Below are 115,343 nucleotides of genomic sequence, written 5' to 3' on the forward strand. Positions count from 1 at the left end.
ATCGTGTTGTCCTGGCAGGGGCAATTACAAGGTGAACATAATCCCGTCAGTCCTTGGTTGGCGCAACTCGACCTAGCACTGGAGCGAACTGGACAGGCAAGGCTTGGTGTACATCATCCGGTTTTGCCGTTGCAGACGCTGAATGCGCTGAAGGTATTGCAGCCAGCACCTGCTGCTGCAGTGCTGGCGCCGGCGACCTTATCATCAAGCGCATATAGCAGTCTGATTGCCTGTCCATATCAATTTTTTGCGCGCCGTATGTTGAAATTGGATGCGATTGATGAATTATCCGATATGCCGGAAAAACGAGATTATGGCGATTGGCTGCATGCGATTTTAAAAACCTACCATGATCGCCTCGCTGCAGAGAATGTGACTGACCGGGTGCAGTTACTTAGTGATATTTCAACTGAGCGGTTTGCTCAGATTTTGCTGCATAGCCCCGCTGCGCTGGGTTATAGCGTGCGATGGAGCAAAGTCATTCCCTCATATGTCGCATGGGAAGACCAGCGCGAAGCCGATGGATGGCGCTTTGAACTTGGTGAAGAGTGGCGAGAGCATAGCTTGAGCTGGGACGTAAATGGCCAGGAAGAAAGCGTACTGTTACGTGGACGCATCGACCGGATTGATATCAATACCGAAGGCGAACGTGCGGTACTCGATTACAAAACAAAAGCCTTATCTTCTTTAAACATACGCTTGAAAGAGGGTGAGGATCAGCAATTGCCATTTTATGGACTGTTAGCCAATCAGGATGTGGCGGCGGCCAGTTATGTCGGGCTTGAATTAGAACGAGGCAAAATTGGTGATGCTGCCAGCCAGGATTTTCGCCACTGGACGAAGTTGCTGGAGAACGCAATTAAGGACAATATGCAGGCGATCAGAAACGGAGCTGCACTCACCGCACAAGGAACAGAGTCGGTGTGCCAGTATTGTGAAATGCGCGGACTCTGTCGCAAAGGGGTATGGTGATGACCACGCATAGCGCGCAAGCGTATGAAATTAATGGTCAGGCAACTGATGCACTGAGCTTTACTTCTGCCGCCTGTCAGCCACAATCGTCTGTCGTTGTCGAAGCCTGTGCCGGTAGCGGTAAGACCTGGCTACTGGTCGCACGTATGTTGCGTTTATTACTGGCGGGTGCAGAACCCGGCGAGCTGCTGGCAATTACGTTTACCCGTAAAGCAGCTCAGGAGATGCGTGAGCGCCTGGTAGATTTGTTACGCCAACTCGCGCTGGCAGAAGAACCTGAGGCGACGGCTTTATTGCTGGAGCGCGGTGTAGCACAAGCAGATGTGATGAAAAATTTGTCCGTCGCTCGCCGCTTGTATGAAAAGGTCTTGTCTAGTCCACAGTCCTTGGCGATGGATACATTTCACAGCTGGTTCGGACGGCTGATACAGCTCGCACCGCTGGCATCGGGTGTGCCGCATGGCTTTAGTTTGCTAGAGGCGACCGCGGATGTGCAACGCAAAGCTTATGCGCAATTAATGCAATCCTTAAAAGATGCCGAGCATCAGCAGACACGTGTTGCGCTGCTTTTGCTGTATGAAGAGTTAGGTGATTTTAATACCAGGAAGATGCTCGATGCTTTCCTCGATAAGCGGGCAGAATGGTGGGCCTCGAATCAGGGTGATCTCGATGGCAGCCCGCTCGATTGGTTGCGTGATATGTGTGGTAACGACGCAGAGTACGACCCACGGCTAGCCTTATGGAATGATCTGGAATTATGTCAGCGCATCAGCGCCATTGCTGTTTGCCTGGGGCAAGGCACCGCAACTAATCAGAAACGTGCAACTGCTATGGAGACGGCGCTCTCCGGTGCTGCCAGTATCGACAACTTTGATGCCTTATATAATGAATTTTTTGGCGCAGATGGTAAAAACAGATCAAATCTGAAAACCAAAAATTTGTTGCTGGCGATTGAAAAATGGTTAGGGCCAGACAGTGTGGCGAGTTTTGATGATGAATGTATCGTCATCGCAGATACGCTGAAATTATTGAAACGACGCAGTGCTGAAAAAATGGTACTGACAATCAATGAAGCACTTTTTCAAGTCGGCGCTGCTTATCTGGAACAGTATCAAACGCTGAAAGCGGATCAGAGGATATTCGATTTTGCCGACCTTGAATGGCAAGCCTACCGCCTGATTAGTAATGAAGAATATGCGGCTTATCTGCACAGCAGACTGGATGCGCGCTACAAGCATATTTTGCTCGATGAATTTCAGGATACCAATCCTTTGCAATGGAATATCGTACAGGCATGGCTGGATGCGTACGGCAATGATGCCGAACGGCCGACGGTATTTATTGTGGGCGATCCCAAGCAATCTATTTATCGCTTCCGCCGTGCGGAGCCACGTGTATTTTCTGCTGCACGTCAATTGCTGGCGCAACAAGGAGCCTTACTTTTACGGACAAATCAAACCCGCAGGAATGCACCGGAAATCGTCGCTATATTGAACGATAGCATGCGTGAAAATCCGATTTATGTTCCGCAGACCAGTGCCTCGACGTCACATGGCGAGGTGTGGCGCTTGCCTTTGATTGAGATTGATTCTGAAGTGGCCGGCAATGATGTGAATTCTGAAGAGAATTCACATGAAACCTCAGGTGTGTCACCTATGTCACCTATGTCACATACGTTACACACATTACGCAATCCTTTTACCACGGCATTGGTCGAAGATGAAGATCGCCGTCGTCTGGAAGAAGGGCATCAGATCGCACAAGCTTTGCTAATGGCGCGCCGTCAGATAAGCGATCTAGCCTGGTCGCAAGTGATGTTGCTGGTGCGGCGTCGTACGCATTTATCATCGTATGAAAATGCCTTGCGTGCAGCGGGGATTCCCTTTGTATCCAGCCGTCGTGGAGGCTTGCTGGATGCCTTGGAGGTCGCTGATTTACTGGCATTACTGGGATTCTTGATGACGCCTGGCGATAACCGTGCTTTAGCGCATATCCTTAAATCGCCGATTTTTTCTGCAGGCGACGATGATTTGATTATGCTTGCACAGCGTCCGGAGACGTCCTGGTGGAAGCGCTTGCAAGCCTTGCATAGCGAAGGCGGTGCGACGATCTTTGTCCGTGCCTATGTTATGTTGAGCGACTGGATGCGGGCCGCACACGATCTTCCCGTGCATGATCTGCTGGATAAAATTTTACACGAAGGTGCATTACTGGCGCGCTACGCCCAGTATGCCAATCCGGCTGAGCGAAGCCAGATTATTGGCAATATCGAGGCGTTCATCGAGCTTGCGCTGAATATGGATGCAGGACGTTATCCTAGCTTGCCAAAGTTTATTGCAGCACTGGCTGTATTTCAGAAGGGTGGTGAAGACGACGCACCTGATGAATCGTCGATTGATGGCGCCGCCGACGCGGTCCGCATCCTGACTATCCACAGCGCCAAGGGACTGGAGGCCTCGGTTGTAGTGATGGTCGACGCGAATCATAGTGAATCTGCGAAGGATCAGACTGGCATATTGTGTCAATGGCCTTTACAGCAAGGAGAGGCGCGGCATTTTTCTGTTTTCGGCCGCAAAGATCAGCGCGGTGCTGCAAGGGACGCTTTGTTCGCACAGGAGGAAGCGCAGGCAGAGCAAGAGAACTGGAATTTGCTCTATGTGGCAGCAACCCGGGCTAAGAATCTGCTGATACTCAGCGGTATCGCCAGTGAGAAGGGCAAAAAAAATAAGACTGCTAAAAAAAATCTTGGGCCAGATGCCAGTTCCGACGAGTCCAATACAGGTATTCCTGGCCTGATTCAAGGTAGTTGGTATGAGAAGCTGAGTCAGGTCGCGCCAACCGAGTTGCAGCAATCGGAGAGCTTACTGTCGCAAGTGCATGATGAATTCGATGTAGCCTTGTTTAATCCGCCGGATCTAGCTTTGGCTGATGTTGAGATCACTCCGGTGCCGACAGAGGCGCAGATTGAAGGAATTGCCTTGCACGCTTTGATGGAGCGGCTGACAAACCGGGTGCAGGCATGGCCACTTACGATCCCTGACACTGATGCAATTGCCTCGTGGCTGCCTTGTCCTGGCAGCGTTGCCTCAACGATACGGCAGCAGGCTCAGGCAATTTTGTCTCAACCCGGGCTGGAGAAATATTTCAGACCAGAGTGCTATTTGTATGCTCGCAACGAGATGGATGTTCTGTTTCAACAACAGACTTTGCGTCTGGACAGAGTCGTATTTTTTGAGCATGAAATCTGGATACTTGACTATAAACGTGCTTTGCTCAGTAGTGAGCGCGAAGGCTACCGGGCGCAGTTACAGGGTTATGCTGATGCCTTACAGGGGTTGGTAGGTACTAAAAGAATCAAGGCCGCCCTGATTTTAAGCGATGGTGACTTGATAGAAATGCTTTAGGGTCTGATTTCCATTTATAATTTAAAACCTAAAGTCTGGTCTAACCAAAGTGATGAGATGAATTCTGAATTTGAATTACTTGCTGAAAAAGTCGCACGGCTGGCAGAGCTGACGGATTTTTTACGTCGCGAAAATGCGGAGCTGCGACGTGATATCGTCGCGCTGACTGAAGAGAACGGTGAAATGCATCAGCGCATGGATGAAGCGCATGTTCGCGTGACTGCCTTGCTCGCACATTTGCCCGCAGAGGACGATTCAGACAAGGAAGCAGCATGAAGGAAACTACGGTGATACAACTTGACGTCAATATCATGGGGCAGGCGTATAAACTGAGTTGTAAGGAAGGCGAAGATAAAGCCTTGCTGATTGCCGTGGCTTATCTCAACGATAAAATGTCTGCGATTCGCGACGCAGGCAAGATCAAGGGAAATGACAGGATCGCTGTAATGGCTGCCCTGGGTGTAACGGCTGAGCTGTTGTCGACCAAGTCACCGGAAGGTCCTTTATCCGGACTCTCCATTGCAGAAGTGAAGCAAAAAATTCACAATATGCATGAGGTTTTGGACAAAGCGCTGACACCCCAAGAAAATCTATTTTGAACCGTGCTTGTATTGGTTTAATCAATCAAAAAAACTTAAAAAAAGCTGTACGAAATCCCGGATAGGAGTAAACTTCAATTCCCTACCGTGTTCGCCAATGTCATATATTCCTTGAACCATTTATGTGCATAGGCTGTAGAAATTGTTCGATGGGTGTGAGCGTCGCTAGTCCGATGAACCCGAAATTGAACTGACTGTAGCCAACTTGAACCGCCAGGTTCAGGATGCCGGCATAGCGGCATTGGTGGGGACTTATTCTGAGGCACTGATAACGAAAGTTGTCAGTGCTTTTTTCATTCAGAACGTTGATTTTGCACCTGCTGAAACGTATGCTGATACGCTTTTACCACGTTCACTAAATTGAGAGTTACTTATGGCTTATTGGCTGATGAAGTCGGAACCTGATGAGATCAATATTGATGACGCGTTAAGCGCGTCGACGATCCCCTGGTTCGGCGTAAGGAATTATCAGGCACGTAATTTCATGCGAGACGTGATGAAGGTTGGTGATGGCGTTTTGTTCTATCATTCAAGTTGCGCTAAGCTCGGTATTGCCGGTATCGCCGAAGTTGCCAGTACGCCTTATCCTGACCATACGCAATTTGATCCTGACAGTAAATACTACGATCCCAAAGCAACACCCGAGGCGCCGCGCTGGATGATGGTCGACATCTGCGCAAAGCGAAAAACGCGCTTACTCAGTCTTGCCGAATTGCGAAAAAACGAGGCGTTGTCGAATATGGTGGTGTTACAGAAAGGTAGCCGATTATCGATTACCCCTGTGACCAGCTCAGAGTGGATCCTTATTCAGGAACTGCTTGCCTGACAGTCCTTTCGCTACTTCACACTCTGATCAATGGCGGGATCGATTATCTGGGTGTTGCGGACGGTTTTTTATAGGCGATCCACAATAGGATGACACCGCCGGCAATCATTGGTGCCGATAACATCTGGCCCGCTGAAATCGTCACGCCGAATGCGCTGACCAGGTAGTCGGGTGTTCTGAAATACTCGGTGAAGAAGCGGGTACACCCATATAACAGCACAAACATGGAGCCGACGGCCAGACGGGGCCGCGGTTTGCTGGCAAACCACCATAACACGATAAACAGCAAGACGCCATCAACCAGCGCCTGATAAATCGGCGAGGGATGGACGGGTTGTTCCAGCCCCGGCCACATCATGGCCCAAGGCAAGTCGGCAGAGGCGATTCGTCCGGGCAGCTCATGGTTGATGAAGTTACCTATACGGCCTGCTGCATAACCCAGTGGAACCAAGGGGGCAATAAAGTCATACACATCTGCTAAATGGCGACCGCTGCGGCGCGACCATAAGTACATCGCGATCAAGACGCCAATAAAGCCGCCATGAAAAGACATCCCACCGTGCCACACCATGAAGAGTTCTAATGGATTGCTGAATAATTCAGCGGGGCGATAAAAAATAAATTCACCTATTCTGCCGCCAAGAATGACACCTAAGACACCGTAAAACAACATGTCGTCAATATCTTCTTTTTTCCATCCTAGTACCGCGACATGGGGCAAGCGTATGCGCAAGCGTCCCAGTATCACAAACTGGACAAAGGCGACCAGATACATCAGCCCGTACCAATGCACGGATAAAGGGCCTAATGTAAATGCTACCGGGTCAGGATTCGGGTGTATCAGCATGTCGTATCTTTCATTCGTAATAGGTCCAGAAACGCGCGTAATACCGGCGACGCATTATCCTTGCGCCACGCTACACCGATTTCTACTGCGACGCTTAATTCGGGGAGATTCAGGTAAGTGACACCCGCTCGTTTTAAATTCGAGACAGATTGTGGCACAAGCGCGATTCCCATGCCAGCCGAGACCAGGCCGATAATCGTTTGCATTTGTATGGCTTCCTGGCCAATTTCCGGTGTAAGGCTTGCTTCGCGAAAGCACCCAAGGATCAGGTCATGCAAAGCCGGTGCAATTTTTCTGGGAAAAATGATGAGCGGGTGTTGCTTATAGTCTTGTAGCGAGGCAGATTTTTTATGTCGGCTTAAAGAGTCTGGTATTGCCAGGATCAGGGGCTCTGATAGTACTTTTTGATAGTCCAATGTACTTGTCAGATAATCTGGTACCGGAGGAATCATCAAGCCAGCATCAATCTCTCCTCGCTCCAAAGCCGAGAACTGCACATCACTGGTAGCTTCGCGCAACTCAATCGCGACAGCAGGGTGAGCGTGGCGGAACTCCCTCAGATAAGGTGGCAGCACGCTGTAGTCGGCTATCGAGACGAAAGCCAATGACAAATGACCACTGGCACCATTCGCTGCACGCTGCACCAACTGGGCTAAGTTTTGGGACTGTAAGACGATACGCCTTGCTTCCGGCAGCAGAGCATGTCCTGCCGCTGTCAGTACGATGCTCCTGGTGCTGCGGGTAAACAATGCAGCACCCAGACTTGCTTCAAGTGCCTGTATCGCCTGTGAGAGCGGGGGTTGCGTCATATGTAGCCTGGCTGCTGCACGGCCAAAATGCATTTCATCCGCCACGGCCAGGAAATAACGCAATTGTCGTAATTCGAGATTCATATTCACCGCGTCTCAATGATGGGTGATTCATATATTTTGCTCAGGGTAGAGAGCAAGACAAATTATCGATGATGAAAAGCCAGGCTGGGATAACTGTGTTGAAAACGGAACTTAGTTTCAGCAACGTCATTAGCTATTGTAATGAGCGTTTATCGCTTACCATTTTTTTTATTGTCGAATGCGCGTTTGACGCGTTCGTTTTTGATTTTCTCAAAATGTGCATGATCATTTCGTTTGTCGAGACCCAGCATGCGTTCAAAAAATTCAAACCATAAAAACGCAGCGAAGGCGAGTCCAACAATCCACCACCAGGATAAATTATCCAGGAAGCTGACCTCCAAATATTTAAGCAGTGACAGCAGGGCAATGACGATAATGATGGGCATAATAATTCCTTTGGATAAATAGTAGAAGTAATTTGCGCCATGGTCAACCGCATGTTGCTTGAGATCGTTTGCTATTGAAGAAACAAAACGCAGTAAAATGCGATATGTAGTTTTAACCTGGAGAGAAAGCAATGAAATATTCTTTGTTGATAAGCGCCGTGCTGGCATTCGCTGCATCTGGTTCTGCAATGGCAAACGCAGATTTGGCGAAGGCAAAAAACTGTATGGCATGCCACGCAGTTGCTAATAAAGTAGTTGGCCCTGCGTATAAAGATGTAGCAAAAAAATATGCGGGCGATAAAACAGCAGAAGATAAGCTAGTTAAAAAGGTAATGGCTGGCGGTACGGGCGTTTGGGGTGCTATCCCGATGCCAGCAAATCCTCAGGTGACAGAAGCTGAAGCACGTACTCTGGTGAAATGGGTGTTGGCTTCTAAGTAATGCGTGTTAGCCGAACTAGCGAAAGAAATGACGCAGATCCATATCAAGCTCAAGCATTTGACTATGATTTGACACGATCACCTCAGTGATAGCATAAAAGCCCGGCGAGCCGGGCTTTTATTGTTTGTGACCAAATATAAAAACATAAGGGAATATTGCTGAAGATATTGGTGATGTCGGGTAAATAATAAAAAAACGCGACGAGTCAAAGACAGTCGCGTTTTTTAAAGAAGGCTGGATAAGCAGCCTATCTGGAATTACTTCACAACTTGAACGATCTCACGTTTGCCGCCTTTGTATGTGTACAAAGTCAGAGTACCGTCTTTGATGTCGCCTTTAGCATCGAATTCGATGTCGCCAGTGATACCTTTATGTTTGATCTTCGCCAGGAATGGCAGGTACTTAGCTGGTTCTGCAGATTTTGCCTGAACCATTGCGTCGGCCATCGTCATCACAGCATCGTAAACATACGGTGCGTAGATTTGTACTTCGATACCAAATTTTTTCTTGTAAGCAGCTTTCCAGTCATCGCTAACTTTTTTCTGCGCTTCCAACACACCACCAGCTTCAGCACAAACTACTTGGCCTTCACCAATGCCATCACCAGCCAGCTTGACCAGATCAGTGGAGCAGATGCCATCACCGCCCATAAATTTAGCAGTAATGCCCAGAGCTTTCATCTGACGCAGCATAGGACCAGCAACCGCATCCATACCGCCGAAGAAAATCACGTCTGGATTTTTTGCTTTGATTGTGGTCAGGATCGCGCTGAAATCAGTAGATTTGTCTGTTGTGTGCTCAGTTACGACAACTTCAGCACCTTTGGATTTTGCACCTTTGATAAATTCAGCAGCAACACCTTCGCCGTACGCTGTTTTGTCATCAATCACAGCGACTTTTTTCGCTTTGTTGATTTGCACAGCATAGCGACCCAAAGTGCCACCCAATTGGCCGTCATTCGCTACTACGCGGAACGCGCCTTTGTAGCCTTGTTGTGTGTATTTTGGATTTGTTGCAGATGGGGAAATTTGAGGGATGCCAGCGTCGTTGTAGATTTTTGAAGCTGGAATTGTTGTACCAGAATTCAAGTGACCGATTACGCCGTTTACTTTCGCATCAACCAGTTTCTGTGCTACGGTTGTACCTTGTTTTGGATCTGCGCCGTCATCTTCGGTCAACAGTTCGAATTTTACTTTTTTACCGCCGATCATCACGCCTTTAGCGTTCAGTTCTTCGATCGCCATTTTGGCACCGTTTTCGTTGTCTTTACCCAGATGGGCAATCGCGCCGGAAATTGGACCTACGTGACCGATTTTAACAACTTGTTCTTGAGCAGCCGCAGCACCAGCGAAAGCGAAAGCAATTGCGCCAGCCAGTGGAATCATTTTAGTTTTGAACGACATGAACATACTCCTAAGGTTTAAAAAAAGTAGGACAACATTACTGCATCTCTGACTTATTCAGATAACTGAATAGCCAGAAGGTACAACAGAAAAATTAATTCGCAAAGCTATTTTGTTTGTTTTTTTGGTAAATACGACGATTTTTATATGCCCCAATATCGAGCACTTGACAAGGTAGATCGCAAGCTTTTGAACTTGCTGCAAAAGGATAATCAGACCCCCACCAGAGTGCTTGCCGACAAGCTGCACATTTCACAGCCTACTTGTTTGCGACGCATCAAAGATTTGCGCGAAGCGGGCATCATTAGTGCAGAGGTCGCTATGGTCGATCCGTTTGCACTGGGATATGGCATGCTGGCTTTTCTCGAGGTGTCGCTGACGAATCAGTCTGATGAGCATATGCACGCATTTGAAGCAGGCATGAACAAAGAAGCCGAGGTGATGCAGTGCTATTTTGTGTCTGGCGAATACGATTATTTTTTGGTGGTACATGTGATTGATATGGATGCCTATTATCAATTTGTGCGACGCGTCATTTCCGGTTCTGGCAATGTCCGTCATTTCCATTCTCGCTTCCCGATGAAGCGCGCTAAATTTGCGACACGCATTGTGTTTGATGAAAAAGCGGCCGAGCTGCCGGTTCGGATTGCTAAATAAGCGGTTTCGGAACTGCGTCAGTGATTGCTACTGCCGGGGCTCTTAGCCCCAGTCCCTTTGTGTGTAGATAACGCAAGTGCTATACAGCCGGATGACAGGGATCAAAGAAATCACTTCATTGAGTTGGGCGTGAGGCCGCCGTGAGGATGTGTTGGTGTTTCGGCGCAGCAAGAGGAAAGATAGTTTTTGTGAAACCTGTCGATGAGATCCAGTGCAAGACAGGATCGTGCGATTCCTGACGTAGCAACATATTGCTACTCGCTATAGTGAGACTTCAAAATGAGTAATGAAACGACGTGATGCGATTAAGTGTCGTTCTTTAGATGTTGACCAAACAGAACCCGCTGTTTTGATGCGGGCTTGCAGAAGAAAACCTGCTGCAAGCCGCATTCAGACTAGGAGTTCATATCTGGTATCTGAAAAATTGAATTGAGATGAGTTTTTCAACGAAGTTATTTTAAAATTTTTCCCTTATTCAGGCAGGTACCAACACGCCACCGGGATGACGTCTGTCCATGCCAGTGAATGCGAATTCAACGTCAGGAACCTTGCCCGAGACGATATCGGCAATCGCGCGTCCCGAACCTGCTCCCATAGTCCAGCCAAGAGTGCCGTGACCGGTATTCAGAAATAAATTATTGAATTTGGTTTTGCCAATATAAGGTACGTTGGATGGTGTCAACGGACGCAAGCCTGTCCAATAGGTCGGGTTGTCGTAGTCGCAGGCGTTTGGAAATAGTTCGCGGGTGCGACGGGTGATTGCTTCACAACGCGCCGTATTTAAATCACGTCCATAGCCGTTGACCTCACAGGTCCCTGCTACGCGCAGGCGGTCACCCAGGCGAGAAACCACCAGCTTGTAGCCATCGTCAGTGAGGGAGATCGTGGGAGCCTCGTCGGGATTAGTAATCGCATAGGTCGCTGAGTAGCCTTTGCCCGGATAAATCATCAGATTGATACCTAGTGGTTTGAGTAAGGGCTGGGAAAAACTGCCCATCGCCATGACGAAGGCATCTGCCCGCAATACCTTGTGGCGACCGGCGGCATCAATGACCTCGACTCCGATGACCTTGGCACCGGCGCCGCTACCTTCAGTCAGCAATCGTGTGACGCTGGTATTGTATTGAAAGTCGACCCCGGACTCCGCTGCCTTGGTGGCTAAGCCGCTGGTAAATTTATATACGTCGCCGGATTCATCTGTTTCGGTATAGTCGCCGCCGACGATTTTGTCGCGGATGCGTACTAATGCCGGTTCGATACGGACAACTTCGTCAGCACTGATGGAGTCGCGCGGGCAGCCAAGGTCGCGCATGAGCTTGGCGGCGGGAAGAGAGTCGTCGAACTCTTTTTGCTCAGTATAAAAATGCAGAATACCTTTGGTCAGGCAATCGTAATCGATGCCTGTTTCTTTACGCACGGCCTGCAAGGTCTGGCGACTGTATTCTGAAATGGCAACGATCTGACGGATATTGTCTGCCGTGCGTGCTGGTGTGCATTCACGCAAAAAACTCAGTCCCCAAATCCATTGCAGCCATTCAGCACGCGGACGAAATAATAAGGGCGCGTCTTCTTTGCCTAGCCATTTTAGTACCTTCAGCGGAGCCGATGGGTTCGCCCAGGGTTCGGCATGTGATACGGATATCTGACACCCGTTGGCGAAGCTCGTTTCTTGCGCAGCGCCAGGCTGACGTTCGATCACGGTGACCTCATGACCTTCTTTTTTTAAAAACCAGGCGGATGCGGTGCCGATGATACCTGCGCCTAAAACGATAACCTTCATGGGGCGAATCTCCTATTGTGTGATAGCGAGATTGTAGAAAGTTATTGAATGTTAATGTATTCAATAACTAGTGGAATATTTTTATTTTTAGAAGAAAATATTTAAGACGTGTTGTTAAAACAAAAAATTATAAGAATTGATGACTTATTTCGAAATTTTTGCTTTGGTGATTTCTTGCGTGACTGCACGGGTAATGACTTCCTCTATGGTTTTATGCAAGCCACCGCGGATGTCCAGTGCAAGACCTTCAACAGCGGTTTGCAAAACATCGGCCAGGCTATCTCTGACGCGGTGTTCCAGGACGAAGTCCACGCGCGCTAACACCTGACGCAGTACGTTTTCCCGTAAGGTTTGTTCCAGTTTTTGCCATTCGTCTTCACTGACACTTTGCTGCGACATCTGACCAGATGCTGGCGTCGCGATCACTGCAGCGCTGTTGTGTGTCAGATCAAACTCATTGCCCGGTTGAATAATTTCAGTAAGGACGGGGATGCTTGCATCGATTTGATTGCTCATGATGAGGATGATTTACGTAGTTTTGGCGGTAGTGTGAGACAAGGTATGTCCCTGCTGCTGATAAAAGCGATAGCGTTCCCGGCCTGCCAGTTTCGCGTTTTCGTCGATGGCGATGATTTCTATCATGCGCTCAAATTGATCAAAATGTGCAGGTGACACATCTGTCAGATTAATTAAAATATCGTGATGCGGTAGCGGTACGGTATCGTCGTATGTGAGGATAACCGGGGTCTGCTCAGCCAGGCGGTCACCAGCCATGACATGAGGCAAAAAATCGGCTTCTGAAAACGTCCAGAGTGCATTATTTAATGCCTCAAGCTGTGCCTTGTTGTTGTCAAACACCACAATCTTACATTGTGCCGCTCTGGCCTTGCGGATCAGGCGGCAGGTGTAATTGAGCTTGTCCGGCACATTGCTATGAAAGTCGATGCGTGTCATTGGGTCTCATGGGTTTTCATTGAACATGATTGAGCGGATCGAACATCAGTTCCAGACTAAAGCGATAGTGCTCGTTATATTGTTTTCCGTATGACTGAAAAACATCATTCAGTATGAAGCGAACTGATCAGAACCGGAAACCAGATTCAGCACTGGCAGGCGGTGGTGGCGGTGCTTTACGTTTTTTTCTGTTGGGCGTTGCATTGTCATCGGTGGTGTCGTTCTTTGCCGCAGTTGCCGGTGCGGGCGCCGCAGATTCTGCAGCAGCATAGCGATAATCTTTAGGCAACTGATCAGTCTCAGGATAGCCTGCCTTGCTTAATGCGGCGCGCCATTCGCTGGTATCCAGGCCGCGGAATTTGACATTACTGATCACGAGTAAGGGCAGTTGCGTGTCACCGCTGACTTGTTGCAATTTATCAGCATCTTCTGGCGTCTTGACAGTTTTCTCTGAAAAGGGAATGCCGTTACCTTTCAGGAATACCCGTCCCTCATTACAGGGCGTGCAATTGGCGGCGGTGTATAAAATGACCGGATTTTTTGCGACGGCTGCCGCCAGCTCTGGCGGTAAATTGTTCGCAGGACTGCCGCCATCATAGGACTTGGATTGAACTTGTTTTACGGAGGCGGGCGGTGGAACGTCGCTGTAGGTGATTTTGCCGTCAGGACCTACCCATTTATATAATTGCGCCTGTGCGCTCGCTGTCATCAGCAGACTGATGAAAACAAAACTGACTCTCAGTGAAATATTTGTTGATTGACGATTCATCTGTTTCTCCAAAAAATCAGACTGCCATGCCGTGATGGCGTAATAAAGCATCTACCGTAGGTTCGCGGCCACGGAAGGCCTTGAAGGATTCCAGTGCCGGGCGTGAGCCACCGACTGCCAATACCTCTGCCTGGAATTTTTGTCCTATGCTACGCGACAGTGTACTGCCTTCTGCCTTGCTTGCCTCTTCAAACGCAGCATAAGCATCGGCCGACAACACCTCAGCCCATTTATAGCTGAAATAACCCGCCGCATAACCACCGGCAAAGATATGGCCGAAAGAATGCTGAACACGGCTGAAATCCGGTGGTGTAAATACGGATACCTGTTCCCGTACTGTATTCAGAATCGCCTGTACGTCATGTTTACTGTCTGTGCCGACCTCATCATGCAGGCGCATGTCAAACAGAGAAAACTCAACCTGACGCAGGGTTTGCATACCTGACTGGAAATTCTTGGCGGAGATCATTTTATCGTACAGATCGCGTGGCAGCGGCGCGCCAGTCTCGGCATGCGCAGTCATGCCTTGCAACACATCCCATTCCCAGCAAAAATTCTCCATAAATTGCGATGGCAATTCGACCGCATCCCATTCGACGCCAGAGATACCGGAGACCGATAATTCATCTACCTGCGTCAATAAATGATGTAAGCCATGACCAAATTCATGGAACAAGGTAATCACATCATCATGCGTGAACAAGGCGGGTTTGGTGATACCGTCTACAGTCACTGGCTCATTGAAATTACAGGTCAGATAGGCAACGGGAGTCTGGATGCCATATGCCGTGCGGCGGCGACCACGTACATCATCCATCCATGCTCCACCGCGTTTGCCATTGCGGGCATACAGATCGAGATAGAATTGACCTACCAGCTTGCCATCTTTTTCTATGCGATAAAACTTGGCATCCGGATGCCAGACCGGTGCGCTGTCTGCCTTGATGCTGACGGCGAACAAAGTCTGGATCACATTGAATAAGCCTGCGATGACCTGCGGCTCGGCAAAATACTGCTTTAACTCTTGTTCAGAAAATGCATAACGCTGTTCACGCAGTTTTTCTGAAGCATAAGTGGTATCCCAGGCTTGCAGATCGGTGATGCCCAACTGTTCACTGGCAAACAGGCGCAGTTCTGCCAGATCTTTTTCGGCAAACGGACGGGCGCGGTTCGCCAGATCAAGCAGGAAGGCGCTGACTTGTGCCGGTGTGTCCGCCATCTTGGCCACCAGCGATACTTCAGCAAAATTCTGGTAACCGAGCAGGCTGGCTTCTTCCTGACGCAGTGCTAATAATTCGGCGATGATGGCGGTGTTATCCCATTCAGGATTGCCGCCTAATTCCGACGCTTTTGTCGCATTTGCATGATAGATTTTTTCACGCAATTCACGGTTATCCGCATATTGCAGTACCGGGAAATACGAGGGGAAGTGCAGCGTAAATTTATATCCTGTCTTGCCGTCTTTTTCTGCCGCTGATCTGGCCGCTTGCAAGACGTCTTCTGGCAAGCCTTTTAATTCGTCGATGTCATCAATGAACAATCCGTAATCATTGGTCGCATCGAGTACGTTTTCAGAAAATCTGGTGGATAAGGCCGCTTGTTTTTCCTGTATCTCGGCGTAGCGGATTTTCTTGTCTTCAGGTAGCTCTGCACCACCCAGGCGAAAATCGCGGATGGCATTATTGATGATGGTTTTTCTGGCTTGTGAAAACTGGTTGAACGCAGGACTGGCTTGCAACGCTTTGTACTTATCGAACAGCGCAAGATTCTGGCCGAGAGATGTCCAGAATTCGGTCAGCAAGGGTTGATTTTCATTGTAGACCGCGCGTAATTCCGGCGTGTCGACGACAGCATTCAAATGACCGACAATACCCCATGCGCGTCCGAGTTTTTCGGTCGCGTTTTCGAGTGGTTCAACAAAATTTTCCCAGGTGACCTGCGCGACAGGAGCTTCCAGAGTAGCGATGACCGCACGGTTCTCTTCTAGCAAACTGGCAATTGCGGGGCTGACATGCTCTGGTCTGATCGCTGCAAATTGCGGTAAATCGCTAAAGTCGAGCAGGGGATTTTGTTGAGTCATCTGTTTACCTTCATAAAATCAAACGGGTCTGGAGATTGCCGTCGGTTGAGTGCGATTAAATACGAGTCAGTACAATCAAATACGTTCGGCTGCTTCGATCGTATTAACCAGTAACATCGTGATCGTCATCGGACCGACGCCGCCCGGCACCGGTGTGATGTAGCCTGCCACTTCTTTGACGTTGGCATAATCGACGTCACCGCATAATTTGCCTTCATCATCGCGGTTCATACCGACGTCGAGTACGACAGCACCTGGCTTGACCATGTCGGCTGTCACAATATTACGTTTGCCGGTTGCCACCACGAGGATATCCGCATTACGTGTATGTGCGCCCAGATCACGGGTCTTGGAGTTGCAGATGGTGACGGTAGCGCCTGCTTGCAAGAGCAGCATCGCTTGTGGCTTGCCAACAATATTCGATGCGCCGACCACGACGGCATTCGCGCCGCGTACAGGATAATCGATGGACTCCAGCATTTTCATGACGCCATACGGTGTGCAAGGGCGGAACAATGGCTGTCCGGTCATCAGCAAACCGGCATTGCTGATATGAAAGCCGTCGACGTCTTTGTCAGCGGCGATGGCTTCGATGACTTTATTCGCATCAATATGCGCCGGCAGGGGGAGCTGTACCAAAATCCCGTTGATCTTGCTATCTTTATTCAGACGGTCGATGTGCGCGAGTAAAGCCAGTTCACTCAAATCGGCATCGTATTTTTCCAGCACGGAATAGAATCCGCAATCCTCACACGCCTTCACTTTATTGCGCACATACACCTGGGACGCCGGATTTTCTCCGACCAGAATCACTGCCAGACCGGGTTGTTTACCTTGTGCGGTCAATGCGGCTGCGCGTTGTGTGACTTCGGTACGAATTTGTTGGGAGAGCTGGGTTCCGCTGATGATGTGGGCTGTCATGATGGGCTTTGCAAAAGAAGATCAAGGCGAGATTATAAATTATGCGATGTGTCGCGGCGGAACATTACTTGATTAAGTGGGGACGGAGATAGATTGACTTGACGCTATGATCGCGCGGGAACTGTATTGTCAGCGATGTAATGTTTGATTGTTAGTAGCCTCACAGCTTATTTGTACCTCATTGGTGGTTGAATAGATGCAGACAGTAGATGTAAATAATTAAATACTGGGGATGAGTATATTTTTATCGCCCATATAAAACATGCGGGATAGGCCATGTTTTATATGGCTATCAGGGGAGTATAGCTATCTAAGGCATTATTGCCGTTGTCTCCGCCAGATAAAGTGCCCGGCGGCCACATCCATTCTGCTCCCGATTCAGTGCTTGTATTGCTTAAACGCAAACCAGGCAAGAGCCAGTAATCCGCAGGCGGATACGAATAGCAGAACTTTCAATGATGTTGACGGCGGTTTGCTCTCGTCAGATGAGGCGGACGAGCGCCGAGATGTTGTGCTACGAGGGTTTGATGTGCTGATGGCGTTTTGGGCGAGATCTGCCGTCAGCAAGGCAAGCACTGGCGTCGGGTCGAGTTTGAGCAATTTAGCGTAAGCGCGGACAAAGCCTTTGATGATGGCCGGCTCGGGCAAACTGGCATAGTCGTCAGTCTCAAGTGCGCGTATCTGACGAGGCGCCAGTCTTAGCTGTGATGCGACCTGTTCTACAGTCAAGCCTAGTACGTTTCTGCCAGCGATCAGCCTGGCACCCGGTGACTTAGCTAATCTTTCTGCATCAGCAGCGGACAATTCGGCTGCGATCGGTTGCCCCAGGCGGGATTCGATCAGCTCCTGATATTGAAAACTACCGGTCGGTTCAAATGATACCGGCTCGCCTGATATTGGATCACTCATCCAATCCTCACAATAAAGATGACATTTTAATAAAACACGGTCCCACTATATCATCATAGCGCAGGTTCTTTAAGTCGTAGTTTGTTACAGGGTTTGTTAATTATTTAAATTAGGAGCGCGATTGAGTCTGACTTAGTAGCTAGTCTGCCGTAGTGCTGTCCTGTCAGCGACTTGCAACGACGTCATATGCTTCTAAATCAAGACTTACGCAAAACAACAGCGTGCTCACTTCTTCCTTTCTCTTTATCTCTATTTTGAGAGAGTTTAATTTTTGCGTATCTTGTTATGGTGTTTCTTCTGACGCATCAGAACTGTCGTAAAACCAACGCCTGATGCCCAATCGTTGCTTTAAGCCTGTCGCTGATTTGCTAAGAATCAGGTAAGCTGCGGTACTCTCAGGCAATATTGTAGTGGAGGGGGGCACGGATGATTGATGCCATAAGGAAACACATCTCTGTTTGCTGCAAGCCGGGTAATCGCTAATGATGTGTATATCTGTTTTGACTGAGGAAATAGAGAGATAATTTAGCCGCACCGGTAAAGAGATGATGTGCCGCCAGTTTTGATGATGGCCGTGATTTGATTTGCTGTTGCCCCTGCGTCGTTTTTGGATAAAACAATGATTAAAATTGCCGTCGTTTCTTACAATGATGAAATTTCCGACCAGCCACTGTCTGCTACATTTGGTGCGGATCCGGCTACTATAGGACGTAGCGACGATAATTTTTTTGTATTACCCGATCCCCGGCATTTCGTCTCCCGTAACCAGGCGAAAGTCTGGAGTGATGGTTCGCGACATCAACTGATGAACCTCAGTCTCGCCAATCCTATCCAGATTAACGGCAAAGAAATTGATGCTGAGTGTGCCTATGATATCCACGCAGGCGATCAGATTCATATTGGCTTGTACTTGCTAAGCGTTTGTGCGGAGGATGCCGCCGATCACGTGAGCTATGCACCGTTGCCGGTAAAGGAGCAGACTGTCAGTGCCGGTAAAATGATTCCTGGATCGGATCAAAAAATACCGTCGCGTCCTGCAACCAATCTCTCGATGCCGAAATCTATCGCCGCTGGCATTAAACCAACGGCTCAGCCGCCACAATTTTTATTGCGTCCGGAAATCAGTAGTCAGCAAAATACGGCGACTTCAGGCATTCCCGCGCCCTCCTACCAGGCGGTAGCTTCTACCATGATTGTAAAACCGTCGATGCCTGCAGTGACGGCAGTAGCTGAATTACAGGCAGCGGGGAAAATTGCCGATGCATCCAGAGCGTCTGTTGACACCAGTGGCTTGCTTCAGGCATTTTTAAAAGGTGCTGGCCTTCCTGATCTGAACCTGTCGTCTGGACTGACGCCCGAATTGATGGAAACCATGGGAAAGTTGATGGCAACCTCGGTAAAGGGCACGATGGGTTTGATTTCCCAGCGAGCCCTTGTCAAACGTGAAGTCAAGGCTGAACTCACGATGGTGGTATTGCGAAAAAATAATCCGCTCAAATTTTTCCCCGACAGCGACACCGTATTGACCCAGATGTTACGTAAAAAGATGCCAGGTTTTATGGCGCCGGACGAGGCGATGGAAGATGCCTATCTAGATTTACATGCGCATCAGCTCGGCGTTGTGGCGGGTATGAAGGCAGTGATGGATGCCTTGATACATAAACTCGAACCCGGTGGTTTTGAGCAGCGTGCCGGTGTGCCTGGATTTTTTGACGCAATCAACCCGGCTCGTCGCAAAGCTCTTATGTGGGATCATTTTTCTGACGTGTTCGACACGATTTCGCTAGAATCAAAGGACGAATTTCAGTCTCTGTTTGGTAAGGACTTTCTGCTCGCTTATGAAAATGAAGTCGAGCGTGCCAGGCAGGATTTAAAAGCAATCTGATCTAATTCAACGACCTCTGATGCGCCTCGACATTGCTCAAATTACCGGTATCGGTGACAGGCAGACTAATCAGGATGCACTTGCGAGTGCCATCGAGGACGACCTCGCTTGCTTCGTGCTGGCTGATGGCACTGGCGGTCACGAGGGAGGTGAACTGGCTGCGCATCTGGTCACTGACAGTATCATTGGAAAATTTTTGCAAGAGGCCTCGTTTAGCACAAGAGCGTTACGCTCTTACGTAGACTGGGCAATACACCAGGTAGCACAGCGCAAATTAGGCAACATTCAGCAACAGCAAATGAGTGCTACTGTTGCCACATTGCTCATTGATCAAAGCAATCGTTGTGCTTTATGGGGGCATCTTGGCGATTCACGTATCTACTTGTTCAGAAACAGTAAAATCATTGGGGTATCCAAGGATCATAGTCAGGCACAGCGGATGGTTGATGCCGGATATGCTGAATATGATCTCTTGCGCCAGCATCCTCAGCGTAGCGTATTATTTGCAGCGATTGGTGCCGAGGGCGATAGCAGTCCTGAGGTCACTCTGGAGGCGACTGCGTTGCAGGATGGTGACGCTTTTTTGCTGTGTAGTGACGGCCTTTGGGAATGGGTGTTCGAAAATGAGATGGAGCAAGTGCTGGGGTGGGCATGTAACGCAGATGCATGGCTGAATGAGATGATACTGATTGCCGAGCGACACAACAAGGCGGGTAATGTTGGCAGAGATAACTTTTCTGCGTTTGCCATCCTTGTTCAGGATGGGAGCGCGGCGAGTGCAGTGGATGTGGCTGAGCACTCTGTACACCATGAGTCAGCACAGTAAAACACAAAGTAAAACCTAGAATTCTTTCGGATACGTCTTGAATACAGAAAAAATACTCCCGGACGGAACATCTACTTCAGCATCGGTACACGCTCCTGGGGAGAGTTGCCTTGCCATTGGCACGCGGCTGAATGATTTTGAGATCACCGGTGTTTTGGGGGAGGGAGGTTTTGGTATCGTTTATCTGGCATTCGACCATTCCCTGCAGCGCACTGTCGCAATCAAAGAGTACATGCCGGGTGCACTGGCCGGACGCGGCACAGATGCCAGCGTCGCGGTGCGCGCCGAGCGACATAAAAAGACTTTCGACGCCGGTTTGAAAAGTTTTATCAACGAGGCCCGTTTGCTGGCGCAGTTCGATCATCCTTCCTTGGTACATGTGTATCGATTTTGGGAGGAAAATAAAACAGCTTACATGGTCATGCGGTATTACGATGGACAGACGCTCAAAGATATCGTCAATACCAGACCGGAAATTGTTACCGAAGACTGGCTTAAAACGATTATTAAGCAGATTCTGGAAGCGCTCGATACCTTATATCATGCCAAAATTCTGCATAGAGATATCTCGCCAGACAACATCATTGTGCAAAAAAATGGTGATGCTGTGTTGCTCGATTTTGGCTCTGCTCGCCAGATTATCGGCGATATGACACAGGGAATTACAGTGATTTTAAAACCCGGTTATGCGCCGGTAGAACAATATTCTGATGATTCCGAAATGACGCAGGGTCCCTGGACCGACATCTATGCTCTAGCCGCAGTCATTTATTTTACGATTGTCAAAAGCGCGCCGCCGATCTCGGTTGCACGTGTCGTCAAGGATACTCTGACGCCACTACACGGACGAATTTCATCAGGATTTACGGAGCAATTTCTGATATCGGTTGATCGTAGTCTGGCGATACAGCCTCAAGACCGCCCTCAGAGTGTAGAGGTATTTCGTCACTCGCTTGGTATTGGTGAACTTGATATCACCCGCAATGCGTACGCAGGGCGCTCCGGTGTTGACGTGAAGGATGAGGTAGCGAGAATAGCCCGTATTAAAAATGCGCCATATACTTCTGTAGCTCCTCCTGCAGCTACAGTGATGGCGCCAGCAGTGCAAGTGACTCCGCATGAAATGGACATCGCAACGAACATCAAAAATCGTTTTGTGCTGACATCACAAGGCTTGGCTATTGCATTTGGAGTGCTCATTCTCGCTGGTTTGGGCGGTTATTTTTCTATGCGCTCTGATTCCGCTAAATCGATACCGCCTTTGCCGGTAAAGCAGCTACAAACTTCTCCAGCAAGCATTGGTTCCGTCAATACAGCATCTCTGCCGGCGCTGGCAGTCAGTGTGCCGGAGTTGAGTCGGGAGCAAATCGCATGGTCAAAATTAGAGAGCGATACCGAACTTGCGCCAAAAACGATCGCCGCATTTTTACAGCAATATCCAGATGGACAATTTGCTGACGCCGCCAGAATCAAGCTGGCTGAATTAAACAAGGCCGCTGCGCAGTCGAAGCCGCTTGCCATCCCATCCGAAGAAAAAACGATCCGTAAAGCTAATATCAAACTTGCGATCAAGCCTTGGGGTACGGTTTTTGTCGACGGTGTACAAGCGGGAGCCAGTCCGCCTTTAAAACATTTAAATCTCTCCTTGGGAAAGCATAAAATACGCGTAACGAATCCGGGTTTCCCTGATTTTGTTACCGATGTTGATGTCAAGAAGGATGTCGCCGGTAATATCGACCATGAGTTCGTCAACAAATAAGCTTTATCTACATGAACAGTATTTTTAAATTCAGTCGGCTTTGTCTATTTTTGGTTATCGTCATGATTTCCGGGTGTGAGAATCTGCAAAAAATATCAGATCCATCACTCAAACCAGCCATTAAGCAAAAAGAAGTCAAAGCTACACCGCAACCAGTGGCGGCGGCGGAGGCTCCTGTCGTGACTCCGCCCGTCAGCAATTACGACGTCATTGCTTTAAAAGAGGGCTTAAGTTTGTATAACGACGGCGATTACAACGGCGCGATTAAGAAGTTGAGCGGCACGGAGATATGGAGCGGGCATAATAAAGCCATCCAGTTAAGCGCCTTAAAAACGATGGCTTTCTCATATTGTGTCACGTCGCGGGCTCAACTATGCCGTCAGCAATTTGAGCGTGCATTGAAACTAGATCCCAATTTTGATTTATTGCCTAGCGAAATCGGACATCCCATCTGGGGGCCAGTGTTTTTAAAGGCGAAGAAGGCAAAGTGAGATGAGTCCTTTAGTTTTGTAGAATCATATTTAAAAAACTCCTTAAAAACTCCAGTGAAGCTAATTGTGAATTAGCTTCACTGGAGTTTTTTTTGTATGCAGTGCGCTGGCTTTATTTTTTCTTGGCTCCGTGCTGATCCAATATGCTCTTAATTCCATGAGCGCATGATGCTCGATGAGTCTAATGAACTTTTCAGTATCTCTGCGTTACTTCAGTATCTCTGCGTTACTTTTCCAGAGTAATCCCGCTGATAGACTTTCGCTCACTCCCCCTGACGTATTGTGCCGTGCGCTTCTATGAGTGAAGGCGATCTTCATGTTGAGTCTGTTTGATATTGAAATGTTGCGCTGCACACAAAATATCATATTATGAAATCATGTATCGCTATTTGAAAAATAAAAAAGTCCTGTTAGAATGCTTTCGCACACAATTAATATGATGTAGATACAAGCACTAATTTGTCGATTCGCCACCGCGCTTCGCTTCGAAAGCGCATTAACAGGAGACCGTGTTATGTCACCCCAGATAGACCAAGTTCTGGCGCAAGCCGTCAATGATCCCGATGTGATGGAAACTAACGAGTGGCTGGATGCCCTCGAATCGGTGATCGAAAACGAAGGGCCGGAACGTGCCCATTATCTGATGGAGCGCATGGTAGATCTGGCGCGTCGTCGCGGTGCCCATATTCCGTTTTCCAGCAATACCGCTTATGTGAATACGATCCCTGCGGATATGGGGGAACATTGCCCGGGTAATCTCGAAATTGAAGAAAAACTGCGTTCCATGATGCGCTGGAACGCCATGGCCATGGTGGTCAAGGCTAACCGCGTTGATGGCGACCTTGGTGGTCACCTGTCCAGTTTTGCCTCGCTGGCAAACATGCTGGGCATAGGCTTCAATCATTTCTGGCATGCGCCGACTGAAGATCACGGTGGTGATCTGCTCTATATTCAGGGCCATTCTTCTCCTGGTATCTATGCACGCGCCTTCCTTGAAGGCCGCCTGACTGAAGAGCAATTGCTGCATTTCCGTCGCGAAGTTGATGGCAAGGGCCTGTCTTCTTACCCGCATCCAAAACTGATGCCAGACTTCTGGCAATTCCCTACCGTGTCCATGGGGCTGGGCCCATTGATGGCGATTTACCAGGCACGCTTCCTGAAGTATTTGCATGCTCGTGGTATTGCAGATACTGAAAAACGTAAAGTCTGGGCATTCTGTGGCGATGGTGAGATGGACGAACCAGAATCTATGGGCGCAATCGGCATGGCCGGGCGCGAACAACTGGACAATCTGGTGATTGTCGTCAACTGTAACCTGCAACGCCTGGACGGCCCGGTACGTGGCAATGGCAAGATCATTCAGGAACTGGAATCTGATTTCCGTGGCGCCGGCTGGAATGTCGTCAAAGTTATCTGGGGCAGTGGCTGGGATGAATTGCTGGCGAAAGACAAAGACGGCATTCTGCAAAAAGTGATGATGGAAACCGTTGATGGCGAATACCAGAACTATAAAGCCAAGGATGGTGCCTATGTACGCGCCAACTTCTTTGGCAAGCATCCAAAATTGCTGGAAATGGTCAGCAAAATGTCGGATGACGACATCTGGCGTCTGACCCGTGGTGGCCACGACCCACACAAGATTTATGCAGCATTCAAAGTCGCCCAGGAAAACAAGGGCCAGCCTACTGTTATTTTGGCGAAGAGTATCAAGGGCTTTGGCTTTGGCAAATCCGGTGAAGCGCGCAACACCGCGCACAATACCAAGAAGCTTGACGATGAAGCCATCAAGGCCATGCGTGACCGCTTCCAGTTGCCGATTGCTGACTCTGAATTGCCAGCAATTCCATTCTTTAAACCGGCTGACGACACGCCAGAAATGCAATACCTGCATGCGCGCCGTAAAGAACTGGGTGGCTACCTGCCACAACGCCGTCAAAAAGCCGACGAGGCTTTGGTGGTGCCAGAACTGACAGCCTTCCAGGCGATGCTGGAACCAACGGCAGAAGGCCGTGAAATTTCCACGACAGCCGCATATGTGCGTATCCTGACAGCCTTGCTGCGCGATGCCAGCCTGGGCCAGCGCGTGGTGCCTATCATGGTCGATGAATCGCGTACCTTTGGTATGGAAGGACTGTTCCGCCAGATCGGTATTTTCAGCCAGGTCGGTCAGTTGTATGAGCCTGTCGATAAAGACCAGGTCATGTACTACCGCGAAGACAAGGCCGGTCAGATTTTGCAAGAGGGTATCAATGAAGCCGGTGGTATGAGTTCATGGATCGCTGCGGCGACTTCCTACTCGACCAATAACCGCGTCATGATCCCGTTCTATACCTATTACTCGATGTTCGGTCTGCAGCGTATTGGTGACCTGGCATGGGCTGCTGGCGACATGCGCGCACGTGGTTTCCTGCTCGGCGGTACTGCCGGTCGCACGACGCTGAATGGTGAAGGCTTGCAGCATGAAGATGGTCACAGCCATGTATTGGCATCCACCATTCCTAACTGTATTCCTTACGACCCGACCTTTGCCCATGAAGTGGCAGTCATCATGCATGATGGTCTGCGTCGCATGGTGACTGATCAGGAAGATGTGTTTTACTACATCACCCTGATGAATGAAAACTATAGCCATCCAGGTTTGAAAGCCGGTCAGGAAGAGGGTATCATCAAGGGTCTGTACCAGTTGCAAAAATCAGAGCAAACCACCAAGCACCGCGTACAACTGATGGGATCAGGCACTATTCTGCGTGAAGTGATTGCAGGTGCTGAGTTGCTGCAAAACGACTGGGGTATTGCTGCCGATGTCTGGTCTGCACCATCCTTCACTCTGCTGGCCCGTGATGGCCAGGATGCTGAACGCTGGAACATGCTGCACCCGACTGCAGAACCACGCGTGCCTTACATTGCGCAATGCCTGAAAGACACGGCTGGCCCTATCGTCGTCGCAACCGACTATATGCGCACCTTTGCTGAGCAGGTACGTGCCTTCATACCGAAGAACCGTAGCTACAAGGTCTTGGGTACAGATGGTTTTGGCCGTTCTGATTCCCGCGCCAAACTGCGTGAGTTCTTTGAAGTCAACCGTTACTTCGTCGTCATCGCTGCGTTGAAAACACTGGCTGATGAAGGTGCCTTGTCTGCATCCGTGGTGGCGCAGGCAATTGCCAAATACGGTATCAATGCAGATAAACCTAATCCGGTTACTGTGTAATTTTACGTCTGACACCCACTAACATTTCCTGTCTCTTTCATTTTTAGGGAGAGACAGGATGAGCGTGAAGACAGGTGATGAAACCTGGCTTCACCCCAACCGCCCTGCGATAGCGCAGGGCGACAATGGAGAAAACTATGAGTAGCGTAGAAGTCAAAGTACCGGATATTGGTGATTTCAAGGAAGTTGAAGTCATTGAGCTGATGGTCAAAGTCGGCGACACCATCAAGGTGGATCAGTCACTGATCACCGTAGAATCAGATAAAGCCAGCATGGAGATTCCATCCAGCCATGCCGGTGTGGTCACAGAAATTAAAGTCAAGGTTGGCGACAAGGTTGCTGAAGGTTCTTTGCTGGTCGTGGTTGATGCTGCGGCAAGTGCAGCAGCGCCAGCGGCTGCTCCTGCAGCGCCAGTAGCTGCTACGCCTGCACCAGCGGCAATAGCGCCAGTCGCAGCTCCTGCCCCAGTTGCAGTGGCAGCAGCACCGGCTGCACCTGCACCTGTAGCAACAGCCAGCGCAGGCAAAGCGCACGCTTCACCATCCATACGCAAGTTTGCGCGTGAACTGGGTGTGGACCTGAGTCGCGTTGCTGGTTCCGGCCAAAAAGGCCGTATCACGCAAGAAGACGTACAAAACTTCGTCAAGGGCATCATGGCGGGCAGCACTGCCGTTGCTGCGGTTTCTGCTCCGGCAAAAAATGGCAGTGGCGTTGGCCTCGATGTATTGCCATGGCCGTCGCTGGATTTCAGCAAGTTTGGCGCGACCACGACTTCGCCTTTGTCACGCATCAAAAAACTCAGCGGCCCTAACCTGCACCGCAACTGGGTGATGATCCCGCATGTTACGCAATTTGATGAAGCGGATATCAGCGATCTTGAAGAATTCCGTAAGTCATCGAACGAAGCCCTGGTTAAATCCGGTGTCAAACTGACGATGCTGGCTTTTGTCATCAAGGCCAGCGTTGCAGCATTGAAGAAATTCCCGGCATTTAATTCTTCTCTCGATGCGACCGGTGAAAACCTGATCCTGAAGCAGTATTACAACGTCGGCTTTGCAGCAGATACGCCTAATGGCCTGGTCGTGCCTGTCGTTAAAAACGCAGACCAGAAGACCCTGTCGCAAATCGCCGTTGAAATGGGTGAGTTGTCTGCCCAGGCACGCGATGGCAAGTTGAAACCTGCTGACATGCAGGGCGCAACTTTCACGATCTCTTCACTCGGCGGCATCGGTGGCACGGCGTTCACGCCTATCATCAATGCGCCTGAAGTGGCGATCCTGGGCTTGTCCAAATCCAGTATCAAACCAGTCTGGGATGGCAAGCAATTCCAGCCACGCCTGATGCTGCCGCTGTCGCTGTCATATGACCATCGCGTCATTGATGGTGCCATGGCTGCCAAGTTCACCGCTTATCTGGCTGATGTACTGGCTGATTTGCGTAAAACCTTGCTGTGAACGGAGACCAGACTATGAGCACTATCGAAGTCAAAGTACCCGATATCGGTGATTTCAAGGAAGTTGAAGTCATCGAATTGCTGGTCAAGGTGGGTGACACCATCAAGGTTGATCAATCGCTGGTAACGGTGGAGTCCGACAAGGCCAGCATGGAAATCCCGTCCAGCCACGCCGGTGTCATCAAGGAATTGAAAGTCAAGCTCGGTGACAAGATTGCTGAAGGCAGTTTGTTGTTGGTCATAGAAGCTGAGGGGGCTGCGGCAAGTGCAGCGCCTGCGGCTCAGGCCGCCCCCGCCGTTGCGTCTGCCCCAGCACCAGTTGCTGCTCCTGTGGCACCCGTTGTAGCCGCACCTGCCGGGCCAGTCGGCATCGTCGAAGTCAAAGTCCCTGATATTGGTGATTTCAAGGAAGTTGAAGTCATCGAAGTCATAGTCAAGGTTGGCGACAGCATCAAGGTTGATCAATCGCTGATCACAGTCGAATCTGACAAAGCCAGTATGGAAATTCCATCCAGCCATGCTGGTACTGTAAAAGAAATCAAAGTCAAGGTTGGTGACAAGGTTGCCGAAGGCAGCTTGTTGTTACTGGTTGAAGCCGCAGGCCAGGCAGCATCTGCTCCTGCTGCCGCAACTGCTTCTGCTCCAGCTGCTCAGGCCGCCCCTGCCGCACCCGCACCAGTCGCTTCCGGTTACACCGGCAAGGTCGATGTTGAATGCGACATGATGGTCTTGGGTGCTGGCCCTGGCGGTTATTCTGCTGCCTTCCGTTCTGCCGATCTGGGCATGAATACGGTGCTGGTCGAACGTTATTCCACGCTTGGTGGCGTTTGCCTCAATGTTGGCTGTATCCCATCCAAAGCGCTGCTGCATGTGGCAGCAGTGATTGATGAAACTGCATCCATGGCAGCACATGGCGTGACCTTTGCCAAGCCAGAAATTGATATCGATAAACTGCGCGGCTACAAGGAAGGCGTCATCAAGAAAATGACGACTGGCCTGAATGGCATGGCAAAAGCCCGCAAGGTCAATGTGGTGCAGGGTGTGGGCCAATTCCTCAGCCCTAACCATATCGAAGTCACAGCGGCGGATGGCAGCAAGAAAACCGTACAGTTCAAACAGGCGATTATTGCCGCTGGCTCTTCTGTCGTGAACCTGCCTTTCGTACCGACTGACCTGCGCATTGTTGACAGCACCGGTGCGCTGGAACTGCGTCAGATACCAAAACGCATGCTGGTCATCGGTGGCGGCATCATCGGCCTGGAAATGGCGACCGTGTATTCCACCCTGGGTTCACGCATTGATGTCGTTGAAATGCTGGATGGCCTGATGCAGGGCGCAGACCGTGACATGGTCAAGGTCTGGCAAAAATTCAATGAAAAACGTTTTGATAACATCATGTTGAAAACCAAAACGGTTGCTGTTGAAGCCCTGCCTGAAGGTATCAAGGTCACATTCGAAGCCGCCGAAGCTGGCGCAACAGCACCAGCACCCCAAGTCTATGACCTGGTACTGGTGGCAGTAGGCCGCAGCCCCAATGGCAAGAAAATTGCTGCCGACAAGGCAGGCGTGGCAGTGACTGACCGTGGCTTCATCAATGTCGACAAGCAAATGCGCACTAACGTGCCGCATATCTTTGCGATTGGCGACTTGGTTGGCCAACCCATGCTGGCACACAAGGCTGTGCATGAAGCCCATGTGGCAGCCGAAGCAGCTTCCGGTGAAAAAGCCTACTTCGATGCCAGCGTGATTCCATCCGTTGCCTACACCGACCCTGAAGTTGCATGGGTAGGTATGACAGAAGATGAAGCTAAGGCCAAAGGCGTCAAGCTTGAAAAAGGTCATTTCCCATGGGCAGCGTCTGGCCGTGCAGTGGCAAATGGCCGTGACGAAGGCTTCACCAAGTTGCTGTTCGATGCAGAAACCAAGCGCATCGTCGGCGGCGGCATCGTCGGTACGCATGCGGGTGACATGATAGGTGAGATCGCCCTGGCGATTGAGATGGGTGCTGATGCAGTCGATATCGGCAAGACCATCCATCCACATCCTACCCTGGGTGAATCGATCGGTATGGCGGCTGAGGTGTATAAAGGTGTTTGTACCGATTTACCGCCGATGCGAAAAAAATAATCTGTCTGAGGTAATTGAGATAGATAAAAAACCTGATGCAGATATCTGCCTCAGGTTTTTTTATTGCGCTTATTCTCAATTTTAATCTCAATTTAATTCTCAGTTGAGCCCGGATTTTCATATGAACAGCGGCAAGTTCACACTAGCAATGGCAATGCTCATGCTTAAATCGCGATGGTACGATCCTATTAAACGCCTTATGCCACTTGCGCTTCCAAGAAGTGATAGTGGCCAAATCGTAAATTCCGGTTAAACCAGCATGCTATAACGTTCGGTTCGTGAGTTGCTTAGAATAGTGGAATCGTCGTAAGTCCTTATGGACTCTGGCGTGTCGGTCTAAATAGTGCTGGAAGCTCGCCCGATTTGCGTCCTCTAATAATGGCGCTATTAATCTTCTCAATCACATCCAGATTACTTTGCAGGCTAGATACGAAATGAATATCGTCAGCTAAAAAAGGCTTACTCAATACTTTGACTGTGTAATTGATTTGGCCTGGACTACGGATTTTTTTGTCTTTGATATATTGGTTTAACTCAGCTTCTAATTCTTTCGCATTGGCGGTACGCGAATTAAACAGCAGAACGTCCATGCGACCTGAAAGTAATTTACGTAGTCGTGAACTGGTTTGCGGCTGATCTTCTTCTACTTTAAAAAAATTGCCTCGTTTGCTGTCAATTTCGTCTCCGTAACGGATTCCCCTGACGATGCCGACAGATTTACCTTGTAAATCTTGTAGAGAGTTAAATTGAATATTGGAGTCGCTACGTGCTACTACCCACACAAAGTCTGTAAAGACAGCATCAGAAAAACGCATTGAGCTAAGGCGGTCTTTATTTTTGGATAGACCAAAGGCAATACCTTCTCCCGTTTTTACGCTTTCCACCAGACGTGGAAGCGGATAGCGCCGTATCTCAAACTGAAGTTCAAGTGCTTTCTCAAAGTAGTCGATAAGCTTTTGATTTTCTGGTCGGATCGGTGCCATTTCACCGTATTCATCTCTGGTCTCTGCTACTAGCAGCGGAAGCGTGGCGGCACTAGATGGACTCGCAAGCAATGTGAGCGATAGGAGCAGACAGAAGCGATAGATCCTTTTAACTACAAACATAAAGACGTGCTTCCTCAGGTTGTACCTGTGTGCCTGAATGGTAGTGAGTCAGTGTGGCAAGATAGTTCGCCATATATCAATCGATGACGGTTTGTTTCTCAATTTTGACAATAAGTTATCTTAACTTTGTGAAGTTTCAGGTAGAAAAAAATCAGTACAAATGACCGTGATTTATACTAATTTGTACCATTATACGGTTTATTCACTGTTGGTATTGACATGCGGCAATGTAAGTTATTGTTACTGCGTTGTGAAATTATCGAGTTGTTGTCTCAATGAGCGTATTGCATTGATGCATTGGCTGGTAATTTCATCCATAATCAAACTAACAGAACTCCTCCCGACCTCAGAGATGTGAATCTGGTCGGCAAATCTGCGGAGTTGCCTGACTGACCTTTTAATAGGCTGGAACGATGCAAAGAACTCGCGCGAGTGACGCTCATCATTTTGATCTGTCTGTTACGAAACGGAATCGGTCAAAAGAAGAAATTATCCTCTTGATGCTTTGTGCTCTGAGTATCCCCAGCATCTTGCCGTTTGGGATTATTCGCCTGTTTCAGGCTAACTGGATGCTGGCGACGGTTGATCTTGCGATTGTTGCCGGTATGATTGCGATCTTTGTTTTTGTCTGGAGAACCGGGCGGGTTCAGAATGCCAGCCTGATAGTCACGGTGTTCTATTCTGCCGGTATGCTGGCAGCGATTTACCTCAAAGGTGCGGCGATTGTGTATTGGGTATACCCAACGATGATCGCCGCTTTTTTTATGTTGAAAGCAAACCATGCTTTGCTGATCAACACTTTTTCTCTGTCTATCTTGTTGTTGATTTTGAGCAGGCAAATGACGCTTTTCGATTTGTCGTCAATTGCGGTGACCCTGGTATTGATTAATCTTTTTTCTTATATTTTTTCATACCGTACCAGCATTCAGCATAACGAATTAAATCAGCAAGCCGAGCGGGATTTTCTGACTGGTGTTGGTAATCGCCGTGCCTTAGATCGCGCCTTGGAGGCATTTTCGGATGCGGAGTCCTGCAATCTCGAGTCTTGCCTTCTATTACTGGATCTGGATCATTTTAAGAAAATTAATGATCAGTTCGGGCATGCAGCGGGTGATCAGGTACTGACAAAATTATGTGATGTGATACGCACCAGATTACGTGTTACTGATGGGATTTTTCGCTATGGGGGTGAGGAGTTTGTTGTCATTGCAGTCGGGACGGATCTGTCGACCGCCAGTGCTCTCGCGGAAGAACTGAGAATAAAAATAGCATCAGCCTCACTGCATGCAGATTTGCCTGTAACAGTATCAATCGGGGTCGCAAAAATTACACCCTCAGAGACGGCGTCATCCTGGTTTCAGCGTGCTGATGCGATGCTATACGAAGCAAAGCAGTCAGGACGAAATACGGTCAGAGTGGCAAGCGACTCGTAGCCTGTCCAAGGTACATTTATGTTCTGAAGCGAAGAGAATTCCTCACAAATTGACTACAATTCGTTACGTTTCCTCATAGTTATGAAACATCCTTTTGTTATTGTCTAAGCTGATGTGACCTAACGTCGTTTAGTAGAGGTGTCCTCTTTTAATTCGGCGGATTAAGTACACACGGAGCTTGCCGTATCACTTGAAGGTTAAGGTGAAAAGGCACTATTACTTGCCCTGTATCAGCGGAGGAGACGGTAATGACACGTATCAAAAAAGGACTGTTATTCCTTATCGGTTTCGCGACCTTCACTACGGCTTTAGGTGATGGTCTGATAGGTCGATTGCACTTAAGTGACAGTAATCGAATCTCGGTGTCATCTGATCTGGGGGCGCTGACAAAGTTAGCTAATCAAGGCGATGTTCTGGCGCAAACCAGATTGGGTGTCATGTACTTTCACGGTGAAAATGTAGAGCAAGATTACCAGCAAGCCTTGCAATGGTTTCAAAAGGCTGCTGACAAAGGCCATGCAGGGGCTCAGACTAACCTGGGTTTGATGTATAGCAATGCTCTAGGCTTGCCTCAGGACTCCCAAAAAGCTGCGTACTGGTATCAAAAAGCGGCGGCACAGGGATATTCCGTCGCATATCTAAATTTGGGTGTTTTATATTCTATGGGCGAGGGTGTCCGGCAGGATTTGAAACAGGCACTGATCTCCTACAAAAAAGCGGCATATCAGGGCAATCCGCATGCCCAATACCGTTTGGGCACGATGTATGCAAACGGCAATGGCGTGCCTCATGACGATAAGAAGGCGGTATTTTGGTATATAAAAGCTGCCGGACAAGGCTTGTCCAGCGCGCAGTTTAATCTGGGACTCAAGTATCTCAATGGCGAGGGGGTATCTCAGGATGTGATGGAGGGATACAAGCTGATGATGATGGCGAGTTTTGATGCCGGTAAAAAATCTATGGATAGTCGTGATCTGGTGAGTGATGGGGCTACTCAGGATTTGATTGACGACACCCAGCGTATTTCAGAAACTTGGACATTAAACTCTGAAATACAAACTGATGATCAATCAAATATCAGTTTGATTGCAGAAGAAATGCCCGATATCTGAGTGCCAGGATATGGGATCCGATGACGGTTCTGCGTACACCTGATTTATTCTGGCGTTTTATTTTTAATGCAAAAAATCCTGCACTACTTTAATCGTTGCTGCAGGATCTTCTTCTTGTGGAACATGTCCCAGCTGGTCAAAAATTTGTAACTGACTACCTGATATGTCCTGATGAAATTCGCGTGCATATTTAACCGGTATTAGTTTGTCTTTTGCACCCCAGATGATCAATGTGGGCAAGTGCAAGGATTTAATTTTATCAGACCCGGCCCCGGCATCTAACTGTGAAAAACGCCTGACCAGTGCATGCCGGTTGCCTGCACGTAGCGTGGTTGCTATATATCGATCAACCAGTTCTGCTGTCACTTTATCTGGATTGCCGTAGACATTCCGCACGCTCTTTTCCATCATATCTCGCGGCAAGGTTAATTCCACCAACTTATTCAACACCGGAGTGCGGGCAATCCTGAATCCTAGTGGGATGGATTCTGGAATAAATGCATAACCGGCAGCATCAACCAGGACTAATTTTTCCACCCGGTCTGGCCTGCTGGCAGCAACTTGCCACGCGATTTCGCCACCGAGCGAATTTCCACCGAGGATACAGCGTTGTACTCCCAATTGATCCATCAGCTCGATGATGAAGCGTACATACACCTGATTACTGTAATCGTCCTGCACATTGGGACCGGTTAAACCAAAGCCAGGCAAATCCATACTGATAACCCGATGCTGCGTCTTCAGTACATCTGCCCAGCCTTCCCAGGTATGAAGACTGGATGAGGTTCCATGAATTAAAATAATTGGCAGTGGATCGGAGGCGAGGCCCTGATCCCGTATGTGTACATTCAATCCATGGAGATTGATAAAAGTCGATGGTGCCGGAGCCCATTTTTGCGTTAAATTTGCAAGAGGCTGATCAGGTGCCCATGTTGTGGCAACAAGCACGATCATAAAGAAAATAAGCGCAAGAAACAGAATGCCAATGAATTGTACGCTTCGTTTTAACATTGCTGCCTCCTGAGTTTATATACGTGTACCAAGAATCGGTTATTTCAGGCTTGGTATTGCTTGTGGTTTCAAGGCCTTAACCGGTTGCTCTTTCAATTGACTATTCAGCATTTTCAACGCGACTTCCAATTGCTGGTCTTGCCCTGCAAAAGTCGCATGTGGAAGATTATCTACCTCAACATCGGGAATCACACCTACCCCCTCGATCAGCCAGTGACCATCCATCGCAAATTGAGCGTTTTCGGCAACTCTGACCATGCCATTATCAGCGAGACGATTATTGTCTGATAGCCAGACACCCGCGCCGGCTGTGCGTTTTCCGACTAATGGGGCAAGTTTTAATGCTTTAATCCCTGCAGCAAAAGTTTCACCATCAGAATAGGTCAGTTCATCAATCAAGACAACCAGGTGGCCACGGAATGTTTGTTGCATGTTGGTGGCGGGTTGATTATTCGGAGATGACCAGAAGGCCCAGGCTTTGCGCAATAATTTCTCAATAATCCAGCTGTCGATATTGCCGCCATTATTGCGACGGACATCAATGATCAGGCCATCTCGATCAATATTGCTATAAAAATCGCGGGCAAAGCTGGCGATATCACGTGATCCCATTGCACGTAGATGTAAATAACCTATTTTGCCTTGAGATACCGTATTCACCCGGTCACTGCGCGCTTGTTCCCAATCGCTATAACGGAGATTGTTTTGCTTGTCGATGCTGATGGGCGTGACGATGACTGCTTTAGCCGCGGCTTGTCCTCGCTGTATATGCAGTAAAACCTGTTTCTCCGCCTGATTTAAAAGCAGATCAGAGATATCCCTTGCGTCGGTCGTCTTCTTGCCATTGATCCCGGTAATCACATCGCCTTCTTGGATGTCCAGATCCGGTTGAGATAAAGGAGAGCGTCCGGCAGGTAATTCAGGTTCGCTATGATAGATATGCTCGATGCGATAGCCGTCTCCCGTTCGGATCAGCACTGCTCCCAAACTTGCTGCCTGACCGTCTGGAGCCGCTTTACGAATATCGCCGGGCGCGACTTGTGAATGCAGGGCACTGACTTCGCTAACCATCATACCAAGTATGTCGTTGAGCTCTGTTCTGTCGGTGACACGATCAACCAGAGGTGCGTACTTATTGCGGGTTTTGAGCCAGTCGACCCCCCGCATTTTGTCGTCATATAAAAAATCCCGGTGCATACGCCAGGCATCCACAAACATTTGCTGCCACTCTTCACGCGGGTTGCTGTTAAACGACCAGTCATCGATTTTGACTTTCGCTTTACTGACGTCCGGGGGCTGTTTGGCACCCGCTTCGACAATCAGAAAGTCACCGGGAGCATTCATCGCAAAGCTGCGATAGTACACATGCTTTTTATCCGCTGACAGATCAAACTGACGCACGCCATTTGCAAAGACTTCCGGCTCAGGTGAGTTCTTGGTAATCGCCAGAGTTTTTAAAGTGGCTTTGCCTTCATTACCGTCCTGCTCCGTGAAATACAAACGCTTATCATCTACCGCCAGTCCGCGATAATTGCCAGATGCCAATGGTACTTGATACAGACGGCCGGCTAGTCCCGTATAGTGAATAGCAGGCAGAACTTTTGCAGCAGCATCGGTTTTCTTATCATCTTTAGGTTCACCGGTGGTTTTGCCCGATGTTTTATCAGCGCTTTTGTCCTCAGTTTTTTCCTTCGATTTATCCGTGTCTTTTTCGTTCGCCTTACTTTCCACCTTACTTTCTACCTTACTTTCTACCTTACTTAGCTCGTCATCCGCCTTGAATGGAAAACGATTCGTTGACTGCAGAGCCAATGCGTAGATGCCGCTGCGCTTGTCAAAAAACGGACCCATATTACGATCCCCCCAAGGCGACGGCTCTGTTGCCTGAAATGTTCTGGCAGATAAAAAATACAGCCATTTTCCGTCCGGGGAGAACGCAGGGGAGCGAGATTCGTAGCGATCACTTGTTACGAATTGCCATTGCCTGGTAGCGACATCGTATAGACCAAGCTGTTCACGCTGCAATCTGGAATTTGGTCGGGTGACTGCGATAGTTTTACTGTCGGGCGACCAGACGATTTCTTCATGCCGGTCTACACCTATTTTCCCCGCATCATCAATGACGACATTCGATTTATTCGCCAGATCGAGGAGCCAGAGTCTGCCGCGTTTATCAGTATGCGCCAGCCATTTGCCGTCAGGGGAGGGGGCTATTTGCCAGCGATGCACATCGCCGTTATGAGTGAGCGCCTCAGCTTTGCCACTGCCGTTCGCTGGGAAGCGCCAAATCTCGTTTTCACCTGTGGCATCTACGATCGCATAAACCCATTTATCATCATGCGAAAATACCGCGGATTGTCCCCGTGCACCTGTTGGAAGCGCAATATCAATGCGCCTTTGAACGCCGGTGCCTGCAATCGTTAAATGTCCACGAGCGGTGAATAGAAGGCGTTCTTCTTTGCCCGCCAATTCAACTTCGGTCAGTTGTTCAAGCGGATTTTTTATTTGTCGATTGCGTTGCTGATCAAAATCAGAGAGCAGATCAATATTGATACCTTGGTCTTTATTGCTGTCGATCTCGAGTACATGTAAATCGGCGCCAAGCTGATAGACAATTTTACCGTCACCTAAGGCTGCATTCCTGACATCCCAGTCCACATGTTTACTCAGCGCCTGGGCATTTTTACCATCGGCGGTGGCAGTCCATATGTTATATGCACCCTGACGATCGCTCACGAAATATAGCTGGCCTTTCCACCACATAGGACGTTTATTATTGCTTTTCTCATCTGGAAAAAGATTGATCGCCTCTGATTTCCTCTGCAGATCATATTTCCATAACTGTGCGTAGGCGCCGCCACGATATTGTTTGGCGTTGTCGCCGGTCATATGCAAACCATAACGTGTGAAATACAGGGTTTGACCACTGTCATCGAGCACTGCTTCGTTAGCGTCGGCAACAGGAAATACTTGTCGTTGCAGAGTGAGCGGGTTGATCGCGGCAACTACCCGGTGTGCCGACGGACCAATTGAATTTTGCATCGTTGTCAGGACCTCACCTTGTTTCGTCCAGCCTAATACGGTGACCACGCCATTTTCAAAACTGATGCGCTTAGGCACACCACCTGACAGTGGCATGACATATGCCTCCATTGCACCCTCATATGACGCAGAAAAGGCTAGCCATTTGCCGTCATGCGAGATTGCCGAGTTCAGTTCTGTCGCCGGGTGTGTGGTAAGTCTTTGCGCTTGACCTCCGGTTGCTGCGACTTTCCACAAATCACCTTCCGCGGTGAACACGAGAGAGTCCCCTCTGATCGCAGGAAAACGTGGATAAGCAGGCACTGCATTGGCGAACAAGGATGTGGCGGCCAGTGCGCAAAGAAGAGGGGCTTTTAAACGCTGTGGTGAAATTTTCATGGGCGATAGTCGACAGTCTAGGCAAGGGTAACGGTCTGGTGGATGATTTTGTGTTCGCGGTCTTGTCTGCTGCTCTTGTTGTATGACCTTGTGTATTGAGATACTTATTTTCCTTGGTAAATCAGAAAATTATTTTGTCATATTTTCTTTTTATTTCCACCATTTTGATATTTTTCACTGCAAATTGAAGCTGAAAGGTAAAAAATAGTTGATATGCGGCAACTTTACATAAGAATTCCGGCGCATAATCATATTAATAAATTTCCATGTGGAAATAAATTTAGTCGATATGAGCGTGTTTACACGGCTAAATCATACGGATAAGACTGATTGATGCGAGGATGCCATGAGACCCAACGATATGATGAAAGTTCTGATGCCTTTGGGCTTATTGTTGGGTGGAATGAGTGTCTATGCGCAAAGTACCAGTTTTACGATTAACACGAACCTTGAGCGTAAAGCGATCAGCCCCCTGATTTATGGTTACAACGCCTACGCGGACGGTACCAACCGTACGGGCTGGGAGAATCAGGGCGGGCAAGCCTCCCTACAAAGTTTGAATCTCGCATCCAGGCGGCTAGGTGGTAATTCCATGACCAGCTATAACTGGGAAAATGGTGTGAGTAATTCCGGTGAGGATTGGTGTAATTCATCCAATGCGGCGGTCAGTGCAGTCGCTGGCGCAGGTAATCCATCAACGACGGCAGGGCTGGCCTATTACGCTCCCGGAGCTGCTCTGGTCAGCTTTCATGATCAATCGCTGGCGTTAAATGCCTATTCTCTATTGCAGCTTCCCGCAGCTGGCAAGCTCCCAAAAGACATTGTCAATCTGTATCCGCCTGGTTCATGCCAGGGATATGATTTGTGGCAGAGCACAGCGGGACCATCGAATATCGACACTGCCCGCTGGCTGACTATTGTCAATGACAAGCCAGCGTCTTTGGGAAGCTTATCTACTACTCCGGCCTTATCAGATGATTTTGTTTATCTGGATGAAGAATTGAATTTCCTGATTCAGAAATACGGTAACTCACAAACAGCAAGCGGTATAAAAGGCTATGAACTGGATAACGAGCCGGATCTCTGGCATCACTGGGCAGATGCCAACAATGGCAGCGGCACCCACCCGAATTTATATCCTGCCTTCACTACGGTTGCGGATGTCGTACAAAAAAATATCGTACTGGCCTCGACCATCAAGAGAATGGATAGTTCTGCGCAGACCTATGGGCCTGCGATCAGCGGCTATCTTGGTCTCTTTAGTCTGTGGGCTGTCTGGGACGGCACGCAATCACATCAACCTGCAGACTGGTCTATCTATAACGTCGAGCCATTTGTCAGCAACTTGACCGGTGACCGTTATCGTTACAACGGGATGACGATGGCCAATGCTTACCTGTCAGCGATGAAAAACGCGTCGCTGCAAGCGAATCAACGCTTGCTGGATGTATTTTCATTTCATTATTATCCGCAAGCTTCATACACCTTAACCGATCGGGTGCAGGCTGCGCGTAGCCTTTGGGATGCCAGCTACGTCGAGCCAAGCTGGATTACGCAAACCGGTAATGGATTTACAGATGGACGCGGCTTACAAATTGTGACCAAGCTCAAACAGGCCATCAATGATTTTTATCCCGATACCAAGTTGGCGATTACGGAATACAACTTCGGTGGCAAAGATGACGTCACCGGTGCAATTGCACAAGCCGATGCTTTGGGCATATTTGGCAAACAAGGCGTCTACCTGGCGACGTATTTTGGGGATGCTGAGGGATTCATTGCGTCCGGATTCAAGATCTTCCGTAACTACGATGGCAGAATGTCCAGCTTTCCAGAGATATCGGTACAGGCTCTTGCCAGCAATAATGCAAACGGCGCAGTCTATGCCGCAGTCAGCGCGGCCGACCCCTCTACTTTGCATATCATTGCAATTAACCGGCTCGCTACCGCTATGACAGGCAACTTTCAGATTACCAATCCGGTGAATTTTAAAACGGCGCAAGTTTGGGGCGTGAGTGGAACTACTACAGCAGTTACCGCACAAACAGGCTTGAGCAATATCAAATCCAATAAATTCAGCTACCGGATGCCTGCCAGCTCAGTTTTACACTTTGTTTTGAAACCGTAAAATTCATGTAATCTCAAAAAAAACAGGGTGCGTGATGGCGCGGTGGTGTCATGAATAAGATTACTCCCAGTAACCCAAGCGTCGCATCCACGCCGCGATATCGCGCTGATTCTCATCACCAACCGTATATAGGGTCTGCTTAGCATCCGGAATGTCGTCTGTTAAGCGATGTTGACCAAGCTTAAATTTCCCTTCCAGCTGATCAATTTTGATGCGAAAGGCGACTATGCCTTTTAACAAACCATCTCTTGCCGCATCTGGCATTTGATCAAAGTTTAACTGGAAGTCAGGTTCGTGATGAGTGATGAGCTTTGTCAGTATCACTAGTTTTTCGCTCGCTTCATGCATCACGGTCGCTTTGCCGCTTGCATGAACGCTGATGTAATCCCAGGTTGGCACCCGGTTACCTGGCTGGTATAAACCAGGTGAAACATAGGTATGCGGTCCGTGGAATATCGTCAGGGTGGTGTTACCTTTTTCCATGGCTTGCCACTGTGGGTTGCTGCGTGCCATATGACCATCGATGATGATGTGTCCTTCATGTACCTCTGCAAGTACCGGAACGTGGCTGGCAAATGGAGTGCCGTCGATGTCACAGATCAGGCTGACAAAGTTGTAGCGACGCATGACCTCCAATAGCAGTGCGGGATCATCTTGTTTAAAGTGAGAAGGAAGGTACATGTCACGTCTTTCTTATCGCAAAAGAGAGGAGGTACTGCGTCATGTCTTTACATCACGCAGTACGGGAGATGAGTTTATTTTTTTAGTTGTGTCAGCACCTGGCCGAGCATCACGATCATCTGGTCGATTTCTTCGGTGCTGACATTCAATGCAGGCATGAAGCGCAACAGATCCGGGCGAGGTGAGTTCAGTAACAAACCAACAGGCTCCATATCGCGGGCGATTTCGACGATTTTTGCACCGATGTCGCTACCGAGTTTAAGCGCGCGTAACAAACCTTCGCCGCGCTCACCTTGCAGGCCGAACTGCTCAGATAGTTTCAGCAGTTGCTGGCTCAGATAGTCGCCTTTTTGATTTACAGATGTCAAGAATCCCGGTGCCAGTAATTCTTTGATTACTGCTATACCAACTGCAGTAATCAGGGGATTGCCGTTGTAGGTGCCGCCTTGATCTCCGGGCACGAAGCATGCGATTTCTTCACGGCAGAGCAATGCTGCGAGAGGTACGCCGCCGCCGATGCCTTTGCCTAGCGTCATGATGTCAGGTTCAATGCCGGATAACTGATAGCCAAACAATTCTCCGGTACGTCCCATGCCGGATTGCACTTCATCGACGATCAGCAGCACATTGTGTTGTTTGGTCAATGCGCGCAGTGCCTGCATGAATTCACGACTTGCAGGGAGTACGCCGCCTTCACCTTGAACCGGTTCCAGCATGACTGCGACCGTTTTATCGGAGATTAATTTTTCGACCGAGGCGATGTCGTTCAGATCGGCTTTTGGAAAGCCAGTAACTTGCGGTGCAAAAATTGTGTCCCAGCCGGGTTTGCCAGAAGCGGACATCGTCGCCAGAGTACGGCCGTGAAAACCGTGATCAAAAGTGATAATCTCGAACGCACCATTTTTGTTTTTTTGCCCCCACTTACGTGCCAGTTTGATGGCACCCTCGTTTGCTTCTGCGCCGCTATTGGCAAAAAATACGCGGTCAAAACAGGAGTTGTCGGTCAGCAGTGTCGCCAGCTCAATCGCAGGTGCATTGTAAAAGGCAGGAGAAGGGTTAATCAGTTTTGTTGACTGAGCAAGCAAGGCATCTGTTATGCATTGCGGTGAGTGACCGAGACAATTCACTGCCCAGCCTTGTAAATAATCGAGATAGCGCTTGCCCTTGTGGTCAGTCAGCCACATGCCTTTGCCTTCGGTAAAAACCAGCTCTGGCCTTGGTGTGATGTACATGAGGGCATTAACATTGTACTGACTGAATTCCATTTCAAAACTCCTGATTAGGGTGAAGGACGATGACTAGAGCGAATCGATAAAGTGAGCAGATATAAAAAAAGCCACAGGTGAGGCCTGTGGCTTAGATATGCTGTGCGGTTATTTGACGCGCACGTTCACTAACACATCTGCCCAGGCTCGCAGAGCGAGATACGACGTCGCGCGATATTTGGTGAAGACATGTCAGTAAAATTTTTCATAAAACGGATAGTAGGACGTTTTTTGCAATGCGTCAAAATGTTTTTTTAGTTTTTGTAGCGACAAGATTTACGCTGCCAGATCTGCTTCTGAGGTGAATGAGTCCGCATAAAACTCGTCTTCCGGTAACTGACACTGTTTGACAAAGTCCCGTTTAGCAGAATCCACGACAACCGGAGCGCCGCATGCGTACACCTGATAGCCAGACAAGTCTGCATGATCGGCAATCACGGCTTGATGCACAAAGCCGATCCTGCCAGTCCATTGATCTTCCACTAAGGCATCGGATACCACAGGTATATAAGTAAAATTAGGCAGAGTTGTTACCCATTCCTCGCACAAGGCATGCATATACAAGTCTTGCGGACGGCGTCCGCCCCAGTACAAAGCGACCTGACGTGTCGATTTGGTATAGATCAGATGCTCAACCAGCGCTTTAATCGGGGCAAAGCCAGTGCCAGATGCCAATAAGATCATTGGTTTTTCAGAGTCTTCACGCAGGAAAAACGTTCCCTGAGGCCCTTCAAAGCGTAGGATGTCGCGCTCTTTCAGAGTACCGAATACCTGATCTGTGAATAGGCCGCCTGGCATGTGACGCACATGCAGGGTAATTTGTTCGTCCAGGTGCGGCGCGTTCGCCATGCTATAGCTACGACGCTTGCCGTCACGGAGCATGAATTCGATATATTGTCCTGCGCGGTATTGCAGTCTCTCGTTGGCGGGTAATTGCAAGGCAATCAGCATCACATCGTCAGAAAGCTTTTCTAATTTTGCGACGCGACTAGGCATTTTTTTCAGAGGGTAATCGCCGCTTGCTGCGATCTCACGAGCTTCAATCGTAATATCCGCATCAGGTCTGGCACAACAAAACAAGGCGCCCCCTTGTGCTTGTTCTTCGTCCGATAAGGCTCTTTGCTGGTGATTACCATGGGTTACACTTCCGGCAATCACTTTGCCTTTGCAGGAGCCGCAGGCGCCGTTTTTGCAGCCGTACGGCAAACCTATGCCTGAACGCAAGGCGGCTGCTAAGACGGTTTCGCCTTCATCGCAGCTAAACTGGTGGCCACTTGGAGTAACAGTTACTTGAAAAGTCATACAATCCCGAATAAATAATGTCGATGAAAAATACTGTGGAAAAAAATACCAGAATCCGCTTCGCCAAACCCCGCCTGCTCATTCTCGGCTGCGGAGATGTCGGTATGCGCTTGCTGCCTTTGCTTAAAGATCAGTTTCGCGTATTCGCTGTCACGAGTCAGCGTAGCAGACATGGCGAATTGCGTGCCGCCGGCGCCATACCGCTTACTGCTGATCTGGATCAGGCGCACACGCTAAGACGTCTGGCAGGGCTGGCATCCCACATTATTCATCTGGCACCACCGCGCAGTGAAGGGGCATATGATCAGCGAACCCGAAATTTGACCGCCATTTTACCTGACAAGAGCACGCTTGTTTATGTCAGCACGACGGGCGTCTATGGCGATTGTGCCGGCACGGTCTTTGATGAGACACGGCCATTACATCCACAAAATGCCAGGGCCTTACGTCGGGTCGACGCGGAAAATCAATTACGGCAGTGGGCCAGGCGCAGTCAGTCTCGCCTCAGTATTTTGCGTGTCCCCGGTATTTATGCTGCAGACCGCCTGCCTCTGGAGCGTTTGAGTAAAGGAATCCCGGCACTGATTGACCGTGATGATGTCTACACCAACCATATTCATGCCGCGGATTTAGCTTATTTGATCCGTCTTGCTTTGTTCCGCGGCAGTGTCAACCGCGTTTATCACACGGTCGATGACAGTGACATGAAAATGGCCGCTTACTTTGATCTGGTTGCCGATGTGTTTGAGCTGGCCCGTCCACCGCGCTTAGCCCGCAGCGAGCTTGCGCAGCAAGTATCACCGATGTTGTTATCATTCATGTCGGAGTCACGTCGTTTGCTGAACCACCGTATGAAATCCGAATTAGGCGCGCGCCTGACTTATCCTAATGTGCAGTGCGGTGTGGCTGCAGCAAAATTTCAGCTATTGGCGGAGGCAGCTATCGGCAAATCCAGATAAAAGCGAGAGCCATGGCCCTCGATACTGGTAAAACCGATTTTGCCACCCATTTTTTCTATCATGGATTTCGACAAGCTGAGTCCCAGTCCTGTTCCTGCATATTTACGTGCTGCCTTAGCATCTTCCTGACTGAATTTCTGAAAAATATTTTTTTGAAATTCAGCCGAAATGCCAATGCCATGGTCAATCACCTCCACTCTGACCCAGTCATCCAGCCGATTAATCTCTACGGCGACCTGGCCGTTCTTCGGTGAAAATTTAATCGCATTGGAGAGCAGGTTGGACAATACTTGCGTGAAACGCTGAGTGTCGACTGTCACCAGCATATCGGCAGCCTGTTCTGCGTCGAATAGTAGCTTGATAGAAAAGTTCTGCGCATAGCCGAGATTCGCATCGACAGTCGATTTAACCAGCTCACGTAACTGTATGCTCTCCATCTGAAATTGCATGCCGCCGTATTCCAGCTTCTCAAAATCCAATAAATCATTGATCAATAAGGTCAGGCGTGATGCATTATCGTTCGCCATCTGTATCAATTTTTTGACTGGCTCAGGTAAGGTGCCGCTGACACCTCCGGTCAATAAACCGAGGGCGCCACGAATCGATGTCAGCGGTGTGCGCAACTCGTGTGATACGGCAGACACAAATTCACTCTTCAACTTTTCGATACGTTTTCGTTCAGACAGATCGTGCAATATCAATACCAATAAATTTTGTGTTCCCAGTTCAACTTTTGCCAGCGCCAGTTCAAGAGGAAAATCAATATTGCCCCGCTTTTTACCAATCACTTCCATGCGCGTGGGAATGCCATGATTCACATATTCTTCTGATAAGTAACTTTGCAGGTAGGTATTCGCGGTGTGATCAGGAAATAATTCTTTGATATTGCGACCAAACAGCGTACCCAGCGGATAAGCGAATAGCGCTTCTGCCGACTGATTTGCCGATGCGATAAAACCACGCATATCCGTTGTCACAATACCTTCCGCAGCATTGGAGAGAATCGCACTCAGGCGTTCTTCGCTATCATGGAGCTGGCTGGTACGTTGTGCCACCAGCGTCTCTACATTAAAGGTATGTGCTGTTGCGACCAGCAAATAAATACCCAGCAGACTGGAGAACATCAAGCCGCCTATCATGGTTGACCAGGTAATCCAGGAGACATGGCTATCCCAGTAACTGCGTGAGGGCTGCGCCAGAAACGCATATTGGCGCCCGCCGAAATCAATCGTCGATTGGAATAAAAAAGTCAGATTTATTTCTGAGATCGTGTCATAAAAAATACCATTCGCTCCGGGATAGGACAGATCGTAAAATTTCAGTAAGAAGAGTTTTTTCTCTTCTGGTATGAGCAAATCAGCAATCAGGTTTTTGATGCTGACGATACTGACTGCGGCACCTTTGAATGCATGCTCGCGATCTTCTCTGGTAGTCAGTGCCTTACCTTGCTCATAGACAGGCGCAAATAGCATGACGGAGGAGTGAGCATTTTTTTCAGATATAAAGGCAATCGGATCGGTTGCTACCATATTGCCAGTGTCGCGCGCCTCCTCAATCGCATTGCGTCTGGCGGTACTGGTACCGACGTCATAACCAAAAAAAGTTAAGGCATTGGCAAATGGTTCAATAAATGTGACCGGAAAATACTCCTTATCATCCTTTGCTCTGACGAATTCATCTGAAGCGTTTTTTTCAGTAATCTGAAAATTAATAAAACCTTCTTGCAGCACTGCATTCTCAAATTTTTGCCTGTCTTCGCGTCTCACTCTTGGAATCCACAATAAGGCGGAGATTGCTTTATGCGTTTGCAACGTATATTCGTTAAATACGCTGAAATCGGTACGTGTGACCCCTTTTGATGCAGCAAATAAGCGTTCAATATTTTTCACTGCATCTGCATGCACATCCAATTGATTTTGCAGGCTCTGGCTCAGGCGTGCTGCCTCCAGACGGAATTCAAGGTGCTGCTTCTGCTCTTCGCGGTGACGGATAAAAACAAAAGCAGTAAAGACCGCCAGCAAACAAATGACTAGCGGCAGCATGACGCTATAGCGGCGTGAAAGCCAGATCTCACGGGGCTTCGCAAGGGGAATCAGTACGATCGGCGTGATCGTCAACACACCCAGAGTATCGCCTATCCACCACGTCAGCCAATTACTGATGACTTGTTCCGACGAAATTACATCAAGATGGTACAGCGATGCGATGCCAACGCTGGCACTGGTCAGACATCCGATTAATCCTCCCCAAATAAAGAAACGGAAAATTTCACGATCAATATTCAGTGCCAGATTGTTCTTGAGTCTGGTGCGCACCAGGTATGTGCTGATATAGGCCTGTAAGCATGCGCCGGTGGCGAGTAATGCGGGCAATAGCAAACTTGTGAGCTGAAATGATTTTGCATTGCCAGATCCGATGACGACATTAACCAGAAGTGCACCGAGGAACACACCGGGCAGAAGCCGGTAACCTTGCGTCAAAATGATACCTAAGGCCAGGCCGGCGGGAGGATATACGGCAATCGCATAACCGGGTGGAATAGCCAGCAGTAACGACAATCTACCCAGTACAGCATAAGTAATAGCTAAAGTCAGTATTTGAACGATCAAATTTGACCTCAGGCTATGACGTATTCGCTGAGCTAAAGCGGGCATTAAGATTCCTTAAGCATCACTGTTGACTTGCTGTTTTGGCTTGGCCGGACCAAAAACATACTAAGCAAAACCATACGACAAACACAAATACCTGATTACACCAGCGATGATGTCACTTTGAGTACTTCATCCGCCGTGGTCAATCCCTCGATGATTTTATATGCGCCAGCGATACGCAAAGGCTTCATCTGATCGGAAACACTTTGCGCTCTGAGTGCATGAATATCAGACTCAGGACGGATCAATTTACTGAACGCCTGAGTAACGGTCAATAGTTCATACAGGCCTGTACGGCCTTTATAACCGGTTAAACGACACTCGGGACAGCCGACCGGACGGTAAATCATTGCCGGTTTTGGAATCCCCCATTCTTCGGTCAGGCTTTTCCATACGGCATCCGGCATTTCACCGTCACCCGATTTGCAATGGGGGCACAGGGTTCTGACCAGACGCTGTGCCAGAATACCTATCATGGTTGCCTCTAGCAGATAGTAGGGTACACCTAGTTCGAGCAGACGCATAATTGCTGATGGGGCATCATTGGTATGCAGGGTAGACAGCACCAGATGGCCGGTCAACGCGGCCTGAATCGCCATCTCTGCAGTCTCCAGATCGCGAATTTCACCGACCATGATGATGTCAGGATCTTGCCGCATCAGCGCACGCACGCCATCAGCGAAATTCAAATCAATCGACGACTGCACCTGCATCTGATTGAAAGCTGGTTCTACCATTTCAATCGGATCCTCGACGGTACAGACGTTAACATCAGAGGTAGCCAGGGCTTTCAGTGTCGTATACAGCGTCGTCGTTTTACCTGATCCGGTTGGTCCTGTGACCAGAATGATCCCATGCGGCTTGCTGGTTAGCTGATCCCAGCGCATCGCGTCTAACGGCGGAAAACCAAGTTCCGGCAATGTCTTCACGACGACTTCCGGATCGAAAATACGCATGACCACTTTTTCACCAAATGCCGTTGGCAAAGTTGATAAACGTAATTCGACTTCCTGACCATCGGCTGTGCGTGTTTTGATACGACCATCTTGAGGACGACGCTTCTCAATTACGTCCATACGACCCAGTAACTTGATCCGAGCGGTCATCGCGATCATGACAGTTGCCGGTACCTGATAAACCTGATGCAGTACGCCGTCAATCCGGAAGCGAATCACCGCCAGTTCGCGTTTTGGCTCCAGGTGAATATCTGATGCCCGCTGATCAAACGCAAATTGCCACAGCCAGTCAACGATGTTGATAATGTGTTGATCGTTCGCATCGACCTGTTTGTTCGCCTTACCTAATTCAACTAATTGCTCGAAGTTATTGCGTAAGGCAGCATCGTTGTTACTCGATTTTTTCGCGTCTTTAATCGATTTCGCCAGAGAAAAAAACTGAGCGATATACTGAGAAATATCCAGTGGATTTGCCAGTACCAGGCGGATTTCCTTGCGAGTGATCTTGGCAATTTCCGCTTGCCATTCGGTATTGAACGGATCTGTTGTGGCAATCGTCACGCTATCCTGTGTCGATTCGACAGGCAGGATATTAAAACGTGTCGCGTAAGTCGATGACATCACATCCGAGACGCGGGTGAAATCAATTTTTAATGGGTCAATCCGGTAAAACGGGATCTTGACCTTGTGCGAAGTCCACTCGGTGAGCCAGTCCAGAGTCAATTGCTGATGCGGTTTTTTGGCGGAATGCAATTTCGCCTGAGCCAGGGCCGTCAGCGTATGCATGGCCGCCGGGCCGTTGCGTAAGATGGCCTGCGCATTGTTGAACTCCGCTTTCGCATTTTCCTTGAGGATGACGCCATCTGCCATCAGCCAGGTAAAAATTTGCTGCATGTTCAACGTGTGATGTGCTGATTTAGTCATGGTGCTCAATTCGAAAAATAGTTCATGCGGGATCAGTCGCTGCCAGGAGCGCTTTGACCCAGGACTTGGCTGGTAACTTGGTCAATGCCTTAATGTGATCGGCGCGTTGCGTTAGCAAAGAAAAATCAGGTTTGATCGCCTTTTTGAATGCGATCGCGACGACATTTCCGTCATGCACTTGCGGCAGGCACAGCACCTGATCGAATGCGTAGCGCAATGCCTTCAGGTTCTTCGCGTAGCTCGGATGATCGCCAAATAAATTAACGGTCAATATGCCGTCTGGCACCAGACATGCCGCACAGGCTTCATAGAATTCTGCACTGTCCAGCACGGGGCCGCGCGCCGTTGCATCATACAAATCGACTTGTAAAACATTGAATTGCTCCAGATTTTCGGGATCATTGACGAATTCCAGCGCATCTATTTCGATTACCCGAAGGCGATCATCATTGGCGGGAAGCTTAAACATGCTCTCGCAGATCGCGATCACTGCAGGATTCAGATCCACGGCAGTGACTTTTGCCTGTTCAAACTGGCGATAACAAAACTTGGTCAGTGCACCGGTTCCCAGCCCAAGTTGGACGATATGGCGCGGCTCGCTGATAAACAGCATCCACGTCATCATTTGTTGCGCGTATTCGAGTTCTATCCAATCGGGTTTGCGCATGCGCATTGCGCCTTGTACCCATTCGGTACCAAAGTGCAGATAACGAACGCCATCGAGTTCGGACAGGGTGATAGGAGCAAATTTAGGTTTGCGGGCAGCCTTAGGGGACGCGGTCGCTGCGGCTCTGGGGCCTGAGCGATGGTTAGCTTCGGCTTCTATGGATTTTCTTTTGATCAGCATTCGCCCATTTTACCCAGTACAGACAGAGAAATAGTGAATTCTTCGCAGGTCTTTACAAAAATTCGTACCTTAAACAAGTCATCATCCGCCGATTTTGTAAAAAAGCCGCGAATGTCGCCATAGCGTCTCTCTGAAAACCGTGACAATTCAGCGCGAAATGCTGCAAAGCCACATCGGAATAAACCGGTAAATTGGAACCTTTTGTTACCAATATAATCGTATGCTTGCTGTTTTCTGGCTACCCGCCAATTTTTTGACTCTTCCCCAAAAAGGACAACGCTGTGAAAAGACATCTCCTAAGTGCACTGACCTTAAGTTTGCTCGCCGGTTTCGCCTATGCTGCGGACACACCTAAAACAACAGCAACCGGCGCATTCTCCGGTATTGATGTGGCGTATATCGAGCCTTCAGTACGTGCCCAGGATGATTTTTTCACGCATCTGAATGGTAAGTGGCTCAAAACTACCGAGATCCCTGCAGATAAATCGAGCTGGGGTGCGTTTGCAAAATTACGCGACGACACCTTGCCGCAACTGAAAAGCCTGATCGAAACAGCGCAGCGAGAAAAGAAAAAAGCGGGTTCCGATGAGCAAAAGATCGGTGATTTTTACAGCAGCTACATGGATGAAAAAAAGCTTGAAACCTTGGGTTATAAACCGCTGACCGGCGAATTGCAGGCGATACGCGCGATCAAGGATAAAAAAGCGATTCCAGCCCTGATCGCTCACATGAACCAGATCGGTGTTGGTGCGCCTTATGCGATCTATGTCGGACAAGACGCCAGAGAGTCAAGCAAGTATGCCGCCTATCTGGCTCAGGGCGGTCTGGGTTTGCCGGACCGTGATTACTATCTGAAAAAAGATGACGCCAAACTCGCCGACGTCCGCGCGAAGTATGAGAAACACATAGAAAAAATTCTCAGCCTGGTCGGTGAAAAAGATGCTGCCGCGCGTGCCAAAGCGATCCTGGCTTTAGAGACCGCCATTGCAGAAGTTCAGTGGACCAAGGTAGAGAACCGCGATCCGGTCAAGCGTTATAACAAACTGGCAATTGCGCAGCTCGACGGTATCGCACCAGGCTACGATTGGAAAACTGCCTTGTCCTCCGCTGGCATCGCGAATAAAGTTGATTACATCATCGTCAGTCAGCCAAGCTATGTGACAGGCTTTAATCAGGTACTCAATAACACCGATCTGGCGACCTGGAAATCGTATTTTGAGTGGCATCTCCTGCGCAGCTATTCCGAGTATTTGTCTAAAGATTTTGTCGATGCGGATTTCGCATTTTATGGCACTACGATTACGGGTGTGACGGAAATGCGTCCTCGCTGGAAGCGTGGCGTTGCCTCAGTCGAAGGCGCTTTAGGCGAAGCCGTGGGGAGAAAATATGTAGAACAATATTTCCCCGCAGAGCGCAAAGCGCGCATGGAACAATTGGTCAAAAATTTGCTCGTCGCCTATAAGCAAAGTATCGACACACTGGACTGGATGAGCCCGGAAACCAAAAAAGAAGCGCAAGCCAAACTCGCTAAATTCACACCAAAAATAGGTTACCCCAACAAGTGGCGTGATTATTCCGCGCTGACTGTCGTCGCCGGTGATCTGGTTGGCAACGCTGTGCGATCCAGCACTTTTAGCTATAACCGTCGCATCAATAAACTGGGTAAGCCGATTGATAGAGAAGAGTGGGGCATGACACCGCAAACAGTGAATGCGTATTACAGCTCCACCATGAATGAAATCGTCTTCCCCGCCTCGATTTTGCAGCCGCCATTTTTTGATATGCGTGCCGACGATGCCGTGAACTACGGTGCGATCGGCGCGGTCATCGGTCACGAGATCAGTCACGGCTTTGATGACAAAGGTAGTCAGTCCGATGGCGACGGCAATCTGCGCGACTGGTGGACCAAAGACGATCGTAAAAACTTCTCCGCAAAGACCGACATGCTGGTCGCCCAATACAATAGTTATAGTCCATTACCCGGTTATAACGTGAATGGCGAACTGACGCTGGGTGAGAATATCGCCGACAATTCTGGGGTTGCCATTGCCTTTAAAGCGTATAAATTGTCATTGAATGGCAAGGAAGCACCGGTGATCGACGGGTTGACTGGTGATCAGCGTTTTTACATGGGATTTGCACAGGTATGGCGCAGCAAAATGCGTGACGCACAGCAGATCGTCCAGGTGAAAACCGATCCGCATTCACCGGGCCAGTTTCGCGCGAATGGCACGATGGTCAATCAACCCGGATTCTACGAGGCCTTCGGTGTGAAAGAAGGCGACAAAATGTATCTGGCACCAGAGAAACGCGTGATCATTTGGTAAAGCGTGGATAACTGGTTCGCAATTCGCCGTCAGTAATATTGCAACGACCATTCGCATCCGAATACCGGGCCGGGAGCCCGGTATTTTTTTGTTCCTTTGATTCGATGGAGAAAATTAATTCAATTTAAATTAATTTAACGCAAACTGAATCAACTCAAATGAATGTAACTCATTGATCAATTCGATTGAAGCTGCTTCCACTCCATTAATTTTTCCTCAAAACTCCGCATTGCATTGGCCGGTGATGATGATGGCAAAATCACTGTAGTAAAACCCAGTGCCGCAAACTGTGGAGCGAACTTACCCGATGTCTTGCCATTAAATGCCATACGGTTTAGTGCCGGATAGTGTTCGCGCAGCCATGCAAATTCGTTGATCTGGGCATTGCGGATATTGGTATCCAGACTGCCTTTGCGGTCGCAGGTATCGATCACATCCCAAAGACCAAAACCATGTGCCAGCAAGCGTGGGAGCCGGTCTTCATATGCCAGCGATGCCATATCCTCACCTGTCACTGCCGATATCAGTCGCCAGAACTGATTGTGCCGGTAGGCATAATATTGCCGCGCCTCCAGCGATGCGACACCGGGAAAACTACCGAGTATCAGCGTATGTGTCTGCGCATTGACGACCGGCGGGAAGCCGGACAAATTGCTTGAATCGTTTGAAAGATCCGTGTTCATAAAAATCCGGTCATGCGCGGCATCTTGATTAAGGAGGATGTGAGGAGTCGTTTTGATCGATTTGCAGAAAGCTCTGTCAGTGGTTCAGAGCAAATTAAAGTTGACGTACTAAAAATTTTTAACATTTTTTAACAAAATTTCTTCAATACTAATTATGATCCAGTCTCGCTAAAAATAAATTCCTCACGATCTCGTTTGAATCAGCATAAAAGCCGATGGCGACTGACAGTGATGAGGTGCAAGACACGATAATTCGACGATCAAATGGACCAAATGGATCATACGACAAGCCAAACGCCCGCTAGCGCAAGCACACCGGTAGACAACATTAATTCCGCTGACTTTTTGCCAGCGATTGCAGTAGCAGAGTCTGCGGATTCGCTACAAGATCAAGCCGTCAAGACATCACCGGTCACGAATCAGGATATCTATTTTACTGGTGGCGGCAAAGAATATTTCCGCATCTGGATAGTGAATTTGTGCCTGACGATTGCAACGTTCGGCATCTATTCTGCCTGGGCTAAGGTCCGGCGTTTACAGTATTTTGACCGTAATACGCAGTTGTCTGGCGCTGTGTTCAACTTTCACGGTGATCCGGTGGCGATTCTGCGTGGTCGCCTGATCGCCGTCGTACTGCTATTTGCTTATCACTATGTATTCCGGTTATCCAAGACGATCGGGATTCTCGTGGTTGTCTGCATCTTGCTGGGAATGCCGATGATGCTACGCAGTGCGCAGCGTTTTCGTTTGCGTAATACCAGTTATCGTGGCTTGCGGTTTAATTTTCACGGATCGATGACGGGTGCGTATTTGACTTATCTACCGGTCGTTGCCGTGTTTTTATTACCGGGACTAATTGGTGCCTTGTATCCACACAGGCCGCTATGGGTTTCCGCTTCCTTGCTGGGTTATCTCACCTGGCCGTGGCTGCATGCCAACATGAAGCGATATCAACATGGGAATTTTTCTTATGGAACTCTGCCATCTGATTGCACATTAAAAAGATCGGCGCTTATCTCCACCTATGTCGTCGCCGGGCTCTTTATGCTTGGTGTTGCCGTTGTCGTTGGTATCGCCTCTGGTGTTGGCGTTGCCATTTATCAGCAAATTATTGCGTCCAATGCGGATCCTTTATTACGCAGCCAATTTTTTGTGACGGCGCTGGTTGTGATGGCGACCTTACTTTTTGCTTACTTCGCTTACCTTGTTTGCGGCCCGTTTGTGCAGGCAACAATCTGGAACAAGATCTGGTCATCTACCTCGCTTACAGGATTTACGATTCACTCTGCAGTACCACGCTGGCAATATCTCAAGTTGCAATCCGTGAATGTCATTCTGACCTTATTGACACTCGGTTTATACAGGCCGTTTGCCGTAGTCCGTGCGTATCAATTCAGGTTGACTCATGTGCAGATTACCGGTCCGGGTTTTAATGCGATTCAATCAGAGACCGGTATCGCGAGCAATAGTGCTGCTGGCGACAGTTCAGCAGATTTTCTTGGTTTTGATCTTTCCTGGTAGGCCAGACAATGATGAACGTAAATTATTTTGATGGCATACACGCGAAACTTCAGCAAGCCACGCTGGCGATCAGGGCGACTGACGTGGTGTTGACGGGCGAGGGCGTCAATAAGACTTTTTTGTCAAAAAACATCTCTATTGAGGAGCCGTTTTTTAATGCTGCTTGTGTCATCGCATTTCCTGATGGTTCGCATTGTGAAGTAAACGATCCGGAATCCCGCCGCAATTTACTAACGCAATTAGGGTATAAAAAATCTCTGGTAGAACGCTGGCAAGATCAATGGCTGGCATCATTGATTGCTATTCTCGCTATGGCAGGAATACTGTTTGCTGCGCATCATTGGGCGATGCCATGGATCTCTGACAAAGTCGCCGTAGTTGTGCCTGACGAACTGGAAAAGAAATTAGGGGCGCAAATTATGGTTGCTTTGGACGACAGCATTTTGCAGCCGAGCAAGCTCAGTGATAAAACGATTAGCCAGGCAGATCAGTTGTTTCGTCGTCTGGTGCCAAAGGACAGTCGCCTACCTGTTCATCTGGAGGTGCGTTTCTCGAGGCAGATCGGTGCTAATGCATTTGCGCTGCCTGGCGGAACCGTGGTCGTGACTGATCAGATGATGGATCTGATAGTCGGCGTCAGTGGCAACGATATTTCCGGCGCTCTTGCGGGTGAGCTGAGCGGTGTATTTGCACATGAGATCGGACATATAGAAAAACGTCACGCCATGAGAGGACTGATTAATGACTCTTTCATCACCGTAGTGATGGGAACTTTGTTTGGTGACTTTAGCGGTGTGGCGGCTTTCGCACCGACGATCTTGATGAAAACAGAGTATTCCCGTGCGATGGAGTCGGAGGCGGATGAATATGCAATTCAATTGCTGAAGGCCAACGCCATTTCGCCAAATCATGTCGCCAATCTTTTTGAGTTCCTGAGCGAACAAAATGAACGTAAGCGCACAGTTAATTTGCCTACATGGCTAGAGAAGGTCTCAAGCTATACCTCAACGCACCCGCCAACCAGGGAGCGGATGGCGCGTTTTCGTCAAGCTGCGGAGTAGCCCCGGTGAAGGAGTGACTTGTCTGGTTGCAACGCAAGAGGGCTGAAGCGTATGAGGCCTTCACCGCGTCTATCTCTGCCTATTGGTGATAAATCCTAGTTTTCTTGGTTTGTGGATTAGAATAATCAGATAACAGTAGTTCACTATGATAGAGGAGACAAACCATGAGCAAACCTATAAGTCATACCAGCGCAGAACAGCAAGCGTCCGGTCGTGCCGTCGAGCAGTTATTGGAAAAATACGCCGAGAGTCATCGTAATCCGACCAATGAAGTTATCCACTTCGTCTGTGTACCGGCGATTATGTGGACGGTGCTGGGGCTGATCTGGGCGATTCACCCGGTAGTCGCCGTCGGTGCTGCGCTACTGGCGCTGATCTATTACGTGTCCTTGTCCATACCGTTTGCGGTCGGGATGAGCCTGATGGCGGTGGTGATGCTGGGGATTCTTTATGCCTTACCTGCTAGCTGGGTTCTGCCGTTATCCGTCGGCGTCTTTGTTGTTGCGTGGATATTTCAGTTTATCGGTCATAAGATCGAGGGTAAGAAGCCGTCATTCTTTGATGACCTGCGGTTTCTGTTAATCGGTCCTTTGTTTGTTCTTGGTTTTTTATATCGCCGGCTCAAAATCTCGTATTAATTTGTTACAGTTCCAGGTGATGATCTGCGCGACAATTTGCCTGTAACCGGAACGTTTCCGTGGTCAACGTGTCCAATCATCAGTTCAAACACCGTAAGGAGAGTATCGTGAAAAAAAATATTGTTCTCACCGTCATCACTGTTGCCACTACAGCAGCCATGCTCAGCGCCTGCGCCGTTGCTCCGACCTCCAGCAATGTCTATCGCACCAGCCAGACCCAGAATGAACAATCCGTTCGTATGGGCGTGGTCGAATCTGTACGTGAAGTGCTGATTGATAAAGGCCAGAGTGGCGTAGGTACTGCGGCCGGTGCAGCTCTGGGCGGCATCGCCGCAGGTTCCAGCATCGGTAAGGGTAACGGCTCTCTCGCCGCCGGTATCATCGGTGCAGTCGCCGGTGGCATGATCGGTCAAAGTGTTGAGTCCAATATGAATAACCGCAAGGGCTTCGAAATTACGGTGCGTCTCGACAATGGCGAGATGAAGGCTATCACCCAGGATGCCGACGAATTATTCCGTGCCGGAGATCGCGTACGCTTATTGTCCAATGGCCGGACGACTCGTGTGACGCACTAATTATTTCTCGCTGCTACAGCGAAAAAACAGTATCAGACCTCGTGATGTACGAGGTCTTTTTCTATCTGAATGACATAAAAAAGTTTCATCACATAGTCAGCTCAAAAGTAACCCATAACACGCCACGCTCATAAGGGATGCACGACATGGATATTGATCCGTTAGAAACCGTTGAAAACCTCGAAGAATCCAAACCCGCAGATCGCGCAGCGATGCGTCTCAATATGCTGGTTGCGATCACGGTAGCGATACTCGCCACCTTCATGGGAATCTGCAAAGTCAAGGACGACAATATCGTCCAATCGATGCAGCAGGCACAAGCGAATAAGCTCGACCACTGGGCGTTTTATCAGGCCCGTAATATCCGTGAAGAAGTCGCCAAATCAACGATCGTACAATTACGTTTAGCAGCCTTATCCAAGTCTGCCGAAGACAAAGCGGCTTATCAGACCGCCATCGCCGATTATGAAAAAGTCGCCGCCGAACAATCGCGTAAAAAAGAAGAATTAAAAACTCAGGCAGAGCAGGATCAGAAGGACTATGACGCCGCCAACTTTAAAGATGACCAGTTTGATTTGTCCGATGCCCTGATCGCAATTGCGATTTCATTACTTGCCGTGACAGCGCTGACCCATCAAAAATGGCTGTACTGGCTCGCTCTCGTACCGACTGTATGTGGCTTCTACATGGGGCTGGCGGGATTGCTGGGCTGGGCAACACATCCCGATAGTCTGATTCGCTTATTGTCGTAACGGATGAGTTTTTAGATGGTTTCAACATCGACCACGCAGGTTTTATGCGGCTCCTGGCCTGATATAGGGCTGGACGCCGCATCAACAGTGCGGATTCATTTTTAGAATTTCTCTTTTTAATTTAATCAGAAAGCAGCCATGTCCTCATCTCACATCCTCAAATGGCTTAGCGCCAGCGCACTCGCCAGCCTATGTCTGATTGCTGTGGCCGACGATGATGCAGGCGTCACGCCATATCGCCCCTCCGTATCCAGTCCTGCACAGTTACCGCTACCAGGACAACTGGAGCTAGAAATGGGGTTGCTAAATAGCAAGCAAGGTGATGCACGACGTGACAGCATGCCGTATCAACTCAAACTCGCGTTCAATCCGCAATGGGGCATTCTGATCGGCGGCGAAGCGCTGGTCTCCGCCAGAGACGACAGCGGCAATCGTGCGCGCGGCCTCGGCGATACCACGCTGGTGCTGAAGCGCGCGTTCCTGATTGACGACAGCAGCGCACTCGGCCTGGAATTTGGCATCAAAACGCCGACCGCCAAAGACAGCATCGGCAGCGGCAAAACCGACTACAGCATCAACGGCATCTATAGCCAGGACATTGGCAAAGTCCACATGGACGCCAACCTGAATCTCGTCCACCTCGGCATCGCAGACCCCGGCACCTCCAGCACGCAGACAGGATTATCCGCCTCATTCTCCACCCCCATCGCCGACAAATGGGGCGCAACAGCAGAACTCAGCGGCACCCGCCGCAGCGGTAGCGACAACACCTCACAAATATTAGCCGCGCTGGCCTACAGCCCCAGCAACCGAATGACGATTGATGTTGGCGTCGCCAAAGGACTCAACAAGGCCTCACCGGATTTGTCTTTGTTTACGGGGATTGTGTTGCCGTTGGGGCGGTTGTGGTGAGATTTTATGGCGAGAGAGCCTGGTAATAATTTTGGCAAAGCGTAGAGATCTTTGTGGTGACGTTGCTATTTACTATCTTTAGAAATTGTCATTTCAATGTCGTCTTTGCCTAACCTGACATCATTGGTAACTTTTATTGGTAACTTTATCAATGAGATTTACTAGACAAACTTTGTTCAATGCGCATCTTGCAGATTTCAGTGACACAAGATATCCCCTCAGCGATCGCTGCGTCAGCGTTCAGGATCGTGGCTCGCATGGCGCTACTTATGCCATGTATTGTTGGTCAAGCTTGTCCATGACTGATCTTCCGCCTTTGTTGTGTTGGCGGCGTTATCGTGTGTTATTGGTTTTGAAGTTTTCGATGCCACGAGAGTCGTCTTTCCCGCCTTGTGCTTCTTAACGGTTGAATTCACCTTACTGCGTGCTTTTTCGCACAAGTCCGGTGGAGTGATGGGTTGGGTGTCACGGTGTTATGTGCAATTGATGCATACGGCATCCATTTTTCTGCAGAAGTGTTCCCACAACTGATTGTCTGTTTGAATCTCCTGTGCATACGTATTAACTTCCTTTCGGAGTGCACGAAGAATTGCTGAGGCATTTATGGCTTTTTTTTCGGTATCAAGTAGTGGCCCAGATCTAAGAATGCGCCAACCACCTCTTGACTCGCTTTGATGCAAGAGGCCACAGCGAATATCTTTGTAGAACCAGTCGTCCCCACCGCCTAGAACTTTTAGGGAGGTATCACGTGCTAGAAAATCACGAAACATCTTCTGGCTTTTACGGTTAGTGTCAGTCAAACCCTGATAGAAGGATTCCAATGTTTCAATAACAAGGCAAGCAACTGCAAGCATGGCAAAGCCGTGCTTATACGATGAATCAATAGGTTGAAAGTAACGCTCTTCATATCTTTCAACAAAAAAGTGAGTAAGCCTCTCACGGTCGTTCGCTGCCTTCCATTTTTTGTAGTCAGCAACGGAAGTCGATGAAGATAGTTTTGTGGAATCGGCCATTGCATTTTCTCCCTTATGATGGCGATAACAGCCAGCGCTTAGGCTAGCTAGTGGTGCCTAGGAACTAGATTTCACTGTCCCTAAACTTGACTTATTTCAACTTCATGCAGACTTCTTTTTTTTAAAACTGCCATTGTCCAATTGTTGCAGATATCGATCCGAGAATTAGCATAGGCTTGCTCTCAACGGCAAGATAAAAGCAAGTGCTATGTCGGTAAAATTGAATGCCAAGCAATGGGTGCCTAATCACCAACCAAAAGACGGCATCTAATTCAATCAATCGATGCCGTCCCATTAACACTAATGCTGATGCCCATGATCACCATGCACGTGACCATGTGAAATCTCTTCCATCGTCGCTGCCCGTACACCCAAGACCTGTAAGCCGACGCGTAGGGATTTGCCTGCTAGTGGGTGATTGCCGTCTAGCATGACTTGATCGCCTTTGATTTTCAGTACGGTGTAAATCTGTTCTTGTCCTGCATCGTTCACGCCTTGCAACGAGGCACCGACTTTGACGCCGGGAGGGAAGTCTGCCTTTGAAATTGTACGCAGCAGGCTTTCGTCACGCAGGCCAAATGCATCTTCCGGTGGCAAGTCGAGTGTGGCTTTAAAACCTACTTCTTGGCCCTGCAGGGTTTCTTCTATTTTGGGGAGCAGGTTGTCATAGCCGCCGTGTAAATAGGCGATGGGGGTTTTGCCGTTTTCAATGACTTTGCCAGTGCTTTCGGCAACGGTAAAACGCAGGGTGACGGCGGTGTCTTTATCAATTTTCATTTGCATTTCTCAGATTTGGAATAAAAGTGCAAGCATCTTAACCGAAGTGCTGCTAGTGATGTTTGAGAGCGGTAGTGGAATTAGTCATTCTACGCACCGGTAAGAGGGGGTACTTACCGGTGCTTGCTGCATTGGCAGCATCTGCTGCGTCGATGAACACCACGGCACGCCCATCGTAGATCAGTCAGAGTAGGGGGCATGCACCAGGCGTTGAGATATCCACCAGATATTGCCATGTGTATCTCTGACGCCGCCTTGCCGGTCGCCATAGGGCATATCCTGGACGTCCATCTCTGTCGTCGCGCCATGGGTGAGTGCTTTTTGCATGCTTTGATCTGCGTCGGCGACGTAGAGATAAAACGAGCCGGGCATCGGCGGGTACTTGGCTGAGGATTCGCTGACCATAACGGTGGAGGTACCGAGGCGTATTTGGGCATTCGCGATCTTGCCATCCGGACGCAGGGAGCGCAGGGTTTCAGTGCCGCCCAGCCCCTGGATTAAAAAATGGACGAATGCATCTGCATCGGCGACAAAAAAATACGGTGTGACGGTACCGAAATCAGGCGGGATGTACATGGCGTTCTCCTTTTTGGGATTGGGCTTTTGTTGACGGTTAATGGCATTTTACTGATGTTGTTGAGGTCATAAAGATTACTGTTGCACGATTACCGTTGCGCGGATCATCGCCTGGCTGTTTGGGCTGATGTACAGAACATTTATTTGATTGCGTCAGCGGTGAATTGCCGTTCAAAAAAAGCCCAGATCATTGCCGGTCCATCCGGCGCCATGGGGGATGGTCCCAGCAATCGCGGGCGACGGAAGTAGGGCTGTGGAAGCCCATGTCCACCGCCTTGAATGGCAACAAGTTCGACTTCCACTTTGGTGTTGTTGCGCCAGAAGAATTGCTCGACGCTCACACCGTCGGCGACTGTGCTGAGCTTTGTTGCAGGCTTGCCAGTGAGATGGTTGAGGTCGGCAAAATATTGGCCTGAGTCTTGCGATGAGCGGACATTGCCGCCTTTATAAAACAAGCCAAAGAGACTCGATTCTCCGCCATTAAACGGGACCAGCGGGTCTTTGGTGCCGTTCATGATCATGACCGATGTGCATGAGGTGTCGGTAGTGCCAATAGTCAAATGCTCAGCGGGCTTGCATTTAAAGTTCTCCGGTGATGGCACGTTGGCCGATACCGCAGCAATCGCACGAAACCGCGAAGACGCCTCTATTGCAAGCCGAATCGACATAAAACCACCAGACGATACGCCAGTCGCAAACACGCGGTTCCAGTCGCTTCCGATGTCGGTGACGAGCTTGTCGGCAAGCGTGCTGAGAAAACCTGTATCGTCTACCTCGCGCCCGTTTACGCTGAAGTCGCCGACTTTGCTGCAATCGTTCCAGTCGAAGCTATAAGAATTCGGGTAGACGACTGCAAAGCCATGCTGGTCGGCGAGGCGTTCATATCCATATCCGGTGTCGATCCGGATCTGCGCGCCGCTTTCACCTGATCCGTGCATGACCATCACCAATGGCGCTCCTTTTGCCAGCCCTTGCGGTAGGTAGGTCAGATAAGTGCGTTTTAGTCCATTGACTTCAATGGAGGCCTTCGTCAGCGTGCCAGATAGCTTCGGTAGCTCTGGCTCCGGTGAGTAGATGAAGTAGCCAAACAGTAGGCCAGCTACTGCAATGAAGGCGATCAAACCCAAAAGACAGAAGCGAAGAAAACGTAAAACACTTTTCATTAAAAGACCTCGTTTGTAGAGCGATTATTAGATGCACCGGCGCAGATGTGAGCACAAACACTACCACGACCAACCGGACTTGGATGTTGTCGAATAAGCCAATTACATGCTTTGATTGCCTTATATTGTTATTAATTCCCCTGTTCAGGTATTTAGTCAGAGATACGAGCATTTCATCCATTGCAGTAGGAAATTGGCGGCAAAAAAGCGATTGACACTTTATCTAATAAATTGGAAAATAAATCTATTATGAAAGAAATTGACAGAGCTACTCTATTTAAACAATCAATCCAAGCAATCCATGCACACCATGCAAGTCCCAAAAAACACCCAACAGTCTGATAGTCAGCCTGATAGCCAGCCAGACAAATCGCCTGATATTAACCAGCGCATAGCAAACCGTCTGAGTAGCCTGCGGGCCGAGCGCGGGATGTCCCTGGACGCTCTGGCGACCAAGTCGGGTGTCAGTCGCTCGATGATCTCTTTGATTGAGCGCGGGGAGAGTAGCCCGACCGCGGTGGTGCTGGATAAATTGTCGTTTGGTCTGGGTGTGACGCTGGCGTCATTTTTTGAGGAACCGCAACCGGATGCGAATCCTCTGGTGCGGCGCGAGGCGCAATTGCAATGGACCGATCCACAGTCCGGTTATCGCCGCCGGAATATTTCGCCGCCGCATTTTCGTTCATCTATCCAGCTGGTCGAGGTAGAGTTCCCTGCCGGTGCGAGAGTGTCCTATGCCGCGGGTTTGCGTGAGGTCGGAATACATCAGCAGATTTGGGTGCTGGACGGTTCTCTGGAAATTATATTGGGTGAGGTGCATCATCATCTGGAGAGCGGCGATTGTCTGGCGATGGATGAGAATAATTCGATTGTGTATCAAAATACGAGCAAGCATCCGGTCCGTTATGTCGTTGCGATTAATACGGCATCGCTTTAAAAAATACTGATGGTGGATAGAAATTACCTGATAACGAGTTGTAGTTGATCGGAATTGATCAACTACTTTTAACGATCTTTTCAGCAACCTCCTTAGCCAATTTTTCACTGGCTTTTTCACTGACATAAATATTTCAGGAGTCTCCGATGCCCTCAGATTTTTCATCGTTAAATCCTTCCGGTCTCAATTATTTGTCCTCTCATCATGTGCCCTCAAATCATGCGCCCTCAGATCATGTGATCCAGTTATTACAGGCGCTCAACAATGATGCTGACATCGCCGCGCTGAGTGATGTCCTGATTGATTGCGTTGATGGTGGAGCATCAGTTAGTTTTATGCAGCCACTGTCGCGCGCGAAGGCGGAGGCGTTCTGGCATGGCGTTGCTGCCAGTGTTGCGCGTCAGGAGCGACTCTTGCTCGTCGCTAGAGATACCTCGGGCATGATTGTCGGTACGGTGCAGGCAGTATTGAGCCAGCCAGAGAATCAGCCGCATCGCGGCGATATTTCTAAGCTGCTGGTGCATCGCCGTGCGCGTGCGCATGGACTCGGTGCGGCGCTGATGCAGGCCGCAGAACAAGCAGCACGTGCAGCGGGAAAGACCTTGCTGGTGCTCGATACCGCGACCGGCGGTGGTGCGGAAGCTTTATATGAGCGGCTTGGCTGGCAACTGTGTGGACGTATTCCAGACTACGCGCTATGGCCGCAAGGCGGTTTGTGCTCGACCACGATTTATTCCAAATCGATTTAATACGTAAGCAAATACTAGGTAAGTAAATACTAGGTAAGTAAATACTAGGTAAGCAAATACTAGGTAAGTAAAATTCTTATGGTTACCATCAATGTGGAATCGCCAGATCAGGCAGATGTACGGGCCTTGATTGCCGAGCTGGACGCGTATCAATATAGTTTGTACCCGGCAGAAAGCGTGTATGCGCTTGACCTGACCGCAGTCTCTGCACAGGATCTCGTATGTGTCGTCGCCCGTGATGCGGAGCAACGTGCGGTCGCCTGTGGTGCCGTCGTTCTGGCGTCAGAGTATGGTGAGATCAAGCGCATGTATGTGCGTCCCGATCAGCGCGGGAATGGCTTGGCGAAAAGGATTCTGAATTTGCTGGAAGTCTCCGCACGTCAAGCCGGCCGCCGGGAAATAAAGCTGGAAACCGGGCCAAGGCAGACTGGGGCATTACGCCTTTATGCACAGGCTGGCTATAAGGTCTGCGGTCGCTTTGGTGATTATCCCGACGATCCTTTGAGCGTATTTATGTGCAAGGATCTTGTTATATCGAATGATAGCCAGAGTGGTGACAAATCACTGCAATGCCAGCCCTGAAATGATGGGTAAGATCGGTGCAAGGTCATCGTATGAATTGTTGAGGTCTCCGGTAACCCATCTTTCTTTTTTAAATCGACCCGTTCGCAAATAAATTGATAGAGTCGCGTCAATGATGTGAATCACAAAAATAATACGAATTCCATGAACACACTATGGTAATCGCATGGACTTTAAGCAAATGCTTTTTGAATTAATCACCGTTCTTGGTGAGTAATGATAAAACCAGCGATTCTTTGATTTCTGATGGTTGACCACGCCAGAGTATTTTCCCATTCTGATTGACAAAGATGGCATAGGGAAGCGCTTTAATTCCCAAGGTTTCGTGAAGACTCCTGGCACCTTCAATGGCATGTGGGTACAAAATAGGCGTTTTCTCCAAAAAAGGCCTTACGACTTCCTCTGACTCTTTAGTCACGCCGATGACTTCGACTCCCTCAGACGCAAACTTCGTATATAAGGCGTTAAGTTTCGGAATAGACTCGCGACAAGGGACGCACCACGTAGCCCAAAAATCGATGAGGATGAGGCGAGCGTTTTTGTTGGGCGCCTTCGTTAAATACTTGAGGTCGTTCTCGGGAAGTTGACTTCCAACTTTTACACCATTAAACATATCGACGAATCCAGCTTCGGCGAGGTTACATGTACCGAAAAATAAGGCGATGATCACAAGTAAAGTTTTCATGGTTTTTAACTTTCAAAATGCAAAATGATAAATTAACAGCCGGTTGGAGCACCACGCAGATCGCTACGCAGACCGCTTCATCCGATACTCTCTTTAGACATTCTAGATATTCGCGTTTCAACCACCGGTACGCATGGCGCACCTACTGACTACTAACCAAGACCTGGTATTTAATCCGATATTTTTTGTAATTCTTACTCTACTTCATAAGTGCTAGTTCTCGCTATTCCTGTACCAGCTCATGTATCACCAGGCCCGCATGCGCAGGCAAGGGTTGCAACCATGCCTTGTGTTTCAGCGCGCGTTTCGCATCATGCAGACCTGCTTGCCAGCGCTTGCTCACGGTCTCGCTACTGAAGTCGATGTCCTTAAAATACTGATCATCGGGCAAGGCTTTCATGATCAGATGGACGACATTGATGGTGTGTTCGCATCCCATTTTGATCAGATTTTGTACTTCGGGTTTTTTACGTTCGGCAACGGAGAGATGTTCGCTCAGATTGCGTATAGCCTTTTGCAGATTCTGGATGCGTTGACGGGTTTCTAGCTGCTCTTTTGACCTGCTGGCGTATTGAATGCTTTTATAGCGGGCGAGTGCTTCTGCCATGGTTTCCGGTGCTGCTTCGGTCGGGTCCCACAGGTCAACCATAAAGCACAAGGCATCACGTTCTACGGTATCTTCCAAAAAAACTTCCAGCGGTGTGTTTGAGTAGATGCCGCCATCCCAATACATCCTGCCTTCAATCGCTACTGGCGGAAAACCTGGTGGCAAAGCACCGCTGGCCATGATGTGTTCCGGCCCTATGTGTTGTTTGCTACTGTCAAAGGTTTTGATCTGACCGCTGTTGATATCGACGGCGCAGACGCTGAGCCGCATCCGTCCTTCATTCAGATAGTCAAAGTTGATATATTTTTTCAGCGTATCTTTGAGCGGACCGGTATCGTAAAAACTATTCTGGCTTAACGGTACTTTAGCGTTCATATCCCAACCGGCACCGACGCGGGGTTTGAAAAATCCTGGTACGCCGTTAGTCAGAGTGCCGATGGTTTCGGAAGAATTTTTCCAGCTATTCCAGGCATCAGCGGCGTTACCCCATTGCTGCAACCAAGGCGAGAAAATTGACCACGGTTGATCTGGTCGTGTCGGCGGTGCCAGACTTTGCCAGAACGCCTGTAATTGCTGCACTCGCGTCTCGGGAGGATTGCCTGCAATCAGTGCGCAATTGATGGCGCCAATCGACGTGCCGATCAGCCAGTCAAGATGAAAATCTTGCGCATGTAATTGCTCAAAGACACCTGCTTGATACGCACCCAAGGCACCACCGCCTTGGAGGATGAGAACGGTTTCTTGTTTTGACATGGTATGGGGTGAGTATTCAATGTTTGTGAGTGGTCAGGTTGTGAGCCGGCAATAGTGCGAATTTGTTGCGATGCAATGATATTAACCTTGTTGGCAATTTTGTGTTGCGCAGATCGCGCCAAGCAGTATCACCAGCGACATACCATAAAGCGCCAGTTAGTTGCAGTGCCGCCGGAACCTCGAGCTATCGGGCAGAGCAACCGACAAAGTCTGTGGTTTCATCAAGCTAGTGTGCTGTGTGTATAACGGGCGCAGTATCGGGACAAACAATGTGACACCCGAAATGATGCGATGAGAGCACCAACAAAACGAATATCAAACCAACTTAAGCAATTGCATCTTATGAATCAGTTGCACGACATTGTTCACTTCGAGCTTGCGCATTAAATTTTCGCGATGCTTGTCCACTGTCTTGGCAGACAGGTTGAGTTGTGCTGCCATTTCTGATGTGGAGAGCCCCTGATAAATCAATTGCGCCGTTTGCAGTTCGCGTGCTGTCAGCTCGCTTGAACAACTATCGATTTGTTGTTGTACCTCTGCGCTCACCACCACGCGTCCTGCCATCACTTGCGCAATCGAATTAAGCAGCTCGGGACCGGAACAATCTTTGAGTAATACCGCATCGGCCTTGGCGTCTTGTAATTGTTTAAGGTTGATACCGGATGCAGAACCGGTCAGTGCGATTACTTTGAGTGCTGAGTAGCGCTGTTTGCACCAGGCCAGCACCGCCGATGATTCTCCGCCGGGCATGTGGTAATCGAGGATCAGCAAATCGATCTGATGTTGTTGCAGTAAAGCTTGCACCTGATCAAGGCTGCCAGCCTCTGCTACTACCTGATAATTGCCTCGTTGCTGTAGCAAGAGTTTCAGTCCCTGCCGGAAGATGGCGTGATCGTCAGCGAGCAGGATGTTCATAGGCCTCATGCACTGGGTAGATGTTAAAATTGAAATCAATTCTACAGGAAAACTATTACCTATTAAACATTACATCTATTATCGACGGTACCTGCATCGCAGCGGTCTGAGCATCTGGCTGGCTTTCTTGCTATGTTGCTGCATGGCACAGGCGCAGGCGCAGGCGGAACCATGTCAGGTACGCGGACAGGAAATCGTGATCTTGCACGACTGTGTCAGTGCGCTTGAACGCTCTGCAGTCAACCACGAATTCACCGTACCGGACTCGATGCTGGCGAATGTGGGGCGCTGGTACCGGATTGATTTGATTGCTGACGCTGACGTTAGCGATCGTCTGCTGGATCTGGGTATTCCTGATGCGTTTCAGGCACAAGTGTATCTCCAGCAAGCAGGGCTCACGCAAACCGTGCTTAATCTTAACGAGAGCAGTCGCTATGCTGATCGGCCAGTGCAGCATCGCAATCTGATGGCACTATTGAGACTAAAGCCTGGTCCGGCGCGGGTCCATATCTACTACCACTCACATGGCAAGACGCCGATGCTGGCGCGTCTGCTGACTGCAGCGCAGTTGAGCACCAGCGATACACTGATCAATTTACTTAATGGTCTTGTCTTCGGGATCATGCTGGTGATGGTACCGGTTCTTGCGCTGGGTTTTAATGTTCAGCGTAAGTTCGGCTACCGTATGTATGGTGCTGTAGTGTTCTCGACGATGGTATTTATTGCCCAGCTTGAGGGTTATACGTTTGCCTTCCTGTGGCCCGAGGCACCTGCTTGGAATATGCTCGCACCAGGTGCGCTGGGCATGCTGATGGTGATGACCAACATCGCATTTGCCATCAATTTTTTACAGATGAAAAGTCGCATGCCACGCCTGTACCGGCTGTATTTGTGCATGTTTGGTCTGGCCTTGCTGGTTTTGATATTACATCTGATGTATGCACTCGATAATTTATTGATTATCCAGTCATTCACCTATTCAATGATTGCGTGTGTCGTCGCTGCACAAGGCGTCCGGCAGCGGATAGAAGCTGCGCGATTTTATTTTTTAGGTACCTTATCGGTCGCAGTATTCCCGTTGTTGTTGATTGGTTTTGTGTTGTTCTTAGTCAGACCATCTCTCCCGTTTTCGTTGCTTGCCTATCCTAAGTTCGGTTACCTTGCCGAGTCACTGCTGTTTGGCGCTGCCGTCATTAGCCAGATCGGAAAATTCAATACTCGTCAGGCTGAGCAACGGATACTTCGTTTAGCGGAGACTGAGCAATTGCTCGAAGCAGAGCAGGGCAAGCTTGCGGCCTTGAATAAAGCTAGTCAACAGCAATTACAGCTGGCATCTGCTAGCCATGATATCGCGCAGCCGCTTGCTTCGTTACGCTTCGCTGTCAGCGCGCTGGAGCAACATCAAGGTAACGAGCCGATTGCCCAGCACATCGACCATACGCTGGAATACGCACAATCTTTACTCAAGGATTTGATTGCTCAGGTGCGCGACGATCGGCATGAACCCGAACAAATCGTTCTCAATAAATTATTTGCCCAACTAGGTCTTGCGTTTCAGGGAGTTGCCGCAAAAAACGGTTTGCGCCTGTCGATACACACAAGCAGATTGCGCTTTGAAGGATCTTCCTTATTGCTCACTCGCATACTCAGCAACCTGCTGGCGAATGCAATACGCTACACGCCTAAAGGACGCGTCGTACTCGGTGCCCGGCGCAGGCCAGATGGTATTGAGATTTTGCTGTTTGATACGGGATCTGGTATTCCCAAACATATCGAGCAAAATTTACTACGCGCTTTTCAACAAGGTAGCAATGCCAGCAGCGACGGCTTCGGCCTGGGCTTGTATATCGTCAAAAACCTGTGCCACCAGTGCGGCTATCAATTGCGTATCAATTCCCGTCCCGGGCATGGCAGTTGTGTCGCAGTATTTATCCCTGTCCTTACATCCAACTAGCAACTACGGTGTTTACCGTATTACTTGTCTGTTGATCAAGTCCTAAACTGAATCTGCTGCTTATGGTAAGCACGCCAGGCTCTGACTCATTAGTGATGTCGAGCTTGTTTGGACTGTTCATCATTTTTAGGGATTAATCATGGCTGATAACTTTTACGGAACGCTCAAAGGTATTCCTATCGACTACCTCGTTTCGGCACCGCTGATGGCGGCAGGTCGCGCAAATATTGCGCTGGCACAGAGCATGGAAGAATTTGTCATGCAGATAGGATTTGTTGGTGGAGATCCAAAAAATGGCACGAATAATATCGTGTTTAATTTGGAGCGACCTTACACCGATCCTGACACCAATCAGGTAACGACCCAAACAATTACTGTGACTTGTCCTCTATTGGGCTTGGTGCCGATTCCGGCGCTCTTGGTTGATAACGTGACAGTCGATTTTACAACAACAGTCGACACCTCATCGTCGAGCACCACGGCCACCAGTGCAACAGTCACTGGCAGCTACAAGGGCGGCTGTTTCGCTATGTCGGGGTCGGTCACTGCAAGTAAAAATCAAATGCGCTCCTCCAACCAATCTGCAACCTATTCATTTCACGTCCAGGCCGACCAGCAGCCTGCAACCGAGGGAATGGGTAAGTTGATGGATGTGATGGCGTCTTGCATTACGCCGGTTCCCACGACCGCATCCAAATAAAAATTAGGTAGATTTGGAAAAGGCCTCAAGCAGCATCTATATCGGGGCGTTTCCATATCACTGTCTATTGAGATTTTCCATCAAAGTAAATCGAGATTTTTATGAATAAGAGTAAATTAAAAAACGGTAACGCCGACGAAAAATCAAGCGGAGTGCGTCTGCCAGATGGCCGCATGCCATGCCCTGTCTGCGGCGTGGCCGTGACAGTGCCTATGGCATCACTATTGGGCGGATTGGCAATTTTTTGCGGGGGCTGCGGCGTCAAACTATCGATCGACATGAATGCCAGCCGGAGCGCTTTATCCGCAATCAGAAAGACTCAAAATACACTTGGTGATATTGATAAAACCCATCAACCAGCAGCTGGTTATGATGCAACAATCAACAAGAGGCTCTCGTGAACATCTGCACTCTCGATGAATTGCTGCAAGCGATCAGCAATGCGGTTTCCAATGCGAATAGCTTTGTTCAAAAGGCCGCCAAGGACTCTCACAAGGAATTTTTTAATTCAAGTGCAGACGGCATCCTCTCACCTAAAACGATACCTATGTTGCTGCCTAACCGGCATGTGATCAATGAAGACGGCAAACAGGGTGAGACGGAAAGTGTTCAGAATATTTCCGAGAGCACACTGACGCATCACAACCAGATAGTGCTGGATACCATGACCATGGATATTGATTGTTTGGTGGAAGAACTCCAGGAGAATAAAGACGGTCCTGCTCTGCTGGTATTGAAGTTAGGCGGCGACCTGCGTGGCAGATCCAGTGTCGGCCGACTAAACCTGAGCTTTAAAACTTCTAGCCCACCAGAAGGCGTCGCTCGCCTGAATGATGAACTGTTGAAAAGCACTTGATCATGTTGAAAAAAATACCGCGTCTGAGTGATTTGATTGAAGCTGCTGCCAGCGTCGTGGTGACCGCGAATCAACGGCTGTGTAAAGGCACAATCGATTACATCAAATCGTTTTTTGTTAGCGAGTCCGATGGCAACTATCGGCCGAGAACCGTCAGTCTGCCAACCAATGTTGATCAACCTGTGTTGATCGAGGCATTACATTTGCCAGTAGCAAGTCTGATCCCACAGGCTAATTTGGCGCTGTCCGTGGCAAAGATTGATTTCTCGCAAAATATCACACACCTGTCTCGCCTCAATGGGCAACTGATCCTTCATGGTCACTTGAGTTCACCGAAGGGAAAAAGAGCCAGCCGCATGCCGATCATGAGCATAGTCGTGTCGGTCAAGAGTCAGCCAGCCTCAGAGGGCATGCTGCGCTTAAACGATTCACTCAACAGTGCTGGAATTTCTCAAGCTGTTGACGTGCAAGGAGTGACATCATGAATCAAGCTCTTCGTGTTGTTCTGCCGGCTGAAGAATCAGAACGCGTGCGAATTATGTTGAAAAATAGAAAACTCAAGCTCAGGGACCGGCTCTGGGATCATGCACCACTGATACTTTTGATGGTCATGATCACCCAGCTCATGCTGTTGGTAATGGGCGGCGCATATGTTTGGCAGAACTGGGCGGGAAAAACACACACTACACAAGCTAGCCACACTATTGCACTAAATCAGAGTGCCACAACTGTTTCATCAATATCGGTGGCAACCCCAGTGTCAGCGGCATTCACAGAGAAGTTCATCTCACCGGAATTGACTTCACCGGTCGAATTTTCAGCACTGAAGAGCGCCAGGCCCAGCGTGCCTTTTGGGATACGGGTATCGGCGCGTCAAGGCCAAATCGATTGGTCACGACTCAAGGCCGCAGGTGTCGCATTTGTCTCGATCAAAGCGACCGAGGGCAGCGACATAGTTGACCCTCAATTCAAACGCAACTGGCAGTCTGCCGCAGACGCTGGCATAGCGCGTAGTGCTTACCACGTCTACACCAGCGAGGCTAGCGCACAAGACCAGGCACGGCATTTTACAACGACCTTGTCAGCTGCATCTACATCCAGTGATGCTGAACTGCCGGCAGTGCTGGAGCTAGAGTCAGCCATGTCAAAAGGCGAAGACATTTATCACGCCAAGGATGAACTATTTAAATGGTTGCGACTGGTCCGGCAAGACACCGGAATGAAGCCACTCATCTACGGAAGTCTGAGTCTGTTCGACGGTTATCTGAAAGGCAGTGCCCTGAAGACCTATCCAATCTGGTTGAGTGAATACAGCAAGGGACCGACGCAGTATCCCCAAGGCTGGCCGAGGTGGGCGTTTTGGCAGTTGACGGAAAAAAGTAGGATTGATGGTATGGCTGGCGAATTTGAAGTCAGTCAGTTTGGCGGGAGCGAGACAAGCTTTGAGCGAGGAATAAAAAGACGAAAATAAATCTGACTTAGTACCTGACTCAGATAAAGCCTAAAAGAGCAAAAAACCGATGTCATCTTTGCGAATAAGGTAATGACAGACTACAGCCATTTTTAAGACGACATATCTAATGATTTTTTATTTTTTTTAATACACAAAGGGGAATGCAATATGGACAATTACGAAAAAAAAAGAAAGTCCGATGAAGACGCAAGAAATGCCGACGAGGCTAAAAAAGAGCGTATACAAGTTGAGACTGAAAATCGAGATCAAATTATAACTATGGGCAATACATGTGCTGAATCCATTAAAAAATATAGAGGTCAAACTTGGACAGAATATGCACGTAATGCGGGAACTTACGAGAAGCACAATTTTGGACTCGGCCTTGAACCAGCTGTTATCTGTTTTGGATGTCGTCGGAAATTGCCTCCGAACCTCATCACAGGAGATCATATAGCACCACAATCTAATAAAACCAGACTGAGAGAAGTGATTGCTTTTGCCAAAGGTCCTGCTGATCATTTTAATTCCCAAATTTATCTAGAGGCTATTGAAATGAAAAAAGCTCTAGTGCGTGACGATGGAGATTTATTAAATGCTATTAATGCAATCAGATTTTATGATGAGACTCTTAATAAGGATCTAAGAAACATTCAACCACTATGCTGGTCCTGTAATGCTAGAAAGGGTGATCGAGATAATGTTAAATTGTTCCCTGATAACTTAGAACCTAAGCGGCCTCATGAGGCTCCGTTCTGACCTTTAGAGGATAAGCATCTAGAGGCGAGACTGAAAATGTCGAGACACCAGCGAGTCATTCAATTTAAAAAATGCCATTTAAGTGAAATATATTCAATACCAATTGAACAAAGCTAAATTGCTAAACGCCAGCTTAGCGTTTAGCAGACTTCCCAAGTAAGCAATCTGGAGTGACTTCAATGAATGCAATCGAATCCGCTCCAGCTGGCAACATAGCTAACCCAAGCATGGAGTATGGAGATGGATAAAACTTACGATAACGCCACGCTGATAGCCTCCCTCCAAGAAGCAAAAATCCTGTTGGCATATGCAGCTCAGCATGGCGATTTAGTTGGAGAAAATGTCATCAAGACTATCGTCACTAGCGTGACTCTGCATGCGAATGCGGCGTTGAGCGATGCAGATGAAACGGCGTTTTGGATCGCCTTTAATGCCCTGACCAAGGCAAGCAGCCCAGTTACGGCAGATAGTCTGGAGTCGATTGATGACTCAAACGTGGCGGGTATCTCAAAAAAATCACTCGCCAGAAAGACAGTGATTCTGTATCAGGCGTTCGCTATTCTCACGCTATGCCTGCTGCTCATCGCGCAAATTTACTGGCTCTTTGGCACGAAGTTAATCGAGGATGTGTACAGCGTCCGGACCGAACAAACAAAACCGCAAATGACAGATCAAGCCAAACAACAAAGCGCGCAAGCAGATGTCGTCGTGAGTCAGGGTGCGGATACTGAGAGCTACAAGCAATCACTACAAAAACAAAACCAGCTGACTCTGGAATTGAGAAGTGCCTCCTTAAAATCCTGGTGCAATTGGTGGCTACCGTATTGTGACAACAAGAAGGCGCTGAGCAAGCAGGCAGAAGATAGCGAGCATGAAAATTTAGCGAATTTTCTCACCTCAAAATTGATGATCGAGGTGTTGCAAATCTATTTATTGCCGCTCTTATATGGCGCTCTGGGAAGCGGCGTTTATATACTGCGGACATTGGCATCGGAGATTGCTGCCTGCACTTATTCCAGGACCTTGAATATAGGATTTACGATACGTTTTTTTCTTGGCACATTAGCTGGCATGGTCATCGCATGGTTCGTGACACCTGACACTTCGGGCGGATTGTTTAAGTCTTTGTCACCATTTGCGCTGGCATTTTTGGCGGGGTATAACGTCGAAATTTTATTCTCCCTGATGGACCGATTTCTCATCGCATTTACGAATAAAAAATCCTAAGAATAAAACCTCATTCGATCTGACGGTGAGAGTTAAGAATATTCACTATGAGCCATCGACAAGGACTGACATGACATCAAAAAGCCCATTGAAAGGAATTGATGTTTCACATTATCAGGGAGCGGTAGATTGGTCCGCCGTTAAGAATGCAGGGGTCTCGTTCGCCTTTGCTAAAGCGAGCGACGGCAATACCTATGTTGATCCGCAATTTCGGACTAACTGGCAAGCGATGAAGGCGGCCGGAGTCGTGCGTGGCGCCTATCATTTCTATGAAACTAAAGACGATCCGCTGACTCAGGCGAACAATTTTATTGCGGCGCTTGGCTCGCTGGATTCTGACGATCTGCCACCCGTGGTCGACATCGAGTGCTACAGCGGCGCGTTTGGAACGAGCTCTCTTGCCAGCAATTTACAAAGTTGGTTAGATACGGTTAGTAAGGCGTTCGGTCGTACCCCTATTATTTATACCGGCAGTTCATTTTGGAATACGTATTTGGGTAGTGCCGATTTTTCTGCCTATCCGCTGTGGATCGCTGAATATGGTGTTAGTCAGCCCAAAATGCCGAATGGATGGAGTAACTGGACTTTCTGGCAGTCATCACAAAGTGGCAGCGTAGCAGGTGTCAGCGGTGCATGTGATCTGGACCAATTTGCAGGATCCAGTATGGCTGAACTCTCTATGTTGTCCGGCGCATAAACGGGCAGTGAGAACGAGGATTGCTTACTAAGTTGAGCAATCGAGCAATCGATTAATCTATCGATCCATCCATGCATTGATCTAGCGATCAACGTGATTGGACGATTCATCTACTTGTTATTGGGATGAGCGAACGGATTTAAATAAAAAAGCGCCGAAGTTTCCTTGGGCGCTTTTTTTTGAACAGATCGTGATTACTACAACGCAGGCTTGGGCTACGCCACGTTCAACAGCATGTCGTTGAGACGCTTAACGAAGCTGCTTGGATCGGCTAATGCACCGCCTTCTGCCAGCATTGCCTGATCGAACAGGATGTTAGCCCAGTCGTCAAACTTCTTCTCTTCATACTTCAGACGCTGTACTAAAGGATGGTCTGGGTTGACTTCAAGAATCGGTTTTGATTCTGGTGCTGCCTGACCTGCTGCTTTCAGCATGCGCATCAGGTTACCGGACAATTCGTTGTCATCGGCAACCAGGCAGGCAGGTGAGTCGGTCAGACGGAAGGTCACGCGCACATCTTTGGCTTTGTCGGTCAGAGCGACTTTCATCTTCTCAACCAGATCCTTGAATTGCGTTTCGGTTTCTTCGTGTTGCTTTTTCTCGGCTTCATCTTCGAGCGTACCGAGGTTCAGGTCACCTTTTGCAACCGATACCAACTCTTTGCCGTCGAAGTCGTTCAGGAAAGACAGCATCCATTCGTCAACGCGATCTGTCAGCAATAATACTTCGACGCCTTTTTTGCGGAAGATTTCGAGGTGCGGACTGTTTTTTGCTGCGGCATAGCTTTCGGCCGTGACGTAGTAAATTTTTTCCTGACCTTCTTTAGCGCGGCTCAGATAGTCGGCGAAGGAGACGGTCTGCGCATCGCTATCGTTATACGTGGAGGCAAAGCGCAGCAGTTTTGCGATGCGTTCTTTGTTCGCGGCGTCTTCGCCTATGCCTTCTTTTAATACCTGACCAAACTCGGTCCAGAAGATGGCGTATTTATCTTTCTTGGCTTGAGAATCGTCATCGCCTTCGGCATTTGCCAATTCTTCGAGCATACCGAGAACCCGTTTTGTCGAACCTTCGCGGATGGCCTTAATGTCGCGGCTTTCCTGCAAAATTTCACGTGAGACATTCAGTGGCAGATCATTGGAATCGATGACACCTTTAACAAAGCGCAGATACACCGGCATCAATTGCTCGGCATCGTCCATGATAAAGACACGTTTGACATACAGCTTGATACCGCCGCGTTTGTTGCGGTCCCACATGTCGAACGGTGCGCGGGCAGGGATGTACAGCAATTGCGTATATTCGCTGCGACCTTCAACACGGTTATGCGTATGCGTCAGCGGGGCGCTGTAATCGTGCGAAATGTGTTTGTAGAATTCTTCGTATTGCTCAGGCGTGATGTCGCTCTTGCTGCGTGCCCACAAGGCGCTGGCTTGATTGACGGTTTCCAGTTCGTCTTTCAGTACCTGTTCTTTTTTCTCTTCATCCCACTCTTCTTTTTGCATCAGAATCGGCAAAGAGATGTGATCGGAGTAGGTACGGATTACGGATTTCAGTTTCCATGACGACAGGAAGTCATCTTCACCATCGCGCAGGTGCAGCGTGATGGATGTGCCGCGATCGGCTTTAGTAATATCTTCGACACTGAAGTCGCCGGCACCTTCGGATTCCCAGCGTACGCCTGCATCGGCGGCAGTACCGGCACGACGTGACTCAACCGTGATTTTGTCCGCCACGATAAAGCCGGAATAGAAGCCTACGCCGAACTGGCCGATCATGGCAGCGTCTTTTTGCTGGTCGCCAGACAGTTTGCCGAAAAATTCTTTCGTGCCTGATTTGGCAATCGTACCCAGATGCGCAATCGCGTCGTCGCGTGTCATCCCGATGCCGTTGTCAGCAATGGTGATGGTGCGTGCTGTTTTGTCGAAACTGACTTTGATCTTGAGCTCGGGATCGTTTTCAAACAAAGCGGCGTTATTGATGGCCTCAAAGCGCAGCTTGTCGGCAGCGTCAGAGGCGTTTGAAATCAATTCGCGCAAGAAAATTTCCTTGTTGGAATACAGCGAATGAATCATCAACTGCAACAGTTGTTTGACTTCGGCTTGAAAGCCCATGGTTTGTTTTTGGTCGGACATGTTTCCCTCAAACTATTTTTATGGATGGTGAAAAGCAGAAAGATTTTGCTTGCCTGTTATGCGGCTGAGTTGAGTTTTTTCAAGATCTGATTAGTGGTAAATAGTTATACTGGGGGTAAGTATAAATAAAAATAGCCTTAATCCGCATTATTTACGTAGGAATTTAAAAATACTCCCCATAAATTGATTATCGACAAAGATGAGATGCTGGCAATAAAGTCCATCGGACGCGACGTATATCTCAGTCTGTGTTTGTGGGCTACTCGTCAATTTCGCCCCAGAAATAGTCAAGCTCTATTGTTAATTTGTTATATATTAAAATTGCAACTACAATTCTAATTCATGGTCAAAACGGATTAACGTGTAATTCCTGATAGACAGGCGCTGTCAGTGCAGATCAGCGCAGGTCATTGCAAGTGACAACACTGTTCTCAGCAACATCCAACAAGGGCTGAACATGATGCGTCGAATGATCGCTGCCTTGTACTTATTGAGGTTCCTACGGTTTTCGCTGTTCGCCGTCTGCATGACGGCGGGGACTTGTTCGGCAGTTGATCTGTATGTCAGTAACTTGTTTGCTCAGGATCCGGCACAGGCTGCCGTCGCGACTAGTGTGCCGGTAGAGCAGGCGACCTTTGAAAGCATCAATGAGCGCATTGCAAAAGAACTCAAGCGGCGTTGTCCCATCGCCATCGAGCTGAAGATCGTTCCCGCGGCGCGCCATATCGAATTATTTCCCCGGTCAAAAGAGGCTTTCAGCATTTCTCGTCGTGATAATTTTAGCGACGAAGACGGGGTTATTCTGGCTGAAGTGATTCAGATTCCCGTCGTGGTGGTCGCAGCACGCGGTGCCAGGCTCAAAACCTATGATGACATCATTACGCTCGGTGCCATCAACGGCGTCGGTGCCATGCGCCGTATTAACTATCCTCCGCTATCCCAGGACAGTCGCATCCGGAAGGTCGAAATTAACTCTGTAGAAAACGGATTACGCATGCTCGAAGCCGGACGTATATCAGCGCTGGCAGGTACCCAGCCAGCGATCCTCGCTGCGGCAAAGCGCAGGGGAAGTTTGGACAACCTGGGGCCGATGGTCGTGATTGCTTATGGTACCTATGTGCTGCGGGTCCGTCCCGATTTTGAAAAAAGTGTTGCTGCAATTCAGTTACGCGACACGATGCTGGAGATGAAAAAAAATGGCACGATTGATCGTATCTATGCCGAATTTCAGGAAGAATTGCGCCGCCCTCTTTGAGCTGGTTTAACTGCTGATGGTTGTTGATTGTGGCGGCGAACAGGATTGGTATAGCAGTACTTTCTGCGTTTCTTTAAATACTTCAATATGCATATACTCTTTCGTTTAGTGTCGATACTATCCCTCGTACTGATCTGGATGCCAGCATCTGAGGCAGTGAACATCTATCTGACCGAAGTCACACCGTATGCATTTGCGATAGAGCACAAGGATAAATTTGATGGCGTTAACGTGCGTATCGTCAAGGAGCTAAGTAAGCGATCTGGCATCCCCCTCGACATTATCGTTGTCCCGAGCTCGCGACATGTCACCCAATTCCCGCTGGAAAAAGAGGCTTACAGTATTTCTCAGGTCAATAATTTTACTGAGGAAGAAGGTGTACAGCTTGCTGACATCACTACTTATCCCATTGTGGTCGTCATCACTCAGGGGGCTGTCGCAAAATCCTACGAAGATCTGATCCGGATCTCTGCCGAAAAAGGGATAGGCACCATGCGACGCCTGAGTTATGGTCCTTTTGGGCAAGACGGCCGTATCAAAAAAGTCGAGGTCAATACGCTGGAAAACGGTTTTCGCATGCTGGAATCAGGACGACTCGCCGGCCTGATCGGTAGCCAGCCCGCCATCCTTGCCGCAGCAGAAAAAACAGGTTCTGAAGCAATGCTGACCAACGTATTGCAGATCGGCTACGGTGCCCACGTATTGCGCAGCCGTCCGGAATTCGCCAAAAGCCCTAGTTCGAAAGCGCTTGTGCAGGCGATACAGGAGATGAAAAAAGACGGGACGATTATGCGGATTTTGGGCGAGTTTCAAAAGCGATAGGTCACTAAAATAGCATCGCTAGACATTGAAAACCAATTTCCCTCTCTTTTACAAGAGGGGAATTGGATCACGACAATGGTCTAGAGTTACAGCTCCTGAGTTTCCTGATATTCATTTACTAAAAATTATCAGACCTTCCGGATCTGCATCCCTCCAGCCGTATCCTCAACCTCATATCCCAGACCTTGAATTTCTGCACGTAGTGCATCGGATTCTGCCCAGTTTTTATTCAGTCGGCTCAGGCGACGGCGTTCTGCCAGTGCTTGTATTTCGTCCGGTATGGTGAGGGTGGCTGGTTGCCAGTTCGCCAGATCGAGACCCAGGACGCGGTCGAACTGATTGAGGGTAGCTTTTTTATCGGCATCATTCAGTGTCGATTTTAAGACTTCCCACATCACGACCAGGGCTTTTGGCAGATTCAGGTCCTGATTGATTTCGGTATGGAAACGCGTCACGTAGCTGCTATCGGCCTTGCCGCCTTCTGGCAGGGCAAAGTAGGTGTCACGCAACCGGCTCAGTGCGGTTTGCGCTGCCTCCAGCGCGTCCCAGCTAAAATTCATCTGACTACGGTAGTGCGCCGACAGGCATAAGAATCGATACGCAAGCGGATCAATCTTCTGATCGATCAATATTTTCAGGCGCAGAAAATCGCCGCTGGATTTAGACATTTTTCCGGCATCGATTTGCAGGAAGTAGCCATGCATCCAGTAGTTGGCGAGGCGTGTGCCGTGGCATGCCTGATTCTGTGCAATCTCGTTGCTGTGATGGATCGCGATATGATCTTCGCCACCGCAATGGATGTCGAACCAGGGTTCGAGATATTTGCTTGCCATTGCCGAGCATTCGATATGCCAGCCCGGAAAACCGCGTCCCCATGGACTATCCCATTCCATCTGGCGCTGTTCATTCGCAGGACTGAATTTCCATAGGGCGAAATCGGTCGCATGTTTTTTTTCGCCAAGTTCGACACGTTTGCCAGCCTCAATGCCATCGCGGTTGAGACGCGCCAGATAGCCGTAATCATCTTGTTGAGATGTGTCGAAATAGACGCCGTCGCTTGTAATATAGGTAAATCCTTTTTGTTCGATCGTGGCGATAAAATCGATTTGCTCTGCGATGTGATCGGTCGCCTTGCACCAGATGGCGGGTGGCAGCATGTTCAGGCTGTTCAGGTCGGATTTAAATGCGACGGTAAATCTCTCGGCGATATCCCATGCAGACTCGCCAGCTTTGCGACTGCCTTTTTCCATTTTGTCTTCACCGACGTCGGCGTCTGAGACCAGATGACCGACGTCGGTGATATTGATGACATGGCGCACAACATGGCCGTTGAACTCCAGTGTGCGGCGCAAGAGATCCTCAAACAGGTAGGTACGCAGGTTGCCGATATGTGCGTAGTCATACACCGTCGGTCCGCAGCAATACAGGCCGACCCAGTCCTGGCGTAATGGCGTGAACAAACGAAGCTGGCGCTCCCAATTGTCGTAAAGATAAAGTTGCATGGCGAAAGAGAAATTAAATTAAAGGAGACGAGTGGGACGGGCAGTTGGAATGTGTCAGCACAGGTTGCGGATCATCCGCGCTGCCATCAACCCCTGGGGGGAGTGCATGAAAAAAAACGGTCAGCAGGGAATCAACAGCGACAACAGGAGGAGGTCGGTAATCCGTACGGCAAACTGGACAGAAGCGCAGGTGACAGCATACTGCTGCCATCCGATGTGATGCTGATCTGTAGTTGATATGTTGTCACGATGCCGTTATTAATCTGCGATTAGAATCAGAATCTATCACAAAAATTGTCATCCTCGCCGAATTGTTTGCTAAGGAAGAATGTTTGAGCAGATTGCTGTGCAGTTCGGTTTGCACTCCATGATTAGCATCATATAATCAAAAGGAGCCAGGTAATTTTAATTAGAACGCATTTCTTCAACGTGGATGAGTTTTAATCTCCAGGTTTTACATTCTCACCAACGGGGGCAAGATGCACATGCGTTATCCCGATGTCAGCGATGAAATTTATCGCAATCATTATCTGAAGCAGGATAGAGGACAAAGCAGCACTATCGTCAGGGTGCTGCTCTGGGCAAGCTTGCCAATGGTATATATCGATTATTTATTTCATGGCGTAACGGCGACATTTTTTGTCTTATTATTGTTACGGATGGCGATTGTAGTTTTGTCCATGCTGATGTTAAAGCGACTGGCTTCTACGCCAAATCCAGAGACGCTGCAGCGAGATATGTTGCTGTGGATCGTGCCGGTGTTGTTCACTCAGTTTGCCAGTAATGCGAGTATGCCGAGCGAGTATTTTGGACATTATCTGATCGATACCTGGCTAGCGATGATTTATTTTATTGCGATTCCTTTGCCTTTGCGGGCATTACGTGCACCGATGATTGTGTTTGTGACGGCGTCTTTGTGTTTGCTGGCATATCAGCATGCCGCGCTGTCGGCTTACACGATCAGCGTGACGTCGATGCTGTTGGCTGGCGCCTATTCGGGGCATGCTATCTCAGCGTATCTGCATCGCTATCGCCGTAAAATTCTCAGCGCCGAGCAAGAGATGGAGCATCAATCGACAATCGATCCGGTGACAGGCGTTTTCAATCGCCGCGAATTTATGCGCATCTCGGATTCTGAGTTACAGCGCCATGTGCGTCTGGGTAAGTCCTTATCGATCCTGGTACTTGATCTGGATCAGCTCAAGCAAATCAGTGACATCCATGGTCATCATGCCGGCGATATTGTGCTGGTTGAAGTCACGCGCAGGATGAAGCGGGCAACCCGTAGTTATGATTGTCTGGCGCGATATGGCAATGAAGAGTTTTGTATTCTTTTGCCGGAGGCCGGTGCCGAAGATGCAGATCGCATTGCTGCCCGTACCCGTGCGACTGTACTGGCAATGCCGGTAGCGTATTCTGGTAAGGAGTTACACGTCACGGTCAGTCTGGGTGTTGCGACGATGCAGGAGGGCGATACCGCATCGAGCATGCTGCAGCGTGCCGATGCGTCGTTAGCCAAGGCCAGGGTGGCGAATGATCACGCGTATGACAGCGTGAGCGGTAACGAGGTCTGAGCTTACGGACTTTGCAGACCCCGCATCATTTCTATGACACTTCTTTTTGTAAAAACTCCCAGACACCAGGATCCGACATTGCTGCAATATTGATGCGCATTCTGGTGGACGGTAGTTGGTTCGGCGAGAATAAACTGCCCGGCGCCAACAGGAAACCTTGCTCCATCGCTTTCTCTGTCAGCGCATTGGTGTCGCAGCCGGTATCCGTCCACAAGAACATGCCGGCAGGCGTACGGTAATCGACCTTCATGCCGAGATGCTCGATGCGCTTGGTCACATCATCCCGTACAGAGTCCAGTTTGACGCGGATGCGATCGACGTGTTTGCGGTAATGACCTTCGGACAAAATTTTATACACCACACGTTCACCGATTTCGGTCGTCGTCAATGTTGATAGCATCTTGCGGTCTGACAGACGTACGGCTAATTCATGCGAGGTTGCGATAAAGCCGACGCGCAAATTGGCCGCCAGTGTTTTAGAAAATCCGCCTAAGTAAATCACCCGGTTCAATTGATCCAGTGCGGCGATGCGCGTCGCTGGTTGCACTGCCGTGCCGGGATGCATATCGCAATAAATATCATCCTCGACCACCATGAAATTATGTTCTTCGGCGGTTTTTAATACCTGAAAGGCTTTAGCCGCGGACAGGGATGTGGAGGTCGGATTGTGCATGACCGAATTGATGATGTAGAGCTTGGGCTTATGCAGGGCGGCGAGTTCGGCGAGCTTGACCACGTCCGGGCCGTCGTGCAAACGTGGAATACCGATGACTTTAGCACCGAGAATCGCGAAGGAGGCAAACATCAAGAACCAGGCGGGATCATCAACAAAAATGGTGTCACCCGGTCGTGTAAATTCGCGTGCGACCAGATCCAGCGCCTGGGTGACGCCAGTCGTCATGACGATCTGCTCTGGTGCGGCGGCGATTTCCAGTTCGGCAAGCTTTAATTGCAATTGCTGACGCAGAGGAAGAAAGCCTTGGGGTGTGCCGTAATGCAGCAAAAGATTCTGATTCAGGCGGCTGATGGAACGCAAGCCATTGGCGACCAGCTCGCCGTCCAGCCAGTCATGCGGCAGGACGCCAGAGCCGGGCATTTTTTGTGGCGGCAATTGGCGGAACATGTTTCGTACCAGCCAGACCACATCAAGCTGCTGTGATCCCGCGATGGTTTGCGGAGCATGGTCATGCTGGGTCATCATCGAGACCCGTTCGCGCACAAAAAATCCTGAGCCGCGACGCGACTCCAGGTAGCCTTTTGCCACCAGCCGGTCATAAGCCTCAACCACGGTGAAGCGCGAGACGCCTTGCTCATCCGCGAACTGGCGTATCGACGGCATCCGTGCGCCATTGCGCAACAGCTTGTCGTCAATGCGGGTCGCGATATTGCGAACAATTTGCTCCACCAGTGAGCCGCCAGAGTCGCGCGAAATAATGCTACTGCCGTTCATAGCTCGTCCTCAAAGAAACTGTATCAAAGAAATTGTATTGGGAAAGTTGCCGTAACAGTGTGGAAATTATCTTTTTTATTGTACTGGTACTGTATTGGTTTTTGCGCTTAGGATAGCACAAACAGTTATGTGGGCGATATGCAGTAACAGGATCGATGACGCAAAAGCGCCACGATGCCTTATGTAGTAAATGAGGTCGTCAATAAGCTTGTTGATGACGTGGAGCAAGCGGTACAGCAGACACATAACAGACTACACAGCAGACCGCCCCGTCACCCAATAACTAGCCGTTTAATTGATACCGCAGGAGATACGATGAATTTTAGTTTGCCCAGCTTATCTGAAATAAACGCCGCCGCTGACATCGTTTATGCCGCGTTGCCGCCGACACCGCAATACGTCTGGCCTTTGCTGTGCGAGGCAATTGGTACGGAGGTCTGGCTCAAGCATGAAAACCATACACCGACCGGTGCGTTTAAAGTCCGTGGCGGCCTTATATACATGCAGGAGCTGTTGCAGCGGATGCCCGATGTCCGGGGCGTGATTGCGGCGACGCGCGGCAATCACGGGCAGTCGATTGCATATGCGGCGCGGCGGGTCGGGCTGGCGGCAACCATTGTGGTACCGCGCGGAAACAGCAAAGAGAAAAACGCTGCCATGCGTGCGCTCGGTGCCCAGCTGATTGAGTATGGTGATGAGTTTCAGGAGAGCCGTGAGCATGCCTTGGTACTAGCAGAGGAGCGTGGCTTGCACATGGTGCCATCCTTGCATCACGATCTGGTTCGCGGTGTCGCGACGTCATGGCTGGAATTATTCAAGGCCCAGCCTGCGCTGGATGTAGTGTATGTGCCGGTAGGGCAGGGATCTGGTATTTGTGCGGCGATTGCGGCGCGTAATGCGTTAGGTTTGGCGACGCGCATTGTCGGTGTTGTGTCTAGCCATGCACTGGCTTACCAGCTCTCGTTTGAGCAAAGGCGCTCAGTCGCCTCGCCAGTGACGACCGTGTTGGCGGATGGCTTGGCGTGCCGTGTGCCGGACGAGGCATCGCTGGCGGTTATTTTTGATTATGTTGATACGATTGTGGCGGTGTCCGATGCCGAAGTCGCGGAGGCAATGAAGTTATTGTTCGTCACCACGCACAACGTTGCTGAGGGCGCAGGAGCTGCGGCGCTGGCGGCCGTGAGGCGGGATAAAGACAGTTTGCGCGGCTTAAAAGTCGGCGTGCCACTGTGCGGCGGTAATGTGGATCATGAGGTATTTGCCAAGGTATTAAGCGACGCGATTTAGATAAATATGGGGAGTATGTAGATAAATGATGCCTTTTCCGCTTATTTTTATTAGTAGTTAAAAAAATACACCTCCCTAGTATATTTTTTTTACTTAGTCGGTTTGACAGACGGATGTGAGTAATTGATCCACTCGTTTTTCATTTGTTCGTTATTCATTAATTCGCTGGTTCATTTGCCAGCTCATTACATCAATCTGAAGAAAGTTCTTATGCAGTTCGCTGAAATTCTCGCCTTTACTACATTCGCCTGGATCGCTTCTTTTACCCCGGGACCGAATGTGGCGATTGCGGCTACAACCGCGGTGAATCATGGTTTGCGCGCTGCATTGCCGCAGGTTGCGGGTGTGCCGATTGGTTTTGTGGCGCTGATGTGGCTTGTGGGTCTGGGTGGCATGGCAATTTTGCAGGCGAGTCCGGTACTGGTCTGGGGAATGAAATTGGCGGGTAACGCGTATTTGTTGTATCTCGCCTGGAAGCTCTGTTTCTCACGCCAGCTATCGTCCTCGGACGCGATCAAACCGCTGAGTCTGATGCAGGCCGCCTTATTCCAGATCGTGAATCCTAAAGCCTGGATGATGCTGGTTGCCGCAACCTCGACCTATGCGATTGGCCATGCCGATTTTGTGGCGCGCATGTCGTGGATGAGTCTTGGGTTTATCGTCCCCAGCGCATTGAGCATCATGGCGTGGGCGTGGATGGGACAGAGTTTGCGTAGCTGGCTGCTGGTCGGCAATCGCCTGCGCAATTTTAATCTGTGCATGGGGCTGGCATTAGCGCTGACGGCCGTATGGATGCTTACTCTCTAGCTATTTTCTCAACAGAGTTAAAACGAAATCATTAAAAACAGAATAGAAGCTCATGACAACACAAAAAATAGCAGAGACGCGCGGTATGTGGCTGGGGGCGATTGGCGTCGCCATTTTTAGCCTGACCTTGCCCTTCACGCGAATGGCGGTGGCAGAGTTGAATCCGGTATTTGTGGCGTTGGGACGTGCGGTAGTAGCAGCGACCTTGTCCGCAGTCTTGCTGTGGCAGATGCGGGCGCAATGGCCGGATCGTCAGCAGTTACGTGGATTACTGATTACGGCGTTGGGCGTGGTAGTCGGTTTTCCTGTGTTCTCGTCGATTGCGATGCATTATGTACCGGCGTCACACGGAGCGGTCGTGCTGGGTATTTTGCCGCTGGCAACCGCCCTATTCGCGGCGATTCGTTTTCATGAGCGTCCGTCAATGGGATTCTGGATCATGGCGCTGATTGGCAGTGGTCTGGTCGTTGCGTTTGCTTTGCAACAAGGCGGTGGAAGTTTTCATCTGGCGGATTTCGCTTTGTTTGCCGCCGTCATAGCGGCCGCCATGGGATATGCAGAGGGCGGTCGTTTGTCGCAGACGATGGGTGGTCAGCAGGTGATTTGCTGGGCACTGGTCTTGTCGATGCCGGTCTTGCTGCCGGTAACGGTCTGGCTAGGCTGGCACTATGGCTTGCAGGCCTCGGCGCACGCCTGGCTTGGGTTTGCGTATGTCTCACTGTTTTCTATGTTCATCGGGTTCTTCTTTTGGTACAAAGGGCTGGCAATCGGTGGTATTGCCCGCGTCGGGCAGGTGCAATTAATTCAGCCATTTCTGACACTGCTTGGCGCTGCCTTACTCGTGGGCGAAAATTTAACCATGAGCAACGTCGGATTTGCCCTTGCCGTGATTCTTGTTGTGGGGATCGGCCGGCGTATGAAGATTCAACGGTGAACTTGTTTAAAACCCATCACTCTCCAAATTAAATCAAGCGCTTTCCTGCTTATTGGGGGTGTTAATCGGGTGGTGAGGGGCTTACAATATGAGGCTACGCTGAAGTTATCTTTGCTATTCAGATAGCGGTAGATAGTTTCACTCAGTCGCCTTTGTTTGCCGGGTGCGCCACCTTACTTTTTGGAATAAACCATGTCTTTTTACGAAAAACTTCAAGCCTTGAATATTGAGTTGCCAACTGTTGCTGTGCCTGCTGCTGCGTATGTGATGTACGCTCAAACAGGCAACACCGTGTTTTTGTCCGGTCATATCGCCAAAAAAGAGGGCAAGGTGTGGGTAGGCCAATTAGGTAAAAATATCAGTACCGAAGAAGGCAAAGCTGCGGCCCGTGCGGTTGCGATTGATCTCATCGCCACGCTGCAGGCGGCTTGCGGCGGCGATCTGAATCGCGTTAAGCGCATCGTCAAAGTCATGAGTCTGGTGAACTCCACTGGTGATTTTACTGAGCAACATCTGGTCACGAATGGCGCATCCGAATTGTTCGGTGAGATTTTTGGTGAGCAAGGCAAGCATGCGCGCTCTGCTTTTGGCGTGGCACAAATTCCTATGGGTGCTTGTGTTGAGATCGAATTGATTGCTGAGATTGCTTAATTAAGCCAGCTGAGTCTGCCGAGTAAGCCAAGCCAGCCAGCTATTCCGTCATAAAATTATAAAATTGTTTAAAAAACTTCAGTGAGACCAGCATGAAACTTGAAAACCCGACCCCGATAGAGTGGAAATTTTCTGAACGCGCAGAGCAGTTGCAAAGCTCCGTGATCAGGGAAATTCTCAAAGTGACCATGCGTCCTGAAGTGATTTCATTTGCTGGTGGCTTGCCGTCGCCGGAGACTTTTCCGGTAGATCGTATGCGTGCAGCATTCGACAAGGTATTGTCGCAACAAGGCAAGTCGGCATTGCAGTACGGCCCGACTGACGGCTATGCCCCTTTGCGTGAATTTATTGCAGACTCTTTATCGACAGCGGATTCCAAGATTTTGCCTGAGCAGATTCTGATGGTGTCTGGCTCGCAGCAAGGTCTGGATTTGCTGGGCAAAGTGCTGATTGACGAAGGTAGCAAGATTCTGGTCGAGACACCAAGCTATCTTGGCGCCTTGCAGGCATTCTCGGTATATCAACCGCATTTTGAATCAGTTGATACCGATGATCATGGCCTGATCCCGGCTTCGGTCGCGACAAAAGGTCATGGTGCACGATTGATGTATGCTCTGCCGAATTTCCAAAACCCGACTGGCCGTACTTTGTCGCTTGATCGTCGTATGGAGTTGGTTGAGACCTGCGCCCGCATGGGCATTCCGCTGATTGAGGATAATCCTTACGGCGATTTATGCTATAGCGGTGAACCATTGCCAAAGATGCTGAACATGAATCCTAACGGCGTGATCTACATGGGCTCATTCTCTAAGGTACTGACGCCGGGCATTCGACTCGGTTACGTCGTTGGACCAACACCGCTGATCCGTAAATTAGAACAAGCCAAACAGGCTGCCGATCTGCATACGGCAACGCTGACGCAGATGGTCGTCTATGAAGTTATTAAGGATGGCTTCCTTGGTGAACATATCCCGACTATCCGTAGTTTCTACTCCGGTCAGTGCGATGTCATGCTGAATGCGATGACGAAGTATTTCCCTGAAGGCGTCACCTGGACGAGGCCAGAGGGCGGTATGTTCATCTGGGTCACTTTGCCTGAGCATATCGATAGCAAGCAATTACTCGATGAGGCGATTGCACAAAACGTTGCCTTCGTACCAGGTGGTCCTTTCTATGCGAATAATCCGGCGACCAATACCCTACGCCTGAGCTTCGTCACCGTATCTCCAGAGCGTATCAACGAGGGGATTGAAAAACTCGGTAAGCTGATTAAGGCCAAGATTTAATTTTTTAGCTCTGTTAAATCAATCAGGCCCAAATTAATATCTTCAACACCCAACTAAGGATGTGGTGTCAAAGCGCAGTATTGGTTTGATGTCGCTGAATAATAAAAAACGAATGCATTTCACAGTGTATTCGTTTTTTTTCGTCTGGTAATTCTCCGTTCATGAGCTAAACTGTCAATTATTGTCAGATAGGTAATCTATTTTATCTTGCAGCCGTTATAGAGGAAGCAATAGCTTTTTAATCTTTTAATGTGGAGTGAACTGATGAAACGATCGATCTTATTTTTGGCGATAACACTGACAATCGCTGGTGGCGCACAGGCTCAAACGCTGAGCTCAAAACAGCAGTACACAACAGATACAAAAAATGCCGCGAACCGTTATGCCGAAGATAAAAAACTTTGCGCAGAAGAAGCAAGCTCTGCCGCGAGAATGCAGTGCCTGCGGGATGCTAAGTCCGAATACAACAGCGCTCTTGCCGCTGCTAAAGCCAATTCAAATTCCAATGTAAATTCAAACAAGGCCGTAACCGTTTCAACCAAACAACTCGACTCTTGCATTGGTTGCGGCAAAGTTGTCGCCGTTAATGTGAACGATAAGGACGGTGAGGGCAGTGCCCTGGGCGTTATTGCTGGTGGCGTAGCAGGAGCGATTCTCGGTAATCAGGTAGGTAACGGCACCGGGCGGGATCTGGCGACGATTGCCGGTGCTGCAGGCGGAGCTTATGCGGGTCGTAAAATTGAACAAAAAGCGAAATCGAGCAAAATATGGGAAGTGACGGTGCAGTACGATAACGGCGAAAGAAATACATTTAACTTCGATCACGATCCGGGTTTGAGTAATGGTGATCTGATAAAAAATGCAGGCAGCAGTATCGTTCGCCGTTAAGCGGTCAGGTAATAGCATTTTTGACCAGGCCCTGATCGCTGGCAGTGACTTGCCGTCTCGCCAGTGCGGGCGTGTCAGTATATGAACCTGATTCGCATGTCATCCAATCTTGATCGGATGACGCAATACTACTAAGCTAAGCGTCTGTGTACATATCTGTGCTCAGGCGCGTAGGTACGTACTATTACGCATGGCGCTACCTTGTCGTAATTTTGTAACATTGCGAAGCTTGTTTCTCCTTGTTCACATCTTTATTGTTAAGATCATGCGTGCCAGTCCGTTGCCTTGGCTGGAGTCAAGGCTTTCCTACCACTTATGAGGTAATGCATCATGCATCCCATCAAGAAAAGAGTATTTGCGTCGGCTTTGCAAATATGCGGTACGGTTTCAACGATCTTATGCCTGTCGCTAGCTAATTCTGCTTACGCTCAAACTCCGGCACAGCCCCCATCTCCGGTCGCCACATGTAAAACTCTGATTGCAACTGGCAATCCTGATTACCCGCCTTTTTTATGGCGTGATCCCGATGATGAGACTAAATTGATTGGTGCCAATGCCGATTTGATGCAATTACTCGCAAAGGAAATTGGTATCAGCATCGAGGTCAAATACGCCGGCCCCTGGGGACGAGTTCAGGAGGAAGCAAAGCTCGGACGGATTGACTTGATTGCTGGTGCATTTTTCACCCAGCCGCGTCTGGATTACATGGACTATTTTTATCCTGCATTTCGTGAAACGCGTTCGGTAATCTGGACCAGAGACAATGCCGTATTTCCCTATAAAAAATGGAGTGATTTAAAGAGCCGGCTGGGCGTTACGGTCATTAATAATAGTTTCGGTGACGAATTCGATCGTTATGCGAAAGAGTCTTTGAAAATCACTACAGTACCAGGTCTGGAGCAGGCCTTGAAGATGCTGACATTGTCCCGCGCAGACTATCTGATTTATGAAGAAGATCCTGGCCTTGCTTATGCCGCCAAATTAAATATAACTGGTTTGAAAACGGTGAATCCCGCCATCAGCAATGAAAATTTGTTCCTGACGTTCTCCCATAAATCTGCATGCAACAATGGTGATATGCGCGGACGAATCGCTAAAGCCATGATCAAGCTTAACAAACAAAATGTGATGAGCAAGCTCATCGACAATAATATTCAGGCCTGGCGCAAACAAACAAAATAGAGTGACATAAGACGATATTGGGCAAGCTTACACTCCGACAAATTCTGATCTTAGGTGTTGCGCTGGGAATTTTATTACCCGCCTTGGTCTTGGGTAGATTTCTAGTGCAGGATCGGTATGAGCGCGAACTGAATTTGCGCGTACTTACCCCCATGTCTCAATATGCTGACATGCTTGCACGGGCGATGGCGGTGCCAGTCTGGAATGTCGATAAAGAAGTCGCCAATGAATTTGTACAGGCGGTCATGCGCAATCCAGAAGTCGTCAGTGTTACCGTTGAAGACGAGTCTGAAAATCAATTTGTCCACGCCGAAGTTGCATCACGCCGCATTGGGGAGTTATTCCATGAAGAACGTTTGCTCTACCTGACGGGACTGGAAAACAAGCGTATCGGCAAAGTCATTGTCGAACTCAGTGCTGGCCGTTTAAAGAGTGACCTGATTGCAGATTTGCTCAAAATGAGCGGAGCCCTGCTGGCACAGGTCTTGATTTCTTTTGGGTTTATTTTGCTGTTGTTTGAGCGCCGGATTGTACGACCCATCAAAGAATTACAATTGGCGACGGCGGATCTTGCACGAGGTAAATTAGACCAGGCTTTAGTCCGGCGCCGGGACGATGAAATCGGCAATCTGTCAGAAAGCCTTGATAAAATGCGTCTCGATCTTGGCGCCCTCATTATGGAGCGCGATCATAAGAACGAGGTGCTCCAGATCGAACTAAACGAACGCCTGCGTGCAGAGCAGGCTTTGCGTTTTACAGAGGAAAAATTCACGGCAATTTTTCATGCATCTCCGGTGGCGATGACAGTTTTTCGCAAGACAAATTTTTTTGTCATGGTCGATGTCAATGATGCCTGGGTCAGGCAGTTTGGCTGGACGCATGATGAAATTTTGCACAGCCGCGAAAAGCAAATGTCCTTATGGCGTAATCCTGATGATTTTGACAGTGTAATGTCAAAGATTGAAAATCATAATGAAGTTCACGATTACGAAGCATGGTTGCATTGCGGTCACCAGGAAAAAATCTTGCTATGTAATATCTCCGGCCGTCTGGTGCGTTTGGGCGAGGAGTCTCTGCTGGTTCTGGTGCAAGAGGATATTACCGAAAAACGTCACAATGAATCCGAAATTCTGACTCTCAATACCAGCCTCGAACACCGGGTCTCGGAACGTACCAATGAGTTGGAAGTCGCCAATACTGAGTTAACGATCGTGCTGGAAAATTTGCAACGCGCGCAACATGAGTTATTACGTACTGAAAAAATGGCAGCCTTAGGTTCTCTGGTCGCCGGGGTCGCGCATGAGTTAAATACGCCTATCGGTATCAGTGTGACGGTTGCCAGTACGATGCAGCAGCAAACGGAAGCGATTTTGCAGGGAATGCAAAGCGGTATGCGGCGTTCTACTCTCGATGAATTTCTACAAAACTCACGTGCAGGCACGGATATTCTGATGCGCAATTTAAGTAAGGCATCTGAACTGATTGTGAGTTTTAAACAAGTTGCCGTAGACCAGACCAGCGCCAACCGGCGCTTGTTTATACTCGATGAGACCGTAGCCGAAAACGTACTGACGCTAGGACCGACGATACGTAAAACCCGCCATGAGGTTATCTGCAATATACCACCAAAAATCGTGATGGACAGTTATCCAGGTCCTCTAGGACAAGTGCTGACGAATCTGATTAACAATGCTTTTATTCATGCTTTTGACATGGATATGCGTGGGACTGTCTGTATTACCGCAACGATGGATGAGTCTGATATGGTCACGATCGTACTGACTGATAATGGTAAAGGCATTCCAGAAGCAAATCTTGGACGGATATTTGATCCGTTTTTTACGACAAAATTGGGGCAGGGTGGCAGTGGCCTGGGTTTGAATATTGTCTACAACCTGGTGACGGGTGTGCTTGATGGCAAAATCACGGTACAGAGTGTCATTAATCAAGGCACGACATTTACTATGAGTTTGCCTCGTATCACGCCTTAGTATCAGAGCTGCCTCCCGTTACTACGTTATCGGACTTTGATGAAAGCGCCTTGAAAATTTTGTGGTTTTTACCGCATCTGTTACAGTCCCGCTATGAGCAAAATATCTTTAGATCGTCTCTTGCAATCGCAGGGATTTGGTACACGAAAATATTGTCGTGATTTGATTGATGATGGCGAGCTGAGCATCGCCGGTGAGGTCATGTCCAGCTATAAAGCAACGGTTGAGACCGAAGGACTACGGTTTCATATCTTTGATGAAGAGTGGGAATACCGTGAACATATTTACATCGTTTTAAATAAACCAGCAAATTTTGAATGTTCCCGTAAACCTAGCCATCACCCGGGAGTTTTGACGATACTGCCTGAGCAATTCACTTGGCGCGATGTGCAGCCGGTTGGCCGTCTTGATCATGACACGACAGGCATGTTGTTAATGTCTGATGACGGGCCATTTATTCATGCACAATCCTCGCCGAAACGGCATATTCCCAAGGTCTATGTCGCCACGACAGCAGAACCTGTAACAGAGGAGCTGGTGCAAAAATTATTGTCCGGAGTACAGTTACATGATGAGCCTGCGCCATTGGCAGCACAGACTTGCCGGCAAATATCCGGTACACAAATAGAAATCGTGCTGGAGCAAGGCAAATATCATCAGGTCAAGCGTATGCTGGCGGCGGCAGGTAATCATTGTGCTGCACTGCAAAGAACCGCACTTGGACAATTGACGCTGGATTCGTTAGGCTTGGAAGAAGGTGAGTGGTGTTACCTGTCACAGCAACAAATGGCATTATTAGTTCCTGCTTAGGTGATGGTTTTCTAAAGGAGTCGGTATGTCGGTTATCGCAGTGGTGAATCCCAAGGGCGGCGTCGGCAAGAGTACATTTGCGACGAATCTAGCAGGCTATCTTGCGCATCAAGGTTACAAGGTCATGCTGGGCGATACCGACATCCAGCAATCATCCAGGACCTGGCTTTCTCTGCGTCCTGCCAATTTACCCTTGATCAGCGCCTGGGATATTGAAGATGGACATATCGCCAAGCCACCCAAAGGTACCACCCACGTTGTCCTCGATACTCCCGCCGGCCTTAGTGGTAAAAAGCTCGATGCAGTCTTGAAAATCGCTGATAAAGTCGTTGTCCCCTTGCAGCCGTCGATTTTCGATATTCTGGCAACAGAGGAGTTCATCAAAAAACTCAATAAGCATGATCGTACGTACCAGCTAGCAGTACTGGGCATGCGCGTGAATGCACGTAGTCGTGCCGCTGATCAGCTTGCCCATTATGTTGGCCAGCTTGGTCTTCCTGTACTGGCTTATCTGAGGGACACGCAAAACTATATACAACTGGCGGCGCATGGCGCAACTCTGTGGGATGTGGCGCCTTCCCGTGTCGAAAAAGATGTCGCTCAGTGGCAAGATATTCTTGCCTGGATAGAGCGCTGACAGCGCGATTACTGTATTGCTGGCAATTCAAACAAACGCTAATTCTTTACCCCGCAAGAGAGCAGACCGGGAAATGTCGCGAGAAATATTTCCCTTGAGAAGCACTCATCTCTATAATGCCGTTTGCATCAGTTTCTCTGTTTCCTTTTTAATATCAAAGACTTAGTTCATGCATCACACCATTTTCGATACACCTGTCATCAATACGTTTATGCGCTGGTTTTCTCTTTTGTGCTTGCGTTTGATGGGGTGGACGGTAGAGGGCAATGCGCCTGCCGCACCTAAATATGTACTCATTGCGGCGCCACATACGAGTAACTGGGATTTTCCCGTGACCTTAATGGTTTGTTTTGCCTTGCGCCTGAACGTGTACTGGATGGGCAAAGCAAGCTTATTCCCGCCTGTTGTCGGTGCCGTCATGCGCTGGCTAGGCGGCATTCCTGTGAATCGTGAACGTTCAGGCAATCTGGTGCAGGGCACTGTTGACGCATTTCAACAGAATCAGCGCTTGACCGTGATCGTTCCGCCAGAGGGCACGCGCGGCAAAGTCACACACTGGAAGACAGGGTTTTACTATATTGCACAAGGTGCAGGTGTGCCGATTGCGCTCGGGTATCTCGACTTTAAAAGGAAGGCCGGTGGTATCGGTAGGATGTTTGAATTATCCGGTGATATTACAGCAGACATGACGGAGATCCAGGCGTTTTACGAAGGAATTACCGGCAAAAATCCTAAGCAATTTGACGCCAGCAAGATTCAGATTAAATAAGAAGCGGGAGCTTTTTTACGCTTTATTTTAGATGAACAGAATCTTCCCTATTCGCTATATGCCTTGGATGTCATTGCACACTTGGAGGCATTGACCATATTCCGTGATGCGACCGATCTGGATTGGAGATTCTACGCACAGGCTGCGCTAATCGTCCCCGGAAATAAGCTAGGGCGATTCCGATTTATGGTTCTACCGGTGCCACTGTTGTTTCTGTTTTAACTTCCTTGGATGGCGTAGGATGGTTGCCATTCAATTGCTTGATCAGTAGCCAGGACATCGGCTTGAGCATGAGTTTTTGTGTCAGAGCTTCGCACCATGGGTGTGCAGTAAGCCATACTATCAAGGCGCTGACAGCGAGTGCCATGAGACTGGTTAGTGCTTTGTCCAGCGTAAAAATCGCATTCAAAACGCCGGTTTCTTGCAGTACGATCAAGGCCAGACCATGCCATAAAAATACATAAATAGAGCGCTGCCCGATTGCTGCCAGTCCCCAGTTTTTGCGTGACAGCAAATGCAAACATGCCAGACCGATGACGCCGGATACCAGATATTGTGCGATCTGATAAAGAGTCCCGGTCATATTCGCCATACCCAGACGATTCAGTGAATAACTTCCGTAGAACCAACGGTAGTCGAAATCACTTTTGAGTAAAAATGACGCAATAATCGCCAGTGCAACGACTGGCAAACTGATCAACAATATCCGCTTTTTAGTGCGGTCAAACAGCGCCGGGCCAAGTTTCCATCCCAGTAAAAAGAATGGGAAAAAGCTGAAGGTACGGGCAATACTTAAAAAATAGCCGGTACTTTCTGAATAACTGGCAAGCAGGGAAATGCCGACTGCAATGACGACAGGGAACTGAAGCCGTGCAAAAACCGGCAACATCAGACGCCAGCAAAGCAGGCTCATCAGATACCAGAGCATCCAATACGGCGCGAACAATCCGCTATAAACGCTGAGGCTACCTTTTAGCAATAATTCTATGCCCTCGTATAAAACTTCAAAGACGAATAAAGGAATGACAATATTTTTGACTAACTGATTGCTTTGCTTATCATCCAAAGATGCTTTTGAGAGCATGCCAGATACCAGCGCAAACATCGGCATATGAAAAGAGTAGATAAAAATCCATACTGAGCGCAGGAAATGGTCTCCGGTGATATGGAGTTCAATTAAATGTCCGAACACGACCAGAAATATCAAAACAGCTTTGATATTGTCGATGCGGAGGTTTCTGCTTTGGGAGGACATCAGTAATTCTCTAACTCTTTGTAAATAAGCGTTATTTTTGAAAAGACGCCATGATAACGAATCGCAGACGATTGCGTGCATCGAGTTTGTAACGAAGCTTTGCCAGATTCCTCAGGATTAGTAAAATTAAGTACGTAGCAAGTGAATTTTATTTCCATTTGGAAATATTTTAATGATCTGGCTACAATGTGCAGCCACCTTCGGGTAGTCCTATTGAGTGTCATCAGATTTTTTTTCAGGGGTAGTGAAGCTCATGCCAGCGAATGACAGACCAAAGAATTTACTCACTTCGAAGATCGATTTCGAAGGAGTCGAAGAGCTGACTAAGCAAAAAGCGACCATTTCTGACGATAGTTTGGATGAGTGGGGATTTGACCTTGCCGTAGTCAGCACTCCGCAAGCAGAGAGCCAATTGCCTGATCCTCCTTATGTTGCGCCATCACCGCCCCAGCCCCAGCCCGTCACTCCTCCAAAGGAGATGACGAGTCCGGTTTCTGCCAATAATTATGCACGGTCATCTGTTAAAAAAAGTCCTGTCAAAAAGAAGGATCATTTTTCGCAATATGCTGCGGCAATTATTTTATTGATCTTTATCGTCTCGTCTGTATTGGTTTATCTGCACATACAACGTCCACCGGCAAATACAGCAGATCTGAGTTACGTAGCTCTACCGCAAGCCGTGGTCAATATCGATGGGCAGGTCACACGTGTACAGGTAACGATTCAGGTGGATACAGACGATCAGGACTGGCTCATTGAGAACAAAAAAATCTTGAATGAATTTTTTCAAATTGCTCTGGCTAAAGTGAATGCCGATGATTTGCGTACTCCTGAGGGCTTTGCTACGATGCAACTGGACTTAAAAAAAGAACTGAATCAAGCTATGCATACAGATAAAATTCAGGCAGTTCTATTGACCGAGCTATTATTGCAAGATAAATCCTGAAAAAAATGAATTCATCATTAGCGCGACAGAGTTTGCACACACGGCGGCGACCTTGCTGATGATAAGGCTGCTTTTGTTACGTCTGATATCTGTCGTATTGGCGCTTGGCTTTGTCTCTGCTGCAATGACCGGAATCGCCTGTGCAGAGACTATCACCTTGATGGGGGAAGACGACTGGTATCCTTATTCAGCTCAAAAAAATGGTCAGTTGCGCGGCTTTGCCGTTGATGTCATTGAAGCCGCTTATACCTCAGTCGGCCTGCAAGTTAATTTTGTCGCAGCGCCTTATGCTCGTTGCCTGATGCTGGTGAAGTCGGGACAGCAGCTAGGTTGTTTTGACAGCCTCAAAGATGTGACCCTGACGCCGGATTTTTTATTTCACAAAGAGCCGATTTTTAAAGCGATGATCGGCATTTATGCCAAAAGTGATCAACCAGAATCCCGCCTGAATGCTGCCAGCCTGTCCGGTCACAAAGTAGGCCTTACTCATGGTTACACCTATGGAGATGAGGTCGAAAAAAATCCGCAAATTATGCGAGAAATCGCTCCCAGCGATCTGTCTAATTTCCGTAAATTATTACGAGGGAGATCGGACTATTCCCTGGTCTACACACGTATTGCCGATTATCTGATTGCCACGTATCCCTCGGAATTCAAAGATAAATTCAAACTGCTCGGGACCGCGGTTGAGGACAAACTCTATGTCAGTTTTTCAAAGAAACAGCCAGATGCCGAACGTTATGCAAACCTGCTCGATAAGGGATTATCGATAATACGCAGCAATGGCACTTATCAAAAAATAGAGCAAAAATGGCGCACTCCTGCGCCTTAGAATGGCCGATCGGCAATTGAAACGATGAAGTAATGAACGAGACAAAATGACCACAGATGGATTGTGAAATATTGTGTATTTACTCATTTATTGAAAAAGAAATATGTTAATGTAATTATCACATCCAATATCTCAGATGCCTCTCATGACGACGATAGAAAAAGCAAGTGAGTTTGAGTTCATTGAAGGTTTAACTGCAGAATTGTCGTCAAAAGAATTGATTTTCCCCACTTCTTTAAACGCGACGATGAAAATCCGCCGGGCGCTCAGCCACCCGGATATGCCTAGCGATATGATTGTTCGCATCATCAGTGCAGAGCCTGTGTTATCAGCACAAATTCTGCGCATGAGCAATTCTGCGATGTATAACCATACCGGTAAAAAAATAGTCGATTTACGCGCAGCAACCCTGCTACTTGGTTTTGCAGTAATACGTAATATCGCGATCTCTGTTGGGATGAAACAGCTCGCAGAACATAAAGCTAACGAGCATCTATCGAAGCAACTTGATGGTTTATGGACCAGAAGCTTACGCGTAGCGGCTTTGTCGTGTGTAATTTCCAGACACCTTCCCCATGTCAGTCCGGACAAAGCGATGCTGGCAGGCTTGCTGCATGATGTAGGGAAGTTTTATATCCTTAACAGAGCACGCCACTATCAGGGACTATTTGTATCGAATGCAGCCTTGTGGGAGGTTATCGATCAATGGCACGCGGAGATCGGTGTGGCAATCCTGGAGAACTGGGACATTGACGAGGATATCCGTGCAGCAGTCATGGACCACAGAGGCTGCCAGTTGCCACATACGACACGACCAGGCTTGATCGACGTGGTTGCAACAGCGGATTTTCTGGACGCGCATTTTGTTACAGATTCTCTCGACGAAATTAACTGGCAAGCTTTGCCGGTGCCGCTCAAAAATCTCCAGCTTGACCTGGAAAAATGCCAGATTCTGATTGCCGAAACAAAGGTCGAATTAGGACTGATACTGCGCGCCTTAGCCTGATAGCCGGGTTGTTAATCTCGATTCGTTCTTATAATCCGGTTCTGTAAAAACTTCTCCCTCTATTCTTTGTGAATTGGATTCTTATTTGACGAGTCCGAGAGCCGGATGCGGTATTTTTCTTTCTAAAGAACAAATCACCATAATTCTGGTCTATGCCATATCGAACTCAATCGGTCTGCCCATACAGTAGCTTGTCTTAGGTTTGTGCTTAGTATTTGTATTTAAGTTCGTATATAGGTTCATATGTAGGTTCGTATTGAGGATGATACTGAGCCAGATGCTGATATCGTTTATTATTTCGTCATTCCATTTCCTGATTGCCAACAGTCCCTCTGCCTTATCGTAATTTGGGTAGCTGTTGGCATGATTGTTTTTTAACTTAATTTTCACTAAATTTTTATAGAGAATTGTCTTGTTAACTAAAATAAATACAAAAATGCTGCCAATGACCGCATTGGTAACGGGGACACTGACCCTTCTTGTGAGCCTTAGTTCATCCGCTTATGCGGATGAAGGACAGTGGCAACCGCATCAATTACCGCAATTAAAAAATGAACTGAAACGTATCGGTTTTGCTATCCCGGCAGAAAAATTAGCAGATCTCAGCAAGCACCCGATGAGCGCCATGGTCTCGCTGGGCGGTTGTTCTGCCTCTTTCGTGTCGAACGCCGGTCTGGTGGTTACCAATCATCATTGTGCTTACGGTGCAGTCCAGCGTAACTCCAGTGCGACCCGTAATCTCATCGCGAATGGCTTTCTGGCAAAAACACGCGCCGAAGAATTACCTGCCGGATCCAGTGAACGAATTTATGTGACCGATAAAGTTGAGACCGTCACCGAAAAAGTTGTTGGTGGTTTGAGTGCCAGCCTGTCCGGTCGTGAGCGCAATCAGATGATACAAAATCGCATCAAAAGCCTCATCGCAGAATGCGAGCAGGACAAAGCCTATCGTTGCTCCGTACCCAGTTTTCATCGAGGCCTTGAATATTATCGTATCCGTCAATTAATGATCCGCGACGTCCGTCTGGTCTATGCACCATCCGATAAAATCGGTAATTTTGGCGGTGACATCGATAACTTTGAGTGGCCGCGCCACACCGGTGACTTCTCATTTTTGCGCGCCTATGTCGGTAAAGACGGACGTCCTGCGGACCCATCCCCGGATAATGTTCCTTATCAATCAAAAGATTTTCTTGTGGTGTCTGCCGAAGGTATCAAAAACGGCGATCCCATCCTGCTGGCAGGTTATCCGGGACGCACCAGCCGCTATAAATTACCGACAGAAATTCGCTCGGCACGCGACATCAGCTATCCGCGCCGTGTCGCTGAATCACAGGCCGACCTGGCGACCATCGCCAAAGCAACTCAGGAAAATCCCGAATCTGTCGTGCGCTATGCGAGCGTCGCAAAAAGTATCAACAATGGCATGAAAAAAACGCAGGGTTTGCTGGATGGATTTAGCCGTAAAGATATCGCTGCAATTAAGGACGTTCAGGATGCAGATTTCCGGCGCTGGTTTGCTGAACACAGTGAGGCAGGGGATAAAAATTTGCTGACTGAACTCGATACCGTAATCGCCTCCGATATCAGCCTCAGTGAGCAGGAATTCGCCATGAGTGTTGCCCTGCATAGCGATTTATTCCGCAGTGCCCGCAGCCTGTATCGTCTCGCACTGGAGCGTAAAAAGCCGGATGCCGAGCGTGAGTCCGGTTATCAGGACCGTGATGTACCGTTTCTCAAAGCACGCTTGTCGCGGCTAGAACAGTCCTTTGTCAGCAGCGTCGATCAGGCGCGCTGGCAAGCGGCGATGCAGCGTTATCAGCAATTGCCGGCAGAGGTACATCCTGCGGGCTTAGACGTCTTGTTGCCGGCCACAGACGCGATTACCGGGATTTATGCGCAGACTAGGCTTGCGACCACAACGCAACGTCTGGCATGGCTGGACAAAGACGCCGACAGTATTGCGCAATCCGATGATGCTTTCTTAAAGCTGGCTGTCAATGTGTACCAGATCGGTGATGCGATGGAAAAACGCCGTAAAGACATTGATGGCAATCTGGAGCGCATTATCCCGCGCTACATGCAAGCTTTTATTAATTTCAAAAAGACTCAGGGAAAGCCGGTATATCCCGATGCCAATTCAACGCTGCGCGTTACTTTTGGTACCGTAGCACCTTACTCGCCGCGTGACGGCATTAGTAAAGGTCCGTTCACGACAGTCGAAGGGGTGATTGAAAAAAATACCGGTAAAGAACCATTTATCGTGCCACAAGCGGTGCAAGATGCAGTCTGGGAAAAACGTTATGGTGTATTCCGCGATAAAGTACTTGGTACCGTGCCAGTCAACTTTTTATCCAGTGCTGATACGACGGGTGGTAATTCCGGCTCTGCCGTCATGAATAAACACGGCGAACTGATCGGTTTAAATTTCGATTCAACTTACGAATCAATTACCAAAGACTGGTATTTCGACAGCGCGATTACCCGTGCTATTCATGTCGACATCCGCTATATGCTCTGGGTGATGAAAGAGATTGATCATGCCGATAATCTGTTGAAGGAAATGACGATTAAGTACCCGCATTAATGATTTACAGAAGTGCTGACATTAAGTGTTCACGTACACAATGAATACAAAAAACCAGAGCTAGTCTCTGGTTTTTTTATTTGTCATACTGGATTCCTAAAAAAACTTTAATCGAGATTTCATGAAACCGCCTACTCCGTTCTTTTCTCCGTGTTTCAGTGTCTGTGCGTCTGTGCGTCTGTGGTGAGAGGTCTTGATTTTTACGTAAATCCTTTAGATGTTATTTTTCCATTGAGAGATTGTAGGGATTTCCAACTTGCATCCCGCAGTCCTGATGCGGCTCTCCGGATGATAATGGTCTGGAAGGCTCATGGAATATACGTGTTGCGATCTCAGATTTGTATCAAGCCTGTATTTTCATGATGCTGCTGATGCCGCACCTCACTGCATCAGAAAATCAACATCGGCACATTCCCCCCTTAGAATTTCCCCGATAGATTTGCAGCATAAGATTATGTCGTTGGTATGAAAATATCCTGAGTAACTCCTCCACTGATCTTGTCACCCAAGTCATCTCTCAGTCATAAAAACTTTCTATGCTCAGCGGCTTCTCACTTCTTTCCGTCTGTTGACTATGAAAACTTCTCGCCGCCAGTTTATCCGTGACTTCACCTTCAGTACGGTTGCCGTTTCCAGTGCACTGTCGCTCGCAGCATGTGGTGGCGGGAATGGCAATAATTTGACAGTCAATTTTTTGCATGGCGTTGCCAGTGGCGACCCGCAAAGCGACAAAGTTATTATCTGGACGCGCCTGACCCCGTCGGCAAGTCAGGATCTCGACGGGACATGGGAAATGGCGAGCGATGATCAATTTACCCGCATCGTTAAATCCGGTAGCTTTACAACCAATGCAGCAAGAGATTTCACTGTCAAAGTTGATGTCACCGGCCTGTCCGCCAGCACCGTATATTTTTATCGCTTCACGTACGGCACAGCACGTTCTGCGACAGGTCGTACCAAGACTTTGCCGACTGGTAGTGTCTCCCAGGTAAAACTTGCGGTATTTACGTGTTCTAATTATCCTGCAGGCTATTTCAATGTGTATGCTGAAGTTGCCAAACTCAACGATATTGATGCCGCGATTCATCTTGGTGATTACATCTATGAATACCAGCGCGATGGCTATGCCTCACAAGATGCGGCTAGCTTAAATCGTCTGGTTGATCCGAAAAATGAAATCATCACGCTGACCGACTATCGCAGCCGTTACGCACAATACCGTACCGATGGAGATTTGCAGGCGATGCATGCAGCCTTGCCGCTGATTGCGATCTGGGACGATCATGAATTTGCCAACGATGCCTGGACCGGCGGCGCAGAGAATCATGATCCAGCGACAGAAGGCCCTTTCAGCGCGCGTCGTACTGCTGCCCTGCAAGCCTACAATGAATGGATGCCTATCCGCTTGCCGGATGCGACTAAAAATGATCGTATCTATCGCTCGTTTGATTTTGGTAATCTGGTCTCGCTGCATATGTTGGACACCCGCCTGATCGGGCGCGAACAACAGCTTAGCTACACCAATTACATCAGTGCCAGCGGTGCATTTGATGCCGTAAAATTCACCACCGATATCAGCAATCCGGCTCGCCAGCTGATGGGTGCAGAACAAACGTCCTGGCTACAATCTCAGCTTGGTAAGTCCGCGGCGACCTGGCAAATTCTGGGGCAGCAAGTCTTGATGGCACGCATGAATATTCCCGCACCACTGGTACTGCAAGCAATCAATTTCAGTGATTACACCGCGCTACTGGTGAAAGCACAGACGGCACCTGCGACGTTGACGGCAGCCGAAAAACAAATCCTGGCGCAGCCATCGATTCCCTACAATCTTGATGCATGGGATGGCTACGCCGCTGCACGTGAGACAGTTTTTGCGACGGCTAAAGCACTGGATAAAAATCTGATCGCGCTGGCAGGCGATACTCATAACACCTGGGCCAGTGATCTTGCCGATCTGAGTGGGAACGCGGTTGGTGTCGAGTTCGGCGTGACCTCGGTTACCTCCCCCGGTTTTGAAGAAATTTTTCCTAAAGAAGATCCGGCTAAAGTCGCAGGCGGTCTCGAGCAGATCATCGGACCTTTGGTCTATGCCGAAACAAAAAGCCGTGGCTTCATGATCGTGACGGCGACACCGACTGAGGCCAGGGCAGAATGGCGCTACGTTAGCACGGTCAAGTCCAAAACGTATACTGTCGTGCCGGGTAAAACTTTAAAGACGTTACCGGGTGCTGCGAATCGAAAATTACTACCTGTGTAGTCGGGTCATCACGTTCGTCCTTTATCACTTCAAAAAAACCAGCAGGCTTGCTGGTTTTTTTTGTTTTTACCAAGCGATTAATCGCTGATCAGTATCCCCGCGTCGTCTGTTTTTTTTCCGATATTGACTTAGATTCTCTCTAGCAAGGCCTGATCTTGTTCTCGAATTTTATTTGGTGGCAGATATTCTTGCGCACGTTTTGCTACTTGATAACGCACCAGACTGAAGCGGTGGCCAACAATTCTTTGTCACTTGCACAAAATTGATGCGAATGCATCCGTAATCATTCCGCACGCTCACTGCAATTCGCATGACGCAGACCTCCTACCTCTGGCACGTAATCTGCTAAAGGTATTCATGCGAACTCCGCACCCCCCGCTTTTCTACTCGCTTTGTGATTAGTTTTTTCGTTTGCTTTTTCATTCGCTGTTTAATTGATTCACACTCACGCTTAGGAGCAACAAATGTCTCGTCGCACCCTATTAAAATCGACTGCAGTTGGCGCTTTCACCCTGGCTACTGCGGCTTGGTTGCCGCATGCGTATGCCGCTGACACGATCAAAGTCGGCATTCTTCACTCGCTATCAGGCACGATGGCGATTTCCGAAACGTCGCTGAAAGACGTTGCATTGATGACGATTGATGAGATCAATGCAAAAGGCGGTGTGATGGGTAAAAAGCTGGAGCCGGTGATTGTGGATCCCGCTTCGAACTGGCCTTTGTTTGCAGAAAAAGCGCGCCAGCTGGTTGCGCAAGATAAAGTCGCTGTCGTGTTTGGTTGCTGGACTTCAGTGTCACGTAAATCGGTATTGCCCGTGTTTAAAGAGCTGAACAGTCTCTTGTTCTACCCGGTCCAATACGAAGGCGAAGAGCTGGAAAAAAATGTGTTCTACACAGGTGCAGCGCCGAATCAGCAAGCGATACCGGCGACCGAATATCTGATGTCGAAAGAGGGTGGCGGTGCCAAGCGCTTTGTGCTGCTCGGTACGGATTATGTTTATCCACGCACGACCAACAAGATTCTGCGCGCTTTCTTGCATAGCAAGGGTGTGAAAGATACTGACATCGATGAGGTTTATACACCGTTCGGTCATTCTGATTATCAGACCATCGTCGCGAATATCAAGAAATTTTCTGCTGGTGGCAAGACGGCGGTGATCTCTACGATCAATGGCGATTCCAACGTCCCGTTTTATAAAGAACTGGGCAATGCCGGCCTGAAAGCGACCGACGTACCGGTTGTCGCATTCTCGGTAGGTGAGGAGGAGTTGCGCGGCGTCGATACCAAGCCTTTACTCGGGCACCTCGCTGCATGGAATTATTTTCAGTCAGTAAAAAATCCTGTGAACACGGCATTCATCAAGCAACGGAAAGAGTATGCCCTTGCCAAAAAACTGCCGAATGCCAGTACCGTCGTCACCAATGATCCGATGGAAGCAACCTATGTCGGTATTCATATGTGGAAGCAAGCAGTAGAAAAAGCCAAGTCCACCGACACAGATAAAGTCATCGCTGCCATGGGTGGCCAGACTTTCAAAGCGCCATCAGGTTTTGAACTGACGATGGATAAAACAAATCACCATTTGCACAAGCCCGTCATGATCGGCGAGATCAAAGGTGACGGTCAGTTCAGCGTTGTATGGAAAACCAAAGGCCCGATCCGTGCCCAACCTTGGAGCCCTTACATCCCTGGTAACGAGACCAAGCAAAAATTGTAATTGTCTGAGTGATGCACTCAATACGATGTGTGACAGATCAACTTGACTCAGCTATTACGTACTGAGTTGATCGACGCCATGAATTGAGTTGGCTTGAGCTGGAACTGAGACATAAGTTCTGGACATGTGACTCACCAATGCCGGGGAAGGATTGATTGCCAACCCCGGCATTGTGCTGATACTGGTCTGGTATTGAGCTGTTTTTTTTTACCTGTTTTATCTGCACTACTGTATGACGATGCTTCATTTTTTTGACGAATTTTTCAGCCCGGAAGAGTGCGTTTATGTCGCTATTTAAAAAAATAGTCTTGCCCGGATTGCTTTGCCTGCATGCCGCAATCGCCAGCGCGGCGATTGATCCCGCTGTACTCAAGCCATTAGCCGGTGATGATCCTGACGCCCGTATCGCCGCCGTCAATCAGATCGCGGTAATGGCAAATCAGGATGCCCTGAAAGTGCTGACAGCGCTGAAAAATGACGCCCTCTATGCAACGCCAGACGGTCAGTTGTATATCGTCGACAATGATAAAGCCACCAATCTCGCCAATGACAAAACGACGCCTTTACCTGAGGGCATTGATGGCATCACCGTCAATAACCGGCTGCGTGCCGCGGTGGATGACGCACTGTCTGGATTAAAGCTGTTGTCGACAGATCGTACGCTGCGTCTGGCAGCAGTATTGGAACTACAAAAAAGCGCCAGTCCCGAACAAGCGCCATTGATTACAAAAGCACTGGCAAAAGAAAACGATCCTGAGATCAAATCGCTGCTACAACTCGTTGTCGCAACCGCCAATTTGCAGTCCACCGATCCGCTGGTCCGCAAAGCGGCAGTCATTGCGCTGAAAGACAGCACAAATGCCAACATCAAACCTGCGCTACAAAAAATGCTGGATATGGGGCCTGATGGCAAGCCCTTAGAACCTGACGACAGTATCCGCATTGAAGCCGCCAATACCATGAACGCGCTAAATAGCCGTATCGTCAGAACCGAGTTTGCCGGTAATTTATTTTATGGTGCCTCGTTAGGCAGCGTGTTGCTGCTGACCGCGCTGGGACTGGCGATTACCTTTGGCCTGATGGGTATTATCAATATGGCGCATGGCGAATTGATGATGATCGGTGCGTACACGACCTATGTATGTCAAATGGCTTTCCGGCATTTTTTGCCAGGTGCAATTGATGCGTACCTGATCGTCGCGCTGCCTGCCGCCTTTATCGTTGCAGGCACAGTAGGGATCGTGCTGGAGCGCACCGTCATCCGCTGGTTGTACGGCAGACCGCTGGAAACACTGCTCGCAACCTGGGGTATCAGTCTGATGCTGATGCAAGCAGTACGCACGATCTTTGGTGCGCAAAATGTCGAGGTTGCCAATCCTAGCTGGATGTCGGGTGGCGTCACCGTGCTCGGTTCACTGGTGCTCTCGTATAACCGGATTGTAATTATGTTCTTTGCCTTATTTGTGGTGCTGGCAGTCTGGCTGATACTGAATAAAACACGGCTTGGTCTGTTTGTCCGTGCGGTCACGCAAAATCGCCGCATGGCCGATTGTGTTGGCGTTTCTACCGGTAAGATCGACATGATGACCTTCGGTCTGGGTTCAGGTATCGCGGGTCTGGGCGGTGTCGCCCTGTCGCAATTGGGGAATGTCGGTCCGGATCTGGGGCAGAGTTATATCGTCGATTCGTTTATGGTAGTGGTGCTGGGTGGAGTCGGACAACTGATCGGTACGGTGATCGCGGCGCTCGGTCTGGGAGAGGTGAATAAATTTCTTGAACCTGTCGCCGGTGCCGTCATGGCAAAAATTACGATACTCGTTTTCATCATCGTCTTTATCCAGAAGCGACCACAGGGTTTGTTCGCGATGAAGGGGAGGAGTGCGGAATGAGTGAATCTTTGTTTTCGCGTCCCGCCTGGTCCGGCATCATTGTTTGTGCCGTGGTTCTGGCCTTGTTACCTATATTGAATTTGAGTTTTCCGGCTGGACATGCTTTGCATATTTCTAGTTATGCCGTCGGTCTGATCGCGAAATTTATGTGCTATGCCTTGGCTGCGCTGGCGCTGGATCTCGTATGGGGCTATACCGGCATTCTGTCACTTGGACATGGCGTGTTCTTTGCACTGGGTGCGTACGCGCATGGTATGTATCTGATGCGTGCTATCGGGCGGGATGGCGTGTACCAAAGCAATCTGCCGGACTTCATGGTTTTTCTCGACTGGAAAACTTACCCGTGGTATTGGTCGATGACTGATAACTTCTGGTATTGCATGGCGCTGGTAGTCCTGGTGCCAGGTACGCTGGCATTTGTATTCGGTTATTTCGCGTTCCGATCCCGTATCAAAGGCGTGTATTTTTCCATCATTACGCAAGCGATGACGTTTGCCTTTATGTTGATGTTTTTCAGGAATAACACTGGCTTTGGCGGCAATAATGGGTTCACCGATTTCAAGCGTATTCTCGGTTATTCGATTACCGCACCCGCGACGAAAGCGGTGTTATATCTGGTGACGCTGGGTCTTTTACTTGCCGCCTTAATTCTGTGTCGCTGGATCGTAAAATCTAAACTAGGACGAGTGCTGCAAGCGGTACGAGACTCTGAATCGCGCCTCATGTTTATCGGTTACAACCCTTTATGGTTCAAGCTGTTTGTGTGGACGCTCTCTGCGATTTTATGCGGTATCGCCGGGGCCTTGTATGTGCCGCAGGTCGGCATTATTAATCCATCCGAAATGTCGCCGGGTAATTCGATCGAGATGGTGATCTGGGCCGCGGTTGGCGGGCGTGGATCCTTGCTCGGCCCGATTATCGGTGCCTTTTCTGTGAATGGTTTGAAGAGCTGGTTCACGGCGGCTTTTCCCGATCTTTGGTTGTTTGCGCTGGGTTTGTTATTCATCCTGGTGACCTTGTTTATGCCGCAAGGTATTCTGGGGCTGGTCGATCAATTCAAACGCAAATGGCAACCGGCGTCTCCCGACGGAGTGGCTACCCAGACAACACCAGAGGCATCGAACGGAAAGCAGGAGGCGGCATGAGTAATATCGTGCATGATAAGGCCGCAGGTATCCTGATTGATCTGGTGCAGCGGGACGAGCCGCAAGCCTCGTTTTCGCGGATCAAACCAGAAGGCGTCGATACCACACACGGTGCGATTTTGTACCTGGAGGATATTGTGGTGTCCTTCGACGGATTTAAGGCCTTGAATTATTTGAACCTGGATATTTCCGTCGGAGAGCTGCGCTGCATTATTGGCCCGAATGGTGCTGGCAAAACTACGATGATGGACGTCATTACAGGTAAGACACGACCTACCTCCGGCAGCGTTTTTTTTGGTCAGTCCATGGATCTCAGCAAGATGACTGAGTACGACATTGCACATGCCGGTATTGGTCGCAAGTTTCAACGTCCCACCGTGTTTGAACAACACACTGTGTTTGAAAATCTGGAACTGGCAATGAAGATGAACAAACGTGTCAGGCCGACTTTGTTCTTCAAGCTCAATAGCGAGCAGAAGGGCAAGATTGACGACATTCTGCGATTGATACGTCTGAATGGTAGCGAACACAGGCTCGCGGGTTTGCTCTCGCACGGGCAAAAACAATGGCTGGAAATCGGCATGCTGCTGATGCAGGAGCCGCAGTTGATTTTGCTGGATGAACCTGTTGCTGGCATGTCAGATGCCGAGACCGTGCGTACTGCCGAATTATTGAATGAATTACGCGGCAAACACTCGATTGTAGTGGTAGAGCACGACATGGCGTTTGTCACCGAGATCGCACGCGAAGGCAAGGTGACGGTATTGCATGAAGGCTCGGTACTGGCAGAGGGCACGATGCAGCACGTCCAGTCGGATGAGCGGGTGATCGAAGTGTATCTGGGGCGTTGACATGCGCTATTCGCTAAATCAAGAGAGCCCTTTTTGTCTTGATTTTGAACATTGAACCGTACTATCCATGCGCCTCTTGGCACGAAAAGCTTCCAGCAGCCGCAGCAGTATTGCGGATTAGTCGATAAACATAGGATTTTTATGCTACAGGTTGATCACATCAATCAATATTACGGATCATCCCATACCTTGCGCGGTGTCTCTCTGTCGCTGGAAAAAGGACAGTGCCTGACTTTGCTCGGCCGTAATGGTGTCGGCAAAACGACCTTGCTGAAATGTCTGATGGGAGTCTTACCCGTGTCCAGCGGCAGCATCATGCTGGAAGGCCGCGACATCACCAGGCTCAAGCCACATGAGCGGGCTGCCGCTGGTATCGCCTATGTTCCGCAAGGCCGTGAAATTTTTGCCCGCTTGACGGTAGAAGAAAATATGCTCATGGGAATGGCAGTCAAGTCAGGTCGCAAGGCTTCGGTGATTAAAGATGAGGTTGTTGAATTGTTCCCGGTATTAAAAGAAATGTTGCATCGCCGTGGCGGTGATTTGTCTGGCGGGCAGCAGCAGCAACTTGCGATTGCGCGTGCTTTGCTGGCCGAACCCAAGCTGATTATTTTTGATGAACCTACTGAGGGAATACAACCATCCATCATTAAGGATATTGAACGTGTTATCCGTCTGTTACGCGAACGCGGCGATATGGCGATCCTCTTATGCGAACAGTATTTTGATTTTGCCCGTGCGCTGGCAGACCAGTTCATCATTCTTTCACGTGGCGAAGTTGTGGCATCTGGTCTGGCAGATCAAATGGATAGTGAGGACGTGAAGAGGCACTTGGCGGTATAGTTTCAGGATGAATCAGATTGTTGACCCATTTATAACCGGCGTTTCTGCCGGGCCTGTGACCAAAGCCGCGTGTCAGGCCAGACTGACGCTGGGTTTCGTCGACGACGCCGGCACTACACGCCTGGTTGAGCGCAGCCATTTTGGTCCACTGCGGGTACAAAAACCGCTGTATCCGGAAGCGCCGTCGATTTGCCATGCCATCGTGGTACATCCCCCCGGCGGTGTCGTCGGTGGCGATGAATTATTTATCAATACCAGCGTTGCTTCAGGCGCACATGCCTTTGTGACGACTCCTGGTGCGGCTAAATGGTATAAGGCGAATGGCCATGTTTCCCATCAATTGATTGAGCTCGATATTGCGGCGCAGGCATCGCTGGAATGGTTGCCGCAAGAGACGATTTTTTTTGATGCCGCGCATGTGCGTTTGCAAAACAAAATCAATCTGGGTAATGGCGCAAGCTATATCGGCGCTGATATTCTGTGCTTTGGACGCACCGCTTCTGGCGAATCTTTTCATACTGGAAAAATCTCACAGACCAGCGAAATCCGTCGTGAAGGTAAGTTACTTTGGTTTGAGCAGGGTAGCATTGCCGGCGGCTTATCCTCTATGCATAGCCCGCTGGCACTGGCAGGCAATACTGTGAGTGCCAGTCTGATTGCGGTCGGTAAACAATTGCCGGCGTCGCTGATCCAGCGTTTGCGCGAAGAGGCGATTGCGTTGACGGGTGACCCTCATGCCGTTGGCGTGACGCAGATGAAGACGGTCATCGTCGCCAGGTATATGGGACACTCGAGTGAAATGGCACGTCAGTGGCTGACACGCATGTGGCAAATTGTACGGCCAGAATTGCTGGGGCGTGAAGGCGTCGTGCCGCGAATCTGGAATACCTAGCAATAACAGTTATTACTGACACGAACATGTCATGTGAAAATTAAATAACGAAATAACTAACTAGATAACTGAATAACTGAATAACTGAATTTTGTTGATGCCGGCGATTTTATACCTCTCTCCCGCATGCGGGAGAGAGGAGAAAAATGAAGCAAAAAATTTTGTAGAAGATGGAAGGAACAAACATGGAATTAACACCAAGAGAAAAAGACAAGCTGCTGATTTTTACCGCAGCCTTACTGGCTGAACGACGTCAAGCGCGTGGTTTGAAATTGAATTATCCAGAAGCTGTTGCTCTGATCACCGCCGCCATCATGGAAGGTGCCCGCGATGGCAAAACCGTCGCCGAACTGATGTCGGATGGCACCAAGATACTGACGCGCGCCGATGTCATGGACGGCATTGCCGAGATGATTCCCGACATTCAGGTAGAAGCAACATTCCCGGACGGCACCAAGCTGGTGACCGTTCATCATCCTATTCCATAGGTGCTCATATGATTCCTGGCGAAATGCTGATTGAAGCAGGTGATATTGAACTCAATGTTGGCCGTGTTACTGCATCCATCGTGGTGGCGAACAGTGGCGACAGACCGATACAGGTTGGCTCCCATTTTCATTTTTTTGAAACCAATCCCGCATTGGAATTTGATCGCAACGGCGCTTACGGCATGCGCCTGAATATCGCCGCGGGGACTGCGGTGCGCTTTGAGCCGGGACAGAAGCGTACGGTGGAACTGGTCGCTCTGGCGGGTGATCGTAAAGTGTATGGATTCAACGCTAAGGTCATGGGCGCACTGAGTCAGCCTGAATCTGAGTCTGAGTCTGATCTTGATCCTCAGGCTACAGCAGGCACTGATAAAAACAAGGAAACGAAATGAGCAAGATATCACGCCATGCATACGCAGAAATGTTTGGTCCGACGACTGGTGACCGGATTCGTTTAGCCGATACCGAACTGTTTATTGAAATTGAAAAAGACTTTGCCACTTATGGCGAAGAGGTAAAGTTCGGTGGCGGCAAAGTCATCCGCGATGGTATGGGACAGTCGCAGCGTAATTACAAAGACGTGATGGACACGGTCATTACCAATGCAGTGATCCTTGACCATTGGGGCATTGTGAAAGCAGATATCGGCCTCAAAGGCGGCAAGATCGCTGCCATAGGCAAAGCGGGTAATCCGGATATCCAGCCGGATGTCACGATGTGCATCGGTGGCGCGACAGAGATCATTGCCGGTGAAGGAATGATCGTTACCGCAGGCGGCATCGACTCGCATATTCATTTCATCTGCCCGCAACAGATAGAAGAAGCATTGATGAGCGGTGTGACGACCATGCTGGGTGGCGGCACCGGTCCGGCGACGGGTACCGCTGCGACTACCTGTACGCCTGGTCCATGGCACCTGCATTCGATGTTGTCGGCGGCAGATGCTTTTCCGATGAATTTAGGCTTTCTCGGTAAAGGTAATGTGAGCTTGCCGGTGCCACTCGAAGAACAGGTACTGGCGGGAGCCATCGGCTTGAAGCTCCATGAGGACTGGGGTACGACTCCAGCGGCAATTGATAATTGCCTGGCTGTTGCTGATCGCATGGATATCCAGGTCGCGATTCATTCGGATACCTTGAACGAAGCGGGTTTTCTGGAGCATACTCTGGCAGCATTCAAGGATCGCACGATCCATACCTTTCATACCGAAGGTGCCGGTGGTGGCCATGCGCCGGATATTATTGCGGCAGTCGGTCAGGCCAATGTCTTGCCATCGTCGACCAATCCGACCCGGCCTTACACCGTGAATACACTCGATGAACATCTGGACATGCTGATGGTTTGCCATCATCTCGATCCCGCTATCGCAGAAGATATCGCTTTTGCCGAATCCCGGATACGCCGCGAGACAATTGCAGCTGAGGATATTTTGCATGACATGGGCGCGATCTCGATGATGTCATCCGACTCGCAAGCGATGGGGCGGGTCGGTGAGGTCATCATGCGTACCTGGCAGACGGCGCATAAGATGAAGACGCAGCGCGGATCACTGCCAGAGGACAATGCCCGTAATGATAATTTCCGTGCTAAACGCTATATCGCTAAATACACGATCAACCCGGCGATCACTCACGGCATCTCACATGTGGTAGGTTCGCTGGAGGTCGGTAAGATCGCTGATATCGTGTTGTGGAAGCCAGCATTTTTTGGTGTAAAGCCTACGATGATTTTAAAGAGCGGCATGATCGCGGCGGCGCAGATGGGTGATCCGAATGCATCAATCCCGACACCGCAACCGGTGCATACCCGCATGATGTTCGGTGCTTATGGCGGCGGTTTAAAAACCTCGGTGACCTTCGTCTCGCAAGCGGCACTGGATGCTGGTATTGGCGCACAACTGCAACTGAGCAAGCCGCTGATTGCCGTCAAAAACATGCGGCATTTACGTAAAGCAGACATGATTCATAATGCGGCAACGCCAAAGATGGAAGTCGACTCCGAGACATATGAAGTACGCGCTAACGGTGAATTACTGGTCTGTGAACCAGCCAAAATTTTACCGATGGCACAGCGCTATTTTTTGTTTTAATCATTGAAGTGAATATTGGCAGGATGTACGTGAAAATAAAAACCTCTTACCACATAGGTACAGAGGTAAAGAGGCACAGCTTGCCCGATGGAATGTGAAAACGAATCCGCAAGCGGAGTGCGCCTGTTGGCACACAATGCCTCTGAAAGCCGCATCCAGCCTGCGGATACCATGTTTGTATGTCCCGATTTATTTGATAACGTATTTTAAACACTAATTTAAAAACGAATTTTATAATTATGCTGACCCTGAACACCAAAGTAGATCAAGCCGACAGCATTGTCGGTGAACTGGTTCTGCCTTATGAATTACGTGAAAAAAGCCGGCAACGTGCGACGCTGAGTTCCGGTGAGGACGTGGCGGTATTTACTGTACGCGGCACAGTGCTGCGACATGGTGATTTGCTGCAAGGGATGACAGAGTCCGGTGAGATTCAAGTCGTTAGGGTACTGGCCGCCAAAGAGGCGACTTATCGCGTGGACTGCCAGACGCCTCATACCTTGTTGCGTTGTGCGTTCCATCTTGGTAACCGGCATACGCAGGCGCAAGTCGGCGACGAGGCGGGTAGCGGATTTTTGCGGATTCGTAAAGATCCTGTGCTGAAAGAAATGCTGGAAGGTCTGGGGGCAATCGTGAGCGAAGAGCAGGCTGCGTTTGAACCAGAATCCGGTGCCTATGGCGGCGGGCACCATCATCACGGTGACGATCACCACAATCTGTTAGCACCGGTACCTTTGCGTCAAAAGATTCACCGGCCAGCTCAGCTTACTACGGACAAGACCTCGTAAACTTGTATGCAATCCGCTTCGCTCCTGCATTTATTTCAGCTTGCCAGTCCCTCACTACCTATTGGCGCCTACAGTTACTCACAAGGGCTGGGGGCAGCGATAGAAAATGGTCTCGTCAGGGACGAGGCATCGGCACGCACTTGGATCGTTGATGCTTTACATCATGTAGTCGCCCAGTTCGAGGCGCCGATACTCTGGCGTTTGTTGAGCGCATTCGCTGCGCGTGATACGGCGGCAGTGAGCCAGTGGACCGAGCGCTTTATCGCTGCACGGGATACGGCAGAGTTCCGTGCCGAGACGATACAGATGGGATATTCCTTGTCGAAACTCGCCATCGATTTAAAAATTGCCGACGCGTCATTGCTGGCTATTTTGCAGCAACAGAACGAAGTACCGTTGCCAACCGCCATGGCGTTTGCTTCTGTCGCTCTGGATATTCCAGCCGATGCCTGCGTGTTGGCGATGCTGTTTTCATGGGCTGAAAATCAGGTGTTGGTCTGTGTCAAATCGGTGCCTTTGGGGCAGGTATCCGGACAACGCTTGTTGCTCTCGCTACGATCAGAATTAGAGGCCGCTGCACTTACTGCGCAAACTCTGCCTGATGACGGGTTATCGAACTGGTCGCCCGGCTTATCGTTATTGTCGATGCAGCACGAAATCCAGTACAGCCGTCTCTACCGATCGTAAAAAGTTTTTTAAGTTAACGTATTGTGCACAACTATTCCATTCAAAAATTATGACAACAACTTCAGTAGCGACTACCTCAAACCCTCTGCGTGTCGGTATCGGCGGCCCGGTAGGTTCCGGCAAAACTGCCTTATGTGAAATGCTGTGCAAAGCCATGCGCGATCACTACGACATGGCGGTCATCACAAACGACATCTACACTAAAGAGGATATGGAAATCCTGTTGCGCGCCGACGCTTTACCCGCCGAGCGCCTGATGGGAGTAGAAACAGGCGGATGTCCACACACGGCGATTCGTGAGGATGCGTCGATTAATCTTGAGGCAATTGCCCGCATGAGCGCTGAGTTTCCCGATCTGGATTTGATTCTGGTGGAGTCGGGCGGTGATAATCTCGCAGCCACTTTTAGCCCTGAATTATCTGATCTGACGATCTATGTCATTGATGTGGCTGGCGGCGAAAAAATCCCGCGCAAGGGCGGCCCTGGCATTACCCGTTCTGACTTATTGATTATCAATAAAACCGATCTGGCACCGTATGTCGGCGCAAATCTCGATGTCATGGCACATGATGCAAAAAAAATGCGCGGTGAGCGGCCGTTTATTTTTACCAATTTGCGCAGCGGTGATGGTGTACCTCAGGTGATCGAATTTATTTGTAAACAGGGATTACTAGGCGAGGGGCGGTAAACTGGTCTGGTCGCAAACGTGCCAAATACTGACGAGATAAACTATGAGGCTAACTTGTTGGCCAGCGCGCCTAAGGTCTGCATTGCAGCCTCCATACGATCATCCCAAGGGTGGCCGTAATTAAGTCGTATGCAATGCTGGAAGTC

Annotated in this window: 102 protein-coding genes and 1 other RNA gene (2 of these 103 cut by a window edge); 70 read left to right on the top strand and 33 right to left on the bottom strand. The window is 49.1% G+C overall.

Annotated features, from left to right (window positions below; translation table 11 throughout):
* The 6 genes from ACO0K4_RS12975 to ACO0K4_RS13000 all read left to right on the top strand — a co-directional run.
* Positions 1 to 972: the 3' end of a PD-(D/E)XK nuclease family protein gene (locus ACO0K4_RS12975; protein ID WP_422957055.1), read on the top strand. It extends 1,746 nt beyond the left edge of the window; only the last 972 of its 2,718 coding nucleotides appear in the window; the start codon falls outside the window, past its left edge; the stop codon is at positions 970 to 972.
* Positions 972 to 4,376, top strand: a complete 3,405-nt coding sequence (locus tag ACO0K4_RS12980) for a UvrD-helicase domain-containing protein (RefSeq protein ID WP_422957056.1) — start codon at positions 972 to 974, stop codon at positions 4,374 to 4,376. Before ACO0K4_RS12975 ends, ACO0K4_RS12980 begins: the two co-directional genes overlap by 1 nt.
* Before the next feature lie 57 nt (positions 4,377 to 4,433).
* Positions 4,434 to 4,652, top strand: a complete 219-nt coding sequence (locus ACO0K4_RS12985) for a DUF904 domain-containing protein (RefSeq protein WP_422957057.1) — start codon at positions 4,434 to 4,436, stop codon at positions 4,650 to 4,652.
* An 11-nt stretch (positions 4,653 to 4,663) separates the two neighbouring features.
* On the top strand, positions 4,664 to 4,975 hold the full coding sequence (locus tag ACO0K4_RS12990) for a cell division protein ZapA (protein WP_422957226.1): 312 nt from the start codon (positions 4,664 to 4,666) through the stop codon (positions 4,973 to 4,975).
* A 76-nt stretch (positions 4,976 to 5,051) separates the two neighbouring features.
* Positions 5,052 to 5,230, top strand: a non-coding RNA gene (gene ssrS, locus ACO0K4_RS12995) — 6S RNA.
* A 118-nt stretch (positions 5,231 to 5,348) separates the two neighbouring features.
* Positions 5,349 to 5,801, top strand: coding sequence for an EVE domain-containing protein (locus ACO0K4_RS13000; protein WP_422957058.1), 453 nt, complete (start codon positions 5,349 to 5,351; stop codon positions 5,799 to 5,801).
* A 43-nt stretch (positions 5,802 to 5,844) separates the two neighbouring features.
* Here ACO0K4_RS13000 and lgt read toward each other — a convergent pair whose 3' ends face one another.
* The 3 genes from lgt to ACO0K4_RS13015 form a co-directional block, all read right to left on the bottom strand.
* On the bottom strand, positions 5,845 to 6,648 hold the full coding sequence (gene lgt, locus ACO0K4_RS13005; RefSeq protein WP_422957059.1) for a prolipoprotein diacylglyceryl transferase: 804 nt from the start codon (positions 6,646 to 6,648) through the stop codon (positions 5,845 to 5,847).
* Positions 6,642 to 7,541: a LysR family transcriptional regulator gene (locus tag ACO0K4_RS13010; RefSeq protein ID WP_422957227.1), complete on the bottom strand. Its 900-nt coding sequence runs from the start codon at positions 7,539 to 7,541 to the stop codon at positions 6,642 to 6,644. Before ACO0K4_RS13010 ends, lgt begins: the two co-directional genes overlap by 7 nt.
* Before the next feature lie 149 nt (positions 7,542 to 7,690).
* Positions 7,691 to 7,927, bottom strand: coding sequence for a TIGR04438 family Trp-rich protein (locus ACO0K4_RS13015; protein ID WP_422957060.1), 237 nt, complete (start codon positions 7,925 to 7,927; stop codon positions 7,691 to 7,693).
* Positions 7,928 to 8,058: 131 nt separating this feature from the next.
* Here ACO0K4_RS13015 and ACO0K4_RS13020 point away from each other — a divergent pair, with 131 nt between their 5' ends.
* Complete coding sequence (locus ACO0K4_RS13020) at positions 8,059 to 8,367, top strand: c-type cytochrome (RefSeq protein ID WP_422957061.1); 309 nt, start codon at positions 8,059 to 8,061, stop codon at positions 8,365 to 8,367.
* 257 nt (positions 8,368 to 8,624) lie between these two features.
* Here the strand turns inward: ACO0K4_RS13020 and ACO0K4_RS13025 are convergent, their stop codons facing one another.
* Complete coding sequence (locus ACO0K4_RS13025) at positions 8,625 to 9,770, bottom strand: branched-chain amino acid ABC transporter substrate-binding protein (RefSeq protein ID WP_422957062.1); 1,146 nt, start codon at positions 9,768 to 9,770, stop codon at positions 8,625 to 8,627.
* A gap of 147 nt (positions 9,771 to 9,917) precedes the next feature.
* Between ACO0K4_RS13025 and ACO0K4_RS13030 the strand changes: the two genes are divergently transcribed.
* Entirely contained in the window at positions 9,918 to 10,427 is a 510-nt protein-coding gene (locus ACO0K4_RS13030) for an Lrp/AsnC family transcriptional regulator (RefSeq protein ID WP_422957063.1), read from the top strand.
* A 475-nt stretch (positions 10,428 to 10,902) separates the two neighbouring features.
* Here the strand turns inward: ACO0K4_RS13030 and ACO0K4_RS13035 are convergent, their stop codons facing one another.
* From ACO0K4_RS13035 to ACO0K4_RS13065, 7 genes are all read right to left on the bottom strand, one after another.
* Entirely contained in the window at positions 10,903 to 12,207 is a 1,305-nt protein-coding gene (locus ACO0K4_RS13035; RefSeq protein ID WP_422957064.1) for a D-amino acid dehydrogenase, read from the bottom strand.
* 144 nt (positions 12,208 to 12,351) lie between these two features.
* Positions 12,352 to 12,723: a hypothetical protein gene (locus tag ACO0K4_RS13040; RefSeq protein ID WP_422957065.1), complete on the bottom strand. Its 372-nt coding sequence runs from the start codon at positions 12,721 to 12,723 to the stop codon at positions 12,352 to 12,354.
* A gap of 12 nt (positions 12,724 to 12,735) precedes the next feature.
* Positions 12,736 to 13,161, bottom strand: a complete 426-nt coding sequence (locus ACO0K4_RS13045; RefSeq protein ID WP_422957066.1) for a DNA polymerase III subunit chi — start codon at positions 13,159 to 13,161, stop codon at positions 12,736 to 12,738.
* Positions 13,162 to 13,288: 127 nt separating this feature from the next.
* Entirely contained in the window at positions 13,289 to 13,930 is a 642-nt protein-coding gene (locus tag ACO0K4_RS13050) for a glutaredoxin family protein (protein WP_422957067.1), read from the bottom strand.
* A 16-nt stretch (positions 13,931 to 13,946) separates the two neighbouring features.
* Positions 13,947 to 16,010 (bottom strand): M3 family metallopeptidase, encoded by a 2,064-nt coding sequence (locus ACO0K4_RS13055; protein WP_422957068.1) that lies wholly within the window; start codon positions 16,008 to 16,010, stop codon positions 13,947 to 13,949.
* 75 nt (positions 16,011 to 16,085) lie between these two features.
* A complete protein-coding gene (folD, locus tag ACO0K4_RS13060) occupies positions 16,086 to 16,931 on the bottom strand; it encodes a bifunctional methylenetetrahydrofolate dehydrogenase/methenyltetrahydrofolate cyclohydrolase FolD (protein WP_422957069.1) in 846 nt (281 codons plus the stop codon).
* A 378-nt stretch (positions 16,932 to 17,309) separates the two neighbouring features.
* Positions 17,310 to 17,840 carry a helix-turn-helix domain-containing protein gene (locus tag ACO0K4_RS13065; RefSeq protein ID WP_422957070.1) on the bottom strand — a complete coding sequence of 177 codons (531 nt, stop codon included), beginning with the start codon at positions 17,838 to 17,840 and terminating at the stop codon, positions 17,310 to 17,312.
* A gap of 619 nt (positions 17,841 to 18,459) precedes the next feature.
* On the opposite strand from ACO0K4_RS13065, the gene tagH reads away from it, so the two are divergent.
* The 7 genes from tagH to lpdA all read left to right on the top strand — a co-directional run bounded on the left by tagH (position 18,460) and on the right by lpdA (position 29,592).
* Complete coding sequence (gene tagH, locus ACO0K4_RS13070) at positions 18,460 to 19,725, top strand: type VI secretion system-associated FHA domain protein TagH (RefSeq protein WP_422957071.1); 1,266 nt, start codon at positions 18,460 to 18,462, stop codon at positions 19,723 to 19,725.
* Between the two features lie 19 nt (positions 19,726 to 19,744).
* Complete coding sequence (locus tag ACO0K4_RS13075; protein ID WP_422957072.1) at positions 19,745 to 20,551, top strand: PP2C family protein-serine/threonine phosphatase; 807 nt, start codon at positions 19,745 to 19,747, stop codon at positions 20,549 to 20,551.
* A 37-nt stretch (positions 20,552 to 20,588) separates the two neighbouring features.
* On the top strand, positions 20,589 to 22,310 hold the full coding sequence (locus tag ACO0K4_RS13080; RefSeq protein WP_422957073.1) for a protein kinase domain-containing protein: 1,722 nt from the start codon (positions 20,589 to 20,591) through the stop codon (positions 22,308 to 22,310).
* A gap of 62 nt (positions 22,311 to 22,372) precedes the next feature.
* Positions 22,373 to 22,801 (top strand): TssQ family T6SS-associated lipoprotein, encoded by a 429-nt coding sequence (locus tag ACO0K4_RS13085; protein WP_422957074.1) that lies wholly within the window; start codon positions 22,373 to 22,375, stop codon positions 22,799 to 22,801.
* 514 nt (positions 22,802 to 23,315) lie between these two features.
* On the top strand, positions 23,316 to 26,012 hold the full coding sequence (gene aceE, locus ACO0K4_RS13090) for a pyruvate dehydrogenase (acetyl-transferring), homodimeric type (RefSeq protein WP_422957075.1): 2,697 nt from the start codon (positions 23,316 to 23,318) through the stop codon (positions 26,010 to 26,012).
* Positions 26,013 to 26,149: 137 nt separating this feature from the next.
* A complete protein-coding gene (aceF, locus tag ACO0K4_RS13095) occupies positions 26,150 to 27,466 on the top strand; it encodes a dihydrolipoyllysine-residue acetyltransferase (protein WP_422957076.1) in 1,317 nt (438 codons plus the stop codon).
* 14 nt (positions 27,467 to 27,480) lie between these two features.
* Positions 27,481 to 29,592 (top strand): dihydrolipoyl dehydrogenase, encoded by a 2,112-nt coding sequence (gene lpdA / locus ACO0K4_RS13100; protein WP_422957077.1) that lies wholly within the window; start codon positions 27,481 to 27,483, stop codon positions 29,590 to 29,592.
* Positions 29,593 to 29,906: 314 nt separating this feature from the next.
* Here the strand turns inward: lpdA and ACO0K4_RS13105 are convergent, their stop codons facing one another.
* Positions 29,907 to 30,698: a substrate-binding periplasmic protein gene (locus ACO0K4_RS13105; protein ID WP_422957078.1), complete on the bottom strand. Its 792-nt coding sequence runs from the start codon at positions 30,696 to 30,698 to the stop codon at positions 29,907 to 29,909.
* Positions 30,699 to 31,111: 413 nt separating this feature from the next.
* Between ACO0K4_RS13105 and ACO0K4_RS13110 the strand changes: the two genes are divergently transcribed.
* Both ACO0K4_RS13110 and ACO0K4_RS13115 read left to right on the top strand, forming a co-directional pair.
* Positions 31,112 to 32,131, top strand: a complete 1,020-nt coding sequence (locus tag ACO0K4_RS13110) for a GGDEF domain-containing protein (protein WP_422957079.1) — start codon at positions 31,112 to 31,114, stop codon at positions 32,129 to 32,131.
* Positions 32,132 to 32,379: 248 nt separating this feature from the next.
* Entirely contained in the window at positions 32,380 to 33,243 is an 864-nt protein-coding gene (locus ACO0K4_RS13115) for a tetratricopeptide repeat protein (RefSeq protein ID WP_422957080.1), read from the top strand.
* 63 nt (positions 33,244 to 33,306) lie between these two features.
* Here the strand turns inward: ACO0K4_RS13115 and ACO0K4_RS13120 are convergent, their stop codons facing one another.
* Both ACO0K4_RS13120 and ACO0K4_RS13125 read right to left on the bottom strand, forming a co-directional pair.
* Positions 33,307 to 34,254 carry an alpha/beta fold hydrolase gene (locus ACO0K4_RS13120; protein ID WP_422957081.1) on the bottom strand — a complete coding sequence of 316 codons (948 nt, stop codon included), beginning with the start codon at positions 34,252 to 34,254 and terminating at the stop codon, positions 33,307 to 33,309.
* Positions 34,255 to 34,293: 39 nt separating this feature from the next.
* A complete protein-coding gene (locus ACO0K4_RS13125; protein WP_422957082.1) occupies positions 34,294 to 37,674 on the bottom strand; it encodes a S41 family peptidase in 3,381 nt (1,126 codons plus the stop codon).
* Positions 37,675 to 38,020: 346 nt separating this feature from the next.
* Here ACO0K4_RS13125 and ACO0K4_RS13130 point away from each other — a divergent pair, with 346 nt between their 5' ends.
* Entirely contained in the window at positions 38,021 to 39,802 is a 1,782-nt protein-coding gene (locus tag ACO0K4_RS13130; RefSeq protein WP_422957083.1) for a glycoside hydrolase family 44 protein, read from the top strand.
* Positions 39,803 to 39,862: 60 nt separating this feature from the next.
* Here ACO0K4_RS13130 and ACO0K4_RS13135 read toward each other — a convergent pair whose 3' ends face one another.
* The 3 genes from ACO0K4_RS13135 to ACO0K4_RS13145 form a co-directional block, all read right to left on the bottom strand.
* Positions 39,863 to 40,483: an FMN-binding negative transcriptional regulator gene (locus ACO0K4_RS13135; RefSeq protein ID WP_422957084.1), complete on the bottom strand. Its 621-nt coding sequence runs from the start codon at positions 40,481 to 40,483 to the stop codon at positions 39,863 to 39,865.
* 74 nt (positions 40,484 to 40,557) lie between these two features.
* The gene (locus ACO0K4_RS13140; protein WP_422957085.1) at positions 40,558 to 41,748 is read right to left on the bottom strand and encodes an acetylornithine transaminase; all 1,191 of its coding nucleotides are present in this window, start codon (positions 41,746 to 41,748) and stop codon (positions 40,558 to 40,560) included.
* A gap of 276 nt (positions 41,749 to 42,024) precedes the next feature.
* Positions 42,025 to 43,050 (bottom strand): CDP-6-deoxy-delta-3,4-glucoseen reductase, encoded by a 1,026-nt coding sequence (locus tag ACO0K4_RS13145; protein ID WP_422957086.1) that lies wholly within the window; start codon positions 43,048 to 43,050, stop codon positions 42,025 to 42,027.
* A gap of 23 nt (positions 43,051 to 43,073) precedes the next feature.
* Between ACO0K4_RS13145 and ACO0K4_RS13150 the strand changes: the two genes are divergently transcribed.
* Positions 43,074 to 44,009: an NAD-dependent epimerase/dehydratase family protein gene (locus ACO0K4_RS13150; protein WP_422957228.1), complete on the top strand. Its 936-nt coding sequence runs from the start codon at positions 43,074 to 43,076 to the stop codon at positions 44,007 to 44,009.
* Here ACO0K4_RS13150 and ACO0K4_RS13155 read toward each other — a convergent pair.
* The 3 genes from ACO0K4_RS13155 to ACO0K4_RS13165 form a co-directional block, all read right to left on the bottom strand.
* Positions 43,970 to 46,663, bottom strand: coding sequence for a CHASE domain-containing protein (locus tag ACO0K4_RS13155; RefSeq protein WP_422957087.1), 2,694 nt, complete (start codon positions 46,661 to 46,663; stop codon positions 43,970 to 43,972). The two genes, ACO0K4_RS13150 and ACO0K4_RS13155, sit on opposite strands and share 40 nt — an antisense overlap.
* A 95-nt stretch (positions 46,664 to 46,758) precedes the next feature.
* Positions 46,759 to 48,540, bottom strand: a complete 1,782-nt coding sequence (locus ACO0K4_RS13160) for a GspE/PulE family protein (RefSeq protein WP_422957088.1) — start codon at positions 48,538 to 48,540, stop codon at positions 46,759 to 46,761.
* A 22-nt stretch (positions 48,541 to 48,562) separates the two neighbouring features.
* The gene (locus ACO0K4_RS13165; RefSeq protein ID WP_422957089.1) at positions 48,563 to 49,387 is read right to left on the bottom strand and encodes a methyltransferase domain-containing protein; all 825 of its coding nucleotides are present in this window, start codon (positions 49,385 to 49,387) and stop codon (positions 48,563 to 48,565) included.
* Positions 49,388 to 49,668: 281 nt separating this feature from the next.
* On the opposite strand from ACO0K4_RS13165, the gene ACO0K4_RS13170 reads away from it, so the two are divergent.
* A complete protein-coding gene (locus ACO0K4_RS13170) occupies positions 49,669 to 51,714 on the top strand; it encodes a M13 family metallopeptidase (RefSeq protein WP_422957090.1) in 2,046 nt (681 codons plus the stop codon).
* 176 nt (positions 51,715 to 51,890) lie between these two features.
* Here ACO0K4_RS13170 and ACO0K4_RS13175 read toward each other — a convergent pair whose 3' ends face one another.
* Positions 51,891 to 52,397 carry a DNA-deoxyinosine glycosylase gene (locus ACO0K4_RS13175; RefSeq protein ID WP_422957091.1) on the bottom strand — a complete coding sequence of 169 codons (507 nt, stop codon included), beginning with the start codon at positions 52,395 to 52,397 and terminating at the stop codon, positions 51,891 to 51,893.
* Positions 52,398 to 52,670: 273 nt separating this feature from the next.
* On the opposite strand from ACO0K4_RS13175, the gene ACO0K4_RS13180 reads away from it, so the two are divergent.
* From ACO0K4_RS13180 to ACO0K4_RS13205, 6 genes are all read left to right on the top strand, one after another.
* Positions 52,671 to 53,918, top strand: coding sequence for a YjgN family protein (locus ACO0K4_RS13180; RefSeq protein ID WP_422957092.1), 1,248 nt, complete (start codon positions 52,671 to 52,673; stop codon positions 53,916 to 53,918).
* An 8-nt stretch (positions 53,919 to 53,926) separates the two neighbouring features.
* The gene (locus ACO0K4_RS13185) at positions 53,927 to 54,979 is read left to right on the top strand and encodes a M48 family metallopeptidase (RefSeq protein ID WP_422957093.1); all 1,053 of its coding nucleotides are present in this window, start codon (positions 53,927 to 53,929) and stop codon (positions 54,977 to 54,979) included.
* A gap of 164 nt (positions 54,980 to 55,143) precedes the next feature.
* Positions 55,144 to 55,617: a DUF962 domain-containing protein gene (locus ACO0K4_RS13190; protein ID WP_422957094.1), complete on the top strand. Its 474-nt coding sequence runs from the start codon at positions 55,144 to 55,146 to the stop codon at positions 55,615 to 55,617.
* A gap of 158 nt (positions 55,618 to 55,775) precedes the next feature.
* Positions 55,776 to 56,192 carry a glycine zipper 2TM domain-containing protein gene (locus ACO0K4_RS13195; protein WP_422957229.1) on the top strand — a complete coding sequence of 139 codons (417 nt, stop codon included), beginning with the start codon at positions 55,776 to 55,778 and terminating at the stop codon, positions 56,190 to 56,192.
* Between the two features lie 146 nt (positions 56,193 to 56,338).
* Positions 56,339 to 56,944, top strand: coding sequence for a DUF4337 domain-containing protein (locus ACO0K4_RS13200; RefSeq protein WP_422957095.1), 606 nt, complete (start codon positions 56,339 to 56,341; stop codon positions 56,942 to 56,944).
* Between the two features lie 138 nt (positions 56,945 to 57,082).
* A complete protein-coding gene (locus tag ACO0K4_RS13205) occupies positions 57,083 to 57,856 on the top strand; it encodes a transporter (protein WP_422957096.1) in 774 nt (257 codons plus the stop codon).
* A gap of 473 nt (positions 57,857 to 58,329) precedes the next feature.
* On the opposite strand, the gene ACO0K4_RS13210 is transcribed toward ACO0K4_RS13205, so the two are convergent.
* The 4 genes from ACO0K4_RS13210 to ACO0K4_RS13225 form a co-directional block, all read right to left on the bottom strand.
* Positions 58,330 to 58,869, bottom strand: a complete 540-nt coding sequence (locus ACO0K4_RS13210) for a hypothetical protein (RefSeq protein ID WP_422957097.1) — start codon at positions 58,867 to 58,869, stop codon at positions 58,330 to 58,332.
* Between the two features lie 300 nt (positions 58,870 to 59,169).
* Positions 59,170 to 59,646, bottom strand: a complete 477-nt coding sequence (locus ACO0K4_RS13215) for an FKBP-type peptidyl-prolyl cis-trans isomerase (protein WP_422957098.1) — start codon at positions 59,644 to 59,646, stop codon at positions 59,170 to 59,172.
* Between the two features lie 180 nt (positions 59,647 to 59,826).
* The gene (locus ACO0K4_RS13220) at positions 59,827 to 60,222 is read right to left on the bottom strand and encodes a VOC family protein (protein WP_422957099.1); all 396 of its coding nucleotides are present in this window, start codon (positions 60,220 to 60,222) and stop codon (positions 59,827 to 59,829) included.
* Between the two features lie 140 nt (positions 60,223 to 60,362).
* Positions 60,363 to 61,385, bottom strand: coding sequence for an alpha/beta hydrolase family esterase (locus ACO0K4_RS13225; RefSeq protein ID WP_422957100.1), 1,023 nt, complete (start codon positions 61,383 to 61,385; stop codon positions 60,363 to 60,365).
* Positions 61,386 to 61,695: 310 nt separating this feature from the next.
* Between ACO0K4_RS13225 and ACO0K4_RS13230 the strand changes: the two genes are divergently transcribed.
* The 3 genes from ACO0K4_RS13230 to ACO0K4_RS13240 all read left to right on the top strand — a co-directional run bounded on the left by ACO0K4_RS13230 (position 61,696) and on the right by ACO0K4_RS13240 (position 63,653).
* Positions 61,696 to 62,322, top strand: a complete 627-nt coding sequence (locus tag ACO0K4_RS13230) for a helix-turn-helix domain-containing protein (protein ID WP_422957230.1) — start codon at positions 61,696 to 61,698, stop codon at positions 62,320 to 62,322.
* A gap of 146 nt (positions 62,323 to 62,468) precedes the next feature.
* Positions 62,469 to 63,071, top strand: coding sequence for a GNAT family N-acetyltransferase (locus ACO0K4_RS13235; RefSeq protein ID WP_422957101.1), 603 nt, complete (start codon positions 62,469 to 62,471; stop codon positions 63,069 to 63,071).
* A 78-nt stretch (positions 63,072 to 63,149) separates the two neighbouring features.
* Positions 63,150 to 63,653, top strand: coding sequence for a GNAT family N-acetyltransferase (locus ACO0K4_RS13240; RefSeq protein ID WP_422957102.1), 504 nt, complete (start codon positions 63,150 to 63,152; stop codon positions 63,651 to 63,653).
* 193 nt (positions 63,654 to 63,846) lie between these two features.
* Here ACO0K4_RS13240 and ACO0K4_RS13245 read toward each other — a convergent pair whose 3' ends face one another.
* The 3 genes from ACO0K4_RS13245 to ACO0K4_RS13255 form a co-directional block, all read right to left on the bottom strand.
* The gene (locus ACO0K4_RS13245; protein WP_422957103.1) at positions 63,847 to 64,338 is read right to left on the bottom strand and encodes a TlpA family protein disulfide reductase; all 492 of its coding nucleotides are present in this window, start codon (positions 64,336 to 64,338) and stop codon (positions 63,847 to 63,849) included.
* Between the two features lie 223 nt (positions 64,339 to 64,561).
* Positions 64,562 to 65,698: a patatin-like phospholipase family protein gene (locus ACO0K4_RS13250; protein ID WP_422957104.1), complete on the bottom strand. Its 1,137-nt coding sequence runs from the start codon at positions 65,696 to 65,698 to the stop codon at positions 64,562 to 64,564.
* Between the two features lie 315 nt (positions 65,699 to 66,013).
* Positions 66,014 to 66,613, bottom strand: coding sequence for a response regulator transcription factor (locus ACO0K4_RS13255; RefSeq protein ID WP_422957105.1), 600 nt, complete (start codon positions 66,611 to 66,613; stop codon positions 66,014 to 66,016).
* A 7-nt stretch (positions 66,614 to 66,620) separates the two neighbouring features.
* Here ACO0K4_RS13255 and ACO0K4_RS13260 point away from each other — a divergent pair, with 7 nt between their 5' ends.
* From ACO0K4_RS13260 to ACO0K4_RS13300, 9 genes are all read left to right on the top strand, one after another.
* Positions 66,621 to 68,567, top strand: a complete 1,947-nt coding sequence (locus ACO0K4_RS13260; RefSeq protein WP_422957106.1) for a sensor histidine kinase — start codon at positions 66,621 to 66,623, stop codon at positions 68,565 to 68,567.
* 139 nt (positions 68,568 to 68,706) lie between these two features.
* On the top strand, positions 68,707 to 69,267 hold the full coding sequence (locus tag ACO0K4_RS13265) for a DUF2589 domain-containing protein (RefSeq protein WP_422957107.1): 561 nt from the start codon (positions 68,707 to 68,709) through the stop codon (positions 69,265 to 69,267).
* Between the two features lie 101 nt (positions 69,268 to 69,368).
* Positions 69,369 to 69,668 carry a hypothetical protein gene (locus ACO0K4_RS13270; protein WP_422957108.1) on the top strand — a complete coding sequence of 100 codons (300 nt, stop codon included), beginning with the start codon at positions 69,369 to 69,371 and terminating at the stop codon, positions 69,666 to 69,668.
* On the top strand, positions 69,665 to 70,123 hold the full coding sequence (locus tag ACO0K4_RS13275; RefSeq protein ID WP_422957109.1) for a hypothetical protein: 459 nt from the start codon (positions 69,665 to 69,667) through the stop codon (positions 70,121 to 70,123). Before ACO0K4_RS13270 ends, ACO0K4_RS13275 begins: the two co-directional genes overlap by 4 nt.
* 2 nt (positions 70,124 to 70,125) lie before the next feature.
* Complete coding sequence (locus tag ACO0K4_RS13280; protein WP_422957110.1) at positions 70,126 to 70,608, top strand: DUF2589 domain-containing protein; 483 nt, start codon at positions 70,126 to 70,128, stop codon at positions 70,606 to 70,608.
* Positions 70,605 to 71,594 carry a glycoside hydrolase family 25 protein gene (locus ACO0K4_RS13285; RefSeq protein ID WP_422957111.1) on the top strand — a complete coding sequence of 330 codons (990 nt, stop codon included), beginning with the start codon at positions 70,605 to 70,607 and terminating at the stop codon, positions 71,592 to 71,594. The genes ACO0K4_RS13280 and ACO0K4_RS13285 overlap by 4 nt, the downstream gene beginning before the upstream one ends.
* A 150-nt stretch (positions 71,595 to 71,744) precedes the next feature.
* Positions 71,745 to 72,335 (top strand): hypothetical protein, encoded by a 591-nt coding sequence (locus ACO0K4_RS13290; RefSeq protein ID WP_422957112.1) that lies wholly within the window; start codon positions 71,745 to 71,747, stop codon positions 72,333 to 72,335.
* A 240-nt stretch (positions 72,336 to 72,575) separates the two neighbouring features.
* Positions 72,576 to 73,562 carry a hypothetical protein gene (locus ACO0K4_RS13295; protein ID WP_422957113.1) on the top strand — a complete coding sequence of 329 codons (987 nt, stop codon included), beginning with the start codon at positions 72,576 to 72,578 and terminating at the stop codon, positions 73,560 to 73,562.
* 70 nt (positions 73,563 to 73,632) lie between these two features.
* The gene (locus tag ACO0K4_RS13300; RefSeq protein WP_422957114.1) at positions 73,633 to 74,259 is read left to right on the top strand and encodes a glycoside hydrolase family 25 protein; all 627 of its coding nucleotides are present in this window, start codon (positions 73,633 to 73,635) and stop codon (positions 74,257 to 74,259) included.
* A gap of 215 nt (positions 74,260 to 74,474) precedes the next feature.
* Here the strand turns inward: ACO0K4_RS13300 and htpG are convergent, their stop codons facing one another.
* Complete coding sequence (gene htpG, locus ACO0K4_RS13305; protein ID WP_422957115.1) at positions 74,475 to 76,391, bottom strand: molecular chaperone HtpG; 1,917 nt, start codon at positions 76,389 to 76,391, stop codon at positions 74,475 to 74,477.
* A gap of 457 nt (positions 76,392 to 76,848) precedes the next feature.
* Here htpG and ACO0K4_RS13310 point away from each other — a divergent pair, with 457 nt between their 5' ends.
* Complete coding sequence (locus tag ACO0K4_RS13310; protein WP_422957116.1) at positions 76,849 to 77,646, top strand: hypothetical protein; 798 nt, start codon at positions 76,849 to 76,851, stop codon at positions 77,644 to 77,646.
* Between the two features lie 87 nt (positions 77,647 to 77,733).
* On the top strand, positions 77,734 to 78,468 hold the full coding sequence (locus ACO0K4_RS13315; protein ID WP_422957117.1) for a substrate-binding periplasmic protein: 735 nt from the start codon (positions 77,734 to 77,736) through the stop codon (positions 78,466 to 78,468).
* Positions 78,469 to 78,596: 128 nt separating this feature from the next.
* Here ACO0K4_RS13315 and cysS read toward each other — a convergent pair whose 3' ends face one another.
* Positions 78,597 to 79,970, bottom strand: coding sequence for a cysteine--tRNA ligase (cysS, locus tag ACO0K4_RS13320; RefSeq protein ID WP_422957118.1), 1,374 nt, complete (start codon positions 79,968 to 79,970; stop codon positions 78,597 to 78,599).
* Between the two features lie 51 nt (positions 79,971 to 80,021).
* Between cysS and ACO0K4_RS13325 the strand changes: the two genes are divergently transcribed.
* Both ACO0K4_RS13325 and ACO0K4_RS13330 read left to right on the top strand, forming a co-directional pair.
* Positions 80,022 to 80,207: a hypothetical protein gene (locus tag ACO0K4_RS13325; RefSeq protein WP_422957119.1), complete on the top strand. Its 186-nt coding sequence runs from the start codon at positions 80,022 to 80,024 to the stop codon at positions 80,205 to 80,207.
* A gap of 248 nt (positions 80,208 to 80,455) precedes the next feature.
* On the top strand, positions 80,456 to 81,544 hold the full coding sequence (locus tag ACO0K4_RS13330; RefSeq protein ID WP_422957120.1) for a GGDEF domain-containing protein: 1,089 nt from the start codon (positions 80,456 to 80,458) through the stop codon (positions 81,542 to 81,544).
* 31 nt (positions 81,545 to 81,575) lie between these two features.
* Here ACO0K4_RS13330 and ACO0K4_RS13335 read toward each other — a convergent pair whose 3' ends face one another.
* The gene (locus ACO0K4_RS13335) at positions 81,576 to 82,994 is read right to left on the bottom strand and encodes a PLP-dependent aminotransferase family protein (RefSeq protein ID WP_422957121.1); all 1,419 of its coding nucleotides are present in this window, start codon (positions 82,992 to 82,994) and stop codon (positions 81,576 to 81,578) included.
* Between the two features lie 315 nt (positions 82,995 to 83,309).
* Here ACO0K4_RS13335 and ACO0K4_RS13340 point away from each other — a divergent pair, with 315 nt between their 5' ends.
* From ACO0K4_RS13340 to ACO0K4_RS13390, 11 genes are all read left to right on the top strand, one after another.
* Positions 83,310 to 84,281, top strand: a complete 972-nt coding sequence (locus ACO0K4_RS13340) for a threonine dehydratase (RefSeq protein WP_422957122.1) — start codon at positions 83,310 to 83,312, stop codon at positions 84,279 to 84,281.
* Positions 84,282 to 84,491: 210 nt separating this feature from the next.
* Positions 84,492 to 85,088 carry a LysE family translocator gene (locus ACO0K4_RS13345; RefSeq protein ID WP_422957123.1) on the top strand — a complete coding sequence of 199 codons (597 nt, stop codon included), beginning with the start codon at positions 84,492 to 84,494 and terminating at the stop codon, positions 85,086 to 85,088.
* Between the two features lie 52 nt (positions 85,089 to 85,140).
* Positions 85,141 to 86,022, top strand: a complete 882-nt coding sequence (locus ACO0K4_RS13350) for a DMT family transporter (protein ID WP_422957124.1) — start codon at positions 85,141 to 85,143, stop codon at positions 86,020 to 86,022.
* Between the two features lie 192 nt (positions 86,023 to 86,214).
* Positions 86,215 to 86,673, top strand: a complete 459-nt coding sequence (locus tag ACO0K4_RS13355) for a RidA family protein (protein ID WP_422957125.1) — start codon at positions 86,215 to 86,217, stop codon at positions 86,671 to 86,673.
* Between the two features lie 92 nt (positions 86,674 to 86,765).
* Positions 86,766 to 87,959, top strand: a complete 1,194-nt coding sequence (locus tag ACO0K4_RS13360; protein WP_422957126.1) for a PLP-dependent aminotransferase family protein — start codon at positions 86,766 to 86,768, stop codon at positions 87,957 to 87,959.
* 264 nt (positions 87,960 to 88,223) lie between these two features.
* Complete coding sequence (locus tag ACO0K4_RS13365) at positions 88,224 to 88,847, top strand: glycine zipper 2TM domain-containing protein (RefSeq protein ID WP_422957127.1); 624 nt, start codon at positions 88,224 to 88,226, stop codon at positions 88,845 to 88,847.
* 330 nt (positions 88,848 to 89,177) lie between these two features.
* Positions 89,178 to 90,029: a substrate-binding periplasmic protein gene (locus ACO0K4_RS13370; protein ID WP_422957128.1), complete on the top strand. Its 852-nt coding sequence runs from the start codon at positions 89,178 to 89,180 to the stop codon at positions 90,027 to 90,029.
* 152 nt (positions 90,030 to 90,181) lie between these two features.
* Positions 90,182 to 92,020 (top strand): ATP-binding protein, encoded by a 1,839-nt coding sequence (locus ACO0K4_RS13375; RefSeq protein WP_422957129.1) that lies wholly within the window; start codon positions 90,182 to 90,184, stop codon positions 92,018 to 92,020.
* A gap of 93 nt (positions 92,021 to 92,113) precedes the next feature.
* Positions 92,114 to 92,830, top strand: coding sequence for a pseudouridine synthase (locus ACO0K4_RS13380; RefSeq protein ID WP_422957130.1), 717 nt, complete (start codon positions 92,114 to 92,116; stop codon positions 92,828 to 92,830).
* A 25-nt stretch (positions 92,831 to 92,855) separates the two neighbouring features.
* A complete protein-coding gene (locus tag ACO0K4_RS13385; protein WP_422957131.1) occupies positions 92,856 to 93,467 on the top strand; it encodes an AAA family ATPase in 612 nt (203 codons plus the stop codon).
* Positions 93,468 to 93,636: 169 nt separating this feature from the next.
* Positions 93,637 to 94,236 (top strand): lysophospholipid acyltransferase family protein, encoded by a 600-nt coding sequence (locus tag ACO0K4_RS13390; RefSeq protein WP_422957132.1) that lies wholly within the window; start codon positions 93,637 to 93,639, stop codon positions 94,234 to 94,236.
* Between the two features lie 184 nt (positions 94,237 to 94,420).
* On the opposite strand, the gene ACO0K4_RS13395 is transcribed toward ACO0K4_RS13390, so the two are convergent.
* The gene (locus ACO0K4_RS13395) at positions 94,421 to 95,491 is read right to left on the bottom strand and encodes an acyltransferase family protein (protein WP_422957133.1); all 1,071 of its coding nucleotides are present in this window, start codon (positions 95,489 to 95,491) and stop codon (positions 94,421 to 94,423) included.
* A 253-nt stretch (positions 95,492 to 95,744) separates the two neighbouring features.
* Here ACO0K4_RS13395 and ACO0K4_RS13400 point away from each other — a divergent pair, with 253 nt between their 5' ends.
* The 17 genes from ACO0K4_RS13400 (at position 95,745) to ureG (ending at position 115,197) form a co-directional block, all read left to right on the top strand.
* A complete protein-coding gene (locus ACO0K4_RS13400; protein WP_422957134.1) occupies positions 95,745 to 96,437 on the top strand; it encodes a flagellar basal body-associated FliL family protein in 693 nt (230 codons plus the stop codon).
* Positions 96,438 to 96,510: 73 nt separating this feature from the next.
* Entirely contained in the window at positions 96,511 to 97,269 is a 759-nt protein-coding gene (locus ACO0K4_RS13405) for a substrate-binding periplasmic protein (RefSeq protein WP_422957135.1), read from the top strand.
* Positions 97,270 to 97,414: 145 nt separating this feature from the next.
* Positions 97,415 to 98,275 carry an HDOD domain-containing protein gene (locus tag ACO0K4_RS13410; protein WP_422957136.1) on the top strand — a complete coding sequence of 287 codons (861 nt, stop codon included), beginning with the start codon at positions 97,415 to 97,417 and terminating at the stop codon, positions 98,273 to 98,275.
* Between the two features lie 445 nt (positions 98,276 to 98,720).
* Complete coding sequence (locus tag ACO0K4_RS13415; protein WP_422957231.1) at positions 98,721 to 100,862, top strand: S46 family peptidase; 2,142 nt, start codon at positions 98,721 to 98,723, stop codon at positions 100,860 to 100,862.
* Positions 100,863 to 101,436: 574 nt separating this feature from the next.
* Positions 101,437 to 103,122: an alkaline phosphatase D family protein gene (locus tag ACO0K4_RS13420; RefSeq protein WP_422957137.1), complete on the top strand. Its 1,686-nt coding sequence runs from the start codon at positions 101,437 to 101,439 to the stop codon at positions 103,120 to 103,122.
* A 464-nt stretch (positions 103,123 to 103,586) separates the two neighbouring features.
* Positions 103,587 to 104,840: an urea ABC transporter substrate-binding protein gene (gene urtA / locus ACO0K4_RS13425; RefSeq protein WP_422957138.1), complete on the top strand. Its 1,254-nt coding sequence runs from the start codon at positions 103,587 to 103,589 to the stop codon at positions 104,838 to 104,840.
* Positions 104,841 to 105,124: 284 nt separating this feature from the next.
* Positions 105,125 to 106,729: an urea ABC transporter permease subunit UrtB gene (gene urtB / locus ACO0K4_RS13430; RefSeq protein ID WP_422957139.1), complete on the top strand. Its 1,605-nt coding sequence runs from the start codon at positions 105,125 to 105,127 to the stop codon at positions 106,727 to 106,729.
* The gene (gene urtC, locus ACO0K4_RS13435; protein WP_422957140.1) at positions 106,726 to 107,874 is read left to right on the top strand and encodes an urea ABC transporter permease subunit UrtC; all 1,149 of its coding nucleotides are present in this window, start codon (positions 106,726 to 106,728) and stop codon (positions 107,872 to 107,874) included. The genes urtB and urtC overlap by 4 nt, the downstream gene beginning before the upstream one ends.
* Positions 107,871 to 108,725: an urea ABC transporter ATP-binding protein UrtD gene (gene urtD, locus ACO0K4_RS13440; protein ID WP_422957141.1), complete on the top strand. Its 855-nt coding sequence runs from the start codon at positions 107,871 to 107,873 to the stop codon at positions 108,723 to 108,725. Before urtC ends, urtD begins: the two co-directional genes overlap by 4 nt.
* A gap of 141 nt (positions 108,726 to 108,866) precedes the next feature.
* On the top strand, positions 108,867 to 109,565 hold the full coding sequence (gene urtE / locus ACO0K4_RS13445; RefSeq protein ID WP_422957142.1) for an urea ABC transporter ATP-binding subunit UrtE: 699 nt from the start codon (positions 108,867 to 108,869) through the stop codon (positions 109,563 to 109,565).
* A gap of 7 nt (positions 109,566 to 109,572) precedes the next feature.
* Positions 109,573 to 110,457, top strand: a complete 885-nt coding sequence (locus ACO0K4_RS13450; RefSeq protein WP_422957143.1) for an urease accessory protein UreD — start codon at positions 109,573 to 109,575, stop codon at positions 110,455 to 110,457.
* Positions 110,458 to 110,642: 185 nt separating this feature from the next.
* Positions 110,643 to 110,945, top strand: a complete 303-nt coding sequence (locus ACO0K4_RS13455) for an urease subunit gamma (RefSeq protein WP_422957144.1) — start codon at positions 110,643 to 110,645, stop codon at positions 110,943 to 110,945.
* Between the two features lie 8 nt (positions 110,946 to 110,953).
* On the top strand, positions 110,954 to 111,337 hold the full coding sequence (locus ACO0K4_RS13460) for an urease subunit beta (RefSeq protein WP_422957145.1): 384 nt from the start codon (positions 110,954 to 110,956) through the stop codon (positions 111,335 to 111,337).
* Positions 111,334 to 113,034, top strand: a complete 1,701-nt coding sequence (ureC, locus tag ACO0K4_RS13465; protein WP_422957146.1) for an urease subunit alpha — start codon at positions 111,334 to 111,336, stop codon at positions 113,032 to 113,034. The genes ACO0K4_RS13460 and ureC overlap by 4 nt, the downstream gene beginning before the upstream one ends.
* A gap of 239 nt (positions 113,035 to 113,273) precedes the next feature.
* Positions 113,274 to 113,822: an urease accessory protein UreE gene (gene ureE, locus ACO0K4_RS13470; protein WP_422957147.1), complete on the top strand. Its 549-nt coding sequence runs from the start codon at positions 113,274 to 113,276 to the stop codon at positions 113,820 to 113,822.
* 6 nt (positions 113,823 to 113,828) lie between these two features.
* A complete protein-coding gene (locus ACO0K4_RS13475; protein WP_422957148.1) occupies positions 113,829 to 114,509 on the top strand; it encodes an urease accessory protein UreF in 681 nt (226 codons plus the stop codon).
* A gap of 49 nt (positions 114,510 to 114,558) precedes the next feature.
* The gene (gene ureG / locus ACO0K4_RS13480) at positions 114,559 to 115,197 is read left to right on the top strand and encodes an urease accessory protein UreG (RefSeq protein ID WP_422957149.1); all 639 of its coding nucleotides are present in this window, start codon (positions 114,559 to 114,561) and stop codon (positions 115,195 to 115,197) included.
* A gap of 41 nt (positions 115,198 to 115,238) precedes the next feature.
* Here ureG and ACO0K4_RS13485 read toward each other — a convergent pair whose 3' ends face one another.
* Positions 115,239 to 115,343, bottom strand: partial view of a PLP-dependent aminotransferase family protein gene (locus ACO0K4_RS13485; protein WP_422957150.1) — the 3' end only. It continues 1,311 nt past the right edge of the window; the window shows 105 of its 1,416 coding nt (coding positions 1,312-1,416); its start codon lies beyond the right edge, outside the window; it ends in the stop codon at positions 115,239 to 115,241.

It is taken from the genome of Undibacterium sp. RuTC16W, from assembly GCF_049339445.1.
Classification (GTDB): domain Bacteria; phylum Pseudomonadota; class Gammaproteobacteria; order Burkholderiales; family Burkholderiaceae_D; genus Undibacterium.

What these genes read in the sequence shown, in the direction of transcription:
- ACO0K4_RS13155 (WP_422957087.1), bottom strand. Translation starts at nt 46,663, where the DNA reads ATGCCCGCTTTAGCTCAGCGAATACGTCATAGCCTGAGGTCAAATTTG.
- ACO0K4_RS13300 (WP_422957114.1), top strand. Translation starts at nt 73,633, where the DNA reads ATGACATCAAAAAGCCCATTGAAAGGAATTGATGTTTCACATTATCAG.
- ACO0K4_RS13330 (WP_422957120.1), top strand. Translation starts at nt 80,456, where the DNA reads ATGCGTTATCCCGATGTCAGCGATGAAATTTATCGCAATCATTATCTG.
- lgt (WP_422957059.1), bottom strand. Translation starts at nt 6,648, where the DNA reads ATGCTGATACACCCGAATCCTGACCCGGTAGCATTTACATTAGGCCCT.
- ACO0K4_RS13035 (WP_422957064.1), bottom strand. Translation starts at nt 12,207, where the DNA reads ATGAAGGTTATCGTTTTAGGCGCAGGTATCATCGGCACCGCATCCGCC.
- ACO0K4_RS13015 (WP_422957060.1), bottom strand. Translation starts at nt 7,927, where the DNA reads ATGCCCATCATTATCGTCATTGCCCTGCTGTCACTGCTTAAATATTTG.
- ACO0K4_RS13245 (WP_422957103.1), bottom strand. Translation starts at nt 64,338, where the DNA reads ATGAAAACTTTACTTGTGATCATCGCCTTATTTTTCGGTACATGTAAC.
- ACO0K4_RS12980 (WP_422957056.1), top strand. Translation starts at nt 972, where the DNA reads ATGACCACGCATAGCGCGCAAGCGTATGAAATTAATGGTCAGGCAACT.
- ACO0K4_RS13055 (WP_422957068.1), bottom strand. Translation starts at nt 16,010, where the DNA reads ATGACTCAACAAAATCCCCTGCTCGACTTTAGCGATTTACCGCAATTT.
- ACO0K4_RS13340 (WP_422957122.1), top strand. Translation starts at nt 83,310, where the DNA reads ATGAATTTTAGTTTGCCCAGCTTATCTGAAATAAACGCCGCCGCTGAC.
- ACO0K4_RS13020 (WP_422957061.1), top strand. Translation starts at nt 8,059, where the DNA reads ATGAAATATTCTTTGTTGATAAGCGCCGTGCTGGCATTCGCTGCATCT.
- ACO0K4_RS13255 (WP_422957105.1), bottom strand. Translation starts at nt 66,613, where the DNA reads ATGAACATCCTGCTCGCTGACGATCACGCCATCTTCCGGCAGGGACTG.
- ACO0K4_RS13065 (WP_422957070.1), bottom strand. Translation starts at nt 17,840, where the DNA reads ATGAGTGATCCAATATCAGGCGAGCCGGTATCATTTGAACCGACCGGT.
- ACO0K4_RS13360 (WP_422957126.1), top strand. Translation starts at nt 86,766, where the DNA reads ATGAAACTTGAAAACCCGACCCCGATAGAGTGGAAATTTTCTGAACGC.
- ACO0K4_RS13280 (WP_422957110.1), top strand. Translation starts at nt 70,126, where the DNA reads ATGTTGAAAAAAATACCGCGTCTGAGTGATTTGATTGAAGCTGCTGCC.
- ureG (WP_422957149.1), top strand. Translation starts at nt 114,559, where the DNA reads ATGACAACAACTTCAGTAGCGACTACCTCAAACCCTCTGCGTGTCGGT.
- ACO0K4_RS13135 (WP_422957084.1), bottom strand. Translation starts at nt 40,483, where the DNA reads ATGTACCTTCCTTCTCACTTTAAACAAGATGATCCCGCACTGCTATTG.
- ACO0K4_RS13385 (WP_422957131.1), top strand. Translation starts at nt 92,856, where the DNA reads ATGTCGGTTATCGCAGTGGTGAATCCCAAGGGCGGCGTCGGCAAGAGT.
- ACO0K4_RS13415 (WP_422957231.1), top strand. Translation starts at nt 98,721, where the DNA reads ATGACCGCATTGGTAACGGGGACACTGACCCTTCTTGTGAGCCTTAGT.
- ACO0K4_RS13450 (WP_422957143.1), top strand. Translation starts at nt 109,573, where the DNA reads ATGAATCAGATTGTTGACCCATTTATAACCGGCGTTTCTGCCGGGCCT.
- ACO0K4_RS13400 (WP_422957134.1), top strand. Translation starts at nt 95,745, where the DNA reads ATGCCAGCGAATGACAGACCAAAGAATTTACTCACTTCGAAGATCGAT.
- ureE (WP_422957147.1), top strand. Translation starts at nt 113,274, where the DNA reads ATGCTGACCCTGAACACCAAAGTAGATCAAGCCGACAGCATTGTCGGT.
- ACO0K4_RS13190 (WP_422957094.1), top strand. Translation starts at nt 55,144, where the DNA reads ATGAGCAAACCTATAAGTCATACCAGCGCAGAACAGCAAGCGTCCGGT.
- ACO0K4_RS13195 (WP_422957229.1), top strand. Translation starts at nt 55,776, where the DNA reads ATGCTCAGCGCCTGCGCCGTTGCTCCGACCTCCAGCAATGTCTATCGC.
- ACO0K4_RS13290 (WP_422957112.1), top strand. Translation starts at nt 71,745, where the DNA reads ATGGACAATTACGAAAAAAAAAGAAAGTCCGATGAAGACGCAAGAAAT.
- ACO0K4_RS13110 (WP_422957079.1), top strand. Translation starts at nt 31,112, where the DNA reads ATGCAAAGAACTCGCGCGAGTGACGCTCATCATTTTGATCTGTCTGTT.
- ACO0K4_RS13210 (WP_422957097.1), bottom strand. Translation starts at nt 58,869, where the DNA reads ATGGCCGATTCCACAAAACTATCTTCATCGACTTCCGTTGCTGACTAC.
- ACO0K4_RS13295 (WP_422957113.1), top strand. Translation starts at nt 72,576, where the DNA reads ATGGATAAAACTTACGATAACGCCACGCTGATAGCCTCCCTCCAAGAA.
- ACO0K4_RS13225 (WP_422957100.1), bottom strand. Translation starts at nt 61,385, where the DNA reads ATGAAAAGTGTTTTACGTTTTCTTCGCTTCTGTCTTTTGGGTTTGATC.
- ACO0K4_RS13265 (WP_422957107.1), top strand. Translation starts at nt 68,707, where the DNA reads ATGGCTGATAACTTTTACGGAACGCTCAAAGGTATTCCTATCGACTAC.
- ACO0K4_RS13390 (WP_422957132.1), top strand. Translation starts at nt 93,637, where the DNA reads ATGCATCACACCATTTTCGATACACCTGTCATCAATACGTTTATGCGC.
- ACO0K4_RS13215 (WP_422957098.1), bottom strand. Translation starts at nt 59,646, where the DNA reads ATGAAAATTGATAAAGACACCGCCGTCACCCTGCGTTTTACCGTTGCC.
- ACO0K4_RS13050 (WP_422957067.1), bottom strand. Translation starts at nt 13,930, where the DNA reads ATGAATCGTCAATCAACAAATATTTCACTGAGAGTCAGTTTTGTTTTC.
- ACO0K4_RS13030 (WP_422957063.1), top strand. Translation starts at nt 9,918, where the DNA reads ATGCCCCAATATCGAGCACTTGACAAGGTAGATCGCAAGCTTTTGAAC.
- ACO0K4_RS13160 (WP_422957088.1), bottom strand. Translation starts at nt 48,540, where the DNA reads ATGACTAAATCAGCACATCACACGTTGAACATGCAGCAAATTTTTACC.
- ACO0K4_RS13395 (WP_422957133.1), bottom strand. Translation starts at nt 95,491, where the DNA reads ATGTCCTCCCAAAGCAGAAACCTCCGCATCGACAATATCAAAGCTGTT.
- ACO0K4_RS13240 (WP_422957102.1), top strand. Translation starts at nt 63,150, where the DNA reads ATGGTTACCATCAATGTGGAATCGCCAGATCAGGCAGATGTACGGGCC.
- ACO0K4_RS13345 (WP_422957123.1), top strand. Translation starts at nt 84,492, where the DNA reads ATGCAGTTCGCTGAAATTCTCGCCTTTACTACATTCGCCTGGATCGCT.
- ACO0K4_RS12985 (WP_422957057.1), top strand. Translation starts at nt 4,434, where the DNA reads ATGAATTCTGAATTTGAATTACTTGCTGAAAAAGTCGCACGGCTGGCA.
- ACO0K4_RS13045 (WP_422957066.1), bottom strand. Translation starts at nt 13,161, where the DNA reads ATGACACGCATCGACTTTCATAGCAATGTGCCGGACAAGCTCAATTAC.
- ACO0K4_RS13315 (WP_422957117.1), top strand. Translation starts at nt 77,734, where the DNA reads ATGCATATACTCTTTCGTTTAGTGTCGATACTATCCCTCGTACTGATC.
- ACO0K4_RS13230 (WP_422957230.1), top strand. Translation starts at nt 61,696, where the DNA reads ATGCAAGTCCCAAAAAACACCCAACAGTCTGATAGTCAGCCTGATAGC.
- ACO0K4_RS13410 (WP_422957136.1), top strand. Translation starts at nt 97,415, where the DNA reads ATGACGACGATAGAAAAAGCAAGTGAGTTTGAGTTCATTGAAGGTTTA.
- cysS (WP_422957118.1), bottom strand. Translation starts at nt 79,970, where the DNA reads ATGCAACTTTATCTTTACGACAATTGGGAGCGCCAGCTTCGTTTGTTC.
- ACO0K4_RS13130 (WP_422957083.1), top strand. Translation starts at nt 38,021, where the DNA reads ATGAGACCCAACGATATGATGAAAGTTCTGATGCCTTTGGGCTTATTG.
- urtA (WP_422957138.1), top strand. Translation starts at nt 103,587, where the DNA reads ATGTCTCGTCGCACCCTATTAAAATCGACTGCAGTTGGCGCTTTCACC.
- ACO0K4_RS13200 (WP_422957095.1), top strand. Translation starts at nt 56,339, where the DNA reads ATGGATATTGATCCGTTAGAAACCGTTGAAAACCTCGAAGAATCCAAA.
- urtD (WP_422957141.1), top strand. Translation starts at nt 107,871, where the DNA reads ATGAGTAATATCGTGCATGATAAGGCCGCAGGTATCCTGATTGATCTG.
- ACO0K4_RS13185 (WP_422957093.1), top strand. Translation starts at nt 53,927, where the DNA reads ATGATGAACGTAAATTATTTTGATGGCATACACGCGAAACTTCAGCAA.
- ACO0K4_RS13105 (WP_422957078.1), bottom strand. Translation starts at nt 30,698, where the DNA reads ATGTTTGTAGTTAAAAGGATCTATCGCTTCTGTCTGCTCCTATCGCTC.
- ACO0K4_RS13085 (WP_422957074.1), top strand. Translation starts at nt 22,373, where the DNA reads ATGATTTCCGGGTGTGAGAATCTGCAAAAAATATCAGATCCATCACTC.
- ACO0K4_RS13165 (WP_422957089.1), bottom strand. Translation starts at nt 49,387, where the DNA reads ATGCTGATCAAAAGAAAATCCATAGAAGCCGAAGCTAACCATCGCTCA.
- ACO0K4_RS13420 (WP_422957137.1), top strand. Translation starts at nt 101,437, where the DNA reads ATGAAAACTTCTCGCCGCCAGTTTATCCGTGACTTCACCTTCAGTACG.
- ACO0K4_RS13235 (WP_422957101.1), top strand. Translation starts at nt 62,469, where the DNA reads ATGCCCTCAGATTTTTCATCGTTAAATCCTTCCGGTCTCAATTATTTG.
- ACO0K4_RS13025 (WP_422957062.1), bottom strand. Translation starts at nt 9,770, where the DNA reads ATGTCGTTCAAAACTAAAATGATTCCACTGGCTGGCGCAATTGCTTTC.
- ACO0K4_RS13460 (WP_422957145.1), top strand. Translation starts at nt 110,954, where the DNA reads ATGATTCCTGGCGAAATGCTGATTGAAGCAGGTGATATTGAACTCAAT.
- ACO0K4_RS13475 (WP_422957148.1), top strand. Translation starts at nt 113,829, where the DNA reads ATGCAATCCGCTTCGCTCCTGCATTTATTTCAGCTTGCCAGTCCCTCA.
- ACO0K4_RS13355 (WP_422957125.1), top strand. Translation starts at nt 86,215, where the DNA reads ATGTCTTTTTACGAAAAACTTCAAGCCTTGAATATTGAGTTGCCAACT.
- ACO0K4_RS13260 (WP_422957106.1), top strand. Translation starts at nt 66,621, where the DNA reads ATGCACTGGGTAGATGTTAAAATTGAAATCAATTCTACAGGAAAACTA.
- ACO0K4_RS13125 (WP_422957082.1), bottom strand. Translation starts at nt 37,674, where the DNA reads ATGAAAATTTCACCACAGCGTTTAAAAGCCCCTCTTCTTTGCGCACTG.
- ACO0K4_RS13365 (WP_422957127.1), top strand. Translation starts at nt 88,224, where the DNA reads ATGAAACGATCGATCTTATTTTTGGCGATAACACTGACAATCGCTGGT.
- urtE (WP_422957142.1), top strand. Translation starts at nt 108,867, where the DNA reads ATGCTACAGGTTGATCACATCAATCAATATTACGGATCATCCCATACC.
- tagH (WP_422957071.1), top strand. Translation starts at nt 18,460, where the DNA reads ATGATTAAAATTGCCGTCGTTTCTTACAATGATGAAATTTCCGACCAG.
- ACO0K4_RS13145 (WP_422957086.1), bottom strand. Translation starts at nt 43,050, where the DNA reads ATGACTTTTCAAGTAACTGTTACTCCAAGTGGCCACCAGTTTAGCTGC.
- ACO0K4_RS13310 (WP_422957116.1), top strand. Translation starts at nt 76,849, where the DNA reads ATGATGCGTCGAATGATCGCTGCCTTGTACTTATTGAGGTTCCTACGG.
- ACO0K4_RS13000 (WP_422957058.1), top strand. Translation starts at nt 5,349, where the DNA reads ATGGCTTATTGGCTGATGAAGTCGGAACCTGATGAGATCAATATTGAT.
- ACO0K4_RS13205 (WP_422957096.1), top strand. Translation starts at nt 57,083, where the DNA reads ATGTCCTCATCTCACATCCTCAAATGGCTTAGCGCCAGCGCACTCGCC.
- ACO0K4_RS13180 (WP_422957092.1), top strand. Translation starts at nt 52,671, where the DNA reads ATGGATCATACGACAAGCCAAACGCCCGCTAGCGCAAGCACACCGGTA.
- urtB (WP_422957139.1), top strand. Translation starts at nt 105,125, where the DNA reads ATGTCGCTATTTAAAAAAATAGTCTTGCCCGGATTGCTTTGCCTGCAT.
- ACO0K4_RS13150 (WP_422957228.1), top strand. Translation starts at nt 43,074, where the DNA reads ATGAAAAATACTGTGGAAAAAAATACCAGAATCCGCTTCGCCAAACCC.
- ACO0K4_RS13375 (WP_422957129.1), top strand. Translation starts at nt 90,182, where the DNA reads ATGTCTCAATATGCTGACATGCTTGCACGGGCGATGGCGGTGCCAGTC.
- ACO0K4_RS13380 (WP_422957130.1), top strand. Translation starts at nt 92,114, where the DNA reads ATGAGCAAAATATCTTTAGATCGTCTCTTGCAATCGCAGGGATTTGGT.
- ACO0K4_RS13220 (WP_422957099.1), bottom strand. Translation starts at nt 60,222, where the DNA reads ATGTACATCCCGCCTGATTTCGGTACCGTCACACCGTATTTTTTTGTC.
- aceE (WP_422957075.1), top strand. Translation starts at nt 23,316, where the DNA reads ATGTCACCCCAGATAGACCAAGTTCTGGCGCAAGCCGTCAATGATCCC.
- ACO0K4_RS13350 (WP_422957124.1), top strand. Translation starts at nt 85,141, where the DNA reads ATGACAACACAAAAAATAGCAGAGACGCGCGGTATGTGGCTGGGGGCG.
- ACO0K4_RS13115 (WP_422957080.1), top strand. Translation starts at nt 32,380, where the DNA reads ATGACACGTATCAAAAAAGGACTGTTATTCCTTATCGGTTTCGCGACC.
- folD (WP_422957069.1), bottom strand. Translation starts at nt 16,931, where the DNA reads ATGACAGCCCACATCATCAGCGGAACCCAGCTCTCCCAACAAATTCGT.
- ACO0K4_RS13370 (WP_422957128.1), top strand. Translation starts at nt 89,178, where the DNA reads ATGCATCCCATCAAGAAAAGAGTATTTGCGTCGGCTTTGCAAATATGC.
- ACO0K4_RS13250 (WP_422957104.1), bottom strand. Translation starts at nt 65,698, where the DNA reads ATGTCAAAACAAGAAACCGTTCTCATCCTCCAAGGCGGTGGTGCCTTG.
- htpG (WP_422957115.1), bottom strand. Translation starts at nt 76,391, where the DNA reads ATGTCCGACCAAAAACAAACCATGGGCTTTCAAGCCGAAGTCAAACAA.
- aceF (WP_422957076.1), top strand. Translation starts at nt 26,150, where the DNA reads ATGAGTAGCGTAGAAGTCAAAGTACCGGATATTGGTGATTTCAAGGAA.
- ACO0K4_RS13010 (WP_422957227.1), bottom strand. Translation starts at nt 7,541, where the DNA reads ATGAATCTCGAATTACGACAATTGCGTTATTTCCTGGCCGTGGCGGAT.
- ACO0K4_RS13285 (WP_422957111.1), top strand. Translation starts at nt 70,605, where the DNA reads ATGAATCAAGCTCTTCGTGTTGTTCTGCCGGCTGAAGAATCAGAACGC.
- ACO0K4_RS13175 (WP_422957091.1), bottom strand. Translation starts at nt 52,397, where the DNA reads ATGAACACGGATCTTTCAAACGATTCAAGCAATTTGTCCGGCTTCCCG.
- ACO0K4_RS13270 (WP_422957108.1), top strand. Translation starts at nt 69,369, where the DNA reads ATGAATAAGAGTAAATTAAAAAACGGTAACGCCGACGAAAAATCAAGC.
- ACO0K4_RS13120 (WP_422957081.1), bottom strand. Translation starts at nt 34,254, where the DNA reads ATGTTAAAACGAAGCGTACAATTCATTGGCATTCTGTTTCTTGCGCTT.
- ACO0K4_RS13455 (WP_422957144.1), top strand. Translation starts at nt 110,643, where the DNA reads ATGGAATTAACACCAAGAGAAAAAGACAAGCTGCTGATTTTTACCGCA.
- ACO0K4_RS13040 (WP_422957065.1), bottom strand. Translation starts at nt 12,723, where the DNA reads ATGAGCAATCAAATCGATGCAAGCATCCCCGTCCTTACTGAAATTATT.
- lpdA (WP_422957077.1), top strand. Translation starts at nt 27,481, where the DNA reads ATGAGCACTATCGAAGTCAAAGTACCCGATATCGGTGATTTCAAGGAA.
- ACO0K4_RS13335 (WP_422957121.1), bottom strand. Translation starts at nt 82,994, where the DNA reads ATGAACGGCAGTAGCATTATTTCGCGCGACTCTGGCGGCTCACTGGTG.
- ureC (WP_422957146.1), top strand. Translation starts at nt 111,334, where the DNA reads ATGAGCAAGATATCACGCCATGCATACGCAGAAATGTTTGGTCCGACG.
- ACO0K4_RS13075 (WP_422957072.1), top strand. Translation starts at nt 19,745, where the DNA reads ATGCGCCTCGACATTGCTCAAATTACCGGTATCGGTGACAGGCAGACT.
- urtC (WP_422957140.1), top strand. Translation starts at nt 106,726, where the DNA reads ATGAGTGAATCTTTGTTTTCGCGTCCCGCCTGGTCCGGCATCATTGTT.
- ACO0K4_RS13140 (WP_422957085.1), bottom strand. Translation starts at nt 41,748, where the DNA reads ATGGAATTCAGTCAGTACAATGTTAATGCCCTCATGTACATCACACCA.